Origin of the sequence: Streptomyces sp. FIT100 (genome assembly GCF_024584805.1) — a bacterium.
GTDB lineage: Bacteria > Actinomycetota > Actinomycetes > Streptomycetales > Streptomycetaceae > Streptomyces.
The window spans coordinates 5,549,412-5,664,754 of record NZ_CP075715.1; the positions used below are offsets into that span (position 1 = coordinate 5,549,412).

92 protein-coding genes, 2 pseudogenes and 1 riboswitch (1 of these 95 only partly in view) are annotated in these 115,343 nt (G+C 71.4%); of the genes and pseudogenes, 56 read left to right on the forward strand and 38 right to left on the reverse strand.

All coding sequences use genetic code 11. The features are described from left to right. Positions 1–167: 167 nt before the first annotated feature. From KK483_RS25080 to KK483_RS25100, 5 genes are all read left to right on the forward strand, one after another. Positions 168–512: a DUF3817 domain-containing protein gene (locus KK483_RS25080; RefSeq protein ID WP_262007484.1), complete on the forward strand. Its 345-nt coding sequence runs from the start codon at positions 168–170 to the stop codon at positions 510–512. After that, positions 509–805, forward strand: coding sequence for an MTH1187 family thiamine-binding protein (locus tag KK483_RS25085; protein WP_262007485.1), 297 nt, complete (start codon positions 509–511; stop codon positions 803–805). The genes KK483_RS25080 and KK483_RS25085 overlap by 4 nt, the downstream gene beginning before the upstream one ends. Positions 806–929: 124 nt before the next feature. Beyond that, entirely contained in the window at positions 930–1,439 is a 510-nt protein-coding gene (locus KK483_RS25090) for a MarR family winged helix-turn-helix transcriptional regulator (protein WP_262007486.1), read from the forward strand. 55 nt (positions 1,440–1,494) lie between these two features. Next, a complete protein-coding gene (locus tag KK483_RS25095) occupies positions 1,495–1,827 on the forward strand; it encodes a DUF3817 domain-containing protein (protein WP_262007487.1) in 333 nt (110 codons plus the stop codon). Positions 1,828–1,899: 72 nt separating this feature from the next. Continuing rightward, entirely contained in the window at positions 1,900–3,600 is a 1,701-nt protein-coding gene (locus tag KK483_RS25100; protein ID WP_262007488.1) for a methylmalonyl-CoA mutase, read from the forward strand. 327 nt (positions 3,601–3,927) lie between these two features. Here KK483_RS25100 and KK483_RS25105 read toward each other — a convergent pair whose 3' ends face one another. Then, on the reverse strand, positions 3,928–4,593 hold the full coding sequence (locus KK483_RS25105) for a TetR/AcrR family transcriptional regulator (RefSeq protein ID WP_262007489.1): 666 nt from the start codon (positions 4,591–4,593) through the stop codon (positions 3,928–3,930). A 250-nt stretch (positions 4,594–4,843) separates the two neighbouring features. Here KK483_RS25105 and KK483_RS25110 point away from each other — a divergent pair, with 250 nt between their 5' ends. The 4 genes from KK483_RS25110 (at position 4,844) to KK483_RS25125 (ending at position 8,944) form a co-directional block, all read left to right on the forward strand. Next, positions 4,844–5,818: a tetratricopeptide repeat protein gene (locus tag KK483_RS25110; RefSeq protein WP_262007490.1), complete on the forward strand. Its 975-nt coding sequence runs from the start codon at positions 4,844–4,846 to the stop codon at positions 5,816–5,818. A gap of 598 nt (positions 5,819–6,416) precedes the next feature. Next, positions 6,417–7,049, forward strand: a complete 633-nt coding sequence (locus tag KK483_RS25115; protein ID WP_262007491.1) for a DUF6230 family protein — start codon at positions 6,417–6,419, stop codon at positions 7,047–7,049. A gap of 97 nt (positions 7,050–7,146) precedes the next feature. Further along, positions 7,147–7,707: a DUF6114 domain-containing protein gene (locus KK483_RS25120; protein ID WP_262007492.1), complete on the forward strand. Its 561-nt coding sequence runs from the start codon at positions 7,147–7,149 to the stop codon at positions 7,705–7,707. After that, positions 7,697–8,944 (forward strand): hypothetical protein, encoded by a 1,248-nt coding sequence (locus KK483_RS25125; protein ID WP_262007493.1) that lies wholly within the window; start codon positions 7,697–7,699, stop codon positions 8,942–8,944. The genes KK483_RS25120 and KK483_RS25125 overlap by 11 nt, the downstream gene beginning before the upstream one ends. A gap of 86 nt (positions 8,945–9,030) precedes the next feature. Here KK483_RS25125 and KK483_RS25130 read toward each other — a convergent pair whose 3' ends face one another. From KK483_RS25130 to pta, 8 genes and pseudogenes are all read right to left on the reverse strand, one after another. Further along, complete coding sequence (locus tag KK483_RS25130) at positions 9,031–9,522, reverse strand: hypothetical protein (protein WP_262009825.1); 492 nt, start codon at positions 9,520–9,522, stop codon at positions 9,031–9,033. A gap of 53 nt (positions 9,523–9,575) precedes the next feature. After that, a pseudogene (locus tag KK483_RS25135) lies at positions 9,576–9,774 on the reverse strand (IS5/IS1182 family transposase); the annotation flags it as partial. 348 nt (positions 9,775–10,122) lie between these two features. Then, positions 10,123–10,848: an XRE family transcriptional regulator gene (locus KK483_RS25140; RefSeq protein WP_313879482.1), complete on the reverse strand. Its 726-nt coding sequence runs from the start codon at positions 10,846–10,848 to the stop codon at positions 10,123–10,125. A 555-nt stretch (positions 10,849–11,403) separates the two neighbouring features. Then, positions 11,404–11,661, reverse strand: a complete 258-nt coding sequence (locus KK483_RS25145; protein WP_262007494.1) for a Txe/YoeB family addiction module toxin — start codon at positions 11,659–11,661, stop codon at positions 11,404–11,406. Next, complete coding sequence (locus KK483_RS25150) at positions 11,658–11,936, reverse strand: type II toxin-antitoxin system Phd/YefM family antitoxin (RefSeq protein ID WP_262007495.1); 279 nt, start codon at positions 11,934–11,936, stop codon at positions 11,658–11,660. The genes KK483_RS25145 and KK483_RS25150 overlap by 4 nt, the downstream gene beginning before the upstream one ends. 496 nt (positions 11,937–12,432) lie before the next feature. Beyond that, on the reverse strand, positions 12,433–13,866 hold the full coding sequence (gene pyk / locus KK483_RS25155; RefSeq protein WP_262007496.1) for a pyruvate kinase: 1,434 nt from the start codon (positions 13,864–13,866) through the stop codon (positions 12,433–12,435). A gap of 93 nt (positions 13,867–13,959) precedes the next feature. Beyond that, complete coding sequence (locus KK483_RS25160; protein ID WP_262007497.1) at positions 13,960–15,207, reverse strand: acetate kinase; 1,248 nt, start codon at positions 15,205–15,207, stop codon at positions 13,960–13,962. Further along, positions 15,204–17,285, reverse strand: coding sequence for a phosphate acetyltransferase (gene pta, locus KK483_RS25165; RefSeq protein WP_262007498.1), 2,082 nt, complete (start codon positions 17,283–17,285; stop codon positions 15,204–15,206). Before pta ends, KK483_RS25160 begins: the two co-directional genes overlap by 4 nt. A 216-nt stretch (positions 17,286–17,501) precedes the next feature. Between pta and KK483_RS25170 the strand changes: the two genes are divergently transcribed. Continuing rightward, a complete protein-coding gene (locus KK483_RS25170) occupies positions 17,502–18,527 on the forward strand; it encodes an ATP-dependent 6-phosphofructokinase (protein WP_262007499.1) in 1,026 nt (341 codons plus the stop codon). Between the two features lie 102 nt (positions 18,528–18,629). On the opposite strand, the gene KK483_RS25175 is transcribed toward KK483_RS25170, so the two are convergent. From KK483_RS25175 to KK483_RS25185, 3 genes are all read right to left on the reverse strand, one after another. Next, positions 18,630–19,313, reverse strand: a complete 684-nt coding sequence (locus KK483_RS25175) for an XRE family transcriptional regulator (RefSeq protein ID WP_399014835.1) — start codon at positions 19,311–19,313, stop codon at positions 18,630–18,632. A 166-nt stretch (positions 19,314–19,479) separates the two neighbouring features. Beyond that, complete coding sequence (locus tag KK483_RS25180) at positions 19,480–20,169, reverse strand: response regulator (RefSeq protein WP_262007500.1); 690 nt, start codon at positions 20,167–20,169, stop codon at positions 19,480–19,482. Beyond that, positions 20,166–21,956: a sensor histidine kinase gene (locus tag KK483_RS25185; protein ID WP_262007501.1), complete on the reverse strand. Its 1,791-nt coding sequence runs from the start codon at positions 21,954–21,956 to the stop codon at positions 20,166–20,168. Before KK483_RS25185 ends, KK483_RS25180 begins: the two co-directional genes overlap by 4 nt. 127 nt (positions 21,957–22,083) lie before the next feature. Here KK483_RS25185 and KK483_RS25190 point away from each other — a divergent pair, with 127 nt between their 5' ends. Both KK483_RS25190 and KK483_RS25195 read left to right on the forward strand, forming a co-directional pair. Then, positions 22,084–23,463 carry a cation:dicarboxylate symporter family transporter gene (locus KK483_RS25190; protein ID WP_262007502.1) on the forward strand — a complete coding sequence of 460 codons (1,380 nt, stop codon included), beginning with the start codon at positions 22,084–22,086 and terminating at the stop codon, positions 23,461–23,463. A 174-nt stretch (positions 23,464–23,637) separates the two neighbouring features. Beyond that, positions 23,638–23,958, forward strand: a complete 321-nt coding sequence (locus KK483_RS25195) for a GYD domain-containing protein (RefSeq protein ID WP_262007503.1) — start codon at positions 23,638–23,640, stop codon at positions 23,956–23,958. Positions 23,959–24,193: 235 nt separating this feature from the next. Here KK483_RS25195 and KK483_RS25200 read toward each other — a convergent pair whose 3' ends face one another. Continuing rightward, complete coding sequence (locus tag KK483_RS25200; protein ID WP_262007504.1) at positions 24,194–25,162, reverse strand: DUF1996 domain-containing protein; 969 nt, start codon at positions 25,160–25,162, stop codon at positions 24,194–24,196. A gap of 19 nt (positions 25,163–25,181) precedes the next feature. Then, the gene (locus tag KK483_RS25205) at positions 25,182–26,648 is read right to left on the reverse strand and encodes a glycoside hydrolase family 16 protein (protein WP_399014841.1); all 1,467 of its coding nucleotides are present in this window, start codon (positions 26,646–26,648) and stop codon (positions 25,182–25,184) included. 426 nt (positions 26,649–27,074) lie between these two features. Here KK483_RS25205 and KK483_RS35370 point away from each other — a divergent pair. The 3 genes and pseudogenes from KK483_RS35370 to KK483_RS25215 all read left to right on the forward strand — a co-directional run. Then, a pseudogene (locus KK483_RS35370) lies at positions 27,075–27,197 on the forward strand (NAD(P)-binding domain-containing protein); the annotation flags it as partial. Between the two features lie 196 nt (positions 27,198–27,393). Beyond that, positions 27,394–27,906, forward strand: coding sequence for a hypothetical protein (locus KK483_RS35375; RefSeq protein ID WP_313879483.1), 513 nt, complete (start codon positions 27,394–27,396; stop codon positions 27,904–27,906). A 137-nt stretch (positions 27,907–28,043) separates the two neighbouring features. Beyond that, on the forward strand, positions 28,044–28,769 hold the full coding sequence (locus KK483_RS25215) for a DUF899 domain-containing protein (RefSeq protein ID WP_262007505.1): 726 nt from the start codon (positions 28,044–28,046) through the stop codon (positions 28,767–28,769). Positions 28,770–28,887: 118 nt separating this feature from the next. On the opposite strand, the gene KK483_RS25220 is transcribed toward KK483_RS25215, so the two are convergent. After that, a complete protein-coding gene (locus tag KK483_RS25220) occupies positions 28,888–29,568 on the reverse strand; it encodes a class I SAM-dependent methyltransferase (protein ID WP_262007506.1) in 681 nt (226 codons plus the stop codon). A 94-nt stretch (positions 29,569–29,662) separates the two neighbouring features. Between KK483_RS25220 and KK483_RS25225 the strand changes: the two genes are divergently transcribed. The 3 genes from KK483_RS25225 to KK483_RS25235 all read left to right on the forward strand — a co-directional run bounded on the left by KK483_RS25225 (position 29,663) and on the right by KK483_RS25235 (position 32,790). Then, positions 29,663–30,055 (forward strand): MerR family transcriptional regulator, encoded by a 393-nt coding sequence (locus tag KK483_RS25225; RefSeq protein WP_262007507.1) that lies wholly within the window; start codon positions 29,663–29,665, stop codon positions 30,053–30,055. A 3-nt stretch (positions 30,056–30,058) separates the two neighbouring features. Beyond that, complete coding sequence (gene trxA, locus KK483_RS25230) at positions 30,059–30,391, forward strand: thioredoxin (RefSeq protein WP_262007508.1); 333 nt, start codon at positions 30,059–30,061, stop codon at positions 30,389–30,391. 200 nt (positions 30,392–30,591) lie between these two features. Further along, positions 30,592–32,790 carry a UvrD-helicase domain-containing protein gene (locus KK483_RS25235; RefSeq protein WP_262007509.1) on the forward strand — a complete coding sequence of 733 codons (2,199 nt, stop codon included), beginning with the start codon at positions 30,592–30,594 and terminating at the stop codon, positions 32,788–32,790. Between the two features lie 31 nt (positions 32,791–32,821). Here KK483_RS25235 and glgB read toward each other — a convergent pair whose 3' ends face one another. The 4 genes from glgB to KK483_RS25255 all read right to left on the reverse strand — a co-directional run bounded on the left by glgB (position 32,822) and on the right by KK483_RS25255 (position 40,591). Next, positions 32,822–35,056 (reverse strand): 1,4-alpha-glucan branching enzyme, encoded by a 2,235-nt coding sequence (gene glgB, locus KK483_RS25240; protein ID WP_262007510.1) that lies wholly within the window; start codon positions 35,054–35,056, stop codon positions 32,822–32,824. Between the two features lie 93 nt (positions 35,057–35,149). Beyond that, the gene (locus tag KK483_RS25245; RefSeq protein ID WP_262007511.1) at positions 35,150–36,544 is read right to left on the reverse strand and encodes a maltokinase N-terminal cap-like domain-containing protein; all 1,395 of its coding nucleotides are present in this window, start codon (positions 36,542–36,544) and stop codon (positions 35,150–35,152) included. A gap of 241 nt (positions 36,545–36,785) precedes the next feature. Then, complete coding sequence (gene treS / locus KK483_RS25250) at positions 36,786–38,609, reverse strand: maltose alpha-D-glucosyltransferase (RefSeq protein ID WP_262007512.1); 1,824 nt, start codon at positions 38,607–38,609, stop codon at positions 36,786–36,788. Continuing rightward, positions 38,606–40,591, reverse strand: coding sequence for an alpha-1,4-glucan--maltose-1-phosphate maltosyltransferase (locus KK483_RS25255; protein ID WP_262009687.1), 1,986 nt, complete (start codon positions 40,589–40,591; stop codon positions 38,606–38,608). Before KK483_RS25255 ends, treS begins: the two co-directional genes overlap by 4 nt. 491 nt (positions 40,592–41,082) lie before the next feature. Between KK483_RS25255 and glgP the strand changes: the two genes are divergently transcribed. After that, a complete protein-coding gene (glgP, locus tag KK483_RS25260; RefSeq protein WP_262007513.1) occupies positions 41,083–43,659 on the forward strand; it encodes an alpha-glucan family phosphorylase in 2,577 nt (858 codons plus the stop codon). Between the two features lie 68 nt (positions 43,660–43,727). On the opposite strand, the gene KK483_RS25265 is transcribed toward glgP, so the two are convergent. From KK483_RS25265 to glgX, 5 genes are all read right to left on the reverse strand, one after another. Further along, on the reverse strand, positions 43,728–45,743 hold the full coding sequence (locus KK483_RS25265; RefSeq protein WP_262007514.1) for a M4 family metallopeptidase: 2,016 nt from the start codon (positions 45,741–45,743) through the stop codon (positions 43,728–43,730). A gap of 367 nt (positions 45,744–46,110) precedes the next feature. Continuing rightward, positions 46,111–46,932, reverse strand: coding sequence for a hypothetical protein (locus tag KK483_RS25270; RefSeq protein WP_262007515.1), 822 nt, complete (start codon positions 46,930–46,932; stop codon positions 46,111–46,113). 38 nt (positions 46,933–46,970) lie between these two features. Further along, the gene (locus KK483_RS25275) at positions 46,971–48,788 is read right to left on the reverse strand and encodes an ABC transporter ATP-binding protein (protein ID WP_262007516.1); all 1,818 of its coding nucleotides are present in this window, start codon (positions 48,786–48,788) and stop codon (positions 46,971–46,973) included. After that, the gene (locus tag KK483_RS25280) at positions 48,785–50,950 is read right to left on the reverse strand and encodes an ABC transporter ATP-binding protein (RefSeq protein WP_262007517.1); all 2,166 of its coding nucleotides are present in this window, start codon (positions 50,948–50,950) and stop codon (positions 48,785–48,787) included. Before KK483_RS25280 ends, KK483_RS25275 begins: the two co-directional genes overlap by 4 nt. A gap of 69 nt (positions 50,951–51,019) precedes the next feature. Beyond that, positions 51,020–53,299, reverse strand: a complete 2,280-nt coding sequence (glgX, locus tag KK483_RS25285; RefSeq protein ID WP_399014849.1) for a glycogen debranching protein GlgX — start codon at positions 53,297–53,299, stop codon at positions 51,020–51,022. 278 nt (positions 53,300–53,577) lie between these two features. On the opposite strand from glgX, the gene KK483_RS25290 reads away from it, so the two are divergent. From KK483_RS25290 to KK483_RS25315, 6 genes are all read left to right on the forward strand, one after another. Further along, positions 53,578–53,973, forward strand: coding sequence for a signal peptidase I (locus KK483_RS25290; RefSeq protein WP_262007518.1), 396 nt, complete (start codon positions 53,578–53,580; stop codon positions 53,971–53,973). Positions 53,974–54,160: 187 nt separating this feature from the next. After that, positions 54,161–55,390, forward strand: coding sequence for an Ig-like domain-containing protein (locus KK483_RS25295; protein ID WP_262007519.1), 1,230 nt, complete (start codon positions 54,161–54,163; stop codon positions 55,388–55,390). Positions 55,391–55,588: 198 nt separating this feature from the next. Next, entirely contained in the window at positions 55,589–56,893 is a 1,305-nt protein-coding gene (locus KK483_RS25300) for an Ig-like domain-containing protein (protein ID WP_399014854.1), read from the forward strand. Between the two features lie 112 nt (positions 56,894–57,005). After that, complete coding sequence (locus KK483_RS25305) at positions 57,006–57,773, forward strand: enoyl-CoA hydratase/isomerase family protein (RefSeq protein WP_262007520.1); 768 nt, start codon at positions 57,006–57,008, stop codon at positions 57,771–57,773. A gap of 180 nt (positions 57,774–57,953) precedes the next feature. Beyond that, a complete protein-coding gene (locus KK483_RS25310; RefSeq protein WP_262007521.1) occupies positions 57,954–58,541 on the forward strand; it encodes an ATP-binding protein in 588 nt (195 codons plus the stop codon). Between the two features lie 455 nt (positions 58,542–58,996). Continuing rightward, positions 58,997–60,136 (forward strand): YncE family protein, encoded by a 1,140-nt coding sequence (locus KK483_RS25315; RefSeq protein ID WP_262009690.1) that lies wholly within the window; start codon positions 58,997–58,999, stop codon positions 60,134–60,136. 19 nt (positions 60,137–60,155) lie between these two features. On the opposite strand, the gene KK483_RS25320 is transcribed toward KK483_RS25315, so the two are convergent. Then, positions 60,156–60,797 carry a GNAT family N-acetyltransferase gene (locus KK483_RS25320; RefSeq protein ID WP_262007522.1) on the reverse strand — a complete coding sequence of 214 codons (642 nt, stop codon included), beginning with the start codon at positions 60,795–60,797 and terminating at the stop codon, positions 60,156–60,158. Positions 60,798–60,869: 72 nt separating this feature from the next. On the opposite strand from KK483_RS25320, the gene KK483_RS25325 reads away from it, so the two are divergent. After that, complete coding sequence (locus KK483_RS25325) at positions 60,870–61,085, forward strand: EF-hand domain-containing protein (RefSeq protein ID WP_262007523.1); 216 nt, start codon at positions 60,870–60,872, stop codon at positions 61,083–61,085. A gap of 113 nt (positions 61,086–61,198) precedes the next feature. Here KK483_RS25325 and KK483_RS25330 read toward each other — a convergent pair whose 3' ends face one another. From KK483_RS25330 to gcvT, 4 genes are all read right to left on the reverse strand, one after another. Next, entirely contained in the window at positions 61,199–62,566 is a 1,368-nt protein-coding gene (locus KK483_RS25330) for an L-serine ammonia-lyase (protein ID WP_262007524.1), read from the reverse strand. A 138-nt stretch (positions 62,567–62,704) separates the two neighbouring features. Further along, on the reverse strand, positions 62,705–63,979 hold the full coding sequence (glyA, locus tag KK483_RS25335; RefSeq protein WP_262007525.1) for a serine hydroxymethyltransferase: 1,275 nt from the start codon (positions 63,977–63,979) through the stop codon (positions 62,705–62,707). 8 nt (positions 63,980–63,987) lie between these two features. Then, a complete protein-coding gene (gene gcvH / locus KK483_RS25340; RefSeq protein ID WP_262007526.1) occupies positions 63,988–64,365 on the reverse strand; it encodes a glycine cleavage system protein GcvH in 378 nt (125 codons plus the stop codon). A gap of 97 nt (positions 64,366–64,462) precedes the next feature. Continuing rightward, positions 64,463–65,578 (reverse strand): glycine cleavage system aminomethyltransferase GcvT, encoded by a 1,116-nt coding sequence (gcvT, locus tag KK483_RS25345; protein ID WP_262007527.1) that lies wholly within the window; start codon positions 65,576–65,578, stop codon positions 64,463–64,465. A 150-nt stretch (positions 65,579–65,728) separates the two neighbouring features. Further along, a riboswitch (glycine riboswitch) is annotated at positions 65,729–65,826 on the reverse strand. A 128-nt stretch (positions 65,827–65,954) separates the two neighbouring features. Here gcvT and KK483_RS25350 point away from each other — a divergent pair. The 10 genes from KK483_RS25350 (at position 65,955) to KK483_RS25395 (ending at position 76,801) form a co-directional block, all read left to right on the forward strand. Next, entirely contained in the window at positions 65,955–66,620 is a 666-nt protein-coding gene (locus tag KK483_RS25350; protein ID WP_262007528.1) for an ATP-binding protein, read from the forward strand. Between the two features lie 167 nt (positions 66,621–66,787). Then, complete coding sequence (locus tag KK483_RS25355; protein ID WP_262007529.1) at positions 66,788–67,564, forward strand: enhanced serine sensitivity protein SseB; 777 nt, start codon at positions 66,788–66,790, stop codon at positions 67,562–67,564. Between the two features lie 83 nt (positions 67,565–67,647). Next, on the forward strand, positions 67,648–68,430 hold the full coding sequence (locus KK483_RS25360; protein WP_262007530.1) for an enhanced serine sensitivity protein SseB C-terminal domain-containing protein: 783 nt from the start codon (positions 67,648–67,650) through the stop codon (positions 68,428–68,430). Positions 68,431–68,796: 366 nt separating this feature from the next. After that, entirely contained in the window at positions 68,797–69,801 is a 1,005-nt protein-coding gene (locus KK483_RS25365) for an ABC transporter permease (RefSeq protein WP_262007531.1), read from the forward strand. Positions 69,802–69,920: 119 nt separating this feature from the next. After that, positions 69,921–71,684, forward strand: a complete 1,764-nt coding sequence (locus tag KK483_RS25370; RefSeq protein ID WP_262007532.1) for an ABC transporter substrate-binding protein — start codon at positions 69,921–69,923, stop codon at positions 71,682–71,684. A gap of 116 nt (positions 71,685–71,800) precedes the next feature. Further along, entirely contained in the window at positions 71,801–72,799 is a 999-nt protein-coding gene (locus KK483_RS25375) for an ABC transporter permease (RefSeq protein ID WP_262007533.1), read from the forward strand. Continuing rightward, complete coding sequence (locus KK483_RS25380; protein ID WP_262007534.1) at positions 72,796–73,893, forward strand: ABC transporter ATP-binding protein; 1,098 nt, start codon at positions 72,796–72,798, stop codon at positions 73,891–73,893. The genes KK483_RS25375 and KK483_RS25380 overlap by 4 nt, the downstream gene beginning before the upstream one ends. Beyond that, positions 73,890–75,083 (forward strand): ABC transporter ATP-binding protein, encoded by a 1,194-nt coding sequence (locus KK483_RS25385; protein ID WP_313879484.1) that lies wholly within the window; start codon positions 73,890–73,892, stop codon positions 75,081–75,083. The genes KK483_RS25380 and KK483_RS25385 overlap by 4 nt, the downstream gene beginning before the upstream one ends. Before the next feature lie 141 nt (positions 75,084–75,224). Then, on the forward strand, positions 75,225–75,890 hold the full coding sequence (locus KK483_RS25390; protein WP_262007535.1) for a trimeric intracellular cation channel family protein: 666 nt from the start codon (positions 75,225–75,227) through the stop codon (positions 75,888–75,890). 41 nt (positions 75,891–75,931) lie between these two features. Then, a complete protein-coding gene (locus KK483_RS25395; protein ID WP_262007536.1) occupies positions 75,932–76,801 on the forward strand; it encodes a thioesterase family protein in 870 nt (289 codons plus the stop codon). A 67-nt stretch (positions 76,802–76,868) separates the two neighbouring features. Here KK483_RS25395 and KK483_RS25400 read toward each other — a convergent pair whose 3' ends face one another. Beyond that, the gene (locus KK483_RS25400; RefSeq protein WP_262007537.1) at positions 76,869–77,534 is read right to left on the reverse strand and encodes a TetR family transcriptional regulator; all 666 of its coding nucleotides are present in this window, start codon (positions 77,532–77,534) and stop codon (positions 76,869–76,871) included. Between the two features lie 89 nt (positions 77,535–77,623). On the opposite strand from KK483_RS25400, the gene KK483_RS25405 reads away from it, so the two are divergent. The 3 genes from KK483_RS25405 to KK483_RS25415 all read left to right on the forward strand — a co-directional run bounded on the left by KK483_RS25405 (position 77,624) and on the right by KK483_RS25415 (position 79,421). Next, a complete protein-coding gene (locus tag KK483_RS25405) occupies positions 77,624–77,782 on the forward strand; it encodes a hypothetical protein (protein ID WP_262007538.1) in 159 nt (52 codons plus the stop codon). 16 nt (positions 77,783–77,798) lie between these two features. Beyond that, positions 77,799–78,077 carry a DUF4190 domain-containing protein gene (locus KK483_RS25410; RefSeq protein WP_262007539.1) on the forward strand — a complete coding sequence of 93 codons (279 nt, stop codon included), beginning with the start codon at positions 77,799–77,801 and terminating at the stop codon, positions 78,075–78,077. Between the two features lie 180 nt (positions 78,078–78,257). Then, positions 78,258–79,421: a cysteine desulfurase family protein gene (locus KK483_RS25415; RefSeq protein WP_262007540.1), complete on the forward strand. Its 1,164-nt coding sequence runs from the start codon at positions 78,258–78,260 to the stop codon at positions 79,419–79,421. 630 nt (positions 79,422–80,051) lie between these two features. Here the strand turns inward: KK483_RS25415 and KK483_RS25420 are convergent. Continuing rightward, positions 80,052–80,747: an N-acetylmuramoyl-L-alanine amidase gene (locus KK483_RS25420; RefSeq protein WP_262007541.1), complete on the reverse strand. Its 696-nt coding sequence runs from the start codon at positions 80,745–80,747 to the stop codon at positions 80,052–80,054. 87 nt (positions 80,748–80,834) lie between these two features. Here KK483_RS25420 and mnmA point away from each other — a divergent pair, with 87 nt between their 5' ends. Then, a complete protein-coding gene (gene mnmA / locus KK483_RS25425; RefSeq protein ID WP_262007542.1) occupies positions 80,835–81,965 on the forward strand; it encodes a tRNA 2-thiouridine(34) synthase MnmA in 1,131 nt (376 codons plus the stop codon). On the opposite strand, the gene KK483_RS25430 is transcribed toward mnmA, so the two are convergent. After that, on the reverse strand, positions 81,950–82,756 hold the full coding sequence (locus KK483_RS25430; RefSeq protein ID WP_262007543.1) for an alpha/beta fold hydrolase: 807 nt from the start codon (positions 82,754–82,756) through the stop codon (positions 81,950–81,952). The genes mnmA and KK483_RS25430 overlap by 16 nt on opposite strands. Before the next feature lie 144 nt (positions 82,757–82,900). Here KK483_RS25430 and KK483_RS25435 point away from each other — a divergent pair, with 144 nt between their 5' ends. From KK483_RS25435 to KK483_RS25450, 4 genes are all read left to right on the forward strand, one after another. Beyond that, a complete protein-coding gene (locus KK483_RS25435; protein WP_262007544.1) occupies positions 82,901–83,590 on the forward strand; it encodes an SDR family oxidoreductase in 690 nt (229 codons plus the stop codon). Then, on the forward strand, positions 83,587–84,594 hold the full coding sequence (locus KK483_RS25440) for a methionine synthase (protein WP_262007545.1): 1,008 nt from the start codon (positions 83,587–83,589) through the stop codon (positions 84,592–84,594). Before KK483_RS25435 ends, KK483_RS25440 begins: the two co-directional genes overlap by 4 nt. A gap of 33 nt (positions 84,595–84,627) precedes the next feature. Further along, entirely contained in the window at positions 84,628–86,826 is a 2,199-nt protein-coding gene (ligA, locus tag KK483_RS25445) for an NAD-dependent DNA ligase LigA (RefSeq protein WP_262007546.1), read from the forward strand. Between the two features lie 274 nt (positions 86,827–87,100). Continuing rightward, positions 87,101–89,188: a putative bifunctional diguanylate cyclase/phosphodiesterase gene (locus KK483_RS25450; protein WP_399016166.1), complete on the forward strand. Its 2,088-nt coding sequence runs from the start codon at positions 87,101–87,103 to the stop codon at positions 89,186–89,188. A 91-nt stretch (positions 89,189–89,279) separates the two neighbouring features. On the opposite strand, the gene KK483_RS25455 is transcribed toward KK483_RS25450, so the two are convergent. Then, the gene (locus KK483_RS25455; protein ID WP_262007548.1) at positions 89,280–91,253 is read right to left on the reverse strand and encodes a phosphocholine-specific phospholipase C; all 1,974 of its coding nucleotides are present in this window, start codon (positions 91,251–91,253) and stop codon (positions 89,280–89,282) included. Positions 91,254–91,286: 33 nt separating this feature from the next. Further along, entirely contained in the window at positions 91,287–92,744 is a 1,458-nt protein-coding gene (locus KK483_RS25460) for an endonuclease/exonuclease/phosphatase family protein (RefSeq protein ID WP_262007549.1), read from the reverse strand. A 418-nt stretch (positions 92,745–93,162) separates the two neighbouring features. Here KK483_RS25460 and gatC point away from each other — a divergent pair, with 418 nt between their 5' ends. The 4 genes from gatC to gatB are packed head-to-tail and all read left to right on the forward strand — an operon-like array spanning position 93,163 to position 96,730. After that, positions 93,163–93,459 carry an Asp-tRNA(Asn)/Glu-tRNA(Gln) amidotransferase subunit GatC gene (gene gatC / locus KK483_RS25465; RefSeq protein WP_030258164.1) on the forward strand — a complete coding sequence of 99 codons (297 nt, stop codon included), beginning with the start codon at positions 93,163–93,165 and terminating at the stop codon, positions 93,457–93,459. Between the two features lie 5 nt (positions 93,460–93,464). Then, on the forward strand, positions 93,465–94,964 hold the full coding sequence (gene gatA / locus KK483_RS25470; protein WP_262007550.1) for an Asp-tRNA(Asn)/Glu-tRNA(Gln) amidotransferase subunit GatA: 1,500 nt from the start codon (positions 93,465–93,467) through the stop codon (positions 94,962–94,964). Beyond that, positions 94,961–95,200 (forward strand): hypothetical protein, encoded by a 240-nt coding sequence (locus KK483_RS25475; protein ID WP_262007551.1) that lies wholly within the window; start codon positions 94,961–94,963, stop codon positions 95,198–95,200. The genes gatA and KK483_RS25475 overlap by 4 nt, the downstream gene beginning before the upstream one ends. 15 nt (positions 95,201–95,215) lie before the next feature. Then, positions 95,216–96,730: an Asp-tRNA(Asn)/Glu-tRNA(Gln) amidotransferase subunit GatB gene (gatB, locus tag KK483_RS25480; RefSeq protein ID WP_262007552.1), complete on the forward strand. Its 1,515-nt coding sequence runs from the start codon at positions 95,216–95,218 to the stop codon at positions 96,728–96,730. Positions 96,731–96,881: 151 nt separating this feature from the next. Here gatB and KK483_RS25485 read toward each other — a convergent pair whose 3' ends face one another. Beyond that, positions 96,882–97,805, reverse strand: a complete 924-nt coding sequence (locus tag KK483_RS25485; RefSeq protein ID WP_262007553.1) for a hypothetical protein — start codon at positions 97,803–97,805, stop codon at positions 96,882–96,884. Positions 97,806–98,010: 205 nt separating this feature from the next. Here KK483_RS25485 and KK483_RS25490 point away from each other — a divergent pair, with 205 nt between their 5' ends. The 5 genes from KK483_RS25490 to KK483_RS25510 all read left to right on the forward strand — a co-directional run bounded on the left by KK483_RS25490 (position 98,011) and on the right by KK483_RS25510 (position 106,906). Next, complete coding sequence (locus tag KK483_RS25490) at positions 98,011–100,107, forward strand: phosphocholine-specific phospholipase C (RefSeq protein ID WP_262007554.1); 2,097 nt, start codon at positions 98,011–98,013, stop codon at positions 100,105–100,107. Positions 100,108–100,319: 212 nt separating this feature from the next. Continuing rightward, positions 100,320–102,827 carry an MMPL family transporter gene (locus tag KK483_RS25495; protein WP_262007555.1) on the forward strand — a complete coding sequence of 836 codons (2,508 nt, stop codon included), beginning with the start codon at positions 100,320–100,322 and terminating at the stop codon, positions 102,825–102,827. 36 nt (positions 102,828–102,863) lie between these two features. Continuing rightward, the gene (locus KK483_RS25500; protein ID WP_262007556.1) at positions 102,864–103,460 is read left to right on the forward strand and encodes a GNAT family N-acetyltransferase; all 597 of its coding nucleotides are present in this window, start codon (positions 102,864–102,866) and stop codon (positions 103,458–103,460) included. A 178-nt stretch (positions 103,461–103,638) separates the two neighbouring features. Next, entirely contained in the window at positions 103,639–103,821 is a 183-nt protein-coding gene (locus KK483_RS25505; RefSeq protein ID WP_262007557.1) for a hypothetical protein, read from the forward strand. Between the two features lie 10 nt (positions 103,822–103,831). After that, positions 103,832–106,906, forward strand: a complete 3,075-nt coding sequence (locus tag KK483_RS25510; protein ID WP_262007558.1) for a helix-turn-helix transcriptional regulator — start codon at positions 103,832–103,834, stop codon at positions 106,904–106,906. Between the two features lie 410 nt (positions 106,907–107,316). On the opposite strand, the gene KK483_RS25515 is transcribed toward KK483_RS25510, so the two are convergent. The 3 genes from KK483_RS25515 to KK483_RS25525 form a co-directional block, all read right to left on the reverse strand. Next, on the reverse strand, positions 107,317–107,493 hold the full coding sequence (locus KK483_RS25515) for a DUF6191 domain-containing protein (RefSeq protein ID WP_399016169.1): 177 nt from the start codon (positions 107,491–107,493) through the stop codon (positions 107,317–107,319). Positions 107,494–107,516: 23 nt separating this feature from the next. Continuing rightward, on the reverse strand, positions 107,517–108,698 hold the full coding sequence (locus tag KK483_RS25520; protein WP_262007560.1) for a sorbosone dehydrogenase family protein: 1,182 nt from the start codon (positions 108,696–108,698) through the stop codon (positions 107,517–107,519). Between the two features lie 108 nt (positions 108,699–108,806). Beyond that, entirely contained in the window at positions 108,807–109,805 is a 999-nt protein-coding gene (locus KK483_RS25525; protein ID WP_262007561.1) for an aldo/keto reductase, read from the reverse strand. A gap of 75 nt (positions 109,806–109,880) precedes the next feature. Here KK483_RS25525 and KK483_RS25530 point away from each other — a divergent pair, with 75 nt between their 5' ends. The 3 genes from KK483_RS25530 to KK483_RS25540 all read left to right on the forward strand — a co-directional run. Further along, positions 109,881–110,834, forward strand: coding sequence for a 2-hydroxyacid dehydrogenase (locus KK483_RS25530; protein ID WP_262007562.1), 954 nt, complete (start codon positions 109,881–109,883; stop codon positions 110,832–110,834). Between the two features lie 344 nt (positions 110,835–111,178). Beyond that, positions 111,179–114,148 carry a putative bifunctional diguanylate cyclase/phosphodiesterase gene (locus KK483_RS25535; RefSeq protein WP_399014878.1) on the forward strand — a complete coding sequence of 990 codons (2,970 nt, stop codon included), beginning with the start codon at positions 111,179–111,181 and terminating at the stop codon, positions 114,146–114,148. 238 nt (positions 114,149–114,386) lie between these two features. Next, positions 114,387–115,343, forward strand: the 5' portion of a protein-coding gene (locus KK483_RS25540; protein ID WP_262007563.1) for an acetolactate synthase large subunit. The gene runs 930 nt beyond the window's last position; the window shows 957 of its 1,887 coding nt (coding positions 1–957); the start codon lies at positions 114,387–114,389; its stop codon lies off the right edge, out of view.

Genomic DNA, 115,343 nt, shown 5'->3' on the forward strand with positions numbered 1-115,343 from the left:
GCGGGGGACGATTTCGGACAGGGCCCCCGGAACGATCCCGACCCTGACGCGACCCCGAGCCCACCCGGGTAAAGAGCTGGAAAAGCGCGGTGCCACAATGGACGCGCTTGTGCGTGCGTTCACAAGCGCATGGATGTTTCGCCCCCCTCCTCCGAAGGTGCCGCCCCGTGGACATCAAGACCGCTTCCGCCCTCCACCGCCTCCGGCTCGTCTCCGCGCCCGAGGCCGTGTCGTTCCTGCTGCTGCTCGTCTGCTCGGTGCTCAAGCGCACGACGGAGTTCAACGCGGTTCCCGTGATGGGCGCCATCCACGGTGTGCTGTTCATCCTGTACGTGATCTTCTGGCTCGACGCCTGGAACCGTACGAAGTGGGACGTCAAGACGGCCGCCGTCTACTTCATCCTCTCCGTGCTGCCCTTCGGCGGCTTCTTCGCCGAGCGCAAGCTCAAGCGCGCCGCCGCGGACGCCGTCATCGCCGCCCGCGCCCGCCGCGAGGGCAAGGTGAACGCGTGATCGTCGCCTTCTCCGTCACCCCGCTCGGCGTCGGCGAGGACGTCGGCGAGTACGTCGCCGACGCGGTGCGCGTCGTCCGCGAGTCCGGGCTCCCGAACCGCACGGACGCGATGTTCACCTCGATCGAGGGCGACAACTGGGACGAGGTCATGGACGTCGTCAAACGCGCCGTCGCAGCCGTCGAGGCCCGCGCCCCGCGCGTCTCGCTGGTCCTCAAGGCCGACCTCAGGCCCGGCGTCACCGACGGCCTGACCAGCAAGGTGGAGACGGTGGAGCGCCACCTCTCGGCGTGACGGCCCCCCGGGGCCGCTCGGCCCCGCCGGGGCTGCTCGCGGTGCCACGGCCCGCGAGCAGCCCCGGTGACCGAACTCCGAGACGGGGCTGACCAGCATGTGACCAGTGGGTAAGGTCGGTGCCGTGCCGAAGCCGCTCAGCCTTCCGTTCGACCCCATCGCCCGAGCCGACGAGCTCTGGCAGCAGCGCTGGGGCGCCGTGCCCTCGATGGCCGCGATCACCTCGATCATGCGTGCGCATCAGATCCTGCTCGCCGAGGTCGACGCCGTCGTGAAGCCGTACGGGCTGACGTTCGCGCGGTACGAGGCGCTGGTGCTGCTCACCTTCTCGAAGGCCGGCGAGCTGCCGATGTCGAAGATCGGCGAGCGGCTCATGGTGCACCCGACGTCCGTGACGAACACGGTGGACCGGCTGGTGAGGTCCGGTCTCGTCGCCAAGCGCCCCAACCCCAACGACGGGCGCGGCACGCTCGCCTCCATCACGGAGAAGGGCCGCGAGGTCGTCGAAGCGGCCACCCGCGACCTGATGGGGATGGACTTCGGGCTCGGTGCGTACGACGCCGAGGAGTGTGCGGAGATCTTCGCGCTGCTGCGTCCGCTGCGGGTCGCCGCGCACGACTTCGACGAGCGGTGACCCGAGGGGCAACCCGCTGCAAGATCGGCCGAAGCGGGTCGTTACGCTCGTCCGCATGAAGAAGAGCGTCCTGACCCGCTACCGGGTGATGGCCTACGTCACCGCCGTCATGCTGCTCGTGCTGTGCACCTGCATGGTGTTCAAGTACGGCTTCGACACCGGCGAGGACGTCACCTTCGCCGTCTCGCAGGCCCACGGGCTCCTCTACATCATCTACCTGATCTTCGCCTTCGACCTGGGCTCCAAGGCCAAGTGGTCGTTCGGCAAGCTGCTGTGGGTGCTCCTCTCGGGCACGATCCCCTTCGCCGCCTTCTTCGTCGAGCGCAAGGTCACACGCACGGTCGAGCCCCTGGTCAGCGGGGTCGAGCCGGCCGTCGCCAAGGCGTAACCCCACCGCCGTACGGACACGTGCGGCGGTCTCCCATCGACATTTACTAGGACGTCCTAGTAAATTCGAAGCATGGACGCTGACGCCATCGAGGAGGGCCGCCGCCGCTGGCAGGCCCGGTACGACTCCGCAAAGAAGCGGAACGCCGACTTCACCACGCTCTCCGGTGATCCGGTCGAGCCGGTCTACGGGCCCCGGCCCGGTGACACCTACGAGGGCTTCGAGCGGATCGGCTGGCCCGGCGAGTTCCCCTACACCCGCGGTCTGTACGCCACCGGCTACCGCGGCCGCACCTGGACCATCCGCCAGTTCGCCGGCTTCGGCAACGCCGAGCAGACCAACGAGCGGTACAAGATGATCCTGGCCGCCGGCGGCGGCGGGCTCAGCGTCGCCTTCGACATGCCGACGCTCATGGGCCGCGACTCCGACGACCCGCGCTCGCTCGGCGAGGTCGGCCACTGCGGTGTCGCCATCGACTCCGCCGCCGACATGGACGTCCTCTTCAAGGACATCCCGCTCGGCGACGTCACCACCTCGATGACGATCAGCGGCCCCGCCGTCCCGGTCTTCTGCATGTACCTCGTCGCCGCCGAGCGGCAGGGCATCGACCCCGCCGTCCTCAACGGCACGCTCCAGACCGACATCTTCAAGGAGTACATCGCGCAGAAGGAGTGGCTCTTCCAGCCCGAGCCCCATCTGCGCCTCATCGGCGACCTGATGGAGCACTGCGCCCGCTCCATCCCCGCCTACAAGCCCCTCTCCGTCTCCGGCTACCACATCCGCGAGGCGGGCGCGACGGCCGCGCAGGAGCTGGCGTACACGCTGGCCGACGGCTTCGGGTACGTCGAGCTCGGCCTCAGCCGCGGCCTGGACGTCGACGTCTTCGCGCCCGGACTGTCCTTCTTCTTCGACGCGCACCTCGACTTCTTCGAGGAGATCGCCAAGTTCCGTGCGGCCCGCCGCATCTGGGCCCGCTGGATGCGGGACGTGTACGGGGCGAGGACCGACAAGGCGCAGTGGCTGCGGTTCCACACCCAGACCGCCGGCGTCTCGCTCACCGCCCAGCAGCCGTACAACAACGTCGTCCGCACGGCCGTCGAAGCCCTCGCGGCCGTCCTCGGTGGCACCAACTCCCTGCACACCAACGCACTGGACGAGACCCTCGCCCTGCCCTCCGAGCAGGCCGCCGAGATCGCCCTGCGCACCCAGCAGGTGCTGATGGAGGAGACCGGCGTCGCCAACGTGGCCGACCCGCTGGGCGGCGCCTGGTACGTCGAGCAGCTCACCGACCGCATCGAGGCCGACGCCGAGAAGATCTTCGAGCAGATCAAGGAGCGCGGGCTGCGCGCCCACCCGGACGGGCAGCACCCGATCGGGCCGATCACCTCCGGCATCCTGCGCGGCATCGAGGACGGCTGGTTCACCGGCGAGATCGCCGAGTCCGCCTTCCGCTACCAGCAGTCCCTGGAGAAGGGCGACAAGCGGGTCGTCGGCGTCAACGTCCACCACGGCTCGGTCACCGGCGACCTGGAGATCCTCCGCGTCAGCCACGAGGTGGAGTGGGAGCAGGTCCGCATCCTGGGCGAGCGCAAGGAACGGCGCGACGACGCGCTCGTACGGGCCTCGCTGGACAAGATGCTGGCCGCGGCCCGCGACGGCTCCAACATGATCGAGCCGATGCTGGAGGCGGTCCGCGCCGAGGCGACGCTGGGCGAGATCTGCGGTGTGCTGCGTGACGAGTGGGGGACGTACACGGAGCCGCCCGGCTTCTGACGCGATCGGTGACCGGGGCGCGGTGGCTCACGGAGGTGCTGCCGCCCCGGTTTCGCGCCTGTGCGGGCCCCGGCAGCGAGCCGGGGCCTGTTCTGTCCTGTCCGGGCCCGGCGCCGTGGCGAGGGCCTGCCTCGGTCCGCCGCCGTGGCGAGGCCGCGCTCGACCGGATCACCCGGCGGGCCGAACTCGGCCGAACCGTTGGCCAGTTCCGTCCTGAGCGGGGGCGGGCGGGAGCGCCGGGGCAGTCAGGAATGTTGGGCAGCCGGGTGAGCCGGGTGAGCCGGGTGAGCCGGGGCAGCCGGGATGGCTGGGACGGCCGGCCGGGGCCTAAGCGTTCCGCGCGGGCCCGTCCGCAGGCTTGTGCGCCTGCGTCGCCGCCGCTTTCAGTCCGCCCAGCAGCACCGCGGTGAAGCGGCGGACCCAGTCCTCGTCGACAGGCTCGCCGCTCACCAGGGCCCGGTGCACCACCGCGCCCGCGATCACGTCGAAGATCAGGTCGGCGGTGCGGGCGGCCGCCTCCGGGTCGGGCTCCGCCGGGAGTTCACCCCGGTCCTGAGCCCGGGCGCGGCCCTCCAGTACGAGGCGCTTCTGACGGTCGACGATCGAGACCCGGATGCGCTCGCGCAGCGGCTCGTCGCGTGTCGACTCGGCGACGACGGCCATCAGCGCGGTCCTGGCCTCCGGCCGCTCGAGCAGCGCGGCGAACTGCAGCACCACGTCCTCGATGTCCGCGGCGAGCGAGCCCCGGTCGGGGAGCTCCAGTTCGTCGAAGAGGACGGCGACCGCGTCCACGACGAGTTCGCTCTTGCCCGCCCAGCGCCGGTAGAGCGTGGTCTTGGCCACCCCGGCGCGGGCGGCCACATCGCCCAGCGTCAGCTTGGACCAGCCCAGCTCGACCAGAGCGGCCCTGGTCGCCTCCAGGATCGCGGCGTCCGCCTCGGCGCTGCGGGGGCGGCCGGTACGGGGCGGTTTCGGACGGCTGCGGCTGCACATGAACGCGACCATACCCGCCGGTAGCTCCATCGCTGTGAGCCACTTCACCAGTCGGGGGTTCCCGGGCCCGTGGTATTCCAGTTACGCTACGACCCGTAGCGAAAGCGTGAGCTGAGCGACGACCACAGGCGCCAGGTGGGGACCCGGCGCCACAGTACGCGGCACCACCGCCGGGGGTACAGGGCACCGGCGGCCGGGGTCTTTCACCCGTGCTTTTCATTCGTGCGCGCGGAGGGGGGAGGATGTACTCATGCAGCCTAGGAACATGTCCATGAGCGGCGTCGTCGACCTCGCCGCGGTAAAGGCGGCCGGCGAGGCCAAGGTCAAGGCGGAGCAGACGCGTGCCGAGGCCGCCCGGCAGGGCGGCGGCGGTGCCGTGCCCCCCTCCAGTCTGGTGATCGACGTCGACGAGGCGGGCTTCGAGCGCGACATCCTCCAGCGCTCGGCCGAGGTCCCGGTCGTCATCGACTTCTGGGCCGAGTGGTGCGAGCCCTGCAAGCAGCTGAGCCCGGCCCTGGAGCGCCTGGCCCGTGAGTACAACGGCCGCTTCGTGCTCGCCAAGATCGACGTCGAAGCCAACCAGATGCTGATGCAGCAGTTCGGGATCCAGGGCATCCCGGCCGTCTTCGCGGTGGTCGCCGGCCAGGCGCTGCCGCTCTTCCAGGGCCTCGCGCCCGAGCCGCAGATCCGGCAGACCCTCGACCAGCTGATCCAGGTCGGCGAGGAGCGCTTCGGGCTGACCGGCCTCACCGTCGACCAGGACGCGGCCGAGGCCCCCGTGGCCGAACAGCCGCAGATGCCGGCCGGGCCGCACGACGCGCTGCTCGAAGCGGCCGTGCAGGCGCTCGACGCGGGCGACCTCGGCGGCGCCGTGCAGGCGTACAGGAACGTGCTCTCCGACGACCCGGGCAACATGGAGGCCAAGCTCGGTCTCGCCCAGGCCGAACTGCTCGCCCGCGTACAGGACATGGATGCGCAGAAAGTGCGCAAGGACGCCGCCGACAAGCCGGCCGACGTCCAGGCCCAGATCGCCGCGGCCGACCTGGATCTGGTCGGTGGCCATGTCGAGGACGCCTTCGGCCGGCTCGTCGACACGGTGCGGCGTACGGCGGGCGAGGACCGCGATGCCGCGCGGCTGCGGCTGCTGGAGCTGTTCGAGGTGATCGGCCCGGACGACCCGCGGGTGTCCGCGGCGCGCACGGCGCTCGCGCGCGTGCTGTTCTGATCCGGCGCGCCTGATCGATCGCCGGCCACGGCACCGATTTGGCGACACAGTGACAAAGCGCGGCCGCGTTTTACCAAAACTTGGTAAACGCGGCCGCTGTTACTCGCAGTAAATCAACTCAATTGTTCTGTCCGCTTTTTCGGGGCAATCTCCCCATCTGTCGGACCCCTCTGGGGCACCCTCTGTGGCCGCATCGCGGCGCCCTGTCGCGGCGTGGTTATCCGTCCGTTACTAGCGAGTAACGAACCCCCTTGTGCCCGGCCGCGTAATGCACCACGATCGGCGACGCTCGGTCCATCACCGCACCAGCCCGGCATCCAGTCGCGTCCGCGGTCCTGGGTCCCCACCGAGCGGGCCGGCGGCAGAGGCGCCGGCCGCGGACAGGGGGGTTCCTGCCCGACCGGCAGGGCCTGTCCGAATGCGGTTGCGCGAAGGCGTGGCCAGTGGTTGTCGCTCGGGGGTGATCGCCGGTGATTCGGACGCGGCTAGCGCCTGAGGCACAGGCGCTCTCCTTCCCGAGGACGTAGCACTTCTCCCATCCCAGGACGGACCTCCTCGGTCCGTACCGGAGATGTACGTCCGAGAAGGAGGAACAGATATGTCCCAGGTACGTGGTGGGACCAGATGGAAGCGGTTCGCGGTCGTCATGGTGCCGTCCGTGGCCGCGACGGCCGCGATAGGCGTCGGCCTGGCACAGGGCGCGCTTGCGGCGTCGTTCAGCGTCTCCGGCCAGAGCTTCAAGGTGACGGCCGATGAGCTGAACGGTGAGGACTTCTTCCAGTACGGAAGCCTCGCGCAGGGTACCGACCTCAACGGCAAGCCGACCGCTCACCCGGTCGCCGTGTCGGCGTTCAGCCACGCGACGATCACCAACATGTGTCAGTCGGTCGTCACTCCCAACGTGCCGTTCTTCGGCAATGTCAGCCTGGAGCTCACGGCCGGCAACAAGGGCACGCCGGTCGACGCGACGGACCTTTACCTGGACGTCGAGGAGCTCAAGACGACGAGCGCCGAGTTCGAGGACATCGACATCGGCGTCGCCGCAGGCGACAAGGGCAACGAGCCGGGCATCCAGCCTGGTACGCAGGCGAACAAGTACGGATTCGCCCAGCGTGCCAAGTCGGCCAAGCTGACCGGCGTCAAGCAGACGGCGTGGGCGACCAGCGCCGGCACCTTCAAGCTGAGTGGTCTTTCCATGAAGCTGCACAAGGGTGTCAAGGAGTGCTACTAAGCACCCGCCCGGGCGGGCGGGGAGCGCCGTGCGCGGCCCCGCCCGCCCGACCCTCACCACTTTTCACAGCAACACCGGTTCCAGGGAGCTGTTTTCCATGAGCGCCGAGTCACCGGGGCAGAACGACGAGCACTACCTCCGCGTCATCAGGCGGCGTTTCCGCGACTGGCGGGGTCAGCGGCCCTTCTGGGCCGGCCTGTTCACCATGCTCGGCGGCATTCCGATCGCCTACTTCCCGTATGCGAGTCTCCAGCTCGGCCACATGACGCTGAACATGGCCACGACCGCGGGCGCGGGGTCACTGATCATCGGCGTACTGCTGGTCACGCTGGGGCTGACGATGTGGTTCCACCACATCGTCCGGGTGTTCGCCGGCGTGGCGACGATCCTGCTGGCGCTGATCTCGCTGCCGGTCTCCAACATCGGCGGCTTCCTCATCGGCTTCCTGTTCTCCCTGATCGGTGGCGCGCTCTCCATCTCCTGGGCACCGGGCAAGCCTGCCGATCCGGCCGAGGACCATGCGGAGCCGACTGCCCCGGCTCCCGCTCCGGGCGCTGCGGACGACGTCCCCCTCGTACCCGGTCCGCAGTTCTCGGACACCATGCGCCTGTCGAAGACGACTGCCCACACCGAAGGCGGGAGGAACAGTGCGGGGTGACGAAGAATCACTGATCGCGGCTGACTACCAGCCTCGCCTGGGGAAGGGCCCGCGGCACGCGGCCCCGAGGAAGTCGCTGCTGACCAAGCTGCAGATACCGGCGGGCAAGGCCATGGCCATCGCCGCGATGCCCACGGCGGTCTTCGTCGGCATGGGGCTCACGCCCAAGCTCGCGCTCGCCGACGACAAGGACATTCCGTTCGCCCCCGGCCCGTGCGTGACCCGCTCGGACGAGCCGGAGGAGTCGCCGTCCGCTTCGGAGTCGTCGAAGCCCTCGGACGACGCGTCGGAGGACTCCTCCGACAAGCCGTCGGAGAGCCCTTCCGGTGACACGGGCGACGGGCAGGAGGAGCCGAAGCCGGGTGAGTCCCCGTCGGCTTCCGAGCCGGCGGACAAGCCGGACGAGCAGTCCGCCTCTCCGTCGCCGTCCGAGACCAAGAACCCGCTCGACCCGCTGGGCGTGGGCGACGCGCTCAAGGACCTGCTCGACGGTCCCGACGCGGAGCCGACCTCGTCCGCCCCTGCGCCGAGCGACACGGCGAAGCCGTCCGAGTCCGCCCCGGCCGAGTCGGACGAACCGGCGAAGGACCTGGTCTCCGGCACGGTCGACAAGACCAAGGACGCCATCAAGGACGCGGCCGAGAAGGCCGGCGCCGAGGTCGAGGAGCTCGACGACAAGGTCAAGGGCCTCGACCCGGTCAAGGACGAGGACATCCCCGAGGGCGCCGACGGCAAGCCGCGGTTCCCCTGTCCCACCGCCGACCCCGAGGCGCTCGCGGCAGCCGATCTGGAGCAGGGCATCCCCCTTCTGCCGGACGCGCCGTGGCGGCTGGAGAGCACCAGGCTCACGCTGAACGGGCTCAAGTACCACGGCATCGTCGAGGTCAAGACCGGCAGCGGAAAGATCAAGAAGGCGCTGAAGTTCACCGCCACGTCGGTGGACATCAAGGACCTGCACCAGCTGGTCGAAGGGCCGAACGGAACCACCGCGCATGTCAAGGGTTCGCCGGGCTCCACGTCCACGATCCGCAACGGCACGGTGACCATGTACACGGAGGAGCTGAAGGGCAATCTCTTCGGCCTCATCCCGGTCACCTTCAGCCCGCAGACCCCGCCTCCGCTGGATGTCCCCTTCGCCATCTTCACTGATGTGAAGATCAAGCAGGCGGGCCAGTTCGGCGGGACGCTGACGGTGCCGGGACTGCACAACTACTTCACCGGTGGCAACACCGGCTGAGCTTCCGGGAGCCGCGGAAAGAACTGTGGGCCGCACCCTTCACACGAAGGGCGCGGCCCACAGTTGCTTGCCTCGGTCTACTTTGGTCAGCCCCGCTGGAGGCCTTGCTCCACCAAGAGCTCCGGGTATCCGAACCGTTCCCCGAGCGTCACGAACTCTGCGCGGCAGTTCGCGCTGACCGGCAGGGCGTAGTGCTTCACCGCCCGTAGGAACAGCAGGTAACCAAGGTCGGCGCAGGCATGGGTGACCACCTGCTCCAACGCCGGTACCAGACCAGCCAGCGGCAGCGGGTTGAATCGCTCTCCTTCCTCGTGTGCCAGGGGCAGGTCCGCGGTGACCGGGCCTATCCCCCGGAGCACGGCGGCGCGCGGCGCGCTGTCCGTCACCGGTCCGGGAGGCGGTGGCACGAAGTCCCCTTCACGGCGGGCCTCGGCCGCAAGCCAGGACGATCCGATCAGCTCCAGCCAGGCCCGAGGCCCGAGCTCCTCCTTGCACGGGTCGAAGACGTGGTCAGTGGAGCCGACCCGCGCCGTCCGGATCGACCCCTCGGGCAGTGTGGAATCCAGCAGACATCGCACGTCCCGCCCCAGCTGCAGGCAAGCAGGTCAACCGTCTCGCACCAGGGTGGCGATGGGCCGAAGCGCTCGATGCTGCGATCTGCGGCTGACTCCGCCCCGAACAAAGGCGCCCACTGCCACGCCAGGGTCCAGGGCTGGCCCTTGCGGATTGGGTCGGCACCCTCGCGTCGTAGTGCGGTGATCAGCTTGCCGAACTGACGTGGGCTCAGCCCGGTGATCGGTTGTTCAGGAGGGCTTCGACGCCGTGATCACACCAGTCGCATCAGATCATGTCATCGGTGGCTTTCTGTGTCCGTCGGCGAACTGCTTTCCCGATACGGTTCGGACGTCGCAGGGAGGTAGGGGGTGGGGCTGCGGCAAGATACCTTGAGTCCCGCGCTGGATGCCGGGGCCTGCGCGACCCACTCCCACGGCCGCGAGTCCCTCACGCTCTCCGTCCGGCCTACCGAGGCCGTGATCGCATCTCGAGCCACTGACAGACACAGCCGGTCCAAGGACCAGCGGCGACGAGCCACCTGCACGGCGCCCAGCCCAGGTAACCAGCGCGATCACCCAACAGTAGTGGCGGGACAGGGCACTGCACGCGCGATGTCTGTGAACTCAGAGGGGTGCCCCCCTGCCCCAGAGCTCCTCCGCGTGCTCTGCGAACCTGTCGAACATCCCTCCCTCGCCCTGGCGGCGCAGGTGCAGCAGAGGCGAGTCGTGGCCGACCAGCCGCGCCAGGTGCGGGGTGACCAGGGCGTCGTGGTCGAAGCGGAAGACCGACAGGGACACATGGTTCATCGCATCGTCCGCGCTGCTCAGACGGGTCTCGAGACCCTCCACCGGGCCGAGGCGCTCCAGGTTCTCCAGGGTGACCTTGATACGTGTGGATACGCTCAGCGCTACGTCTTCGATGGCCTCGCGCTGACGGGTCACCGGACCATCGGGGTTGCCCAGCAGGAAGCGGACTCGACACCCAGTTGCGGCCTTGCGGCGCAGAGTGTCGGCGAACGCTGGTTGCTCAAGCCAGAAGAAGTAGTTCGTGTAGCCGGCGAGGAAGATCTCATCGGTGGCGCCCTCGATGAGTTCGCCCCACGCTGTCGACGGACAGGCGGACCGGTACGGGTAGGCCTGCACCAGCTCACGGTCGTGGCCCGACTTCAAGCGTTCCTGTACAGCCTTCGGCCAGATCATCTCTTCGTCCACCTTCAGTGCCTGGCAGGCATCGACACGGTTCCTTGCGTGGGGTATGAGCTCGACGTCGGCCAGCCACCGTTCCACCGTCTTGGGCGCCGCACCGATGCGGGCGGCAAGCTTCCGGGGCGTCAGGTTCGCGTCCGACATAGCGGATCGTAATGCGACGTTCAAGGCTTCCCCCAACGACCTTTGGGACTTCTTGCACCGTAGCGAGCGAGCGGCCAACTGTCCCTGCTTCAGATGGAGATACGTCCGCAAGGGGGCACCACCATCGCATCCATGAGCACCGAGAAGACGAGGATGAGCCCTCCTGCGCATGTGGAGCTCCCGCCCATGCCTCCGCGGCCGGTCCCAGGCTGTGGAGTGTGCGCGGCTCTGGCCGCGCAACGACAGGTGGCCAGAGACCGGGGCGACTACTCCGCCGTGACCGACGCCGATGTGGAGATCCGCAACCATCAGCACCGGACGAAGGGGTGGGCCGGTGGAGATGCAGCGATGGCGTGACAACTGTGCGGCAGCTGAGGACGCGACCCGCGCGCTCGCACAGGCCCTCGGTCGGCTCGGCATCCCAGAGCGTCAGTACCGGCACATGCGATCAGCGGTCACCGCCTCCGGAAAACCCTACGTCTATCTCGGGCTGGTCCCTGCCGGGCTTGTCGCAAGGATCGCTGCGGTGCTGGGTGCGGAGGGTCGGCGGGCGGATCAGTAGTGGTAGCGGGCCTTGATGACGACGACTTCCTTGTCGTCGGCCCGGTAGACGAGGCGGTGTTCGTCGTCGATGCGGCGGGACCAGTAGCCCGACAGGTCACCTTTCAACGGCTCGGGCTTGCCGATTCCGACGAAGGGGTCGCGCTGGATCTCGCCGATCAGCCGGTTGATCTTCTTCGCCATCTGCTTGTTGGCAGCTTGCCAGTAGAGGTAGTCCTCCCAGCCGGTAGGCCGGAAACGTACGTCCCTCACTCCTCGCCCTCCGCCATGGCTTCAAGCTCGTCCATGGTCTTCTCGATCACGGGGGTGTCGGCTGCTTTGTCTGCGGCGATGGCGGCCATCAGGCGGGCGGCGTTGGCCGGGGAGCGCAGGAGATAGACGGTCTCCTGCCAGGAGCGGTAGTCGTCGGCGGACATCAGGACGGCGTTGCCGCCCTTGGAGGTGATCTCGACAGGCTCGTGATCGTCGTTGACCTGCTGGATGAGCGGGAACAGCTTTGCTCGGGCTTCGCTGGCCGTGATGGCCATGTGGCTCCTCCTCTCGGCAAGTGGTACGGAACGACTGTACCGCAGGAGTGGTACGAGGGTGTGGTACCAGGGATGTTCTGGCTGTGCGACCTTCCGAGCGTGAAGGGGGATCGTCTCGTGGCGGGCGACAGCCCGGATCAATGCCGATCCTGACCAGCTCAAGGACGCACCGCGCCCGCTGGGCGACGTCAACCTCGGTCAGGCAGAGGTGCAGTGAAGCGGGGCTGGCCGCACAGGCCAGCCGGCCTACCCGCACCCGCCAGGGGCCCGGCGACGGTTCGTTGGTCATCGGTGTTCGTGTGCCCGACACGTGGCCGACCCACCAGCGGGCGCACGGCACGGCCCCCTTGCCGCAGCCGGCCCGCCCGGCCGGGGAACCCGCCACGGAACCCGCCGCGGGACCTGTGGCCGTACGCAGCGCCGCCCCCTGGGGCTGACGCAGTGTGGGCCGCACCCCCGCCGGGGTGCGGCCCACATCGCTCGGTTCAGCTCACCGTCAGGCGGACTTGGTCCCGCCGCCCAGGTGGTGGACGCGCACCATGTTGGTGGTGCCGGGGACGCCCGGAGGGGAGCCCGCAGTGATGATCATCGTGTCGCCCTCGTTGTAGCGCTGGAGCTTCAGCAGCTCCGCGTCGACGAAGTCGACCATCGCGTCCGTCGTCTGCACGAACGGTGCGATGAAGGGCTCCACGCCCCAGCTCAGGGTGAGCTGGTTGCGGGTGGTCTCGTCCGTCGTGAAGGCGAGGATCGGCTGCTTGGCGCGGTAGCGGGAGAGCCGCCGGGCCGTGTCGCCGGACTTGGTGAAGGCGACGAGGCCCTTGCCGTCCAGGAAGTCGGCGATCTCGCAGGCGGCGCGGGCCACCGAGCCGCCCTGGGTGCGCGGCTTCTTGCCCGGGACCAGGGGCTGGAGGCCCTTGGAGAGGAGCTCCTCCTCGGCCGCGGTGACGATCTTGGACATCGTCTTGACGGTCTCGATCGGGTACGCGCCCACGCTCGACTCCGCCGAGAGCATGACCGCGTCCGCGCCGTCCAGGATCGCGTTGGCGACGTCGGACGCCTCTGCGCGGGTCGGGCGGGAGTTGGTGATCATCGACTCCATCATCTGGGTCGCCACGATCACCGGCTTGGCGTTGCGGCGGCACAGCTCGATGAGGCGCTTCTGCACCATCGGGACCCGCTCCAGCGGGTACTCGACGGCCAGGTCGCCGCGGGCCACCATCACCGCGTCGAACGCCGCGACGACGTCCGCCATGTTCTCGACGGCCTGCGGCTTCTCCACCTTGGCGATGACGGGGACCCGGCGGCCCTCCTCGTCCATCACCTTGTGGACGTCCTTGACGTCGTTGGCGTCGCGGACGAAGGAGAGCGCCACCATGTCGCAGCCCATCCGCAGCGCGAAGCGCAGGTCCTCGACGTCCTTCTCGGACAGGGCCGGGACGTTCACCGCCGTGCCGGGCAGGTTGATGCCCTTGTGGTCGGAGATGACGCCGCCCTCGACGACGATCGTCTTCACGCGCGGGCCCTCGACCTCGACGACGCGCAGCTCGACGTTGCCGTCGTTGATCAGGACCTGGTCGCCCTTGGAGACGTCGCCGGGCAGGCCCTTGTACGTCGTACCGCAAATGGACTTGTCACCGGGGACGTCCTCGGTGGTGATCGTGAACTCGTCGCCGCGGACCAGCTCGACCGGTCCCTCGGCGAAGGTCTCCAGACGGATCTTCGGGCCCTGGAGGTCGGCGAGCACGCCGACGGGGCGGCCGGTGTCCGCCACCGCCCCGCGGAGGCGGTCGTACCGCTCCTGGTGCTCTGCCTGGGTCCCGTGGCTCATGTTGAAACGGGCCACGTTCATGCCGGCCTCGATGAGCGCTTTCAGCTGCTCGTAGGAGTCGACGGCGGGGCCCAGTGTGCAGACGATTTTGGAACGGCGCATGAGGCGGATCCTATCGGTTTGTTTCTACGCGGAATATTCCGTCTGGTGGAATGTACAAATGGGCGCCCGGCCGCTCAGCCGTGGGCCGGTCGCTCAGCCCTCCGCCGGCGCCCCGGTGACCAGGGCGAAGGTCTGCTGTGCGATTTCCAGCTCCTCGTCCGTCGGCACCACCGCGACCGCCACCCGGGCGTAGTCCGGAGAAACGATGCGCGGCTCGTCCGACCGTACGGCGTTGAGCTCAGCGTCCACCACGAGACCCAGTTCCTCCAGACCCGCGATGGCAGCTTCCCGTACCGGAGCGGCGTTCTCGCCGACGCCCGCCGTGAACACGACCGCGTCCACCCGGCCGAGGACCGCGTAATAGGCGCCGATGTACTTCTTCAGCCGGTGGATGTAGATCTCGAAGGCGAGCCGCGCCTGCTCGTCGCCCTCGTCGATCCGCCGCCGGATCTCCCGCATGTCGTTGTCGCCGCACAGCCCCACCAGGCCGCTCTTCTTGTTGAGCAGCACGTCGACGTCGTCCTCGGACATCCCCGCCACCCGCTTGAGGTGGAAGGTGACCGCCGGATCGATGTCGCCGGAGCGGGTGCCCATGACCAGCCCCTCCAGCGGGGTCAGCCCCATCGACGTGTCCACGCAGCGGCTGCCGGCCACCGCGGACGCGGAGGCGCCGTTGCCCAGGTGCAGCACGATGACGTTCACGTCCTCCGGCGCCCTGCCCAGCAGCTCGGCGGTCCGGCGCGAGACGTAGGCGTGCGAGGTGCCGTGGAAGCCGTAGCGGCGGATGCGGTGCGCGTCCGCCGTCTCCACGTCGATCGCGTACCGGGCCGCGTACTCGGGCATCGTCGTGTGGAACGCCGTGTCGAAGACCGCGACCTGCGGCAGGTCAGGGCGCAGCGCCTGGGCGGTGCGGATGCCGGTGATGTTCGCCGGGTTGTGCAGCGGGGCCACCGGCACCAGGCGTTCGATCTCGGCCAGCACCTCGTCGGTGACGACGGTGGGCGCGGTGAACCGCAGGCCGCCGTGCACCACCCGGTGGCCGATCGCCGCCAGCTCGGGGGAGTCGAGGCCGAGGCCGTCCTGCGCGAGCTCCTCCGCGACCGCCTTCAGCGCGGCGCCGTGGTCCGCGATCGGGCCCGTGCGCTCCCGCCGTGCGGCGCCGCCGCCGGCCAGCGGGGTGTGCACCACCCGTGAGGTCTCCTCGCCGATCCGCTCGACGAGGCCCGCGGCGAGCCGGGAGCTGTCGTCCATGTCGAGGAGCTGGTACTTCACCGAGGAGGAGCCGGAGTTGAGGACGAGCACGCGCGTGGCGGCGACGGCACCGGTCGGGGTGGGGGTCATGCGGGGAGCTCCTGAGCCTGGGACTGGATCGCGGTGATCGCGACCGTGTTGACGATGTCGCTGACCAGCGCGCCGCGCGAGAGGTCGTTGACCGGCTTGCGCAGGCCCTGGAGCACCGGTCCGACGGCCACCGCGCCGGCCGAGCGCTGCACGGCCTTGTACGTGTTGTTGCCCGTGTTGAGGTCGGGGAAGATCAGTACGGTCGCCTGGCCCGCCACCTCGGAGTCCGGCAGCTTCGTCGCGGCGACGGACGGCTCGACGGCGGCGTCGTACTGGATCGGGCCCTCGATCCTCAGCTCGGGGTGGCGCTCGCGCACCAGCTTGGTGGCCTCGCGCACCTTGTCGACGTCCGCGCCGGAGCCGGAGGTGCCGGTCGAGTACGACAGCATCGCGATCCGCGGCTCGACCCCGAAGCGGGCCGCCGTGCCCGCCGCCTGCACGGCGATGTCGGCGAGCTGTTCGGCGTCCGGGTCCGGGTTGACGGCGCAGTCGCCGTACACGAGCACCCTGTCGGCGAGGCACATGAAGAAGACGGACGAGACGATCGACGCTCCCGGCTTCGTCTTGATGATCTCGAAGGCCGGGCGGATCGTCGCGGCGGTGGAGTGGACGGAGCCGGAGACCATGCCGTCGGCGAGGCCCTGCTCGACCATCAGGGTGCCGAAGTAGTTGACGTCCGAGACGACGTCGTGCGCCAGCTCCACCGTCACGCCCTTGTGGGCGCGCAGCCCCGCGTACAGCTGCGCGAAGTCCTCGCGGAGCTCGGAGGTGGCCGGGTCGATCAGCTGAACGGCGGAGAGGTCGACGCCCAGGTCGGCGGCCTTCTTGCGGATCACGTCGGTGTCGCCGAGCAGCGTCAGCTCGCAGACGTCGCGCCGCAGCAGGACGTCGGCGGCGCGCAGGACGCGCTCCTCCGCGCCCTCGGGCAGCACGACGCGGCGGCGCTCGGCGCGTGCCTGCTCCAACAGGTCGTGCTCGAACATCATCGGTGTGACCCGGCCGGTGCGGGCCACCTCGACCCGGGCGAGCAGTCCGGCCGTGTCGACGTGGCGTTCGAAGAGGCCGAGTGCGGTCTCCGCCTTGCGCGGAGTGCCCGCGCTCAACTTCCCTTCCAGAGCGAAGAGTTCGGCCGCGGTGGGGAAGGAGCCGCCGGGCACCGACAGTACCGGGGTGCCGGGCGCCAGCCGGGAGGCCAGGGTGAGGATCGCGTCGGCGGGGCGCTCGTCCAGGGTGAGCAGCAGGCCGGCGATGGGCGGGGTGCCCGCGGAGTGCGCGGCGAGCGAGCCGACCACCAGATCGGCGCGGTCACCGGGGGTGACGACCATGCAGCCGGGGGTCAGGGCCTTCAGCAGGTTCGGCAGCATCGCACCGCCGAAGACGAAGTCGAGCGCGTCCCTGGCGAGGCCCGAGTCGTCCCCGAGCAGCACGGTGGCCCCCAGGGCCTGGGAGATCTGCGAGACCGTGGGTGCCGCGAGCGCCGGCTCGTCCGGCACGACGTAGCAGGGCACCGGGAGCCGGGCCGCGAGCCGCTCGGCGAGCGCGGCGCGGTCCTCGGCGGCCACCCGGTTCACGACCATCGCGAGGATGTCGCAGCCCAGCACCTCGTAGGCGCGGTGGGCGTTGCGGGTCTCCGCCCGTACGGACTCGGCGGTCTGGCCCTTGCCGCCCACCACGGGTATGACCGAGGCGCCGAACTCGTTGGCCAGCCGGGCGTTCAGGGCGAGCTCGTCGGGGAGTTGGGTGGCGTGGAAGTCGGTGCCGAGGACGAGCACGACGTCGTAGTCGCGGGCGACCGCGTGGAAGCGGTCGACGAGCCGGGAGACCAGCTCGTCGGTGCCCTTCTCGGCCTGGAGCGCGGCGGCCTCGTGGTAGTCCATGCCGTACACGGACGCGGGATCCTGCGAGAGCCGGTAGCGGACACGCAACAGATCGAACAGACGGTCGGGTCCGTCGTGGACCAGTGGACGGAACACCCCCACCCGGTCCACCTGGCGGGTCAGGAGCTCCATGACCCCCAGCTCGACCACCTGGCGACCGTCTCCGCGATCGATCCCGGTCACGTACACGCTGCGCGTCACGCGTGCTCTCCTGTCCTGTGTCGTGTGCCGTGCCAAAAAACCCCGATAGGGTGGCGTTGCCCCCTTGACAATACCTCTGGGGGTGGGTAGAGCGCCCGCCGCGTACACCCGCTCCCGGGGAAGTGGCACGAAGGGCGCGGTCCGGACCAGGCGTGTGAGAATCGAAAACGCTCACAGGCGCCACGAAGAGAGCAAGCGAGCAGGAGACACAGCACGATGCGCATCGGCATTCTCACCGCAGGCGGCGACTGCCCCGGCCTGAACGCAGTGATCCGGTCGGTCGTGCACCGTGCCATGGCCGGCCACGGCGACGAAGTCATCGGCTTCGAGGACGGATTCAAGGGGCTGCTCGACGGCCACTACCGCCGGCTCGACCTCAACGAGGTGAGCGGCATCCTCGCCCGCGGCGGTACGATCCTCGGCTCCGCCCGGCTGGAGCGCGCCAGGCTGCGCGAAGCCGCCGAGAACTGCGAGGAGTTGGCCCGCCGCTACGGCCTCGACGCGCTCATCCCCATCGGCGGCGAGGGCACCCTGACCGCCGCCCGGATGCTGGCCGACGCCGGCATGCCCGTGGTGGGCGTACCGAAGACCATCGACAACGACATCTCCGCCACCGACCGCACCTTCGGATTCGACACGGCCGTCACCGTCGCCACCGAGGCCATCGACCGCCTCAAGACCACCGCCGAGTCCCATCAGCGCGTCATGGTGGTCGAGGTGATGGGCCGGCACGCGGGCTGGATCGCGCTGGAGTCGGGGATGGCGGGCGGCGCCCACGGCATCTGCCTGCCCGAGCGGCCCTTCCAGGTGGACGACCTGGTGAAGATGGTCGAGGAACGCTTCGCCCGCGGCAAGAAGTTCGCGGTCATCTGCGTCGCCGAGGGCGCGCACCCGGCCGAGGGGTCCATGCCGTACGAGAAGGGCGAGATCGACCAGTACGGCCACGAGCGCTTCCAGGGCATCGGCAACCGGCTCGCCGTCGAGCTAGAGCACCGGCTCGGCAAGGAGGCCCGGCCGGTCATCCTCGGCCATGTCCAGCGCGGCGGCGTCCCGACCGCGTACGACCGGGTGCTCGCGACGCGCTTCGGCTGGCACGCGGTGGAGGCCGCGCACCGGGGCGAGTTCGGCATGATGACCGCGCTGCGCGGGACCCAGGTCATGCTGGTCCCGCTGGCGGAGGCGGTCACTCGGCTGAAGACCGTGCCCGAGGACCGGATGCACGAGGCCGAGTCGGTCTTCTGAGCCGGTCTGCTCGGTCGGCCTGCTGAGCCGGTCTGCTGAGCCGGTCTGCTGAGTCGGTCGTCCGGGCCGGACGACCGGGCCGGACGTCCGAGAGACCGCCGGTCACCGGCCCGGGGCCAGCTCCCAGAAGTGGTCCACCACCCGCTCCAGGTACTCCTTGCCGGCCTCGCCCGAACCGCCCGACGCGCCCCAGCTGGACGTCGTCACCATGCGGGCCTGGTAGTCCGCGTGCATCTGCCGCAAAGCGCTCTCGACCTGCCTCCTGGGCACCGCCAGCACCCTCGCGACCGGCCGGACGTACGCCTGCCAGCGGGTCGTCACGGCGCTGCGCAGCAGCTCGGCGAACTCCTCGTTGCGGCCGGTGGCGGTGAGCAGCTCGCGCGGGGAGAGCGCGAGGGCCTCGGCGAGCGCGGCGGTCTGGCGTTCGCTTCCGCGCCAGCGGTCCGTGTCCTCCATCGTCCGGTACGCGGATGCCTCCATCCCCACCAGGCGGGCCAGCTCCTCCGGGTCGATCGCCCGCGCGATCCGGTGCTCGCGCAGGCTCCTGGCCGCGCCCAGCAGATCGCCCGGTGCACACCACAGCACCCCCGCCAGGGCGGTGAGCTCGTGGGAGGCCGGCGCCAGCGTGCCGCGCTCCCAGGCGACCACGATGTCCGGGGCGACATGGATTCCGTACTGCGCCTGGAGGCCGTAGGCGACATGGCCGGGAGCCATCCCCAGTGCCTCGCGCAGTCGGCGGGCGGCAGGGGCGTTGAAGGGCGGGGATGGGGTGGAGGGCACGCGCACACGCTAGGAGGGGATGGCGCGGGGGGACTACGGTGCGTTCACCCAGGATCACCACTCGTAGGAACGTCCAGAAACAGCCATCGTCCGAATTCGTGCTGTACGCGGACCAGTTGGCGCAAGCGCATTGACGCGGTGTGACGCGCGGTCAGGGTACCAGGGGGTAGCTTCAGCGGCCGGAGCGGATCCACCGGTACTGCAGCTCGGGACGGCCGATCTGGCCGTACTGGGGGCTGCGGGCCGCCCGGCCCTCGGTGACCAGATGTTCCAGATAGCGGCGCGCGGTGATCCGCGAGATGCCGACGGCGGTCCCCGCCTCGGCCGCCGTCAGCCCCTCGGCGGAGTCGCGGAGCGTACGGGTCACCGCCTCCAGCGTGGGCGCGCTCAGCCCCTTCGGGAGCGTCGCGGGCCGGGGCGTGCGGAGCGTCGCGAGCGCCCGGTCCACCTCGTCCTGGCCGGACGCCTCGCCCGCGGCGGCGCGGAACTCGGCGTAGCGCGTGAGACGGTCGCGGAGGGTGGCGAAGGTGAAGGGCTTCAGGACGTACTGGACGACGCCGAGGGAGACGCCCTCGCGGACGATCGCGAGATCGCGGGCGGAGGTCACGGCGATGACGTCGGCGGAGTGGCCCGCGGCGCGCAGCGCACGGAGCAGATGGAGGCCGTGCCCGTCGGGCAGGTACAGGTCCAGCAGGATCAGGTCGACGGGCCTCCGCTCCAGCACCCGGTGCGCCTCGGCGCGCGAGTGCGCGACGCCCGCGACGGCGAATCCGGGCACGCGCCCGACGTAGAGCGCGTGCGCGTCGGCGGCGACGGGGTCGTCCTCGACGACGAGCACACGGATCCCGGCGGGCGCGGTCATGGCGTCACCCTCGCACGGGGCGCCTCGCCGGCGGGACCCCTGGCGTCGGGCGTCTTCGTGACCTGGTCTCCGGCGTCGGGCGTCGTCGTGGCCTGATCCCTGGCGTCGGGCGTCGTCGTGGCCTGATCCCCGGCTGCCGGACCCCCGGCGGCGGACGTCTCCGCGGCGGGATCCGGCGCCGGCGGACGGTCCGTGTCCCGCAGCGGCAGCCGTACGGTGAACTCCGCGCCCCCGTCCGGGCCTTGGTGCACCTCCACCGTGCCCCGCCCCCGGTGCACGACCTGCCGTACGAGCGCAAGACCCAGCCCCCGCCCGGGCCCTCTCGTCGACCAGCCGCGCTCGAACACGGCCTCCAGGTCGCCGGTGCCCACCCCGGGGCCGGAGTCGCTCACGCGCAGCACGAGTTCGTCCTCGTCCGTACGGACGGTGACGACGACGCGCGGTCGGATCCCGCCCGTCCCCGCGCCCGCGCCGGACGAGGCCTCGACCGCGTTGTCGATCAGATTGCCGAGGACGGTGACCAGGTCGCGCGGCGGCAGCCACGGCGGCAGGACGCCGTCGTCGAGCCGGCTGTCCTCCGCGAGCACGAGCTCCACGCCGCTCTCGTTGGCCTGCGCGGCCTTGCCCAGCAGCAGCGCGGCGAGGACCGGTTCGGCGACGGCGGTGACGACCCGGTCCGTGAGGGCCTGGGCCAGCTCCAGCTCGGCCGTGGCGAACCGCACGGCCTCGTCGGCGCGGCCCAGTTCGATGAGGGAGACCACGGTGTGCAGGCGGTTGGCGGCCTCGTGGGCCTGGGCGCGCAGCGCCTGGGTGAAGCCGCGCTCGGAGTCGAGCTCGCCCGTGAGGGCCTGGAGTTCGGTGTGGTCCCGCAGGGTCACGACGGTGCCGCGGCGCTCACCGCCCACCACCGGCTGCGTGGAGACGACGAGCACTCGATCCGTGGTCAGATGCAGCTCGTCGACGCGCGGCTCGCTCGCCAGCAGGGCGCCCGTGAGCCCGGGCGGCAGGCCCAGGTCGGCCACGCCCCGGCCGACCACGTCCGCGTCCAGGCCGAGCAACTCCCGTGCGCCGTCGTTGATCAGGGCGATGCGCCGCCGGCCGTCCAGCATCAGCAGCCCCTCGCGGACCGCGTGCAGCGTGGCCTCGTGGTAGTCGTGCATCCGGCTCAGCTCGGCCGCGTTCATGCCGTGCGTGTGCCGGCGCAGCCGCGCGTTGATCACGTACGTGCCCGCGCCGCCGAGCGCCAGCGCCGCGCCCGCCATCCCCACCAGCGCCGTGACCTGCTCGCCGAGCTGACGGCTGATCTTGTCGATGGTGATGCCCGCGCTGACGAGCGCGACGATCCGGCCACCGTCGCGCACCGGCGCCACCGTGCGCACCGAGGGCCCCAGCGTTCCCGTGTAGGTCTCGGAGACCGTACGCCCCTGAAGCGCCTGGTCGATGTGCCCGAGGTAGGTGTGCCCGATCTCCCCCGGCTCCGGATGCGTCCAGCGCGTCCCGTCCGGTGCCATGATCACCACGAAGTCGACGTCCGCGTCCTTGCGCACCCGCTCGGCGTACGGCTGGAGCTCCGCCGGAGGGGAGGCGGAGCCGGCCGCCACGACGACCGACGGCGAGTCGGCCACGGCGGTGGCGGCCGCCACCGTCTGCCGCCGCGCGGTCTCCTCGGCCTGCGAGCGGTCGGTCATGTACGAGAAGAGCGCGAACCCGGCCACGATCGCGGCGACCAGCACCACCTGCATGGCGAACAGCTGGCCGGCGAGGCTCCGGGGGCGCGGTATGTGCATGGCACAAGTCTGCCTGGCCGATTTCATGTGAACGAAACGCACGCAACGGTGACCGGGGTCACAGCGTGATGAATAGTCGCCACATCCACCGGGACGTGGATGTACATCGGGCCGAGGAGGAATCCCCGTGGCAAGCGCAGCCGCACCCGCAGCCGGAAGGCGCGACCGCACGCACTATCTCTATATCGCCGTCATCGGTGCCGTCGTCCTCGGCATCGTCGTCGGCTTCGCGGCGCCCGGCGTCGCCGTCGAGCTCAAGCCGATCGGCACCGGGTTCGTGAACCTGATCAAGATGATGATCTCGCCGATCATCTTCTGCACGATCGTGCTCGGCGTCGGCTCGGTCCGCAAGGCCGCCAAGGTCGGCGCGGTCGGCGGCCTCGCGCTCGGCTACTTCCTGGTCATGTCGACCGTGGCGCTCGCCATCGGCCTGGTCGTGGGCAACGTCCTGGAGCCGGGTGCAGGGCTGGACCTCACGGAGGCGGCAAGGGCCGCGGGCGAGAAGCAGGCGGCGGGCGCGAGCGAGAGCACCGCCGACTTCCTCCTCGGGATCATCCCGACGACGCTGGTCTCCGCCTTCACCGAGGGCGAGGTGCTCCAGACGCTGCTCGTGGCCCTGCTCGCGGGCTTCGCGCTCCAGGCGATGGGCACGGCGGGCGAACCGGTCCTGCGCGGCATCGGGCACATCCAGAAGCTGGTCTTCCGTATCCTCGCGATGATCATGTGGGCCGCGCCGGTCGGTGCGTTCGGAGCGATCGCGGCCGTCGTCGGAGAGACCGGCGTCGACGCCCTGAAGTCGCTCGCCGTGATCATGATCGGCTTCTACATCACCTGTGCGCTCTTCGTCGTCCTGGTGCTGGGTGCGCTGCTGCGGCTGGTCGCGGGCATGAACCTGTTCGCGCTCCTGAAGTACCTGGGCCGGGAGTTCCTGCTGATCCTCTCCACCTCCTCGTCCGAGTCCGCCCTGCCGCGGCTCATCGCGAAGATGGAGCACCTCGGCGTCTCGAAGCCCGTCGTCGGCATCACCGTCCCGACCGGCTACTCCTTCAACCTCGACGGGACCGCGATCTATCTGACGATGGGCTCGCTCTTCGTCGCCGAGGCCATGGGCACGCCGCTCTCGGTCGGCGAGCAGATCTCGCTGCTCATCTTCATGATCATCGCCTCGAAGGGCGCGGCCGGCGTCACCGGCGCGGGCCTTGCGACCCTCGCGGGCGGCCTCCAGTCCCACAAGCCCGCGCTCGTCGACGGCGTCGGCCTGATCGTCGGCATCGACCGCTTCATGAGCGAGGCCCGCGCCCTGACCAACTTCGCGGGCAACGCCGTCGCCACGGTCCTCGTCGGCACCTGGACCAAGGAGATCGACAAGGAGCGCGCCGCCGAAGTCCTCGCCGGGCGCATTCCGTTCGACGAGCGGACCCTCGTCGACGACCACGCCCCGGCGACGGACGGCGCCCCCGCCTCCGTACCGGAGCAGCAGTCGGAGTCGGAGCCCGCGAAGGTCTAGGAACGGGTCCAGGCCGTATGTGGCCCTGTCGTGCGGGCCCCGGCGGATGGCCGGGGCCCGCACGCACGCGTCGCGCACGACCCCGACCGGCCGCCTCCGGATGGCCGACCGGTCGCCGGTGCCCAAGGGTGAAAGCGTCAGCCGTTGACCGGGTACCGGGATCGGGAGAGGCACATGCCGAAATACCTCGTCCAGGCCAGCTACACCGCCGAGGGCACCAAGGGCCTGCTCGCCGAGGGCGGCACGGGCCGCCGACAGGCCGTGGAGCGGGTCCTCGGGTCGTGCGGCGGCACCCTCGAATGGATGTACTTCGCCTTCGGCGACGATGATCTGTACTGCGTCGTGGACATGCCCGACGATGTCTCCATGATCGCCACCGCCATGGTGGTCCGCGCCACCGGAGCCGTACGGTCCAAGGCCGTCCCCCTGATCAGCCCCGAGGACATCGACGCGGCCGCCAGGAAGTCCGTCGACTTCCGGGCTCCGGGTGAGTGATCGGCCGGCGTCGCGCCGGGGCCGTGCCGGCGGGCCGTCCGTCCCTCGGCGCGAAGGCTCTGACGGCGTCCGCGCCGGTCGCCCGGGCGCACAGGTAGACAGGCGGCCCACTCGGCGGCGCCCGGGCACGCGGACTCCCGCAGCGCTACGCGGATTCCCGGGTGATCCGGGTGATCCGGGTGTGCGGCCGGGGTCGTGGCCCCGGCCGCACACCCGTGTCGGTACGCCGTACGGTCTACTGCTCGATCGGACGGCCGTCCGTCCCGCAGATGTAGCCCGCGACGATGCAGTCGCGCACCCGGCGCTCCAGCTCCGCCTGGTCCCAGGCGTTGAAGAAGTCGCCGTGGAAGGTGTATCCGGGCGCGTCGGTGACGTTCACCCCGTCCCAGGTGCCGGCCAGGGTGAGACCGCCGCCCGTGACCGGCCAGGTGATCAGCAGTTCCAGGCGGGGGACGACCACGGGGTGACTGGCCGGGCAGGTCTGCCCGGCCGCGTAGGCCATGTGGTCGCGGTGGTTGGCGCTGTCCAGGTTCTTCCCGTCCCAGCAGGTGGGGAAGTCCAGGTAGTTCTCCAGCTTGGTGCCGGGCGGGCAGTTCATGAAGTCCCGGCTCGACTCGGTCCTGCCGACGCACGACCAGCGTGCGGCCGGGTTCTGGTCGGGGGACGTCGCCAGGGCGTTGCCGACGACGTACCGCAGTCCGCGGGGGTGGGCGACGGCCCGTGTGTGGTCGGTGATGCCCTGGTAGTAGACGGTGACCCGCTCGGGGGCCACGGGGACTCCGTTCTGGTAGAGGGTGGGCGTCCAGTAGGAGGAGAGGTCCGTCTGCGGGGTGCAGTTGGTGGTGCCCGCGCTCAGCGACTCCAGCGTCGACGAGGCGTTCGCCGTCCTGTTGCCGTAGAACTCGTGGATGTGCGAGCGGCCCGCCTGGCCGGGGAAGACGATCGGGTCGTCGCCCCGGCGGTGGCTGGAGAAGCAGTCCGCGCGGAACTCGCTGCCGCGCAGCGGGGCCGCGGCCTGGGCGACGATCGCCGCCTGCTGGGCCTCACTGTACGTGTACGCGTGCGCCGTGTGATCCGTGTGATCCGCGTGCCGGGAGTGGCGGGCGTGTCCCGTGCCGCCGTCGCGGTCCGTCGCGTACCCGGCCGTGGCCAGGAGCAGCGTGGCGGCCACCCCGGCCAGTACCCGTCGTAACAGTGGACTCATCGTGGGCTCCGGATCCCCGTCACCCGAAGGGGATCCGGACGACGGACTGGTTCCCGGTGCCGAGCGTGCTGCTGCCGTTGCCGATCGCGTTCCACACCTCGACCCGCACCCTGCCGTTGGTCAGGTTCCCGTGGGTCCCGGTGGCCGACTGGAGGCCGCGCGCCTGCGTGTAGTGCTCGTACCCGGCCACGGGATCCGTGGCGAAGTAGTGGTACGTCTCCGTGCGCTCCCAGCTGCCGTCGCCCGTGCGGTCGTAACTCACCCGCACCTGCTGGCCGTTGGCGACGGTCGTCCCCGCGTCCACGAGGAGGTCGAACCGGGTCGAGCCGCCGTCGTACGTCCGCGTGATCGGCCCCGAGGTGAACACCTGCGGGTTGTGCGGGGTGCCGTCGTGATTGGCGCCGCCGGCCGAGGCGAGCGTGACCGTGGTGGCCGACGCGGTCGCGTCACCTGCGCCGCCGCCCGTGCGCAGATACAGCTGGGAGGAGCCGGACGGCGGCGGGTCGGTCGGGTCCGGTGGGTTGGTCGTCCCGCCGCTCGTCCAGACCGCGACGTAGTCGACGAGCATCGGGCGGCCCGGGACGGTCGCGGCGGTCGGGGTCGGCCCGCCCAGCGCGTCCGGGAAGGCGCCGCCGATCGCGACGTTGAGCAGGAGGAAGTAGCCGGCGTGGTCGGTCATGTCGGCCCAGGTGCCGGCGCCCACCTGGTTCTGGTTCACGCTGTGGAAGAGCTGGTCGTCCACGTACCAGCGCAGTTCGTTGGGGGAGGCGGACCGGTCCCACTCGAAGCGGTAGGTGTGGAAGGCCGACTGGCAGCTCGCGCCGGGGCAGACGCGGCTGGCGCCGAGGCCGGTCGTCTCGTTGCACGGCCCGCCGGGGTTCACCCCGCAGTGGAGCACGCCCCAGACGGAGTTGATGCCGTTGACGTTCTCCATGATGTCGAACTCGCCGATGGCGGGCCAGTTCCAGTAGTTGCCCCGGTAGGGCGCGCCGAGCGCCCAGAACGCGGGCCAGTAGCCGAGTGCCGCGTCACCGGTCACATTCGGCATCTGGATCCGGCCCTCGATGCGCAGGGTGCCGCCGGCCGGTGCCTTGAAGTCGGCCCGGCGGGTCTCGATCCGGGCGGAGGTCCAGTTGCCCGCGCCGTCCCGGAGCGGGGTGATACGGAGATTGCCGTTGCCGTCGAGGCTGAGGTTGTCCGGGCTCGACGTGTAGTTCTGGATCTCGCCGGTGCCCCAGTTGCCGGGGCCGCCGGGATAGCCGTGGCCGGTGTCGATCTGCCAGTCGGCGGCCGACGGAAGGGAACGGTCGGGACCGGTGAAGTCGTCGCTCCACTGGAGGCTCCAGCCGGGTGGCGGCGGCGGTACGGCGCCGCGCGCCGTGCCGGCGCCGCCCACGGCGAGGAGCCCGGTGAGGGCGACCGCCATGGCGAGGACGGCGGTGAGGACGGGGGCGGGGGAGAGTCTGCGGATGCGGCTCGTGCTCAAGGAACACCTCCGGAGGGGGGTGGTGCCGGAGTGGATTGAGAGCGCTCTCAGTGAGTTTTTGTAGATGGAGACAGGACAGCCGTCAATGGCTTCGGTCGCTTAACTTCCCGAAGACACAAGGATGTTGACGCTCCGGAGCGTGTGAGCCGAAGGCTCCGGCGGGCGGTCCGCTCCCGGGCCCCGACGGCCTCCGCGGCCGTGCTGGCCTCGTCGGTCGCCCTGACCTCGATGGTTGCCTCCAGGTGAGTACCTGACCTTTTTGTCGGTACTTGTGAGGCTGTGGAGCGACGGAGAAGCATGATCCTCATGCGTACCGAGAACTCCACCACGGCCACCTCGGCTTCCACCTCCACCTCCACCTCCACGCCCACGCCCACCCCCGCTGCGGCTGCCGCTGTCGCCGTCTCCGTCATCGGCCTCGGCGCGATGGGCCGGGCCCTCGCCGGCGCCTTCCTGGCCGCAGGCCACCCCACCACCGTCTGGAACCGCCCCCCGGGCAAGGGCGACGACCTCGTCGCGCGTGGCGCCGTACACGCCGCGACCGCCGAAGAGGGCGTACGCGCAAGCGAGTTGACCGTCATCTGCGTGGTCGACCACGAAGCGGTCCGGGGGGGTCCTCACCCCGCTCGCCGACGCCCTGCGCGGACGCGTCCTGGTCAACCTCACCTCCGACACCCCCGAGCGCGCACGGGAGACCGCGGCCTGGGCGGCCGAACGGTCCCTCACGTATCTCGACGGCTCGGTCATGGTGCCGACACCGCTGATCGGCACACCGGAGGCGCTCTTCTTCCACTCCGGCTCCCAGGAGGGCTTCGAGCGGTACGAGCCCACGCTCAAGGCCCTCGGCGGCCGGCACGTCTTCGTCGGCACCGACCCCGGTCTGGCCGCGGTCTACGACCTCTCCGTGCTCGACTTCTTCTACGGCGGCATCGCGGGGCTCGTCCACGGCTACGCCCTCGCCACGGCCGAGGGAGTCAAGGCCGCCGACATCGCCCCGTACCTGCGCGACCTCGTGCAGATCCTGCCGCCGATCGCCGACTCCACGGCGGCCGGCATCGACGCCGGCAGCTACCCGGGCGGCGAGGCGAACCTGGCCATGATGGCCGCGGGTGTCGACCACGTCCTCCGGGCGGCCCGCCGCCGCGGCCTCGACGTCTCCCAGCTGGAGGCCGTCAAGGCCATGGCGGACCGGGCCGTCGCGAAGGGGCACGGGGCCGACGCCTGGGCGAGCACGGTGGAGGCGGTGCGGGGCGCGTAGGTCGGGGCCGGATCAGGCCGCAATTCATACGCATATGTCACGCTGCTGGTGAATTGAGCGATTGCCTGTGATTTACGGGGAATGGTGGTGTGCTCGGTAAAATGGACATCGCAGTGTGATCCGGAAGGTGGCACACCATGAAGACACCCCCGATCGTCGCGCCAGGAGAGTGGGAGGAGGCGCGACAGCAGCTCCTCGTGAAGGAGAAGGAGCTGACCCGCGCCCGCGACGCGCTGGCGGCACAGCGCCGGCGGATGCCGTGGCTGGCGGTCGAGAAGACATACGAGTTCGAGGGCCCCGCGGGCAGGGTGAGCCTGCTCGACCTGTTCGAGGGCCGGCGTCAGCTGATCGTCTACCGGGCCTTCTTCGAACCCGGCGTGTTCGGCTGGCCCGACCACGCCTGCCGCGGCTGCTCCATGGTGGCCGATCACGTCGGCCACCTCGCCCATCTGAACGCCCGGGACACCACTCTCGCCTTCGCCTCGCGCGCGCCGCAGCCCGAGATCGGGCGGGTGAAGGCCCGTATGGGCTGGACGATGCCCTGGTACACCATCGACGGCGATTTCGACGTCGACTTCGGTGTGGACGAGTGGCACGGCACCAACGCGTTCATCCGTGACGGCGACAGCGTGTTCCGCACGTACTTCATCAACTCCCGCGGCGACGAGGCGCTGGGCAGCACATGGAGCTACCTCGACATGAGCGCGCTCGGGCGCCAGGAGGCATGGGAGGACTCACCCGAGGGCTACCCGCAGACCCCGCCCTACGAGTGGTGGAACTGGCACGACGAGTACGGCGACGCCGAGCCGGCGCCGGAGTGGGTGGAGCAGACCCGGCGCGGCACCCGCGCCGATCAGACGTGACAGCGCCGACCTGACCGGCAGCGGCGACCTGACCGGCAGCGGCGACCGGACCGGCAGCGGCGATCCGGGCCGAACGCCGGCAAGGCCCGCGCCCGCTCTGTTCGCCGGGCCGGCGGCGTCAGCGCCCGCCGACCGCGCTGGTCACGACGGGCTTGTGGGCGAGGAAGAACGCCTGCCGGCCCTGGCGGGGCCGCTCGTGCTCGTCGGGTTCGCGGATCAGACGGGCGTCCACGGTGAGTCCGGCCGCGGCGAGCGACTCGGCGGTCTTGCCGGGGGACGTCCAGTAGACGTCGAGCGACAGGTCGTGGCCGTACGCCCTGTCCAGGTGGCGGCGCTCGTCGCCGGCCTTGAAGGCCAGCAGGAGGCGGCCGCCGGGGGCAAGCACCCGGTGGAACTCGGCGAACACCGCCGGCAGCATCTGCGGTGGCGTGTGGACGGTCGAGTACCAGGCGACGATGCCGCCGAGCGTCCCGTCCTCCACGTCGAGGGCGGTCATCGACCCTTCCTCGAACCGCAGTTCCGGGTGGCTGCGCCGGGCGACCGCGACCATCTCCGGCGACAGGTCGATGCCGAAGGCGTCCACCCCGAGGGAGCGCAGATGGGCTGTGATCCGGCCCGGCCCGCAGCCGAGGTCGGCGACCGGCCCGACGTCCGGCCCCTGCACGAGCTCGGCGAACGCGGCGAGCATGGCCCGGTCCAGCGGTTTGGTGGCCAGTTCGCCGCGCAGGAGTTCGGCGTAGGCCACGGCGACGCTGTCGTACGCCTCCCGGACGGCGGTCAGGTAGGACGGCTGATTCATGCCGGCGAACCTAGTCCAGGGGTCTGGCAGCCCCGTCCCTCCCGCCGGTACCGGGCTTTCCTTGACGCCGACGTCAAGGCTTACGGTCGTGGGCATGCGCATCGGCGAGCTGGCGGAGCGGGCCGGGACGACGACCCGGACGCTGAGGTACTACGAGTCCCGGGGGCTGCTGCCCGCGCGGCGGTCGGGGAACGGCTACCGCGAGTACGACGAGGGCGATCTGCGGCTGGTCCGGCAGATCAGGACCCTCCAGGACTTCGGGTTCGACCTGGAGGAGACCCGGCCCTTCGTGGAGTGCCTGCGGGCCGGGCACCCGGCAGGCGATGCCTGCCCCGCCTCGCTCGCCGTCTACCGGCGCAAACTCGCCGAGCTCGACGCGCTCATCGACCAGCTCCGGTCGGTGCGCGCGGAGGTCGGTGCCCAGCTTCTCCGGGCCGAGTCGCAGACGGCGACCGGTCCTGACCCGCAGTGCGAATTCGGAGGGTGACGGATGATCAGGGCAGAAGGCGTCGCGACGGTGACCGACGCGGACTTCGACGCGGAAGTGCTGGGCGCGCGGCTCCCGGTGCTGGTGGAGTTCACGGCCGATTGGTGCGGCCCGTGCCACCAGCTGGCGCCGGTGCTGAGCGCCGTCGCCGCCGAGGAGCGGGACCGGATGAGGGTCGTCCAGCTGGACGTGGACACGAATCCGGAGGTCGCCATCAGGTACGGCGTGCTGTCGATGCCCACGCTGATGGTGTTCCGGGACGGTGAGCCCGTGAAGTCGATGGTGGGGGCGCGGCCGAAGCGGAGGCTGCTGACGGAGCTGGAGGACGTTCTGTAACACCCAACACCCCACGCCAGCGCGGTCCCCGACGCCCACACCCGTGCGCGCGGCGTGGGCGTCGGGCGTGGAAAGAAAGAACCCCGGTCCGAATTGACGGCCGGGGTATTTCTTCGCGTATATTTAATAGTTCCGTGTGGATACGTGCGAATTCACACGGAGAAGTTCAATAAACGTACCGTACCGCGTCAGGAGCTGAATTGTCAACCGAGGAATTGCGGCAGGAACAACAATTCGTCTCCCTCGTCCACGAGCGGCTCGACCAGCTCAGGGCGGAGGCCGAGGGCGCCGTGTCCGCCGCGGTCGGACAGAACGGCACGGGGCGGCAGGCACGCGTCGAGCGCGACATCGCCGTCGTCGAGCACTCCGCGACGCTCGCCGCGCTCAACGCCGCGGACACCGGGCTGTGCTTCGGGCGCATCGACCACCGCGACGGGGTCACCCACCACATCGGACGCACCGGAATCCGGCGGGACGACGCCGATCGGACGCCGCTGCTCATCGACTGGCGGGCGCCCGTCGCGCGGCCCTTCTACCTCGCCACCGGGTACGAGCCGATGGGTCTGCGCCGGCGGCGGCACATCACCACCGAGGGACGCACCGTCACCGCGCTGCACGACGAGATCATGGACCTCAGCGACACCACCCGCACCGGGTACGAGTCGCACGACGCCGACGAGGTGCTGCTCGCCGCCCTCAACAGCGCCCGCACCGGGCGGATGGGCGACATCGTCGCCACGATCCAGGCCGAGCAGGACCGCATCATCCGCGCCCCCCAGCGCGGTGTGCTCGTCGTCGAGGGCGGCCCCGGCACCGGCAAGACGGCCGTCGCGCTGCACCGGGCCGCGTATCTGCTGTACGCGCACCGGGAGCAGCTGGCCAAGCGGGCCGTGCTGATCGTCGGGCCCAACCCGGCCTTCCTCGGCTACATCGGCGAGGTGCTGCCCTCACTCGGCGAGACGGGCGTGCTCCTCGCGACCGTAGGCGAGCTCTTCCCCGGCGTGCACGCCACCGGCACCGACACCCCGGCGGCCGCCGCGGTCAAGGGCCGGGCGGAGATGGCGCGTGTCCTGGCCGAGGCCGTGCGGGACCGGCAGCAGGTGCCCGGCAAGGACGATCCGATCGTGATCCCGCACGACGACGGGGAGCTCGTCCTCGACTGGGGCATGGCCGTCGAGGCGCGGCACAAGGCCCGCGAGACCGGGCTGCCGCACAATCTCGCCCTGCCCGCCTTCGCCTTCCGGATCATCGACGATCTGACCACCCAGCTCGCCGACCGTATCGGCGCCGACCCCTACGGCGGCCCGAACTTCCTCGGCCCCGACGACATCGCCCAGCTCGGCAAGGCCGTCGCCGCCAGCCCCGATGTGCACGCCGCCATCCTGTCGCTGTGGCCGCCGCTCACCCCGCAGCAGTTCCTCGGCGACTACCTCGCCGAGCCGACCCATCTCGACGCCACGGACGCCGCGCTGATCCGCCGAACCGAGGGCGCGCCCTGGACCCCCGCCGACGTGCCCCTGCTCGACGAGGCCGCCGAGCTCCTCGGCCACGACGACTCCGCCGAGCGCGCCGCCGCCGAGGCCGAGCGGGAGCGGCGGATCGCCTACGCACAGGGCGTCCTCGACGTCTCGTACGCCTCCCGCACCTACGAGTTCGAGGACAAGGAGGAGGTCGACAGCGAGGCGTCCGAGGTCCTCGCGGCGCACGACATCATCGACGCCGAGCGCTTCGCCGACCGCCACGAGGAGGCCGACCACCGCAGCGCCGCCGAGCGCGCCGCCGCCGACCGGACCTGGGCGTTCGGGCACATCATCGTCGACGAGGCGCAGGAGTTGTCGGAGATGGCCTGGCGGCTGCTGATGCGCCGCTGCCCGACCCGTTCGATGACCCTCGTCGGCGACCCGGCCCAGACCGGCGATCCGGCGGGGTGCGCCTCCTGGAAGGAGATCCTGGAGCCGTACGTCCAGGACCGCTGGGAGCTCGCCAGGCTCGGCGTCAACTACCGTACGCCCGCCGAGATCATGGACTACGCGACCGAGCGGCGCCGCACCACCGACCCCGCCTTCGCCCCGCCCCGATCCATCCGCTCCACGGGCGTACGGCCCTGGGAGCGCACCCTGCCGCTCGGCGGCGTGGCCGGGCTGGCGCGGGAGGAGGCCCCGGCCGAGGGCCGGCTCGCCGTCATCGCCCCGCGGGAGCTGCACGCCGGGCTCACCGGCCTCGGCGGCGACGGGCCGCTGGACCTGGCCCGGCCCGTCGTCCTCCTCGACCCCCGCGAGGCCAAGGGCCTCGAATTCGACACGGTCCTCGTGGTCGGCCCGGACCGGATGAGCGCCAACGACCTGTACGTGGCGCTCACCCGGGCCACTCAGCGGCTGGGGGTCGTCATCCCGGCCTGAGCCACGGAGCCCTGAGCCCCGTGGGCTCGCGTCACGCCGGGGTCAGCCACACCGTCGCCAGCGGCGGCAGGGTGAGCTGGATGCTGGTGCGGTGGCCGTGCGCGCCCACGGACTCCGGCTTCAGCGGCTCCGCGTTGAGCACATCGCTGCCGCCGAACCGCGCCGCGTCCGTGTTCAGCACCTCTGCCCAGACCGGGACGGAGGGCGGAACGCCCAGCCGGTACTCGTGGCGGACCACCGGCGAGAAGTTGGAGACCGCCAGCAGCGGGGCGCCGTCCGCGTCGTAGCGGAGGAAGGCGAAGACATTGTCCTCGGCTGCCCCGCCGTCGACCCAGGCGAAGCCCTCGGGGACGGTGTCCCGCTGCCACAGCGCGGGCGTCACCGCGTACACCGTGTTGAGTTCGCGCACCAGGTCGCGCACGCCCCGGTGGTCGCCCGCCGAGTGGTACGTCTCGTCCATCAGCCACCACTCGGGGCCGTGGTCGTGCGACCACTCGGCGCCCTGGGCGAACTCCTGGCCCATGAAGAGCAGCTGCTTGCCCGGGTGCGCCCACATGAAGCCGAGATAGGCCCGGTGGGTGGCGCGCCGCTGCCACCAGTCGCCGGGCATCTTCGACACCAGCGCGCGCTTGCCGTGCACGACCTCGTCGTGCGAGATCGGCAGGACGTAGTTCTCGCTGTACGCGTACACCATCGAGAAGGTCATCTCGTTGTGGTGGAACTTGCGGTGCACCGGCTCGTGCTGGACGTACCCGAGCGAGTCGTGCATCCAGCCCATGTTCCACTTCAGGCCGAATCCGAGGCCGCCGAAGCCGGCCGGGCCGACATGGTGGGTGGCCCGGGTGACGCCGTCCCAGGCCGTGGACTCCTCGGCGATCGTCACGACGCCCGGGCAGCGGCGGTAGACGGTCGCGTTCATCTCCTGGAGGAAGGCGACCGCGTCCAGGTTCTCCCGGCCGCCGTGCTCGTTCGGGCTCCACTCGCCGTGCTCGCGCGAGTAGTCGAGGTAGAGCATGGAGGCGACCGCGTCGACCCGCAGCCCGTCGATGTGGAACTCCTCGCACCAGTACACGGCGTTGGCGACGAGGAAGTTGCGGACCTCCTTGCGGCCGTAGTCGAACTCCAGCGTGCCCCAGTCCGGGTGCGCGGCCCGTGCCGGGTCGGAGTGCTCGTACAGCGGCCGGCCGTCGAACTCCGCCAGCGCCCAGTCGTCGCGCGGGAAGTGCGCCGGCACCCAGTCCATGATCACGCCGACGCCCGCCCGGTGCAGCGAGTCGACCAGGTAGCGGAAGTCGTCGGGGGTGCCCATCCGGGCCGTCGGCGCGTAGAAGCCGGTGACCTGGTAGCCCCAGGAACCGCCGAAGGGGTGCTCGGCGACGGGCATCAGCTCGACGTGGGTGAAGCCCAGATCCTTGACGTACGAAGGGAGTTGGGTGGCGAGCTGGCGGTATGTCAGCCCGGGTCGCCAGGAGGGCAGATGCACCTCGTAGACCGAGAGCGGCGCTTCGTGCACCGGCCGGTCGGCCCGGTGGGCCAGCCACTCCTCGTCGTGCCAGACATGGTGCGACTCGGTGACCACGGAGGCGTTCGCCGGCGGCACCTCGGTGCGGCGGGCCATCGGATCGGCGCGGACCGTGTGCGACCCGTCCGGCCGGGCGATGTCGAACTTGTAGAGCGCCCCCTCGCCCACACCCGGCACGAACAGCTCCCACACCCCGGACGAGCCGAGCGAGCGCATCGGGTACGCGGTGCCGTCCCAGTAGTTGAAGTCTCCGACGAGCCGGACCCCGGAGGCGTTCGGCGCCCAGACCGTGAAGCGGGTGCCGGTCACGCCCTCGTGCGTCATCGGGCGGGCGCCGAGCGCCTGCCACAGCTCCTCGTGCCGGCCCTCGCCGATCAGATGCAGATCGAGCTCGCCGAGCGCGGGCAGAAGGCGGTACGGGTCCGCGGTCTCGACCGTGGTGTCCTCGTACACCACCTGGAGCGTGTACTCCGGCTCGGTGCGCAGCGGCAGCAGCGCCGAGAAGAGCCCGTCGCCCTCCTTGTGCAGCTCCGCCCGAAGCCCCTTGGCCAGCACGGTCACCGACAGCGCGTGCGGCCGCAGCACCCGGAACACCACACCCCCGCGCACCGAGTGGGCGCCGAGCAGCGCGTGCGGATCATGGTGCGAGCCGCTGAGCAGTCGCTCCCGGTCGGCGTCGTCGAGCGGTTTCGCCTTGCGTACGCCGTGCGGCGGCTGGGCGGCGGCTGGCTTGCGGGCAGTCACGGGGGCGGCCTCCTTGTGCTGGGGGTGGGTGGGGGCGGGGGTTCCATGGGGAGCTGCTGTTCTTTCCGCTGTTCTTGCCGCCTCCGGGGAGCGTCAGCGCCCCGGACCGGCGAGCCGCTCGATCGCCGACATCGGCACCGGCAGCCAGTCCGGGCGGTGCCGGGCCTCGTAGACGACCTCGTACACCGCCTTGTCCGTCTCGTAGGCGCGCAGCAGCTCCGGCTCGGCCCGCGGGTCGGTGCCCGCGGCCTCGGCGTAGCCCTCGCAGTACGCCGCGCGGCAGCGCGCCGCCCATGCCGGGTTCCAGGGGCGGTGCGAGCGGGCCGCGTAGTCGAAGGAGCGCAGTATCCCGGCGATGTCGCGGACGGGCGGCTGCATCCGGCGGCGCTCGGCGAGCGGGCGGGCGGGCTCGCCCTCGAAGTCGATGACCGACCAGCCCCCGTCGGGGGTGCGCAGCGTCTGCCCGAGGTGGAGGTCGCCGTGGATGCGCTGGGCGTGTCCGCCGCCGTCGAGTCCGGCCTCGGCGATCGCGTCGAAGGCGGCGCGCAGTCCGCGTACGTACGGCAGCAGGGCCGGCACGGCCCGCACCGCGGCGTCGAGCCGCTCGTTCATGGCGGTCGCCAGATGCTCGGTCTGCGCCCGGCTCAGCGTCATGGTGGGCAGCGCGGCGGCCAGCGCGGTGTGCACCTCGGCCGTGGCCCGGCCGAGCGCACGCGCCTCGGGGGTGAAGTCGCGCCCGGCGGCCAGTGCCTTCAGCGCCAGTTGCCAGCCGTCCTGGGAGCCGCGCAGATAGGGCTGGAGGACGCCCAGCGTCGCGGTCTCGGGCGTGGAGGACTCGTACCAGGCGACCGGAGCGGGCACCCGGTCGCAGCCGGCCCGGGCGAGCGCGAGCGGCAGCTCCAGATCGGGGTTGGTGCCCGGGTAGACCCGGCGGAAGATCTTCAGGATGTACGAATCGCCGTACACCAGCGAGGAGTTGGACTGCTCGGCGTCGAGGATCCGGGCGGGCAGCCGGCCCGGCACCGGTTCGGTGCGGTCGAAGCGCAGCGGGCCGAAGCGGCCGGGGGTGCGCAGCCGCTCAAGGAGCAGCGCGGCGAGCCGCGGGTCGTGCAGGCCCTCGTACACGGTCCGGCCGGCCAGCGGGCCCTCGGAGACCCGGCCGATCAGCGCGCCCGCGAGGTGCGGCGGCAGCGCGGTCCGTACGCCGAGCAGTAGCTGGTAGCAGTCGCCGGGCGGCGCGCCGTCCCGTTTTCCGCCCGCGCTCTTGCCGCCCGCGGGACCCGGCTGCTGGACACGGAGGAGCAGATGCAGCAGACCGGGGCTCGCGGAGCCGACCGGCAGCAGCTCGGCGGCCGACACCAGGGAGAAGCCGGTGACCGGTCGTCCCTTGCCGGCGAACCAGCGCTGCCGGGGCAGCCATTGGCGCAGCAAAGGGGTGAGTGAGGGAAGCAGTGCCACCGGGGTCCGGGTGGATGCAGCCTCCGACATGGCATCGCGTCCTTTCCCCGGGCACACCACAGGTTGCGAAGAGTGTCCCGGATTGCGGTAAATATAGGCTGTCCGGGCTGTGCGTGGGGGTTCCCCCCGCCGTAGGCAGGGAGAATGTCGGCTCAGGATGGTCCGTACGGCCTCGATACGACGCGAGTCGTACCGAGTCTCGATATGAGGGGGAGCGTGCCCCGTGCGGGGCGATGACAACCGCCCCGCACCCGACATGGCATGTGCCGGATCAGTTCCGCTTCGGCCCGGCCGCCTTCGCGGAGCCCTTCGCGGAGCCCTTGGCGGAGCCCTTCAGCGGCTCCTTCCGGACGGCCCCGTTCACCACGGGCTCGTGCGGCACCGCGTCCTTGCGCAGCCGGAACCAGTAGAAACCGTGTCCCGCCAGCGTCAGCAGATACGGCCACTCACCGATCGCGGGGAACCGCACCCCGCCGATCAGCTCCACCGGATGGCGGCCGTTGTACCTCCGCAGGTCCAGCTCGGTCGGCTGGGCGAACCGCGAGAAGTTGTTCACGCACAGGACCAGGTCGTCCCCTCCTTCCTCCGTCGAGGGGGCCTCGCGCAGGAACGCCAGCACCGCGGGGTTCGACGAGGGCAGTTCCGTGTACGAGCCGAGTCCGAAGGCGCGGTTCTGCTTGCGGATCTCGATCATCCGCCGGGTCCAGTGCAGCAGCGAGGACGGCGACGCCATCGACGCCTCGACATTGGTGACCTGGTAGCCGTAGACCGGGTCCATGATGGTCGGCAGATACAGCCGGCCGGGATCGCACGACGAGAACCCCGCGTTGCGGTCCGGGGTCCACTGCATCGGCGTCCGTACGGCGTCGCGGTCGCCCAGCCAGATGTTGTCGCCCATCCCGATCTCGTCGCCGTAGTACAGGATCGGCGAACCGGGCAGCGACAGCAGCAGGGCCGTGAACAGCTCGATCTGGTTGCGGTCGTTGTCGAGCAGCGGCGCGAGGCGGCGCCTGATGCCGATGTTGGCGCGCATCCGCGGATCCTTGGCGTACTCCGCGTACATGTAGTCGCGCTCTTCGTCGGTGACCATTTCGAGCGTGAGCTCGTCGTGGTTGCGCAGGAAGATGCCCCACTGGCAGTTCGCCGGGATCTCCGGGGTCTTGGCCAGGATCTCCGAGACCGGATAGCGGGACTCCCTGCGCACGGCCATGAAGATCCGCGGCATCACCGGGAAATGGAACGCCATGTGGCACTCGTCGCCGCCCACCCGGTAGTCGCCGAAGTAGTCGACGACGTCCTCGGGCCACTGGTTGGCCTCGGCCAGCAGGACCGTGTCCGGGTAGTGGGCGTCGATCTCCTTGCGGACCCGCTTGAGGAAGTCGTGCGTCGCCGGAAGGTTCTCGCAGTTGGTCCCCTCCTCCTGGTAGAGGTACGGCACGGCGTCCAGCCGGAAGCCGTCGATCCCCAGGTCCAGCCAGAAGCGCAGTGCCGCCAGGATCTCGTCCTGCACCGCCGGGTTCTCGTAGTTGAGGTCCGGCTGGTGGGAGAAGAAGCGGTGCCAGTAGTACTGCTTGCGGACCGGGTCGAAGGTCCAGTTGGACGTCTCCGTGTCGACGAAGATGATCCGCGCGTCCTGGAACTGCTTGTCGTCGTCGGCCCAGACGTAGTAGTCGCCGTAGGGGCCCTCCGGATCGCTGCGGGACTCCTGGAACCACGGGTGCTGATCGCTGGTGTGGTTCATGACGAAGTCGATGATGACCCGCATGCCGCGCTGGTGGGCGGCGTCGACGAACTCCACGAAGTCCGCGAGGTCGCCGAAGTCGGGAAGGACCGAGGTGTAGTCGGAGACGTCGTAACCGCCGTCACGCAGGGGTGACTTGAAGAACGGCGGCAGCCAGAGGCAGTCGACGCCCAGCCACTGCAGGTAGTCGAGTTTGGCCGTGATCCCCTTGAGGTCGCCGATGCCGTCGCCGTTGCTGTCCTGGAAGGACCGGACGAGCACCTCGTAGAAGACGGCGCGTTTGAACCAGTCGGGGTCCCGGTCCTTCGCGGGGGTGTCCTCGAAGAGGTCGTGGACGGGCTCGTTGACGATCATGATGTGGGTGACCCTCCGATTGTCGGGGACGGTCGCAGAACCACGACGTGCGCAGGCGTGACGCCCGGCTCGAGGCGCACATAGACGGCCCTGCCCCAGTGATAGGTGTCGCCGGTGAGCTCGTCGCGCACCGGTACGGTCTCGTGCCAGTCGAGGCCGAGTTCCGGCATGTCCAACGAGACCGTGGCCTCCTGGGTGTGGTGGGGGTCGAGGTTCACGACCGTCAGGACCACGTCCGTGCCCGAGCGCTTGCTGTACGCGATGACCGCGTCGTTGCCGACCTGATGGAAGTGCAGGTTCCGCAGCTGCTGGAGCGCCGGGTGGCGGCGCCTGATCCGGTTGAGCGCGGTGATCAGCGGGGCGATGGTGCGCCCCTCGCGCTCCGCCGACTCCCAGTCCCTGGGCCTAAGTTGGTACTTCTCCGAGTCCAGGTACTCCTCGCTGCCCGGCCGCACCGGGGTGTTCTCGCACAGCTCGTACCCCGCGTACACCCCCCACGTGGGGGACAGGGTCGCGGCCAGCACCGCGCGCGCCTCGAACGCCGGCCGCCCGCCGTCCTGGAGGTACGCATGCAGGATGTCCGGGGTGTTCACGAAGAAATTGGGGCGCATACAGGCGGCGGACTCACCCGACAACTCCGTCAGATACTCCGTCAGCTCGTGCTTGGTGTTGCGCCAGGTGAAGTACGTGTACGACTGCTGGAAGCCGACCGCGGCCAGGGTGTGCATCATCGCGGGGCGTGTGAACGCCTCGGCCAGGAAGATCACGTCCGGGTCGGTGCGGTTGATCTCGCCGATCACCTTCTCCCAGAAGACGACCGGCTTGGTGTGCGGATTGTCGACACGGAAGATCCGCACGTCATGCGCCATCCAGTGCCGCAGGATCCGCAGCGTCTCCTCGACCAGGCCCGGCATGTCCTCGTCGAAGGCGATCGGGTAGATGTCCTGGTACTTCTTCGGAGGGTTCTCGGCGTAGGCGATGGAGCCGTCGGGGCGGTGGCGGAACCACTCCGGGTGCTTGTCCACCCACGGATGGTCCGGCGAGCACTGCAACGCGAAGTCCAGTGCCACCTCCATCCGCAGATCGCGGGCGCAGCGCACGAACGCGTCGAAGTCGTCGAGCGTGCCGAGGTCCGGGTGGACCGCGTCGTGACCGCCGTCGGACGAGCCGATCGCCCAGGGCACGCCGACGTCGTCCCGGCCGGCTTCGAGAGCGTTGTTGGGGCCCTTGCGGAAAGTGGAGCCGATGGGGTGGACGGGGGGCAGATAGACGACGTCGAAGCCCATCGCGGCGACGGCGGGCAGCCGCTGGGCGGCGGTCCTGAAGGTGCCGGAGACCGCCGTGCCCCGCCGCGTGGTCGCGCCTTCCGAACGCGGGAAGAGCTCGTACCAGGAGCCGAAGAGCGCGCGGGGCCGCTCGACCTGGAGCGGCAACGGGGGTGAGGCGGTGACCAGTTCGCGCAGCGGGTGGCGGGTCAGCGCGGCGACGGCCTCGGGGGCGAGCGCGGCGGCGAGCCGCTCGGCGGGCGTCCGCGACCCGTCGCGCAGCGCGTCCGCCGCGGTGAGCACCGCCTCCCGGCCGTCCCGCTTGGGCACGCCGGCGGCGGCGCGCTCGTACAGCCCGGCACCCTCGGCGAGGACGAGCGCGGTGTCGATCCCCGCCGGGATCTTGATCCCGGCGTGATGGCGCCAGGTCGCCACCGGATCGCTCCACGCCTCGACGCAGTACGTCCACGGGCCCTCCGCGTCCGGAGTGACCTCGGCCCCCCACCGGTCGGTGCCGGGCGCGAGCTCGCGCATCGGCGTCCAGGGGCCCGGGCGGCCGCCGGGGTCGCGCAGAACGACATTGGCGGCGACCGCGTCGTGGCCTTCGCGGAAGACGGTGGCGGAGACCTGGAAGGTCTCGCCCGTCACCGCCTTGGCGGGCCTTCGCCCGCAGTCGACGAGCGGGCGTACGTCCAGAACGGGAATGCGGCCAATCAGCGGGTTCACGGCATCACCTGGGGGCTGAGCGGGCGTGGCGGAGGGAGCGGGAGGGCGCGCGGGCGGGCCCTCCGAGCGGGGCGTGGGAGTTCTTTGTAACTGCTGCGTCGACGGCTGGCGGGCTGCGGGCATGGCCGCTCCTGTCCGCGTTCACTCGAATAGCTGCGTCTGGATGCGGGGCCGGCACCGGTGCACCGGCCGGCTGCGCGAGGGGTACCGGAGGAGCCTTCCCACGCACCTCCGGGGGGCAATCCGGTGATGCGATACCTACTAGGGCGTAGGGCCTGTCGTCGGTGCCGGACGCGGCCCCTTCGCCCGGCCGCCCCGCACCACCACCCCCGGACGCGCCCAGTGCACCCCCGTGCCGCCCCGGGCGCCCCGTGGTTGGGTGCGGCACGGCGCCGCTACCGTCGGAGGCGAAGGCGACATCCGGTCGGCCGCACAGTGTCGTGCGCCGCCGGATGCGTACCTCCGCTGCGAAGGTGGGACCTGTGAAGGCCATTCGTCGATTCACCGTCCGGCCCGTCCTCCCCGAACCGCTCGCCCCCATCGGCGAGCTGGCCCGCAATCTGCGCTGGTCCTGGCACGCACCGACCCGTGAGCTGTTCCGCGCCGTCGACCCCGAGGGGTGGCGGACGGCGGAATGCGACCCGGTGCGGCTGCTCGGGACCGTGTCCGCCCGCCGTCTCGCCGTGCTCGCCCACGACCAGGACTTCCTGCGCCGGCTCGCCGAGGCCGACCGCGATCTCGCCGGCTATCTGCACGGCCCCCGCTGGTACCAGGAGCAGGGGGACGACGGCGAGCCGCTGCCCTCCGCCATCGCCTACTTCTCGCCCGAGTTCGGCATCACCGCCGCCCTGCCCCAGTACTCCGGAGGGCTCGGCATACTCGCGGGCGACCACCTCAAGGCCGCCAGCGACCTCGGCGTCCCGCTCGTCGGCGTCGGACTGCTCTACCGGCACGGCTACTTCCGCCAGTCCCTGTCCCGCGACGGATGGCAGCAGGAGCACTACCCCGTCCTCGACCCCGACGAGCTGCCCCTCGGCCTGCTCCGCGAGGCGGACGGCAGCCCGGCCCAGGTCGCGCTCGCCCTCCCCGGCGCCCGCCGTCTGCACGCCCGCGTCTGGCACGCCCAGGTCGGGCGCGTACCGCTGCTGCTCCTCGACTCGGACGTCGAGGAGAACGCGCCCGGGGAGCGCGACGTCACCGACCGGCTCTACGGCGGCGGCAGCGAGCACCGGCTGCTCCAGGAGATGCTCCTGGGCATCGGCGGGGTGCGCGCGGTGCGTGCCTACTGCCGGCTGACGGGTCATCCGGAGCCCGAGGTGTTCCACACGAACGAGGGCCACGCCGGCTTCCTCGGCCTGGAGCGCATCCGTGAACTCATGCCCTACGGGCTCGACTTCGACTCCGCGCTGGAGGCGGTGCGCGCCGGGACGGTCTTCACGACGCACACCCCGGTCGCGGCCGGCATCGACCGCTTCGACCGGGAGCTGGTCGCGCACCACTTCGGGGACGACGGCGAACTGCCCGGGGTCGACGCCGGGCGGGTGCTGGGACTCGGCATGGAGAGCTATCCGGGCGGCGAGCCCAACGTCTTCAACATGGCCGTGATGGGCCTGCGGCTGGCCCAGCGCGCCAACGGCGTCTCGACCCTCCACGGCGCGGTCAGCCGGGAGATGTTCCGGGGCCTGTGGCCGGGGTTCGACGTTCCCGAGGTGCCGATCACCTCCGTCACCAACGGGGTGCACGCCCCGACCTGGGTCGCGCCCGAGCTCGCCCGTCTCGCCGACGCCGGCGAGGCGCCCGCCGCCGACATCTGGGAGGTCCGCCGCGAACTGCGCGAGCAACTGGTGCGAGAGGTACGGCAGCGGCTGTACGCGTCCTGGCGCCAGCGCGGCGCGAACACCGCGGAGCTCGGCTGGATCGACGGCGTGCTCGACCCCGGGGTCCTCACCATCGGCTTCGCACGCCGGGTCCCCGCGTACAAGCGGCTCACGCTGATGCTCCGCGACCGTGACCGGCTGATGGAGCTGCTGCTCCACCCCACCAGGCCGGTGCAGATCGTCGTCGCGGGCAAGGCCCACCCGGCGGACGACGGCGGGAAGCGGCTGGTCCAGGAGTTGGTGCGGTTCGCGGACGACCCGCGGGTGCGCCACCGGATCGTCTTCCTGCCCGACTACGGGATGGCGATGGCGCGCACGCTGTACCCCGGCTGCGACGTCTGGCTCAACAATCCGCTGCGGCCGCTGGAGGCGTGCGGCACGAGCGGGATGAAGGCGGCGCTCAACGGCTGCCTCAATCTGTCGGTCCTGGACGGCTGGTGGGACGAGTGGTACGAGCCGGACTTCGGCTGGCCCGTGCCGACCGCCGACGGCACCGCCGCCCAGGACGACGGCCGGCGGGACGACCTGGAGGCCGCCGCCCTCTACGGCCTGATCGAGGAGCGGATCGCGCCGCTCTTCTACGACCGCACCGCCGACGGCCTGCCCGGCCGCTGGATCGAGATGGTCCGGCGCACCCTCACGGCGCTCGGCCCGAAGGTGCTGGCGGACCGCATGGTGCGCGACTACGTGAACCGGCTGTACGCACCCGCCGCCGGCGCACACCGCGCCCTCGCCCTCGACGCGGGCGCGGCCCGGGAGCTGGCCGCCTGGAAGGCGCGGGTGCGCGCGGCCTGGCCGGGCGTCGCGGTCGACCACGTGGAGGCGGGCACGGCGCTCGGCACCGCCGAGCTCGGCGCCACGCTCGCCCTGCGGGCCGGCGTCCGGCTCGGTGAACTCCGGCCGGACGACGTGGAGGTGCAGGCGGTGGCGGGCCGGGTCGACGCGGACGATGCGATCGCCGACGCGCAGACCTTCCCGCTGAAGCCGGCCGACGCCGGCCCGGACGAGGCGGGCCGCAGGGTCTACGAGGGGCCGCTCGCACTGGACCGCACCGGTCCGTTCGGCTACACCGTGCGCGTGCTGCCCGCGCATCCGCTTCTGGCGTCCGGAGCCGATCTCGGCCTGGTGGCGCTGCCTGCGGAGGCGGCGGCGGGTGAGGCGCCGGGGCTGCTGATGCGCTGAGACAGGACCGCCCGGGGGAACGGGAGTTCCCCCGGGCGGTCCTCAGGAGCGGTGGTGGAGCGGCGGGTCTACGGGAAGGTCAGCTTCACGCTGTTGATGTACCCGGTGTCGTAGCGCGCCACGTCCTGGACCTTCAGTTGCCAGGTGCCGTTCGCGACCTCGCTCGACGCGTTGACGGTGTACGTCTCCACGACGTTGTCCGCGGAGTCGCTGCCGCTGGAGTTCTTCAGGCGGTACGCGGTGCCGTCCGGGGCCAGCAGGTCGATGACCAGGTCGCCGCGCCACGTGTGGACGATGTCGACGCCGACCTTGAGGGCGGTGGGGGCGTTGCCGGTACGGCCGGTGACGGCCACCGCGGAGGTGACGGCGGCACCGAGGTCCGGGATGGCGACGTCCGCGGTGTTCTCGAACGACGTACCGGTCTCGCCGCCCGGCCGGGAGCCGACGTTGATGGCGGCCCAGGCGTCGGCCACGGCCTTGTACTCGGCGCTCGACGTGCCGTACAGCTCACCGGCCACGGCGAGCGTGCCGGTGCGCGCGCCCGCGTAGTTCGTGGTCGAGTTGAACTTCGTCGTCAGCGCCTTGAACCAGATCAGCGACGCCTTGTCGCGGCCGATGCCGGTGACCGGCAGTCCGTCGGAGGTCGGCGAGTCGTAGTTCACGCCGTTGACGGTCTTGGCCCCGCTGCCCTCGGAGAGCAGGTAGTACCAGTGGTTCGCCGGGCCCGAGGAGTAGTGGACGTCGATGCCGCCGATGCCCGAGTACCAGGCGTCCTTGGACGAGCCGTCCTTGCTCGGCTTGTCCATGTAGCGCAGCGGGGTGCCGTTGCCCCGGATGTCGATCTTCTCGCCGACCAGGTAGTCGCCCACGTCCTGGGCGCTGTCGGCGTAGAACTCGACCGCCGCCGCGAAGATGTCGGACGTCGCCTCGTTGAGGCCGCCGGACTCGCCGCTGTAGACGAGGCCGGCGGTGTTGGAGGTGACGCCGTGCGTCATCTCGTGCGCGGCCACGTCGATGGAGGTCAGCGGCTTGGTGTTGCCGGAGCCGTCGCCGTAGGTCATGCAGAAGCAGCTGTCGGACCAGAAGGCGTTGACGTACGCGTTGCCGTAGTGGACCCGGGAGTACGCGCCGACGCCGTCGCCGCGGATGCCGTTACGGCCGTGCACGTTCTTGTAGTAGTCCCAGGTGAGCGCGGCGCCGTAGTGCGCGTCGGCACCGGCGGTCTCCGCGTTCTGCGGGGTGCCGTCGCCCCAGATGTCGTCGCTGCCGGAGAAGAGCGTGCCGGTGCCCGACGTACCGCGGTTGAGGTTGTACGTCTTGTGGCCGCCGCGGCCGGTGTCGGTCAGGGTGTACGAGGGCGCGGTGCCGAGGGTCACCTGACCGCTGTACATGGTGTTGCCGGTGCCGGTGTGGACGGCCTGCCACTCGTAGAGCTTCGCGCCGGTGGCGGCGTCGGTGACGACGTGCAGCTCGTTCGGGGTGCCGTCGTGCTGGAGGCCGCCGACGACGGTCTCGTAGGCGAGCGTCGGCCTGCCCTGGGCGAGCCAGACGACCTTGCGCGGGGCGCGGTCGGCGGCGGTCTTCTTCGAGCCCTCGGCCTGCGCGGCGGCGAGCGCCTGGCGCTCGGCCGCGGCGGGCGCGACGTCGGCGGTGGTGTCGACGTTCTTCAGCGCGGCGGCGGACGCCTTCGTGACCGACTCGGTCCTGCCGGCCTTCGTCTCGGCGACCACGAGGTCACCGCCGAGGACGGGGAGCCCGGCGTAGGTGCGCTCGTAGCGCGTGTGCGTGGTGCCGTCCCGGTCCTGGACGACATCGCGGACGACGAGCTTCTCCTGGGCGCCGAGGCCGAGTTGGGCCGCCGTGGCGGCCTTGGTGGCGTTGGCCTCGCGTATCAGCTCGGCCCGCTGGGCGGGGGTGAGCTGCGCGGGCAGGGCGCCGGGGTCGGCCACGGCGGCGGTGCCAGGGGCGGCGGAGGGGCCGGCGGCGGTGGCGGAACCCGACTGGATGCCGACGGCGAGCAGGGCGGCGGCTGCGAAGAGGGCGCCGGTCGCTGTGGCGCGACGGCGGTTGGGCGTGGGTCTCACGCGGACTCCTTCTGCGAGGGGGGTCAGGGGCGGCTGGGTGGGCCGCCCGGCAGAGCACGGAGCGTGTGGTGCGTGGAACGGGGGAAGAGTGGCAGGCCGAGACAGGCCCTGTCAGGAGCGCGTCAAAAGATTGGCCGGAAACCGTCCGTTCGCCGAAACGTCATGTTCGTTAAGCGGACGTTTCGCCGATCAACACCGCGAAGCCACCGGGCAGGTGGACGGGCCCGGAAACGCAGGGCATGCCGGGATCCGGACCGTCGCCGCCCCGCGGGGGCCGGGAAGGGGAGCAGAGGGTACGCGCCACCACCCGCGGGCGGGCGCGGCGTGGCGCGTTCCGCGCGGCCACAGGCGCCGGTCGTCCCGGGACTCAGGCGGCCGGCCCGGAGTCCCCGGTATCCGTGGGGTCGCCGGTGTCCGTGGGGTCCCCGGCGTCCTGAGGAGCCCTGGCGTCCCTGGGGTCCCCGGCGTCCCCGGCGTCCCTGGGGTCCACCCACAAGGACTCGGCGAGCCCGCACAGTTCGCCCTCCGCCGTGGTCAGCGCCACCCCCATCACATGCTTGCGGCCCGACTCCGAGCGCAGCCACGCGTACGAGATGTGCGGCGCGCCCACGCGCACCGGGCGCAGGAGCGCCCCGGTGAGCGCGGCGGTGACCGCACCCGGGCGCTGGGTGCCGAGGAGGCGGCCCGCCCAGAGCCCCGGGCAGTCCAGGGTGCCCCAGGCCAGCCGGGGCGGGAGGAAGCCGCCCGGACCGGCGAGCACCGGGTCCGGGACCCAGCCGGTGGCGACGAGGCCGCGGCCCGGCACCGGCGAACAGTGCTGGCGCAGCCCCCGGTCGGAGGCGCGCAGGCCGCAGCCGAAGCAGTCGACGACCCCGGCCGGCGGCGCGGCCCGGAACGCCTCGGCCGCCGCCACCGCTTCCTCCCACGAGGGCGCCCCTGGCGCGTCCAGGGAGAGCTCCGCCGGGGCCGCGGTCGCCAGGGCCCGCCCGGCGTCGCCCAGCTCGGCCCCGCCGCCCGCCGTCTCCGCGATCCGCACCGGCACCTCCACGGGCACCGGCCCGCGGAAGTCCACGCGCACGGCCTTCGCCCCGGAGCGTTCGGCGAGCAGCCCCGCGACGTAACCGCCGAAGGCCACCCCGGGATAGCCGACGTACAGCCCCGGCACCACGATCGCGTCACTCGTCGTCATGCCCCCACCTCACCACATTCCGCCGGGCCCGACGCACGTCAGACCAGGCTGTCCTGCCACGCCCGGTGCAGGTCCGCGAACCGGCCGGTGGCGCCGATGAGTTCGGCCGGTGTGCCGTCCTCCACCACCCGGCCGTGCTCCATCACCAGCACCCGGTCCGCGATCTCCACCGTGGAGAGCCGATGGGCGATCACCACGGCCGTCCGGCCGCGCAGCACCGTGTCCATCGCCCGCTGGACCGCCCGCTCGCCCGGGATGTCCAGGGAGCTCGTCGCCTCGTCGAGGATCAGCACCGCCGGGTCGGCGAGCAGCGCCCGCGCGAAGGCGACGAGCTGGCGCTGGCCGGCCGAGATCCGGCCGCCCCGCTTGCGTACGTCCGTGTCGTAGCCGTCCGTCAGGCCGCTGATGAAGTCGTGGGCGCCGATCGCCTTCGCGGCGTGCTCGATCTCCTCGCGGGTCGCGTCCGGCCGACCGATCGCGATGTTCTCGGCGACGGTCCCCGAGAACAGGAACGCCTCCTGGGTCACCATCACCACCCCGCGCCGCAGTTCGGGCAGGGCGAGGTCGCGCAGATCGACACCGTCGAGGAGGACGCGGCCCTCGGTGGGGTCGTAGAAGCGCGCCAGCAGCTTCGCGAGCGTGGACTTGCCCGCGCCGGTGGAGCCCACGACCGCCACGGTCTGCCCGGCGGGGATCGTCAGACCGAAGCGGGGCAGCACCTCGCCGCCGGTGCGGTAGGCGAACCGGACGTCCTCGAAGACGACGGAACGGCCCGGCCCGGCCGTCCCGGTGCGGGCGGGCAGGTCCACGGGACGGGCGGACTCGGGCACGGACGGGGCCTGGGCCAGCAGCCCGGCGATCTTCTCCAGGGACGCGGCGGCCGACTGGTACGAGTTGAGGAACATGGCGAGCCGGTCGATCGGGTCGTACAGCCGCCGCAGATACAGCACCGCGGCCGCCAGGACGCCCAGCGCCAGGGTCCCCTCGGTCACCCGGTGCGCGCTCCACAGCACGATCCCGGCGACGGCGGTGTTGGCGACCAGCCGGGAGGAGACGACATAGCGGGCCATCTCCAGGAGCGCGTCGCCGTTGGAGCGGGCGTGCAGGTCGTTGAGCGCCCGGAAGCGCTCGTCGTTGGCGCGCTCGCGGCGGAAGGCGCGCACCGGTCGGATGCCGTTCATCGTCTCCGCGAACTTCACGATCACCGCGGCGATCGCCGTGGACCGCTCGGCGAACACCGCGCCGGCGCGGCGCTGGTAGAGCCGGACGAACAGATAGAGCGGGACGAAGCTGAGCACGGCGAGGCCGCCGATGCCGAGGTCCAGCCAGAGCAGCATCGCCGAGATGTAGACGAAGGCGAGGATGACCGCGATGAGCTCCTGGAGCCCCTCGCTGAGGAGCTCGCGGAGCGACTCGACGTCGGTGGTGGAGCGCGAGATCAGCCGGCCCGACGTGTACCGCTCGTGGAAGTCGACGCTGAGCGCCTGGGCGTGCCGGAAGATCCGGCCGCGCAGATCGAGCAGGGCGTCCTGGTTGACCCGGGCCGCCGCGCGGATGAAGGCGTACTGGAGGACGCCGGAGGCGATCGCACACAGCGCGTAACTCGCGCCGACGGCCACCAGTGGGCCGTGGTCGCCGCGGCGCAGGGCCGGCACGCCGCTGTCGATGGCGTACGCGACGAGGAGCGGGCCGGCCTGCGCGGCGGCCTGCTGGAGGAGCAGGAGGAGCGCGGCGAGGGCGACCCGGGCGCGGCGCGGCGCCAGCAGCGACCGGAGCAGGGCGCCGGTGGCGCCCTCGGGCGCGGGCAGGGAGTCCCGGTCGAACGGATCGCCCGGCGGGCTGCTCGGTGACGTCATCGGGCTGCCTCCTCGGCGTGGCGGCCGCCCGACATCAGCCAGGCGTACTCGGCGTTGTCCCGCAGCAGTTCGTGGTGGGTGCCGACGGCGGCGATCCGGCCGCCGGACAGCAGTGCGACGCGGTCGGCGAGCAGCACGGTCGAGGGCCGGTGCGCCACGACGAGGGCGGTGGTGCCCTCAAGAACGCGACGGAGGGCCGCCTCCACGAGCGCCTCGGTGTGCACGTCGAGCGCGGAGAGCGGATCGTCCAGGACGAGGAAGCGGGGGTGCCCGACGACCGCGCGGGCGAGGGCGAGACGCTGCCGCTGGCCGCCGGAGAGGCTGAGCCCCTGCTCCCCGACCTGGGTGTCGACGCCCTGTGGCAGCGCGTCCACGAACCCGGCCTGCGCCACGTCGAGCGCCCGCCGCACCCCCTCGTCCCCGGCGGACTCGGCGCCCATCCGCACGTTCTCCCCGACGCTCGCCGAGAACAGCGTCGGCTCCTCGAACGCCATCGACACCAGCCGCCGCAGTTCCTCGCGCTCCATCGCCGCGATGTCCCGCCCGTCGAGTGTGATCCGGCCTCCGGTCACCTCGTACAGCCGCGGCACGAGCGCGGTGAGCGTGGTCTTCCCGGATCCGGTCCCTCCGACGAGGGCCATGGTCTCGCCGGGCCGCACCTGCAGATCGATCCGCCGCAGCACGGGCACGGAATCCGCTCCCGCGTCCGGGTACCGGAACTCCACGCCCTCGAAGACCAGTCCGCCGTCCGCCGCGGCGGCCTTCCCGTTCCCGGCACCGAGGCCGAGGCCGACGCCGACACCGAGGCCGATGCCGGGCGCCGCGGCCGTACTTCTGCGGTGTGCACCGCCGTCCGCCGCGGCCGTGTCGGCGGCCTCATCGGTGCCGCGCGGTCCCGCACTGCCTCCTGCGCCGCCGGGCGCCGCGCCCGCCGTGGGCGAAGTCCCGGCCGCGGCATGCGTGTCGGTCGCGCCGTCCGCCCGGTCGGGCCGGGGACCGCTGTCCGCGGCCCCGCCCGGCGGTCCCCCGTCCCGGGTAGGCGAGGACGGCGCGACCGCCACCCGGGATTCCGCCGGGGCGTTCATGACCTCGAAGTAGCGGTCCGTCGCCGTCGCCGCCTCCTGGCTCATCGCCAGCAGGAAGCCCATCGCGTCCACGGGCCAGCGCAGCGCCAGCGCGGTGGAGAGGAAGGCGACGAGCGTGCCGGCCGACAGGGCGCCGTCGGCGACCTGGATCGTGCCGAGGACGAGCGCCGCGCCGATGGCCAGTTCGGGGATGATCATGATGACGGCGAAGATGCTCGCGAGCAGCCTGGCCTTGACGAGTTCGGTGCCCCGCAGCCGGCGGGCCAGGGCGCGGAAGGCCGCCGCCTGGCTGCGGTGGCGGCCGAAGCCCTTGATGACGCGGATGCCGAGCACGCTCTCCTCGACGACCGTCGTCAGATCACCCACCTGGTCCTGCGCGGTGCGCGCGACCGCCGAGTAGTGCCCCTCGAAGCGTGCGATCAGGAACACCAGCGGGGCCACCGGCGCCAGCAGGACCAGCCCGAGCGTCCACTGCTGCGCCAGCAGGATCCCCGCGCCGACCAGGATCGTCACCCCGTTGACGAGCAGGAACGTCAGCGGGAAGGCGAGGAACATCCGCAGCAGCATCAGGTCCGTCGTGCCGCGCGACAGCAGCTGCCCCGACGCCCACCGGTCGTGGAAGGCCACCGGGAGCCGCTGGAGATGGCGGAACAGATCCGCTCGCATCGCCGCCTCGACCCCCGCCAGCGGCCGCGCCACCAGCCACCGCCGGAAGCCGAAGAGCAGCGCCTCGGCGAACCCGAGCAGCAGCAGGTACAGCGCGCCCAGCCACACCCCGCGCGTGTCCCGCTCGGCGACCGGTCCGTCCACCATCCACTTGAGGACGAGCGGGATCACCAGGCTCAGACAGGACGCGACGACCGCGACGAACGCCGCGGTGAACAGCCGGGCCCGCACGGGCCGTACATACGGCCACAGCCGGAGCAGCGAGCGGACGGCGGACCGCTTTCCGGCGGCCTCGGCTCCGGTTCCGGCCCCGGCCTCGGCTCCGGTTCCGGCCCCGGCTCCGGTTCCGGCCTCGGCCCCGGCTTCGACTTCGGCATCGGCTTCGGCGGCGACTTCGTCTGTTCTGGACATCAGGCGCGAGCCTACGGTTCACCACTGACAGTGCCCACCGGATTTCCCCCCGCCCGGTCGGCGCCGCCGCTACCGCTTCACCCGCAGCAGCAGCACCGACCTGGCCGGCACCGTCACCTGCTCGCCGCCCCGGTGCACCGTCCCCGGCGCCTCCGCCTGGTCCTCCAGCGAGGTGTCCACGACCAGCTCGTACGCGTCCGCCCACGGCGGCCCCGGCAGCTGGAAGCCCAGCGGCCGGTGCCCCGCGTGGAGGACCGTCAGAAAGCTCTCGTCCGTGACCTGCGCGCCCCGCGCGTCCCGCCCCGGGATGTCGCGGCCCGAGAGGTAGAGCGCGACCGTCGACGCCGGCGCGTACCAGTCCTGCTCGGTCATCTCCGTGCCGCGCGCCGTGAACCACGCCAGGTCCCGCAGCCCGTCCGCGGTCTGCGGACGGCCGGAGAAGAACGCGCGCCGCCGCAGCACCGGATGCGCGCCGCGCAGCGCCAGCAGCCGGGAGACCAGCGCCGGCAGACCGCCGGCCCCCTGCTCGTCCCGCAGCGACCAGTCGATCCAGCTGACCTCGTTGTCCTGGCAGTACGCGTTGTTGTTGCCGCCCTGCGTACGGCCCATCTCGTCGCCCGCGACGAGCATCGGCACGCCCGTGGACAGCAGCAGGGTGGTGAGCAGGTTGCGCAGCTGCCGCCGCCGCAGCGCGTTGACCCGGGGATCGTCGGTCTCGCCCTCCACACCGCAGTTCCAGGCGCGGTTGTCGTTCGTGCCGTCCCGGTTGCCCTCGCCGTTCGCCTCGTTGTGCTTGCGTTCGTACGAGACCAGGTCACGCAGGGTGAAGCCGTCGTGGGCGGTGATGAAGTTGACCGACGCGTACGGCCGCCGCCCGCCCCAGGCGTACAGGTCGCTGGAGCCCGAGAGCCGGTATCCGAGGTCCCGTACGTCGGGCAGCGCGCCGCGCCAGAAGTCCCGTACGGCGTCCCGGTAGCGGTCGTTCCACTCCGTCCACAGCGGCGGGAACGCGCCCACCTGGTAGCCGCCGTTGCCGACGTCCCACGGCTCGGCGATCAGCTTCACCCGCCGCAGCACCGGGTCCTGGGCGATCACCGCGAGGAACGGGGACAGCATGTCGACGTCGTGCATCGAACGCGCGAGCGCCGCCGCGAGATCGAAGCGGAAGCCGTCCACACCCATCTCGGTGACCCAGTAGCGCAGCGAGTCGGTGATCAGCCGCAGGACGTGCGGCTGGACGACGTGCAGTGTGTTGCCGCAGCCGGTGTAGTCGGCGTACCGGCGGGCGTCGGACTGGAGGCGGTAGTAGCCCCGGTTGTCGATGCCCTTGAGGCCGAGCGTCGGGCCGAGCTCGCCCGCCTCGGCCGTGTGGTTGTAGACGACGTCGAGGATGACCTCGATGCCCGCCTCGTGCATCGCCCGCACCATCCGCTTGAACTCGCCGACCTGCTGCCCGGCCGTCCCCGAAGCGCTGTACGCGGCGTGCGGCGCGAAGTAGCCGATCGAGTTGTAGCCCCAGTAGTTCTTCAGCCCGCGCCGCAGCAGATGGTCCTCATGGGCGAACTGATGCACCGGCAGCAGCTCGACCGCCGTCACACCGAGCCGCACCAGATGGCCGATGGCGGCCGGGTGCGCGAGCCCCGCGTACGTGCCGCGCAGCTCCTCGGGGATGTCCGGGTGGAGCTTGGTGAAGCCGCGCACGTGCAGCTCGTAGATGACCGAGTCGGCCCACGGGGTCTTGGGACGGCGGTCGTCGGCCCACTCGTCGTCGGGCGCGTCGTCGTGCACGACGACGCCCTTCGGGACGTACGGCGCCGAGTCGCGGTCGTCGCGCACGGTGTCGGCCACCTGCTGCTGCGGCCAGTCGCGGACGTGCCCGTAAACTTCGGGCGGCAGCGTGTACTCGCCGTCGACCGCACGTGCGTACGGGTCGAGGAGCAGCTTCGCCGGGTTCCAGCGGGCGCCGGTCCACGGATCCCAGCGGCCGTGCACCCGGTAGCCGTACCGCTGCCCCGGCCGGACGCCCGGCACGAAGCCGTGCCAGATCTCGTGCGTCAGTTCGGTCAACGGCAGCCGGGTCTCGGTCCCCGACTCGTCGAAGAGACACAGGTCGACGGCCTCGGCCCCGCCCGCCCACAGCGCGAAGTTGGTGCCCGCGACCCCGTCGGGACCGACCCGGAACCGCGCACCCAGCGGGGTCGGCGCACCCGGCCAGACCGGCGGACCCGACGCCTCCACCCCCGGTGTCCCGTCGTCCCTGCGCCGTCCGTTCAGAACCGGACGGCGCTCCACGGCAGGGGAGGACGGCCCTCCTTCCCGCACTGCCTCCTGCTCGGCTGCGCTCGACACGTGTCGGCCTCCCGCGGCTCGTCGGCCCCCGCGGGCTGCGGCGCACGGCGTCCCGGCCGCGGCGCCCCGCGCGTGGTCCTCCCACCTGTTCTGCCCGCGCTGTGCTACTCCCAACTTGACTTCTCCCTCTTAGTTGACGAGGGGGACTCTGGTGGACGCCGTCCCGTGCTCTGCGCGTCGCCGGACATCGACGTCGATCCCCATGCGGGGATCACCCTTCACCCATCGTGCTGGTCGCGCCGTAAGCGGCAGGACGGGCGCGTGTACCGTCCGGATCCATGGACGACGGCGTGTACGTGGGCAACGCAGGCAAGGACGCGGCGCTGGACCGGGGATGGCTGCTCGGACATTTCAAGAATGCCGGTGATCCTCGCCAGAGCGATGCCGTAGAGATCAAGTGGGGCGTCCACCCGCGTGGTGACGAGCGCGCCCAGTGGGTGCGGGGCGAGGAACGCACCGCTCTCCTGGTCCTCATCAGCGGTCGCTTCCGCGTCGAGCTCCCTGGCCGCAGTGTGCTGCTGGCGCGTCAAGGCGACTACGTCGTGTGGGGGCCAGGTGTGGATCATTCCTGGGGCGCGGAGGAGGAGTCGGTGGTGCTCACGGTGCGGTGGCCGTCCGTACCCGGATACGCAGTGCCGCAGGAGGAGGATCGGACGGCAACGGCTCATGTGTGAGCCTCGGAGGTCGCCACCGCGGTAGCCGAGCTTCCTGCGGTTGCGGATCCGGTCTGCGGGGACCGGGATCGTCGCCTCGGCCAGTCCACTTTCGCAACAGGCCCTGGCTCGCGTACCCGTACGAGGGGCCCGGTCGTTGGGCGGGACGTGCTGTGTCTCTGCGACGACCCCCCACGAGGTGACTGAAGTGAGCAACGCGGTGAGACGGACGAGGGCCGGGCTGGCCGCCGTCTTCGTATGGACGGGACTGCTGGTCCTGCTGACGGGCTGCACGGGCGGCGAGCCGAGCGCCGGGGGCAAGCCGCGGTCGGCCGCCGACCACATCAGGATCACCCCCGCGGACGGTGCGAAGGACGTGGCGCCGGACGGGGGCGTGGAAGTGAGCGTGCCCAGTGGCCGGCTGGAGCGGGTCAGGGTCACGCGGATCGAGGACGCCGAGCCCGCCGAGATCCCGGGCGGCATCTCCGGGGACGGGCTGCGGTGGCGGCCCGACGACCGTGCGCGGCTCCAACTGGCCGCCAAGTACCGCGTGGACGCGGTGGCGCTCGACGGTCACGGCAGGCGCTCCGCCCGGCACAGCACCTTCACCACGCTGGTGCCCGAGCACCGCCTGATCGCCTACTCCAAGCCGGAGAACCGCTCCACCGTCGGCACCGGCATGATCGTCTCCATCACCTTCAACCGCGAGGTCACTAACCACGCGGCGGTGCAGCGCGCCATCCGGATCACCGCCGACCCGCCGGTGGAGGTCGTGGGCCACTGGTTCAGCAACGGCCGTATCGACTTCAGGCCGCGCACGTACTGGAAGCCGGGCACCAAGGTGAAGGTCGGCCTGGGGCTGCGCGATGTGCAGGGCGCTCCGGGCGTGTACGGCATCCAGGACAAGACCTTCGCCTTCACCGTGGGCCGTTCGCAGATCTCCACGGTCGACGCGGAGCGGCACATCATGGAGGTGCGCCGCGACGGCGATCTGATCGCGACCCTGCCGGTCACGGCGGGCGCGCGGAAGACGACGACGTACAACGGCACGATGGTGGTCAGCGAGATGTTCGACGTGACCCGGATGAACGGGGCCACGGTCGGCTTCCGGAACAGGAAGACCGGCAAGAGCGAGTACGACATCAAGGACGTGCCGCACGCGATCCGGCTCACGACGTCGGGCACCTTCCTGCACGGCAACTACTGGTCGCGCGCCGACACCTTCGGCCGGGCGAACGTCAGCCACGGCTGCATCGGGCTCCGCGACGAGCAGGGCGGCAGCGAGCTGAGTCCGGCCGGGTGGTTCTTCGACCGCACGCTGATCGGCGACATCGTGAAAGTGGTCAATTCCCGTGACCGGACGGTCGCTCCCGACAACGGTCTGAACGGCTGGAACATGGACTGGGCGAAGTGGAAGGCCGGTTCCGCACTCGGCTGACCCCCGCCGGGCCGCATGCCCCGCCCCGGTCCTGGACATGTTGGGACTGAACGGTGACATCCGTGGGGAGTTGCCGCGGCTTGCGGTGTGATTATCTATCGCCAGGTGTGCGCAGGGAGCGCGCGTGGGGGTAGTGCCCGGCCGAGGCCGGGCCACGGGCCGTGGCGGGGCCAGGCCGTGCGAGGGGAGAGGGCCATCGTGAACGGGCAGCCGATATCGGGGGCATCGGCCGGATTCGGGTCCGGGGCAGAGGTCGGAGCAGGGGTCGGAGCAGCGGGCGGCGGCGGTCGTGGACACGGACGCGGTCGCGGACGTACGGGGGTCCTGGCCCTGGTCCTGGGGGCGTTGCTGCTGGTGACCGCGTGCGGGGGCGGGGAGGCCGGCAAGGGCGGCGAGAACGACGGCAAGGAGGGCGGCGGCCAGGCGGTGGGGAACACCGCCTCGCAGGCCGTCGTGACCATCGCCCCCAAGGACGGCGCCAAGGCGGTCGCCACCAGTGGCGCCCTCAAGGTCACCGCCGACAAGGGCAAGCTGACCGCCGTCACCGTCCAGGACGACAAGGGCAACACGGTCGAGGGGAAGATCGCCACGGGCGGCGCCTCCTGGGAGCCGCTGGCGCATCTCGCCGCCGCGACCAAGTACAAGGTGCACGCGGTCGCCAAGGACGCCGACGGCCGTGAGTCCGCGAAGGACACCACCTTCACCACGCTCGTCCCGAAGAACACCTTCATCGGCCACTACACGCCGGAGGACGGTTCGACCGTCGGCGTGGGCATGCCGGTCTCCATCAACTTCACCCGGGGCATCACCGCCCCGGAGGCCGTGGAGAACGCGATCGAGGTGACCACCGAGCCGTCGGTCCCGGTCGAGGGCCACTGGTTCGGCAACGACCGGCTCGACTTCCGCCCGGAGAAGTACTGGGCGGCCGGCACGAAGGTGACGGTCAAGCTCAACCTGGACGGTGTCGAGGGCAGGCCCGGGGTCTACGGCAAGCAGGCCAAGTCGTTCTCCTTCACCATCGGCCGCAGCCAGGTCTCCACGGTGGACGCCAAGTCCCACACCATGAAGGTCGTACGGGACGGCAAGCTCATCAAGACGATCCCGATCACCGCCGGCGCCCCGTCGACGACGACGTACAACGGCCAGATGGTGATCAGCGAGAAGTACCGGGTGACCCGGATGAACGGCGCCACCGTCGGCTTCGGCGGTGAGTACGACATCAAGGACGTGCCGCACGCGATGCGCCTGTCCACCTCCGGCACCTTCATCCACGGCAACTACTGGGCCTCGTCCGGCACCTTCGGCTCGGCCAATGTCAGCCACGGCTGTGTGGGCCTGCGGGACGTGCGCGGCGGCTGGGACAAGAAGGCCCCGGCGGCGTGGATGTACAACAACTCGATCATCGGCGACGTCGTGATCGTGAAGAAGTCCAAGGACAAGCAGATCGCCCCGGAGAACGGCCTGAACGGCTGGAACATGTCCTGGGCGGAGTGGACCAAGTAGGACCCCGCGGAGGACTCCCGCGGGCCGCTCAGGACCCGCATGACGTACGGGCCCGGTGCTGTGACGGACAGCACCGGGCCCACCCCTGTTAACGGGGACTAACCTTCCGGTCATGACCGTTTCTCTCGAAGTCTCCGAAGGCGTCGGCACCATCCGCCTCGACCGCCCTCCGATGAACGCCCTCGACATCGCCACCCAGGACCGGCTGCGCGAGCTTGCCGCCGAGGCGACCGACCGGGACGACGTGCGCGCCGTGATCCTGTACGGCGGCGAGAAGGTGTTCGCGGCCGGCGCGGACATCAAGGAGATGCAGGTGATGGACCACGCCGCGATGGTCAAGCGGTCCAGGGCCCTGCAGGACTCGTTCACCGCCGTCGCCCGGATCCCCAAGCCCGTCGTCGCCGCCGTCACGGGCTACGCGCTGGGTGGCGGCTGCGAGCTCGCGCTCTGCGCCGACTACCGGATCGCCGCCGACAACGCCAAGCTGGGCCAGCCGGAAATCCTGCTGGGGCTCATCCCGGGAGCGGGCGGCACCCAGCGCCTCGCCCGTCTGGTCGGCCCGTCCAAGGCGAAGGACCTCATCTTCACGGGCCGTCATGTGAAGGCCGACGAGGCGCTGACGATCGGTCTCGTCGACCGGGTCGTCCCGGCGGCCGAGGTGTACGAGCAGGCGCACGCCTGGGCGGCGAAGCTGGCCCAGGGGCCGGCGCTGGCGCTGCGCGCGGCGAAGGAGTCCGTCGACGCGGGCCTGGAGACGGACATCGACACGGGCCTGGCGATTGAACGGAACTGGTTCGCGGGCCTGTTCGCGACCGAGGACCGCGAGCGCGGTATGCGCAGCTTCGTGGAGGAGGGGCCGGGCAAGGCGAAGTTCCTCTGAGCCGGGCCCGGTTGGACACGCAGAGTCGGTACGTCAACCTGATGGGCGGCTTAAACAGACCTTAAGGGAAGCCTAAGGACCGCACCGGCGCAGCGCTTCGCGATCAGTTGTATGCGGTGCGTCATCGCAGGTCAGGATGGCTATCGCAGGGCTGATCTGCCAGTGTCATATGCCAAACCGATGCCCCGGAATCAAGCATTCCGGGGCATGGAATCCGCCGGAACGGCCACGGAACGTGCTCCGGGCGGCCATGATGGGGGCATGGCGGGGCTGGAGGGTAGGGAGCAACCGCGGCAGCGCGGGAGTGTGACCGCTGCGCGGTGGATGCCGGCCGTCGAGGACGAACAGGCGCTCAAGGCACTTGAGTTGTTCGGGAACCCGACGGACGAGGAGGTCAGGTTGCCGTCCCGGCCCGAGTCTGCCGCCACCGCCCGCAGGCTCACACAGAGTGTCGTACTCCGTCAGTGGGCGCTCTCCCCGCAGGTCGCCGAGCACGCGACCCTGCTCGTCTCCGAGCTCGTGGGCAACGCGGTGCGTCACACGGGGGCGCGGGTCTTCGGGCTGCGGATGCTGCGCAGGCGCGGCTGGATCCGGGTGGAGGTGCGGGATCCCTCCCGCGGGCTGCCGTGCCTGATGCCGGTGCACGAGCTGGACACCAGTGGCCGAGGCCTCTTCCTGGTCGACAAGCTCTCCGACCGCTGGGGCGTCGATCTGCTGCCGCGCGGAAAGACGACCTGGTTCGAGATGCGCGTCGTCGACCGCGCCTGACCGTCCCCGGAAGCACGAAAGCCCCCTGCTGCCGTCGTGCGGCGCCTGGGGGCTTCATGCGTGCGGCCGTGGACAAGGGGGTGTGATCCACGACCGCTCTGGAACGACCTGGCCCGGGTCAATGGGGGTCGTGTCACCGACTATGGCAGACGGGGGGCCTTCGCGCCAAAAGTCCCTACTGGATTAAATCGGTCCATAGTCGCCCAAATGGAAAGTGAATCAAAGGTGAAATGAGCCACCCGCCTCGGAAACAATGATTAGGTATGGGGCGGCGCGGGTGATCCCTTGATCCGGGTGCGATTCGAGGGTCCTGGTGGAGGAGCGACGCGCAAAGGTCCTGAAGTAGGCAAATCATTATTTTTCGCCCCTGCGTGCGTATCGTGATCACCGTGATTCGCATCGGCCGGCGCGGCGCCCTGCGCGCGCGAGTGCACACGGGCGCCGCGCTCGCCGTCATGCTTCTGGTCTCCGCCGTCGCGGCGGGCTGCACCAGCCCCGACCGGCAGAGCGGGCGCGAGTCCGCCCCGCCCCCGCCGCCGACCAGGGAGGCGGCCGCCGTCCCCGCCGGGCTGCCCGGGATGCCGCCGGTCCTGGACCCGAAGGACATCTACGCGGCCGACCGCCCCGGCCGCCTCTCGCCGACCGTCGCCGACTTCCCGTCGCGGGTGTACGTACCGAACACGCTCTCCCACACGGTCACGGTCATCGACCCGGCGACGTACAAGATCGTCGATACCATCCCGGTCGGCGACCACCCGCAGCACGTCGTGCCCTCCTGGGACCTGAAGACCCTGTGGGTGAACAACAACCGCGGCAACAGCCTCACTCCGATCGACCCGGCGACCGGCAAGGCGGGCAGCCCCGTCGACGTGCACGACCCGTACAACCTCTACTTCACGCCCAACGGCCGCCACGCCGTCGTCATGGCCTCCCTCGACCGCGAGCTCGTCTTCCGCGACCCCCACACCATGCAGACGCTCAAGACCACCCCGGTGTCCTGCTACGGCGTCAACCACGCGGACTTCTCCGCCGACGGGCGGTACTTCATCGTCTCCTGCGAGTTCTCCGGGGAACTGCTCAGGGTGGACACGGAGCGGATGGAGGTGACCGCCCAGCAGAAGCTCCCGTTCTCCGGCGCGATGCCGCAGGACGTGAAGCTCTCGCCGGACGGCAGGACCTTCTACATCGCCGACATGAAGGCCCACGGCGTATGGGTGCTGGACGGCGACCGGTTCACCACGCCGAACCTGCTGCCCACCGGCAAGGGCGCCCACGGCCTCTACGTCAGCCGTGACTCCAGGGAGATGTACATCACCAACCGCGGCGAGGGCTCCATCTCCGTCTTCGACTTCGCCCGGGACGACCTCACGAAGAAGTGGCAGCTCCCGGGCGGCGGTTCCCCCGACATGGGCGGGGTCTCCGCCGACGGCAAGGTGCTCTGGCTGTCGGGGCGGTACCACTCGGAGGTGTACGCCGTCGACACCACGACCGGCCGGCAGCTGGCCCGTATCCCGGTCGGCGACGGCCCGCACGGACTCGCGGTCTATCCGCAGCCGGGCCGCTACTCGCTCGGCCACACGGGCGTCTTCCGCTGACCCGGGGCCGGCCGGTGCCTCAGCCGGCGGCCAGCAGCGCCTCGGAGCCGACCGGCCGGTACCCCGCCTGCTGGAACGTCCGCACACTGCGTGCGTTCCCCGGAGGCTGCTGCGCCCACACGTATGCGCCGCGCGGGACCAGATGACGGGCGGCGAGCGCCAGCTCCACGCCGAGCCCCCCGCCCCGCGCCTCCAGGTCCACCTCGATGGCGGCCTCCCACCGGCCCGCCACCCCGCGGCCGAGCGCCAGCACACCGCCGTCCGTCGCCCATACCCGTACCTCGTCGCGGTACTTGAGGGCCCGCGCCACCCGGGGATGGTCCCGGTCCTCGAACTCGCGCAGCGAGAGGTCCGGAAGCCCGGACCGCCAGGGCGCGACCGACAGCAGGTCGATCGTGTTCATGGAGCGGCCGGTCCTGGCCATCAGGGCGCTCAGGAAGGCGGGGTTCATGCTCGCCGCGAGCGGATCGCCGGCCGTGGCCGCGAGTGTGGAGCGCACCCACGCGGGGTCCTCGTCCGTGAACACGACGGAGTGCGCGGTGAAGGCCAGCACGCCCGCGTCCCGCGGATCCGGCTGCGGAACCACCGTGGTCGTACCGTCCGGCGGCGGGAACTCGCCACGCGCCGCCGCCGCCAGGATCCGTACCAGCTCGTCGCTCACCCCTCCATCCTCGCGCACCGGCAGCGCCGATAGCCTGACCTCCGTCAGTAAGGCACCAAGAAGGGGTGGACAGTGGCGGACATCGAGTCGGCGCGCAAGGCCTTCGACCGTTACGACCTGAACGGCGACGGGCTGATCTCGGCCTCGGAGTACAAGAGCGTGATGGCGCAGCTGGGCGACTTCCACGTCACCGAGACGGTCGCCGCGGCCGTCATCAAGGCCAAGGACGGCAACGGCGACGGCCTGCTGACCTTCGACGAGTTCTGGGCGTCCCTCGACAAGGACTGATCCCACAAGGACTGATCCCACAAGGACCGATCCCACAAGGACTGATCCCACCGGGCGCACGCGGCGCGGCCCCCGGCGCATGTCGCCGGGGGCCGCGCCGTGTCATCACCGGATCAGCACTCGATGATGTTCACCGCGAGCCCGCCGCGCGCGGTCTCCTTGTACTTGACGCTCATGTCCGCTCCGGTCTCCTTCATGGTCTTGATGACCTTGTCCAGGGAGACCTTGTGGCTGCCGTCGCCGCGCATCGCCATCCGCGCCGCCGTGACGGCCTTCACCGCCGCCATGCCGTTGCGCTCGATGCACGGGATCTGCACCAGACCGCCGACCGGGTCGCAGGTCAGGCCGAGGTTGTGCTCCATGCCGATCTCGGCGGCGTTCTCCACCTGCTCCGGGGAGCCGCCCATCACCTCGGCGAGCGCGCCCGCCGCCATGGAGCAGGCCGAGCCGACCTCGCCCTGGCAGCCGACCTCGGCGCCGGAGATCGAGGCGTTCTCCTTGAAGAGCATGCCGATCGCGCCGGCCGCGAGCAGGAAGCGCACGACGCCCTCCTCGTCGGCGCCGGGCACGAAGTTCATGTAGTAGTGCAGGACCGCGGGGATGATGCCCGCGGCGCCGTTCGTCGGAGCGGTGACGACGCGGCCGCCCGCCGCGTTCTCCTCGTTCACGGCCATCGCGTAGAGGGTGATCCACTCCATCGCGAGCGCCTTCGGGTCGCCCTCGGAGCGCAGCTTGCGCGCGGTGGTGGCGGCGCGCCGGCGCACCTTCAGGCCGCCCGGGAGGATGCCCTCGCGGGACATGCCGCGCGAGACACAGGCCTGCATGACGCGCCAGATGTCCAGGAGACCCTCGCGGATCTCCTCCTCGGTCCGCCACGCCTTCTCGTTCTCCAGCATCAGGGCGGAGATCGAAAGACCGGTGTCGCGGGAGAGCCGCAGCAGCTCGTCACCGGTGCGGAAGGGGTACTTCAGCACGGTGTCGTCGAGCTTGATCCGGTCCTCGCCGACGGCGTCCTCGTCGACGACGAAGCCGCCGCCGACCGAGTAGTACGTCTTCTCCAGCAGCGACTGGCCCTCGGCGTCGTACGCCCACAGGGTCATGCCGTTCGCGTGGTACGGGAGCGTCTTGCGGCGGTGCAGGACCAGGTCCTCGTCGAAGTCGAAGTCGATCTCGTGGGCACCGAGGATGCTGATCCGCTTGCTGTTCTTGATCCGCTCGACCTGGTCGTCGGCGGTCTCGACGTCGACCGTGCGCGGGGAGTTCCCCTCCAGGCCCAGCAGGACGGCCTTCGGGGTGCCGTGGCCGTGGCCGGTCGCGCCGAGCGAGCCGTACAGCTCGGCGCGTATCGCGGTGGTGTGGGCGAGCAGGCCCTCGTTCTTCAGCCGGCGGGCGAACAGCGCCGCGGCCCGCATCGGGCCGACCGTGTGGGAGCTGGACGGGCCGATGCCGATCGAGAACAGGTCGAAGACCGAGATGGCCACTGGGGTACTCCTCAAAGCTGGTAGACGCCGTTGTCTGCCGGGGTGGCGCAGAAGGACGAACGGGCTGTTGCGTGGTGCGGGGCACCGCACTCACTCTCCAGTGTGCGCGGTGCCCCTTTTGTTTTGCTTACGTCTGGATTACAGACCAGGGTAGAGCGGGTGCTTCGCGGCCAGGGCCGTCACCCGCGCCTTCAGCGCCTCCGCCTCGGCCGCCCCGAAGGAGGAGGGCGCCTTCAGCACCTCGGCGATGACGTCGGCGACCTCGCGGAAGTCCTCGGCCTGGAAGCCGCGGGTCGCGAGCGCGGGCGTACCGATCCGCAGACCCGAGGTGACCATCGGCGGGCGGGGGTCGTTCGGGACCGCGTTGCGGTTGACCGTGATGCCGACCTCGTGGAGCCGGTCCTCGGCCTGCTGGCCGTCCAGCTCCGAGTGTCGCAGGTCGACCAGGACCAGGTGCACGTCCGTGCCGCCGGACAGGACCGACACGCCGGCCTGCTCGACGTCGTCCTGGACCAGACGCTCGGCGATGATCTTCGAGCCCTCCAGGGTGCGCTGCTGGCGCTCCTTGAACTCCTCGGAGGCCGCGACCTTGAAGGAGACCGCCTTCGCCGCGATGACGTGCTCCAGCGGACCGCCCTGCTGACCGGGAAAGACCGCCGAGTTGATCTTCTTGGCGAGCTCGGAGGTGCAGAGGATCACACCGCCGCGCGGGCCGCCAAGCGTCTTGTGGGTGGTCGTGGTCACGACATGGGCGTGCGGCACCGGGTTCGGGTGCAGGCCCGCAGCGACCAGGCCCGCGAAGTGGGCCATGTCGACCATCAGGTACGCGCCGACCTCGTCCGCGATCCGGCGGAAGGCGGCGAAGTCCAGCTGGCGCGGGTACGCGGACCAGCCGGCCACGATCAGCTTCGGCTTGGACTCCTTGGCGAGCCGCTCGACCTCGGCCATGTCGACCTGGCCGGTCTGGTCGTCGACGTGGTAGGCGACCACATTGTAGAGCTTGCCGGAGAAGTTGATCTTCATGCCGTGGGTCAGGTGCCCGCCGTGCGCGAGGTTCAGACCCATGATCGTGTCGCCCGGCTTCAGCAGCGCGAACATCGCGGCGGCGTTGGCCTGGGCGCCCGAGTGCGGCTGCACGTTGGCGTGCTCGGCGCCGAACAGCTCCTTGATGCGGTCGATGGCGATCTGCTCGACGACATCGACATGCTCGCAGCCGCCGTAGTAGCGGCGGCCCGGGTAGCCCTCGGCGTACTTGTTGGTGAGGACCGAGCCCTGCGCCTCCATGACCGCGACCGGAGCGAAGTTCTCCGAGGCGATCATCTCCAGGGTGGACTGCTGGCGGTGGAGCTCGGCGTCGACGGCGGCGGCGACGTCCGGGTCGAGCTCGTGGAGAGGGGTGTTGAGAAGCGACATGGTGATCCCTAGTTGCCGGAGAACTCGGTGTACTCGTCCGCGGAGAGCAGGTCCTTCGGCTCCTCCGTGACGCGCACCTTGAACAGCCAACCGCCCTCGAACGGGGCGGAGTTCACCAGCGACGGGTCGTCCACGACGTCCTGGTTGGCCTCGACGATCTCTCCGCTGACGGGGGAGTACAGGTCGCTGACCGACTTGGTCGACTCGAGCTCACCGCAGGTCTCGCCCTCGGTGACCGTGGAGCCGACCTCGGGGAGCTGGGCGTAGACGACGTCACCGAGCGCGTTGGCCGCGAACTCCGTGATGCCGACCGTCGAGACGCCGTCCTCGGCGGCCGACAGCCATTCGTGCTCCTTGCTGTAGCGCAGCTGCTGGGGGTTGCTCATGACGTGAATTCTCCTGTACGCGGGGGAGTGCTGCTGATAGGGGCTGCTGGAAGGACTGCTTCCGGCGCTGGAGGTACTGCTTCCTGCGCCGGAGGGACTACTTCTGGCGCTTGTAGAAGGGGAGCGCCACGACCTCGTACGGCTCATGAGTACCGCGGATGTCGACGCCCACGCCCTCGGTGCCGGGCGCGGCGTGCGCCGCGTCGACGTACGCGATGGCCAGCGGCTTGCCCAGGGTCGGCGACGGGGCTCCTGAGGTGACCTCGCCGATCACCTGGCCGGCGGCGACGACGGGCATCCCGGCGCGCGGCACCCGGCGGCCTTCGGCGATCAGGCCGACGAGCTTGCGCGGCGGGGTGGCGGCGGCCCGCTCGGCGGCGGCCTCCAGGGCGGCGCGGCCGACGAAGTCGCCCTCCTTCTCGAACTTCACGACCCGGCCCAGGCCCGCGTCGAACGGTGTGAGGGAGGTCGTCAGCTCGTGCCCGTACAGCGGCATGCCCGCCTCCAGGCGGAGCGTGTCACGGCAGGACAGACCGCAGGGGACGAGGCCGACGGGCTCGCCCGCCTCGGTCAGGGCCCGCCACAGCTTCTCGGCGTGCTGCGGCTCGACGAAGAGTTCGAAGCCGTCCTCACCCGTGTAGCCGGTACGGGCGATCAGCGCGGGCACCCCCGCGACGGTCCCGGGCAGGCCCGCGTAGTACTTCAGCCCGTCGAGGTCCGCGTCGGTGAGCGACTTCAGGATGCCGGGGGACTCGGGGCCCTGGACCGCGATCAGCGCGTACGCGTCGCGGTCGTCCCGTACGGCGGCGTCGAAGCCGGCGGCCCGCTCGGTCAGGGCGTCCAGCACGGTCTGCGCGTTCGAGGCGTTGGCGACGACCATGTACTCCGTTTCGCCCAGGCGATAGACGATCAGGTCGTCGAGGATCCCGCCGTCCTCCTGGCAGATCATCGTGTAGCGGGCGCGGCCGACGGCGACCCCGCCGATGTTGCCGACGAGCGCGTAGTCCAGAAGGGCGGCGGCCTCCGGCCCGGTGACGGTGATCTCACCCATGTGGGAGAGGTCGAAGAGACCGGCCTTGGTCCGTACGGCGTTGTGCTCGTCGCGCTCGCTGGCGTACCGCAGGGGCATGTCCCAGCCGGCGAAGTCGGTCATGGTCGCGCCCAGCGAGCGATGCAGCGCATCGAGGGCGGTGAGACGGGGGGTGGTGCTCATGGATAGGACTCCCAGGGCATGACTGGCGAGGACGATCCTCCCCATCTGTCATCGAAACCTGAGAGGTTCATCACGACCACATGTGCGTGTGATCACGACTTGCACCTTGGGTGGAGCCGCATGAGCTGCGACTCGCTTTTCAGATCTGCCTCATCACGCGCGGTACGGGGCCTGAGAGATTCAAGGGAGGTACTTGCTCCTTCGGCGCCCGGCGCACACAGTGGCCGGGACTCTCCCGCGCGGATTCAAGCGGCCGGTATGCAGTTGGCGCGGCCATCATTGCACGGGCGCCCGGATCAGCAAATCGCTTGTTGGTCATTACCTTTTCTTTAAGCTTCTTGGGCAGGGTCCCGAAGACCCGACAAGGGGGAGAGCGATGACGTTGCAGCGGTCAGGTGCCTATATGACGACGACAGCCCGGGCGGCGGGGCTGCCCGCGCGGCTCGGCGTGCCCGCGCGTGCGCCCGTCGTGCGTGACCTGCGTGACCGGTCGGGCCGCCTCCCGCGCAGCCTGGAGTTCGCCCACGGGGACGTGGTCGTGATCTCGGGGCTGCCCGGGAGCGGCAAGTCCACGCTGATACGGCGCGCGGCGGAGGGCGGCGGCATCGACTCCCAGGACGCCCGCGACCGCTGGGACGCGCGGATGCCCCGGCTGCTGCCGTACGCGGTGTACCGGCCGCTGGTGCGTGCCGCGCACTACGCCGGGCTGTGGCGCGCCCTGCGCTCCGGCGCCGGCGTGATCGTCCACGACTGCGGCACCCAGTCCTGGGTCCGCCGCTGGCTGGCCCGCGAGGCCCGCCGCCGCGGCCGCTCCCTCCATCTGCTCCTGCTGGACGTCGCCCCCGCCGTCGCCCGCGCGGGCCAGCGCGAGCGGGGCAGGGGCGTCTCCCCGTACGCCTTCTCCCGCCACCGGTACGCCGTCTCCCGCCTGCTCCGTGACGCGGAGCGCGGCCGTCTCCCCTCCGGCTGCTCCTCCGCCACGCTCCTCGACCGCGACGCCGCCACGGCGCTGAGCCGGATCGGCTTCACCCCGGCGGCGTGAGCGGGGGCTCCGGGCGCGGAGCCCCGGCGAACACCCAGCCCCCGCGATTACGGAGCCCGGTGAGTACGGAGCCCCCGCCCGTGGGGGCTCCGTACCGCTACCCTGCTTCCGCAGGACATCGCGGCCCGTACCGGGCCGGACGGGGACGGGGAAGCAGGGAAGACGCAGTGGACGCGCACACGACATGGCCCGCCAACGAGCTCGAAGAGGTGCTCGCCGCGTCGCTCGGCAACCCCACGGCCGGCGCACGCCTCGTCGAGGTCCTCGGCCGCAGCCACCTCTGGGTGCCGCTCCCCAACGGCGGTGGCCCGGACAGCCCCGGCCTCGACCTGCCCACCCTGGAGATCGACGGCGCTCCGTACGTGCCCGTCTTCAGCTCCCAGCAGCAGTTCCTCCTCTGCCTGGGCGACCGTGTCTCCGGCACCGTCGCCCCGGCGGTCGAGTTCGCCCGCGGACTGCCTCCGCAGCTCGGCATCGCCGTGAACCCCGGCGGCGCCGTCGGCGTCCCGCTGCCCCCGCCGGCCGTCGCCGAGCTCTGCCGCACCGGCCGCACCCCGTTCGGGGGTACCTCCCATGCCGGAGGCTATGGGGGAGGGCCGGCGAGCGGCGGCCGTGTCCGGCTGTTCGAGCCGGACTGGCAGGAGGAGCCGATCGACTTCCTCGCCGCCGCGGCCGGGGAGTTCGAGGAGACCGGCATCGTCCAGACCGCCCGCCGGGTGCTGGCGAGCATCGAGGGCGACGCGCCGACCCTGTTCATCGGCGTCCAGCTCTCCGCCTGGGAGGCCCACCACCGCACCGCGCCCATGGACGCGCTCGGCCGCGCGCTCGGCCGGGTCGCCGTGCAGTGGCCGGTCAACCTGGTGCTGCTGGACATCGCGCAGGATCCGGTCGGCGACTGGATGCTCAACCGTGTCCGGCCCTTCTACACCCGGCAGTACGCGTAGGCGCCGAGGCAGGCGTCAAGGCGGCGTCAGTACCGCCGCTTAAGCTGGTTCAGGGCAACGGCGGATCGAAGAGGGGGACCAGGGTGAGTGCGTCAGGCACCGCGGCGGCCGGGCAGGTCGAGCACATGCTGCGCCAGGTGACGCCCGGACGCTACGACGCGTACGAGGCGCTGCTCCGCGCGCTCGCCGAGCCGGCCACCGGCCGGCTCTGGATGCTGCTGTGGCACGGCAGCTCCGGCTCCCCCGACGCCCAGTACGGGAACATGGAGGTGGACGGCCAGGCGTACGCCCCGTGCGTCACCTCCCCCCAGGAGCTCGCCGCCTCCGGCTGGACCCGCGCCCACGAGGTCGTCACGGGATCCGACATCGCCCGTGCCCTCTTCCCCGACCACTGGGGCATCTGGCTCAACCCGCACGCCCCGGGCGGCGGCGTCGGCATCCCCTGGCTCGATCTGCGCCGGATCGCCACCGGCCTCGACCGGATGCCCGCGGGGCCGCTCCGGCTGGCCGAGCCCGCCGTCGAGATCCCCCAGTTCTACGCCCTGCTCACGCAGAACGCGCACCGCACCCCCGCCGTCCGCTCGTTGCGCAGGGCCTGGGTGCAGCCCGCGCTCGGCGCCCCGTATCTCGCCATCGGCCTGGATCTGTACGACACGGGTCAGCAGTCCGTCGAGAGCGTCCGCGCGATGATGCAGCAGTCGGTCGCCGCCGTCCCCGACGGGCTTCCGGTGTCCACCGTCGCCATGTCCGACGACTACGACCCGGTGGCGATGTGGCTGCGGGCCAACGCCCGCCCGTTCTACGACCGCGAGGCCCACGGCGTCCCGCCCCAGCGTCCGGGGTACGGGTACCCGCCCGCGTACTGACCGGAGAGTCCGTAACGGCCGTCCTGACCGGCCGTCACTCCGGCGTGGCGTCATCCGCCGTGCCGGGCCCCGGCCGACGGGCCGCATCGCACGTATGGGTGTGAATCGAGCGCTACCAGTACGCAATTGTCCGGCTTGCCCCGCTCAGCAAGCAGTAGCGTCCGGAAAACGGATGGCGTCCGGTCGCATCACGGTTGAGCAACATTCGCTGCCAGGTATGGCGACTGATCGCCGACCCATTGAAGACTCCCCGCATCACAGGGCGTTCGACTCTTCGCGCGAACTGCCCCAGCACTCGTTACACCACGCCGCCACCCGCGGCGGGCAAAGGCCGGCTACCGGCGGCCGAGAGGGGTCCTCACCACGATGACGGCACCACTGCACGACACGAGTGCGGCCGGAACCTCCGCCGCCGCTGTCGATGTCGCGCCCGAAGGCCCTGCGAAGGCGATCGAAGGCCGCTCTCCCTGGCAGATCGCCTGGACCAGGCTCAAGCGCGACCGGCTCGCCCTCGCGGGCGGCGCCATCGTTGTCCTCCTCATCCTGGTCGCCGTCTTCGCGCCGCTGATCGTGAGCCTGCTCGGCCACCCGCCGAACGACTTCCACGAGGACCAGATCGACCCGCTCTTCGGCACGCCGATCGGCCCGTACGGCGGCATCAGCTCCGACTTCCTGCTCGGCGTCGAACCGGTCAACGGCCGCGACGTGTTCAGCCGCATCGTCTACGGCGCGCGCATCTCGCTGCTCGTGGCCTTCCTCGCGGCCGTCTTCGCCGTCTTCCTGGGCACCGTGCTGGGCGTCATCGCCGGCTACTTCGGCGGCTGGGTCGACGCGGCGCTCAGCCGGGTCATGGACGTGATGCTCGCCTTCCCGCAGCTGCTCTTCACCATCGCGCTCGTCTCCGTCCTGCCCAACGACCTCCTCGGAGTGTCGGGTTCCGGTGTGCGCATCGGCGCGCTGGTCGTCGTCATCGGCTTCTTCGGCTGGCCCTACGTCGGCCGGATCGTCCGCGGCCAGACCCTCTCGCTGCGTGAGCGGGAGTACGTCGAGGCCGCCCGCAGCCTGGGCGCCGGCCGCCTCTACATCCTGCGCCGGGAACTACTGCCCAACCTGGTCGCCCCGATCACCGTCTACGCGACCCTCATGATCCCCACCAACATCCTCACCGAAGCGGCGCTCAGCTTCCTCGGCGCGGGTGTGAAGCCGCCCACGGCTTCCTGGGGGCAGATGCTGTCGAAGGCCGTCAACACCTATGAAGCAGACCCACTGTTCATGGTGATCCCCGGTCTGGCGATCTTCATCACCGTCCTCGCGTTCAACCTCTTCGGCGACGGCGTACGCGATGCGCTCGACCCGAAGGGCGCCCGCTGACCCTCCGCGACGAGCCGTCAGGAAGAACCGAAAGACACGCCCCTGCCGCTGGCGACAGGAGGCCCATCCCAACGGCGGACCGCCGTAACGGCCGCCATGATTACGGAGGTTGCGAGACCATGACACTGAACAGCCCCCAGAGGCGCAGAATCGCCGCAGGCGCCCTGCTCGCCTCGGCCACCATGCTCGTCACCACGGCGTGCGGCGGCGGCAGCGGCAGCGGTGAGGACAAGAGCAGCGCGGCCGGCTTCAACGCCGCCGTGAACAAGGTCGCCAACGCCTCCGACAAGAAGGGCGGCGAGCTGAAGTTCATCGGCTCGCAGGAGGCCGACTCGTGGGACCCGCAGCGCGGCTACTACGGCTTCATGTGGGACTTCGCCCGCTACTACACGCGCCAGCTGGTCACCTTCAAGGCCGCGCCCGGCGCCGAGTCCACCGAGCTCGTCCCGGACCTCGCCACCGACGCCGGCCAGATCTCCCCCGACGGCCTGACCTACACCTTCACGCTGAAGGACGGGGTCGCCTGGGAGGACGGCAAGCCGATCACGTCCAAGGACATCAAGTACGGCATCGAGCGCATCTGGGCCCAGGACGTCATCTCCGGCGGCCCGATCTACCTCCAGCAGGTCCTCGACCCCAAGGGCGAGTACAAGGGCCCGTACAAGGACACCACCCCGGACAAGCTCGGTCTGAAGGCCATCGAGACGCCGGACGACAAGACCATCATCTTCAAGCTGCCCGTCGCCAACAGCGACTTCCTGCAGATGCTGGCCATGCCGGCCGCCTCCCCGGTCCGCCAGGACATGGACACCAAGGCCAAGTACGGCCTGAAGCCGTTCTCCTCCGGCCCGTACAAGTGGGAGTCCTACACCCCGAACAAGTCCATCAAGCTGGTCCGCAACGACAAGTGGGACGCCAAGTCGGACACCGTCCGCAAGGCCCTGCCGGACACGATCAGCGTCACGTTCACCACGAACCCCGACGACATGGACAACCGCCTCATCGAGGGCGAGTACGACGTCGATCTCAACGCCACCGGCATCGGCCAGGCCGCCCGCGCCAAGGTGCTCCAGCAGCACAAGGACAACGCGGACAACCCGCAGACCGGCTTCATCCGCTACGCGGTCTTCCCGCAGACGGTCGTCCCCAATATCGAGTGCCGCAAGGCGATGATCTACGCGGCCGACTCCAAGTCCCTGCAGACCGCCCGCGGCGGCCCGCAGGCCGGTGGCGACATCGCCGCCAACATGCTGCCGCCGGCGATCAAGGGCGCCGACCCGAAGGCCGACCCGTACGGCAAGCTCGCCGGCAAGGCGGACGTCGCCAAGGCCAAGGAGGCCCTGGCGAAGTGCGGCAAGCCGAACGGCTTCAAGACCACCATCGCGGTCCGCAACAACAAGCCGATCGAGATCGCCACCGCCGAGTCCCTCCAGCAGTCGCTGAAGGCCGTCGGGATCGACGCCCAGATCGACCAGTTCGACGGCGCCCAGACCTCCGGCATCATCGGCTCGCCGAAGGTCGTCAAGGACAAGGGTTACGGCATCATCATCATGGGCTGGGGCGCGGACTTCCCGTCCGGCCAGGGCTTCCTGCAGCCGCTGGTCGACAGTCGCTTCATCCTCCAGAGCGGCAACAACAACTTCTCGGAGCTGAACGACCCTGCCATCAACGGCCTGTTCGACCAGGCGCTGCAGGAGACCGACCCCGAGAAGGCCGGCGAGCTGTACAAGCAGATCAACACGAAGGTCTCGGAGGCCGCGGTCTACCTGCCCTTCACCCACGAGAAGAACATCATCTGGCGCAGCTCCCGACTGACCAACGTCTACACGGCCGACGCCTACAACGGCCGCTACGACTACGCGTCGCTCGGCGTCGTCAAGTAACCCCCCACCCGCTCCAACGGCGCACCACCCGCCGCTAGGTCCGAAGGGCAGGTGATGGCCAGGCGCGGCGGCCGGGGAATCCGATCGGATTCCCCGGCCGCCGGCCGGCCGACCGCATGCTTGCATATATCGTCCGACGGCTCTTCGCCGTCGTAGTGATGCTGCTCGTCGTCACCTTGGTGACGCTCGGCATCTTCTTCCTGATCCCCAAGCTGACCGGCAGTGACCCTGCCGCGATGTTCGTCGGCAAGCAGGCGGATCCGGCCTCCATCGAGGGCGTCCGGCAGAAGCTGGGCCTGGACGAGCCGATCCTGGTGCAGTTCTGGCACTTCGTCTCCGGAATCTTCGTCGGACGCGACTACGTCGGCGGCGGCGACACCATCCACTGTGCGGCGCCCTGCTTCGGCTACTCGTTCCGCACCGAGCAGGACGTCTGGCTGATGCTGGTCGACCGCATCCCGGTGACCGTCTCCATGGTCCTCGGCGCGGCCGTGCTCTGGCTGGTCATGGGCGTCAGCACCGGCGTGGTCTCCGCGCTCCGGCGCGGCACCGCGATCGACCGGGTCGCCATGGTCACCGCGCTCGCCGGCGTCTCGCTCCCCATCTACTTCACCGCCATGCTGGCGCTGCTGGTCTTCCGCATCCAGCTCGGCTGGCTGGACGCCAGGTGGGTGCCGTTCACCGAGTCGCCCGGCTCCTGGTTCATGGGCCTGCTGCTGCCCTGGGTCACCCTCGCCTTCCTGTACGCGGCGATGTACGCCAGACTCACCCGCGCCACCATGCTGGAGGTGCTGGGCGAGGACTACATCCGCACCGCCCGGGCGAAGGGCCTCACGGAGCCGGTGGTGCTCGGCAAGCACGCCATGCGCTCCACCATGACCCCCATCCTGACCATCTTCGGCATGGACCTCGGCGCCCTCGTCGGCGGCGCGATCCTGACCGAGACCGCGTTCAACCTGCCCGGTCTCGGGAACGCCGCCTTCAGGGCGGTGAGCGAACGCGACCTGCCGCTGATCCTGGCGGTCACGCTGATCACCGCGTCGGCCGTGGTCATCATGAACCTCGTCGTGGACCTCCTGTACGCAGTGATCGACCCCCGAGTGAGGCTCGCATGACGGACCAGCTGGCGAAAACCGGGGCCGCCCTGGGCGAGCCCGCTCCGACCGCACCGTCCGACGCGTTCCTGGACGTACGCGATCTCAAGATCCACTTCCCGACCGACGACGGCCTCGTCAAGTCCGTGGACGGTCTCACCTTCCAGCTGGAGAAGGGCAAGACCCTCGGCATCGTGGGCGAGTCCGGCTCCGGCAAGTCGGTGACCTCGCTCGGCATCATGGGACTGCACACCGTCGGCCAGTACGGCCGGCAGAAGGCGCAGATCTCCGGTGAGGTCTGGCTCAACGGGCAGGAGCTGCTCTCCGCCGACCCCGACGCCGTACGGCGGCTGCGCGGGCGCGAGATGGCGATGATCTTCCAGGATCCGCTGTCGGCGATGCACCCGTACTACACGGTCGGCCACCAGATCGTGGAGGCGTACCGCGTCCACCACAAGGTGGACAAGAAGACGGCCCGCAAGCGTGCGGTCGAGCTCCTCGACCGGGTCGGCATCCCCGAGCCCGCCAAGCGGTTCGACAACTACCCCCACGAGTTCTCCGGCGGTATGCGCCAGCGCGCCATGATCGCGATGGCACTGGTCAACAACCCGGAGCTGCTCATCGCGGACGAGCCGACCACCGCGCTCGACGTGACCGTGCAGGCCCAGATCCTCGACCTGATCCGGGATCTCCAGAAGGAGTTCGGCTCCGCGGTCATCATCATCACCCACGACCTCGGCGTCGTGGCCGAGCTCGCCGACGACATCCTCGTGATGTACGGCGGGCGCTGTGTGGAGCGCGGCGCGGCCGAGAAGGTCTTCTACGAACCCCAGCACCCCTACACCTGGGGCCTGCTGGGCTCGATGCCGCGCATCGACCGTGAGCAGACCGAGCGCCTGATCCCGGTCAAGGGCTCGCCGCCCAGCCTGATCAACATCCCCAGCGGCTGCGCCTTCCACCCGCGCTGCCCCTACGCGGAAGTCCCCAAGGGCGGCATCACCCGCACCGAGCGTCCCGAGCTGCGCGAGTCGTCCGGCCGCCACTACTCGGCCTGCCACATGTCGCAGGAGGAGCGGACCCGCATCTGGACCGAAGAGATTGCGCCGAAGCTGTGAGCGACAACAAAGACACGAAGGTGGCGATCCCGCAGCAGGGAGCGCCCGCCGATGCCCCGCTGCTGAAGGTGTCGGGCCTGGTCAAGCACTTTCCGATCAAGAAGGGCCTGCTCCAGCGGCAGGTCGGTGCCGTCAAGGCGGTCGACGGCATCGACTTCGACGTCCTGCCGGGCGAGACGCTCGGCGTGGTGGGCGAGTCCGGCTGCGGGAAGTCGACGATGGGCCGGCTGATCACCCGGCTGCTCGAACCGACCGGCGGCACGGTCGAGTTCCAGGGGGCGGACATCTCGCACCTCGGCGTGGGCCGGATGCGGCCGTTCCGCCGGGACATCCAGATGATCTTCCAGGACCCCTACGGTTCGCTGAACCCGCGGCACACGGTCGGCTCGATCGTCTCGGCCCCCTTCCGGCTCCAGGGCGTGGAGCCCGAGGGCGGGATCAAGAAGGAGGTCCAGCGGCTGCTCGGCCTGGTGGGTCTGAACCCGGAGCACTACAACCGCTACCCGCACGAGTTCTCCGGCGGACAGCGCCAGCGCATCGGCATCGCCCGGGCGCTCGCCCTCAAGCCGAAGCTCGTCGTCGCGGACGAGCCGGTCTCCGCGCTGGACGTGTCGATCCAGGCGCAGGTGGTCAACCTGCTGGACGACCTCCAGGAGGAGCTGGGCCTCACCTACGTGATCATCGCGCACGACCTCTCGGTCATCCGGCACGTCTCGGACCGGATCGCGGTCATGTACCTCGGCAAGATCGTGGAGCTGGCGGACCGCAAGTCGCTGTACGAGTCCCCGATGCACCCGTACACCAAGGCCCTGCTCTCGGCGGTGCCGGTGCCGGACCCGCGGCGGCGCGGCGCCAAGAGCGAGCGGATCCTGCTGAAGGGCGACGTCCCCTCGCCGATCTCCCCGCCGAGCGGCTGCCGCTTCCACACCCGCTGCTGGAAGGCGACCGAGCTCTGCCGCACGCAGGAGCCGCCGCTGGCCGCCCTGAAGACGGGCCACCAGGTCGCCTGCCACCACCCGGAGAACGCGCCCGACCAGGCACCCGACGACGACACGGTCCTCGCTTCGGCCCGCGAGGCGATCGCCATCGTGGACGCGACCCCGAAGTCGGAGCTGCCGGTTCCGGAGCCGGGCCCGAAGGCGGAGCGGGAGCCGGTGTCGGAGCCGGTGCCGGAGTCGGACAAGCAGTAGGCGAACGGACGACGGGCCCCGTCCGGCAGAGCCGGGCGGGGCCCGTCGTCCGTCCGGCCGCCCTACCTGACCGGTGCCCGGGGGGCCAGGGGGCGCGAGGGCGCGGTCGGGGGGCTCGTACGCGCGCGGCACAATTGTGCGGTGCTCCAGGAACTGTTCACCCCCTCCGTCCAGCATGCGCTCGACATCGCCGGCATCTTCGTCTTCGCGATCTCCGGCGCCCTGCTCGCCGTACGCAAGAACTTCGACGTCTTCGGCATCGCCGTACTCGCCGAGGCCACGGCGCTGGGCGGCGGTCTGTTCCGGGACCTGATCATCGGCGCCGTGCCGCCCGCCGCGTTCACGGACCTGGGGTACTTCCTGACACCGCTCGTCGCCGCCGCGCTCGTCTTCTTCCTGCACCCCGAGGTCGAGCGCATCCAGGGCTCGGTCAACGTCTTCGACGCCGCGGGGCTCGGGCTCTTCTGTGTGACGGGGACGACCAAGGCGTACGAGTACGGGCTCGGCCTCACCGCGTCCGCGGCCCTCGGGCTCACCACCGCGGTCGGCGGTGGCGTCGTGCGCGACATACTCGCCAACGAGGTGCCCTCGCTGCTCCGCTGGGACCGTGACCTCTACGCGGTCCCGGCCACCGTCGGCGCCACCCTGGTGGTGCTGTGCATCCGCTTCGACGCGCTCAACGCCCTCACCAGTGGACTCGCCGTCGTGACCGCCTTCACCCTGCGCCTGCTCGCCATGCGCTACCACTGGCGGGCGCCCCGCGCCTGGAACCGCAGATCGGCCGCCGCCGAAGAGATGACCGTCTGAAAAAGCTACCGCTTAGTAGTTGCCTGCTGTACGGTTCAGGCATGGCACAGGTGGCACAGGAAACCGCAACCGTCGGCGACAGCGAGTTCGACCGCGACACCGCCGTCACGCTGCGGGACCCGCACGTCCCGGGCGTCTACGACGCGCAGCTCTCCGCCGGCTGGACGATCATCAGTGCCGTCAACGGCGGCTATCTGCTGGCGCTGCTCGGCCGGGCCCTCGGCGACGCCCTGCCCCACCCGGACCCCTTCAGCGTCTCCGCGCACTACCTCGGCCCCTCCGTGCCCGGCCCCGCCGTGATCCGCACCGAGACCATCCGCACCGGACGCACCCTCTCCACCGGCCAGGCTTCCCTCTTCCAGTACGCGGAGGACGGCAGCGAGGTCGAGCGCATCCGCGTCCTCGCCACCTACGGCGACCTCGACGCCCTGCCGGACGAGGTCCGTACGACCGCGAAGCCGCCGGCCATTCCGCCGTACGAGCACTGCCTCGGCCCGGCCGACGGGCCCGCGCCCGCCATCCCCGGCTCGTCGGCGATCACCGACCGGCTGGACATCAGGCTCGACCCCGCCACCGTCGGCTGGGCCGTCGGCGCGCCCTCGGGGAAGGGTGAGATGCGCGGCTGGTTCGGGCTCGCCGACGGCCGCGCCGCCGACCCGCTGTCGCTGCTGCTCACGGTCGATGCGCTGCCGCCCACCTCGTTCGAGCTGGGTCTCAAGGGCTGGACCCCGACCGTCGAACTCACCACCCACGTCCGCTGCCGTCCCGCACCGGGCCCGCTGCGCGTCGCCATCACCACCCGAAACCTGGCGGGCGGCTTCCTGGAGGAGGACGCCGAGGTCTGGGACAGCGCGGACCGGCTGGTCGCCCAGTCCCGGCAGCTGGCGAAGGCGCCGCTGCCGCGCACCTAGCGTCGCGCACGTCGCGCACGTCGCGCACGTGGCACGCGTCGCGCACGTCGTGTGTCGCGTACGAGGTTCAGGGCGTGCGGCGGCCGGCCCCCGATCCCTCCCGCGGGCCCTCCAGCCAGTGGTGGCGGCCCAGGGATACCAGGCGCAGGCGGTCCCGGGCGGTGCGGGCGACCTCCCGCTCGTCGGGGGCGCCGGTCTCCTGCGCCTCCAGGAAGGCCGAGGCGGTCATCACCATGTGGTCGACGTACATGCCGGCCAGCATGCGCAGATCGGCGTCGCTCCAGCCCTCCGACTCCGGCTCCCGGGCAAGCGCGTCCGCCACTTCCTCGGTGAAGCGGCGGAGCTGCGCCGCGATCGCGGCCCGGACCCGGCCGACCCCGCCGTGCCGCTCGCGGGCGATGAAACGGAAGTGGGCGGGCTGCTCCCGGACATGACGGGCGATGAGGTCCACCGTGCGCCCGATCCTTACGCCGGCGTCGCCCGTCTCCGCGAGGATCTCGCCGATCAGGCCGTGCAGGCTGCCCAGGGTCTCCTCGACCAGGGCCACCCCGAGCTCCGCGACGTCCCCGAAGTGCCGGTAGAACGCGGCCGGCGCCACCCCGACGGCCCGGGTCAGCTCGCGGAGCCCGAGGCTGCTGAGGCTCTGGTCCTCCAGCAGCCGCAGGGCGGCGTCCAAGAGGGCCTGACGGGTCTTCAACTTCTGGGCCTGGCGGATGCCGACGGTGTGACTCATGCCATTCAGTAAACAACCGTTCTCCGATTCTGGAAAGACTAGACTGATGAGTCAGTGAACAGTCGTATTCTCTCGGTGAAAGGCTGATCATGATCGCCCTCGTCGCCGTGCTCCTGCTCCTGGGAGTCCTCCTGGGTGCGGTGGCCCAGATCCCGCTGTCCGCGTCCGCCGTCGGCGCCGCCGCCATCGGTGCCTGGCTGCTCGTCTTCGCCCTGCGTGAGCGGCGCGCACGCCGCCGCGCCCACTGAATCCGGGAGCCGGACCATGGAACTCACCCCCTCCGCCGAGCGGTTCGCCGGAACGGGCTCACGGGACGCGGACGGCATGGCTGTCGCGGCGTTCGTGCTCGGTCTGGTCGGGCTGCTCGTGATGAACGTGATCCTCGGGCCCACCGCGATCGTCCTGGCCGGACTCGCACTGTGGCGCGGCACCGCCCGCCGTGCCCGCGCCCTGCTCGGCCTGGCCCTCGGCGTCGCCGATCTCACCGTCCTCGCCGTGCTGCTCGACGGGCAGGGCGCGGTCGTCTGGAACATCGGCGGCTGATCCCCCCGGCCCGGGCCCCGCCCCCCGGCCCTGGCCCCGGCCCCGGCCCCGGCCCCGCCCCCGCCCCCCGGTCCCGGGGTGCGGCCGGCGCCCTCGGGCGGGGTGTGAAGCGGCAAGCGCTTGCCCGGCCGGGGTGGCCGCCCGTGGCCGTGCGGCCCGCCTCGTAGAATCGTGGGCACCATGGCATACCTCGACCACGCCGCGACCACTCCGATGCTGCCGGAGTCGATCGAGGCGATGACCGCCCAGCTTCCCGTCACCGGCAACGCCTCGTCGTTGCACGCCGCGGGCCGCCGGGCCCGCCGTACCGTCGAGGAGGCCCGCGAGACCCTCGCCGAGGCCCTCGGGGCGCGCCCAAGCGAGGTCGTCCTCACCTCCGGTGGAACCGAGGCGGACAACCTCGCGGTGAAGGGCCTCTACTGGGCCCGCCGCGCGGCCGATCCGCGCCGCGACCGGGTCCTCGCCTCACCCGTCGAGCACCACGCCGTCCTCGACGCCGTGCACTGGCTCGGCGAGCACGAGGGCGCGAACGTCGAGTACCTGCCGGTCGACCAGTACGGCCGCGTACACCCCGAGGCGCTGCGCGAGGCGATCGAGCGCGACCCGGACGATGTCGCGCTCGCCACCGTGATGTGGGCCAACAACGAGATCGGTACCGTCATGCCGGTTGCCGAACTCGCCGCGACCGCCGCGGAGTTCGGCATTCCGCTGCATGCGGACGCCGTCCAGGCGTTCGGGCAGCTCGATGTCGACTTCGGCGCCTCCGGCCTCGCCGCGATGACCGTCAGCGGCCACAAGATCGGCGGCCCGTACGGCATCGGCGCGCTGCTCCTCGGCCGTGAGTACAGCCCGGTGCCCGTTCTGCACGGCGGGGGCCAGGAGCGTCATGTGCGCTCCGGAACCCTCGACGTGCCCGCCGTCGCCGCCTTCGCCGTGGCGGGACGGCTCGCGGCCGAGCGGCGCGCCGGCTTCGCCCGGGAGATCGGGGAGCTGCGCGACCGACTGATCAAGGCCGTGCGGGACGCCGTGCCCGACGCGGTCCTCGGCGGCGACCCCGTCGACCGGCTCCCGGCCAACGCCCACTTCGGCTTCCCCGGGTGCGAAGGCGACTCGCTGCTGCTGCTCCTGGACGCCCAGGGGATCGAGTGCTCCACCGGCTCCGCCTGCACGGCCGGTGTCGCCCAGCCCAGCCACGTCCTGCTCGCCGCGGGCACCGACCCGGAGCTGGCCCGCGGCACGCTCCGCTTCAGCCTCGGCCACACCTCCACCGAGGAGGACGTCGAGGCCGTCGCGAAGGCGATCGGCCCCGCGGTCGAGCGGGCCCGCACGGCGGGACTCAGCTAGGGGGTGTCCGGCGGATCATGCTGGGCTCGCGACGCCCTGCGGCTCCGTCTCCCGTGCTGTCGTCGGTCGCCAACTCCCCCGTAGCCCTCCGGGCACGGGAGGGACCCCCACCGTGTTGTCTGTCTCCTCCGTCTTGGATTCGAAGCCGCTGGACGCCGCTCGCTGATCCAGCCTGATCCACCGGACACCCCCTAGTGACCCGAGTCAGAGATCTCTGGGTAGTTATCCGGAGCCGTACGGCGTTTCTGAGTCCACGTCTCCCGGGACTTCGCCGTCGCGAGGCACGTGCTCAGCGGCTGCCGATCTGACGACAAATCTCCGACTCAGGACACTAGCCCTGTCGTTCGGATCTTGCCGGGCTCGCGTGCCCTGGCACGCAATCGGCTGCGTTGGCGCCGGTCGCTGACTCCCCCGTAGCCCTCCGGGCACGGGAGGTGCCCCCACCGCGTTGTCTGCCTCCTCCGCCTTGCAGCAGCACGCACCGCTGTGACATCAGCCGCTCCGCGCCGGGCCGCTCGCTGATCCGGCCTGATCCGAACGACAGGGCCTGGAGCTTGTCCCGAAGGCGGGCCCGCGGGCCCGGTCCGGACACGGGGGCTCGATCCGGACACCGGCCCCGGGCCACACGGCTCAGCCGGCGGTCGTCGTCCTCGGTGTGGGCGTGGGCGACGGCTTCGCGGGCGCCTTCATGGCCTCGCGGACCAGGCGCATGTACCGGTCCCAGTCCCAGTGCGGACCGGGGTCGGTGTGATCCGTGCCCGGCACCTCGACATGGCCGATGATGTGCTTCCGGTCCACCGGAATGCCGTGGCGCCTGCAAATGTCGGCCGTCAGCCGCGCCGACGACTCGTACATCGCGGCCGTGAAGTCCTCCGGCCGGTCGACGAAGCCCTCGTGCTCGATGCCGATGCTCCGCTCGTTCACCCCGCGGTTGCCCGCGTGGTACGCCACGTCGAGCTCGCGGATCATCTGGGCGACGCGCCCGTCCTTGCCCACGATGTAGTGCGTCGCCGCGCCGTGTCCGGGGTCCTTGAAGACCCGCACCGCGGTCCGGTAGCTGCCCTGGACGACATGGATCACGACGGTGTCGATCACATAGTCGTCGGGGCGGTCCGCCCGGCGCCAGTTCGCCCGCGCCGCCGCGGTCCACTGCGCGCCCGCGTGGTCGAGCTCGCCCTCCACACGCTTCTTCTCCATGCCCGGCAGCCGCCACCAGGCACGCCTGGCCTCGTCCTGGGTCGCCACACCCACCCCGACGAGCGTGGCCCCGCCGCCGATCAGCAGCGCCCGCCGGCCGATGCCGCGCCGCGCTTTCCTGCTCCCCATGCCGCCCCACTCTCTTCACCCCGGTCACCTCCCCGAACGCATACTCACGGGCTTTCGGTTCCCACGGCCCCGTACTCTGGTAGGGCTATGACTCAGACACCCCACCGCCCCCTCCGCGTCCTCGCCGCCATGTCCGGAGGTGTGGACTCCGCCGTCGCCGCCGCCCGCGCCGCCGAAGCCGGGCACGATGTCACCGGGGTGCACCTGGCCCTGTCCGCGAACCCGCAGTCGTTCCGCACCGGCGCCCGCGGCTGCTGCACCATCGAGGACTCGCGCGACGCCCGCCGGGCCGCTGACGTCATCGGCATCCCCTTCTACGTGTGGGACCTCGCCGAGCGCTTCCGCGAGGACGTCGTCGAGGACTTCGTCTCCGAGTACGAGGCGGGCCGCACCCCCAACCCCTGTCTGCGCTGCAACGAGAAGATCAAGTTCGCGGCGCTGCTGGACAAGGCGCTGGCGCTGGGCTTCGACGCGGTGTGCACCGGCCACTACGCGACCGTGGTCGTCCGCGAGGACGGCACCCGCGAGCTCCACCGGGCGAGCGACATGGCCAAGGACCAGTCGTACGTCCTCGGAGTCCTCGACGAGAGGCAGCTCGCGCACGCGATGTTCCCCCTCGGGGACACGCTGACCACCAAGGACGAGATCCGCGCCGAGGCGGAGCGCCGGGGTCTGGCCGTCGCGAAGAAGCCCGACAGCCACGACATCTGCTTCATCGCCGACGGCGACACCCAGGGGTTCCTCGCGAAGCGCCTGGGCAAGGCCGAGGGCGACATCGTGGACGAGTCCGGCACCAGGCTGGGCAGCCACGACGGCGCCTACGGCTTCACCATCGGGCAGCGCAAGGGCCTGCGCATCGGCCACCCCGCCCCCGACGGCAAGCCGCGCTACGTCCTGGACATCTCGCCGGTCGACAACACGGTGACGGTCGGCCCGGCCGAGGCCCTGGAGGTCTCCGCCCTCACCGCGATCAAGCCCCGCTGGTGCGGAACGGCACCTTCCGGCCCCGGCACGTACACCGCCCAGCTGCGCGCCCACGGCGGCGAGACCGAGGTCTCCACGGAGTTCGAAGGCGACGAACTGCGCGTGAGCTTCACCGAGCCCGTCCGCGGTGTGGCCCCCGGCCAGGCGATCGTGCTGTACGACGGCACGCGCGTCGTCGGCTCGGCGACGATCGCGACCACGACGCGCCGCGCCGCGGACTACGCCGCGAAGTAGTCCTCCAGCACCGGCGCCAGCACATGCGGCGCCACCTGGTGGGTCTGGCCCGTCAGGGTGCGGTGGCGGCCGCGGGGGAGGGCCTCGGAGATCGCGCGGACCGTCTCGCGCTGCCAGCCGGGGCTCGCGCCGCCGTCGACCACCATCACGCGGGCGGTGACCTCGCGCAGCCGCACCGTCGGCACCAGCGCGTCCCCCAGCACCGCGTGGTCGTACGCCAGGGTGTGCGCCAGCGACTCCAGCTCCCCCCACACGGGGGAGCCCTTCAGCCGGCCGAGCGTCCCCGGGGGTACGACGTCGGCCAGGAACAGCTCCAGGGCGTCCGTGCGCCGGTCCGCGGCCAGCAGGCCGTCCAGCCGTGCCCGGCGGGCCGCGCTCGCCCGGCGGCCGGCCGGGTCGGTCAGGAACGGGGGCTCGTACACGGACAGTTGGGTGATCGGCAGACCGGCCGCCGCCGCCTCCAGGACCAGCGCGCCGCCCGACGCCATCCCGTGGACGGACGCGGTGCCGCCCGCCTCGCCGACGACGGCCGCGAGGTCCTCGATCTCCCGCTCCACGGCGTACGGAGCGGTGTCCCCGCTGGCGCCACGACCGCGGCGGTCGTACGTGAACACGCTGAAGCGGTGCGCGAGCAGCGCGGCGAGCGGGGCGTCGGTCGCGGCCGTGGCCAGCGCGCCGCTCACCAGGATCACGGGCGGACCGTCCCCCTGCCGCTCGTACGCGATGGCGGTGCCGTCCGCCGACAGCGCCGTACCCCGGATCCTGCTCGGTGTCGTGTTCGGGTCGTCCATGCAGGAAAGACCGGGGGCATGTGCCGAACTCATCGGTGCCCGGCGGGATTTCCGGAAAAATCTTCCCCGAGGGCGGCGGCGGCGCCCGCATCCCCGCCCACCTCGGGGAGAGCCGAGGGGCGCGGTGGTGCGAGCATGGCGGGTATGGCTACACATCTGATCACCGGGGCAGGCTCCGGCATCGGCGCGGTCGTCGCGCGCCGGCTGCACGAGCGCGGCGACGAGCTGGTGCTGCTGGCCCGCGACGCCGGGCGCGCCAAGGAGCTCGCCGAGGCGTATCCGGGCTCCCGTACCCTCGTCGGCGACCTCGCCGCGCCCGACCGGCTCTCCTGGGCGTTCTCGCACCAGTCGCTGCCCGAGCGGCTCGACTCGCTCCTCCACATCGCCGGCGTCGTGGACCTCGGCCGGATCGGTGACCTGACGCCGAAGACCTGGCACGCCCAGCTCGACGTGAACCTGGTGGCGCCCGCCGAACTGACCCGGCTGCTGCTGCCCCAACTCCGGGTCTCCCAGGGCACCGTGATCTTCGTGAACTCCGGTGCGGGCCTCAACGCCCACGCCGAGTGGGGTGCGTACGCCGCCTCCAAGCACGGCCTCAAGGCGCTCGCCGACTCGCTGCGGCACGAGGAGAAGGTGAACGGCGTCCGGGTCACCTCCGTCTACCCCGGCCGCACCGCAAGCCCCATGCAGGCCAAGGTCCACCAGCAGGAGGGCAAGGAGTACGACGCCGCGCGCTGGATCGACCCCGGGTCGGTGGCGACGACGATCCTGATGGCGCTCGACCTCCCGCGCGACGCGGAGGTCAACGACCTGACGGTGCGGCCGGGACGATGAGCGACGTCGTATGGGACCCCGGACAGGCCCTGGCGACCGGGGTCGGCTCCATGCCCGGCGGCGACGCCCGCGAGGCCGCCAGGACCGTCACCGGCACCTTCGAGGACTTCCCGCATCTCCCGGAGCTGCCCGCCCGCGGTCCCGGCGCCGACATGATCGGGCGGACCATCGGCCTGCTGGTCGAGATGTACGCGCACGTCGAGCCCAGCGGCTGGCGCGTCAGCGACCGGCCGGGCCGGGACACCCGCAGGGCCCGCTCCTGGCTCGGTGAGGACCTCGACGCACTGGAGGAGTTCACCCAGGGGTACGAGGGCCCGCTCAAGGTCCAGGCCGTCGGGCCGTGGACGCTCGCGGCCGCCCTGGAGCTCAGGAACGGCGAGGCCGCCCTCGGCGACCAGGGCGCCTGCCGGGACCTCGCCGGCTCGCTCGCCGAGGGACTGGGCGCGCATCTCGCGGAGGTGCGGCGGCGGGTCCCCGGCGCACAGGTGGTGCTCCAGCTCGACGAGCCCTCGCTCACGGCCGTCCTGCGCGGACGGATCAGGAGCGCCAGCGGGTATCGGACGCACCGCGCGGTGGACCGGCAGCTCGTCGAGAGCGCGCTGCGGGACGTGATGGACGTCTCCGACGGACCGGTGGTCGTGCACTCGTGCGCGCCGGAGGTGCCGTTCGCGCTGCTGCGCCGGGCCGGGGCCGCCGGTGTCTCGTTCGATTTCGGGCTGCTCACCGAGCGTGACGAGGAGGCGATCGGCGAGGCGGTGGAGGGCGGCACGAGGCTCTTCGCAGGCGTCGTGGCGTCCACCGACGGTCCATTGTCCGACCCTGCCGGTAGCGTCATGGGTGTCAGGACGCTGTGGCGCAGGCTGGGACTGAATCCGGGGACTCTCGCCGAGTCCCTGGTGATCACCCCGTCGTGCGGGCTCGCGGGCGCTTCGCCGGCGTACGCCCGCGCGGCCCTCGCGCACTGCGTCCGGGCGGCGAGATCGCTCGCGGACAACCCTGAGTGATGGCTGAGGGCTGAGGCAACGGGAGGACGTACGGTGGCTGTCGAACAGCAGGGGGCGGTGCCCGCCGAGGCACGCGACCAGCATGCCCAGCTGGCCGAGCAGGTCGAGGAGCACCGCTTCCGGTACTACGTGAAGGACCAGCCGGTCGTCAGCGACACCGAGTTCGACAGGCTGCTGCGGTCGCTGGAGGCCCTGGAGGACGAGTATCCGGAGCTGCGGACGCCCGACTCGCCGACCCAGAAGGTCGCGGGGGCGTACGAGGCTGCCTTTGCCGGTACGGCGTTCTCGGCGGTCGAGCACCGCGAGCGGATGCTCTCGCTCGACAACGCCTTCGACGAGGCGGAGCTGGCGGCCTGGGCCGACCGGGTCGCCAAGGAAGTGGGCACGTCGGAGCACCGCTTCCTGTGCGAGCTGAAGGTCGACGGGCTCGCGGTCAACCTGACGTACGAGAAGGGCCGGCTGACCCGCGCGGCCACCCGCGGCGACGGCCGCACCGGTGAGGACATCACTCCGAACGTGCGGACGATCTCCGACATCCCGGACCGGCTCACGGGCGACCGCATCCCGGACCTCGTCGAGATCCGCGGCGAGGTCTACTTCCCGATGGAGGCGTTCGAGGAGCTCAACGCCCGGCGCGTGGCCGCGGGCGAGCAGCCCTACGCCAACCCCCGGAACTCCGCGTCGGGTTCGCTGCGCCAGAAGGACCCGAAGGTCACCGCGACCCTTCCGCTGCACATGGTGGTGCACGGCATCGGCGCCCGCCAGGGCCTGGAGATCGACCGGCTCTCGCAGGCGTACGAGCTGCTGCACGCCTGGGGCCTGCCGACCGCCCGGCACTACAAGGTGGTGGACTCGCTCGACGGGGTCCGCGAGTTCATCGCGTACTACGGCGAGCACCGCCACTCCGTGGAGCACGAGATCGACGGAGTCGTCGTCAAGCTCGACGAGATCCCGCTCCAGGGCCGGCTCGGCTCGACCTCGCGGGCGCCGCGCTGGGCGATCGCCTGGAAGTACGCGCCGGAGGAGGTCAACACCAAGCTCGTCGACATCAAGGTGGGCGTGGGGCGCACCGGCCGGGTCACTCCGTACGCCCAGGTGGAGCCGGTCAAGGTGGCAGGCTCCGAGGTCGAGTTCGCCACCCTCCACAACCAGGGCGTGGTGAAGGCCAAGGGCGTCCTCATCGGCGACACGGTCGTGCTGCGCAAGGCCGGTGACGTGATCCCCGAGATCCTCGGCCCGGTCGTCGATCTGCGGGACGGCAGCGAGCGGGAGTTCGTCATGCCCGCCGAGTGCCCCGAGTGCGGCACTCCGCTGCGGCCGATGAAGGAGGGCGACATCGACCTCCGCTGCCCCAACGCCCGTAGCTGCCCCGCCCAGTTGCGCGAAAGACTGTTCTATCTCGCCGGGCGCAAGAGCCTGGACATCGAGGCGTTCGGCTATGTCGCCGCCGCGGCGCTCACCAAGCCGCTGGAGCCGGCCGAGCCGCCGCTCGCCGACGAGGGCGACCTGTTCGACCTGACGGTCGAGCAGTTGCTGCCCATCAAGGCGTACGTCCTGGACCAGGACAGCGGACTGCCCAAGCGGGACCCGAAGACCGGCGACGAGAAGATCGTCACCGTCTTCGCCAACCAGCAGGGCGAGCCCAAGAAGAACACGCTGGCGATGCTGGAGAACATCGCGGCGGCCAAGCAGCGCCCGCTCGCCCGCATCATCACCGGTCTCTCCATCCGCCATGTGGGCCCGGTGGCGGCGGAGGCGCTCGCCCGCGAGTTCCGTTCCGTCGACCGGATCGAGCAGGCCACCGAGGAGGAGCTTGCGGCCGTCGAGGGCGTCGGGCCGACGATTGCCGCCTCGCTCAAGCAGTGGTTCGAGGAGGACTGGCACCGCGAGATCCTGCGCAAATGGCGGGAGGCGGGCGTCCGTACGGAGGAGGAGGGCGCCGGCGAGGACGAGGGGCCGCGTCCCCTGGAGGGCCTCACCGTCGTCGTCACCGGCACGCTGCAGAACCACACCCGCGACGGTGCCAAGGAAGCGCTCCAGAGCCGCGGCGCGAAGGTGACAGGTTCCGTCTCCAAGAAGACGTCCTTCGTCGTGGTGGGGGACAACCCCGGTTCGAAATACGACAAGGCCATGCAGCTGAAGGTGCCCGTGCTCGACGAGGACGGCTTCGCCGTGCTGCTCGGACAGGGGCCGGACGCCGCCCTGGACGCCGCCGTTCCGGTCGAGGAGTAGCCGGGTGCCGGGCGGGAACGGCCCGTGGACATCACCCGTTCGGCGCATATCCGATGGATAGGGGTGGCCGGGCCGCAATCGGGCAAGAGCTGTAGAGCGCTGCCCGTCAGAGCCTTCAGCAGCCTACTGTTGAGGGGTGCGCCTGTCGTGCACGGCTGCGTGGTCACGCTCCAGCCGTGGTGCCATGACTAGGGGGCCATTGCGTGGCATCGGCACCGCCGGCTGTGAGAGGGACGGAATGAAACCGACCGAGAGCGCCGCCCCGGTCTCACGGATGCGTGGTTTCCCGGGGTTTGCGGGCATCGCCGCCGGAATGCCCTTCGTGATCATCGGGCTCGCCGCCGTCGTCCTGACGACGGGCGTCGTCAGCGCCGTCCGGGAAGGGCGGGCGCTCTTCCCCGGCGGCGCCGGGGGATGGTCGCTCGCCGTCCTCACCGGCATCATCGTCGGCCATCTGGTCGCGCTCGGGCGCGATCGCTGGTGGGGCGGCACCGGCTCCGGTGGCGCCCTCACCCTCGCCGTGCTGCTGCTCTACGGCTGGGTGCCCGCCGGAGTCGTCAGCCTCGCCGTGGTGGTGCTGGTCGGTGCCACCCGGCGGCAGCGCTGGCGACAGGGGGTGCTGCACGGCGCGGCCGACATCCTCGGCGTCGGAGCGGCGGCGCTGGTCCTGCTGGCGTTCGGGGAGACCCCGACCGTCGAGCGGCCCTGGCAGCCGCTGGAATGGGGCCTGGAAGCGATCCCCGAGGTGGTGTTCGCGGCGGCGGCGTATCTCGCCGTGACCCGGCTGCTGCTCTGGTACGGCCTGACGCCGCAGGGCGTCGGGCTGCCCACCGTCGCCCGTACGGCCCTGATGCGCCAGGGCCTCGTCGCGGTCGCCCTGCTCGGCATCGCCCCGCTGATCTGTGTGGTCGCCATCGCCCTGCCGATCCTGCTGCCGCTCTTCGCCGTGCCGCTCATCGCCCTCGACTCCACGCTGTGGATCGCCCGGGCCCGCGCCGAGGAGCAGCTGCGCGATCCGCTCACGGGCCTGCCGAACCGTCAGTGGCTGCTGGAGCGCACCTGGGCCGCGCTGGAGGAGGCCGAGAGCGCCGGTGCTCGGTCCGCGCTCGTGCTGATCGACCTCGACCGGTTCCGCTCGGTCAACGACACGCTCGGTCATCTCGCGGGCGACCGGCTGCTGCTCCAGATCGCCGAACGGCTGCGGCTCGCCCTGCCGCGCGGGGCGGAGGCCGCGCGGCTCGGCGGCGACGAGTTCGCCGTGCTCCTGCCCACCGCCGACTCCACCACCAGCGCCCAGCGCGTCGCCCGCCATCTCGTCGGCCAGCTCTCCTCGCCGCTGGACCTCGACGGTCTGACGCTGGTGCTGGAGGCGAGCGCCGGGCTCGCCGTCTTCCCGGACCACGCGCTGGACGCCGAAGGGCTGCTGAGGCGCGCGGACGTGGCGATGTACCAGGCGAAGCGCGACCGCACCGGCGTGGAGGTGTACGAATCGAAGCGGGATTCGAACACGCCGGACCGCCTCGGGCTGCTCGGCGATCTGCGCCGCGCACTGGACGCGGGCGAGGTCGAGCTGCACTACCAGCCCAAGGTCGGCTTCGACGGCCATGTGGCCGGCCTGGAGGCGCTGGTGCGGTGGGTGCACCCGGACCGCGGGCGGGTCCCGCCGGACGAGTTCATCGCCATCGCCGAGTCCTCCGGCCTGATGCCCCATCTGACGGAGTACGTCCTGGAGACCGCGCTCGCCCAGGTCGCCAGGTGGCGTGCCCAGGGCCTCTTCGTGCCGGTCGCCGTCAATGTCTCGCCGCGTGACGTCCACACCCCGGGCTTCGCCGGCGCGGTCGCGGCCCGGCTCGCCCGGCACGGCGTCCCCGCGGGGGCGCTGCAACTGGAGATCACGGAGCATGTGCTGCTGGAGGACCCGCAGCGCGCCGCGGACACCCTGGCCGGGCTCACCGGGCACGGCGTGAAGATGTCCCTCGACGACTTCGGCACGGGGTATTCGTCCCTGGTCCATCTGCGCCGGCTCCCGGTGAGCGAGCTGAAGATCGACCGGTCGTTCGTGGCCCGCCTGGCGGTCGACACGGAGGACGCCGAGATCGTCCGCTGCACGGTCGACCTCGCGCACTCGCTCGGGCTCCTCGTGGTGGCGGAGGGCGTCGAGGACGACGAGACCTGGGAGCGGCTGAGGGACCTGGGATGCGACGCGGTGCAGGGCTGGCTGGTCGCCGCGGCGATGCCGCCGCAGGAGACGACGGCGTGGCTGCGGGCGCGCGGGGAGAGCGGTTGGCGCAGGGCGCCGCGCGCGCTGCCCGCGGCGACGTCCTCCGACGCGGACCGGCCGTCGGGCCACGTGGTGAACTAGGCGGAGTCCGACACCCTTCCAGGGCCCCGAGTCGGCTGCCCCCGGGGGCTGGAGGCAGCGCCCCCAGCCCCGTCAGGGCTCCGTCACGCGGTCAGAGCGCGTGGACCGTGCCCGCGTAGCGGCGGACGAAGCGTGAGCCGTTCGCCGCCGTCACCTCCAGGTCGTAGCGGCCGTGGCGGATCTGCCAGGTCAGCGAGGAGCGGTCACCGGGGCCCACCCACACCGTGCGGGCCGCCTTCGGGTCCCCGTCGGGGGTGACGGTGAAGGACACCTCCGAGGCGCCGGGGTTGCTGAACGCCAGCTCCACGGTGGCCCGTTCCGGGCGGTGGCCGTGGAGGGACGCCGTCACGGACGGCACCGGTGCGCCCGCCTCGCGGCCCTGGGGGACGACGGTGCCGGAGAAGCGCCGTACGAAGCCGTCCGCGCCCATCACGGTGAAGTCGTACCGCCCGTCGGTCTCCGAGGTGTCCCAGGTGTACGTCTTGGACGCGCCCGGCGCCACGGTGAAGGGGGTGCCGGTGAACGGCTTGACGGCGTTCGGCAGGACGGTGAAGTGGAAGGTCTCCTTCCCATGGTTGGCGAGCGTGCAGACGACCTTCCCGGTCTCCCGGTCCACCGTGACCTCGGCCCACGGCCGGTACGGCAGCGGACGGTGCGGCCGGGTGCCGGGCTCCTGTGTGGCCATGGACTGGCCGCCGCTCGGCGGCAGCTTGACCGCGGGCAGCGCGTTGGCCGCGTCGGCCTTCGCCATCAGCTCGTTCGTGTCCGGCAGCCACGGAACCGTGTAGTCCGGGCTGGTGAAGTCGAAGCAGGTGGTCAGATCGCCGCAGACGGCCCGGCGCCAGTCCGAGATGTTCGGCTCGCGCACCCCCGTCACGACCTCCAGGAAGCGCACCACCGAGGTGTGGTCGAACACCTGCGAGTTGACGTAACCTCCGCGCGACCAGGGCGAGATCGCCCACAGCGGCACCCGGTTCCCGAGCCCGATCGGGCGCCCTTCCGCGAACTCCTCCGGGGTGCCCGGCTCCGGGAACGGCGGCACGACATGGTCGAAGTAGCCGTCGTTCTCGTCGTACATCAGCAGGAAGACGGTGTGCTTCCACACATCGGGGTTGGAGAACAGCGACTGCAGCGCCGTGTTGACCCAGTGCGCGCCGTAGTTCGGGCCCGCCTCCGGGTGCTCGCAGAAGAGATAGGGCGCGACCAGCCAGGAGACCGTCGGCAGCGTGCCGTCCTTGCAGTGCGCGTCGAAGGCGGTCAGATCGAACTTGGTCATCGCGTTGACGTACCGCGGGTCGTCCTTCGGGAACCGGTGGAACTGGCCGAAGTACGAGAGCCCGTTGTCGTCGTAGTCGCCGTACCGCTCGTCCTTCGACGGATTGTGGTAGACGCGCCAGCTGACCCCGGCGTCCTCCAGCCGCTCGGCGTACGTCGTCCAGTCCGCGACCGGGTTGTCGGTCACCGGCGTGTTGTCGGTCCAGGGGCCGGTCGTACCGTCCTTGCCGGGGCCGCAGGAACCCGACCACAGGTAGAGGCGGTTGGGGTCGGTCGGACCCGCCTGCGAACAGAAGTACGCATCGCAGACCGTGAAGGCGTCGGCGAGGGCGAACTGGTAGGGGATGTCCTCGCGGGTGAAGTAGCCCATCGTCCGCTCGCCCTTGGAGGCGATCCACTTGTTCATCGCGCCGCCGTTGATCGCGGTGTGGCCGGTGCCCCAGTCGTGCGGGAGCCCGGACGCGTTCTGGGCGTTGTACTTCGTCGTGTCCATGCGGTACGGCAGCATGAAGCCGTCGGCGCGGCCGGGGGCCGGCTGCTTGAAGACGGAGTCGCCGTTCGGGAAGGTCAGCGCCTGACGGTCGTCGAAGCCCCGGACACCGCTCAGGGTGCCGAAGTAGTGGTCGAAGCTGCGGTTCTCCTGCATCAGGATCACCACGTGCTTCACGTCCTCGACGGACCCGCGGGGTCTGGATGCGGCCGATGCGGCCGCCTCGGGCACACCGACGGCGGCAGCGGCGGCGGTTGCGGCGGACGCGCCGACGAAGGCGCGGCGGCTCAGCGGAGTCATGGGATGGCAGTCCTTCGGTGCGTGGATGCGGCGTCAGCGGAGGGAGAAGGTGACGGCGGGCGCCGCGTGGTCGGACGGCCAGCCGTTCCCGGCGGCGTCCGGGACCGGCCGCGGCCAGCCGGTGCAGAGGGTGTACGCCCCCTCGACGCGCAGCGGCCCGGCGTACTGGACCTGGTCGATCCGGTCCCGCGGCTCGTCGGGGCGTACCGGCGACCAGGTGGTGCCCGGCTGCCGCGCGGCGTTCGGGTTCTCGTCGCGGAAGGCGTCGGTCAGCCCCGCCCGGCCGAGCGCCACCGTGACGGGCCAGCGCACGACCGCGGTCCTGCCCCTGCGGGCCGGGCGGTCCAGGTGCGACGGGGAGGCGAGCCCGGCCGCGAGGACCACCGGTGTCGTGCGGGAGGCGGCGAGGTCGGACTTCATCGCGGCGAGCAGCGCCCCGGCCTGCCGGTAGCGGACGCTGTTCACCTCGGCCGCCTCGACCTCGGCGGCGGTGCGCCCGTCCCGCAGCGCGTACGGGCCGTACGCCGCCTCGTCGAGCTGCGCCGCCCACAGCCGTACGGTGCGGTCGCCCGGCAGCCGGAGGGTGGCCGCCACCGCGGGCAGATCCGTGAGCGGCGCCGTGGTGCCGGCCAGCGGGAAGCGGCTGATCAGTCCGACCCCGGCCGGGCTGTCGTAGAAGTGCCAGCCAAGCGCCCGGGCGAGCGGCTCGGCTGCGGTGCCGCCGGTCTCCTGGAGCGCGACGGCGTCGAGCCGCTGCCCGAGGACCAGCCGCAGCAGTTTCTCGTGGCTGTCGGCGGTGTTGCGGCCGGCCTCCCAGAGGTTGAGCGACGCGACGGTCAGCCGGGTGCGGGCGGCGGGCGTCCGTACCGGGACCTGCACGGTCACGGTGTCGGTCCCGCCCGCGCTGTCCTTCACACCGATCGTGATCCGGGCGGGACGGGCGGTCGGGAGTGCGGGCGCCGTGCCGCTGATCGTGCCGTCGGAGGAGACACCCAGCCAGGAGTCGCCGGCCAGCCGGCGGAAGGACGGGGCTCCGGAGGCGTTGCCCTGCGGGCGGATCCAGAGCGGGCCGAGGACGACGGAGACCCGGGACCCGGCCGCGTACTCACCGGTCGTGAACGAGTCGACGACGCAGTGCGGGGGTGTGACGGGCGGCCTGAGCGCGATGGTGAAGGGCTCGGTCCGCGTGAGGATGTCGTACCCGTCCGTGGCCAGCAGATACGCGGTGTACGTACCCTCGCCGAGGCCGGTGGTGTCGAGGGTGATCTCGCCGGAAGCCGTCGTGACGTACTCCCAGACCAGTGAGGAGCCGACGCCGGGCCTGCGGTCGCCGTCGTAGATCCCGATCCAGTTCTTCGGGTGGGGCGCGTCGGTGGACCAGCGGAAGGTCAGCCGGTCGCCTTCGCGCGGGCTCGTGGGCGAGACCAGCGACAGGGTGTGCGGCAGAGTGCTGTCGCTGCCTGCGGCAGCGGCGGTTCTGAGTGGGGACACCGGAGTGAACGTCCTCTCCGCCCGGGGAGGTACACCCCCGGTGCCAGAAGTTGTTTGGACAACTTCGCTCAGTGAGTCAGCCCCTGGCGCACTCGGAGTGAACGGGGCGTGACCGATGACCGGAGCGCGGCGGAACAGGGACTGGTGCCGGAGCGCGGCGACCGCCGGACGGGGCGCCGGGACGGTGAGCGGAGAGCCCCGGGGACCGGCGGTGCGGGGTGCCGTGGCGGTGAGCGGAGAGCCCCGGGGACCGGTGGACGGGAGTCCGGAGACCAGACGGCGCGGGAGCCCCGGGACCGGCGGTGCGGGAGCCCGGGGACCGGCGGTGCGGGAGCGGCGGCAGAGCGTTTCGCGGGGAGGGGCGGCGGCCCCATAGGATTGGGCCAAAACCATCGCACTCACCCCTGAGGATCGCTGCATGCCTGGCATCACGCGCGAGGAGGTCGCCCACCTCGCCCGGCTGGCGCGTCTGGAGCTGAAGGACGAAGAGCTCGACCACTTCGCCGGACAGCTCGACGACATCATCGGCGCGGTCGCCCGCGTCTCCGAGGTCGCCGACCAAGACGTACCGCCGACCTCCCACCCGCTGCCGCTGACCAACGTCATGCGCGCGGACGAGGTCCGTCCTTCGCTCACCCCCGAGCAGGCGCTCTCCGGCGCGCCGGCACAGGAGCAGCAGCGTTTCAAGGTGCCGCAGATCCTGGGGGAGGAGTAACAGCCATGACGGACAGCACCATCATCAAGCTCACCGCGGCGGAGATCGCCGCGAGGATCGCCTCCGGCGAGCTCACCGCCGTCGAGGTCACCGAGGCGCACCTCGCCCGGATCGACGCCGTCGACGAGAAGGTCAACGCCTTCCTGCACATCGACCGTGAGGGCGCGCTGGCGCAGGCCCGCGCCGTCGACGAGAAGCGCGAGCGCGGCGAGAAGCTCGGCCCGCTGGCCGGCGTGCCGCTCGCGCTGAAGGACATCTTCACCACCCAGGGCATTCCGACCACGGTCGGCTCCAAGATCCTGGAAGGCTGGATCCCGCCGTACGACGCCACCCTGACGCGCAGGCTGAAGGAGGCCGACGTCGTCATCCTCGGCAAGACCAACATGGACGAGTTCGCCATGGGGTCCTCCACCGAGAACAGCGCGTACGGCCCGACCGGCAACCCCTGGGACCTGACCCGGATCCCCGGCGGCTCCGGCGGCGGCTCGTCCGCCGCCCTCGCCTCGTACCAGGCACCGCTGGCCATCGGCACGGACACCGGCGGCTCCATCCGCCAGCCCGCCGCCGTCACCGGCACCGTCGGCGTCAAGCCGACCTACGGCGGCGTCTCCCGCTACGGCATGGTCGCCTTCTCCTCCTCGCTCGACCAGGGCGGCCCGTGCGCGCGTACGGTCCTGGACGCGGCCCTGCTGCACGAGGTCATCGGCGGGCACGACCCGCTGGACTCGACCTCCATCGACGCTCCCGTCCCGCCGGTCGTCGAGGCCGCCCGCAACGGCTCGGTCGCCGGGATGCGCGTCGGTGTCGTCAAGCAGTTCCGCGGCGAGGGCTACCAGGCCGGCGTCGTGCAGCGCTTCGACGAGTCCGTCGAACTCCTCAAGGGGCTGGGCGCCGAGATCGTCGAGCTGGACTGCCCGTCCTTCGACCTCGCGCTCTCCGCGTACTACCTGATCGCGCCGTCCGAGTGCTCCTCGAACCTCGCGCGCTTCGACGCCATGCGCTACGGCCTGCGCGTCGGCGACGACGGCACCAAGTCCGCCGAGGACGTCACCGCCCTCACCCGTGAGGCCGGCTTCGGCGACGAGGTCAAGCGCCGCATCATGCTCGGCACGTACGCCCTGTCGTCCGGCTACTACGACGCGTACTACGGCAGCGCCCAGAAGGTCCGTACGCTCATCAAGCAGGACTTCGAGAAGGCGTTCGAGCAGGTCGACGTGATCGTCTCGCCGACGACCCCGACCACGGCCTTCCCGATCGGCGAGCGCGCCGACGACCCGATGGCCATGTACCTCGCGGACCTGTGCACCATCCCGACCAACCTGGCGGGCAACGCGGCGATGTCGCTGCCCTGCGGTCTGGCCCCGGAGGACAACCTTCCGGTCGGTCTCCAGATCATCGCGCCCGCCCTGCAGGACGACCGCCTCTACAAGGTGGGTGCGGCGGTCGAGGCCGCCTTCGTGGAAAAGTGGGGGCACCCGCTGCTGGAGGAGGCACCGTCACTGTGAGCGCACTGCAGAAGGCCAAGGGTTTCAAGAAGTCCCGCACCGGGACCTACGTGTCCATGGCCACCACCGCCTTCGGAGCCGTCGGCGTCGCGAAGCAGGCCAAGAAGGCCCGCATGGAGCACGACACGCTCCGGCTGATCGACGCTGCCGTGTCCGCCGCCGCCATCATCACCGGACTCGCCATCCTCTACCGGGAGCTCAGGCGCCTGGGCGACGACGACGTCCTGCTGGGCTGAGAGGGAAGTTTCACCGTGACCGTCACGACTGACCTGGTGTCGTACGAGGACGCTCTTGCGTCCTACGACCCCGTCATGGGCCTGGAGGTCCATGTCGAACTCGGCACCAGGACCAAGATGTTCTGCGGCTGCTCGACCGAGCTGGGCGCCGAGCCCAACTCGCAGACCTGCCCCACCTGCCTCGGCCTGCCCGGCTCGCTGCCGGTGATGAACGCCGTGGGCGTCGAGTCCGCCATCAAGATCGGCCTCGCGCTGCACTGCGAGATCGCCGAGTGGTGCCGCTTCGCCCGGAAGAACTACTTCTATCCGGACATGCCGAAGAACTTCCAGACCTCGCAGTACGACGAGCCGATCGCCTTCAACGGCTATCTGGACGTCCAGCTGGAGGACGGCGAGGTCTTCCGCGTGGAGATCGAGCGCGCCCACATGGAGGAGGACACCGGCAAGTCGACGCACGTCGGCGGCGCCACCGGCCGTATCCACGGCGCGTCCCACTCCCTGCTCGACTACAACCGCGCCGGCATCCCGCTGATCGAGATCGTCACCAAGCCGATCGTCGGCGCCGGTGACCGTGCACCCGAGGTCGCGAAGGCGTACGTCACCGAGCTGCGCGAGCTCATCCGGGCCCTCGGGGTCTCCGAGGCCCGTATGGAGATGGGCCAGATGCGCTGCGACGTGAACCTCTCGCTGCGGCCCAACGGCACCGAGAAGTTCGGCACCCGCTCCGAGACGAAGAACGTCAACTCGCTGCGGTCGGTCGAGCGCGCGGTCCGCTTCGAGGTCATGCGCCACGCGGCGGTGCTCTCTTCGGGCGGCACGATCGTCCAGGAGACCCGTCACTTCCACGAGGAGGACGGCTCGACCACGTCCGGGCGGGTCAAGGAGGAGGCCGAGGACTACCGGTACTTCCCGGAGCCCGACCTCGTGCCCGTCGCCCCGTCCCGTGAGTGGGTCGAGGAACTGCGGGCCGTGCTCCCCGAGCTGCCGCGCGTGCGCCGCAACCGGCTCCGCGAGGAGTGGGGCGTCGCCGAGCACGACATGCAGTCGATCCTCAACGCGGGCGCGGTCGACCTGATCGAGGCCACGATCGCGGCGGGCGCCGACTCCGTCTCCGCCCGCAAGTGGTGGATGGGCGAGCTGGCGCGCAACGCCAACGAGGCGGGTACGTCGCTCGACGAGCTGGCCATCACGCCGGAGCAGGTCGCCCGGGTGTCGGCGCTGGTCGCCGACGGTTCGCTCAACGACAAGCTGGCCCGCCAGGTGATCGAAGGCGTCCTCGCCGGCGAGGGCGACCCGGACACCGTCGTGGAGAAGCGCGGCCTGAAGGTCGTCTCGGACGAGGGTGCGCTCGGCGCGGCCGTCGACGAGGCGATCGCCGGCAATGCGGCGATCGCGGACAAGATCCGCGCCGGCAAGGTCGCGGCGGCCGGTGCCCTGGTCGGCGCGGTCATGAAGGCCACCCGCGGCCAGGCCGACGCGGCCCGCGTCAAGGAGCTGATCCTGGAGAAGCTGGGCGTCAGCGAGGGCTGAGCGGACCGGTTCTGCACGGGGAGGGGCGGGACGCCGACGGCGTCCCGCCCCTCCCTGCGCCGGGACGGCGGTGCGCGGCGCGCGGTGCGGCGCGGCGGACCGGTCGGCGCGACGCGGCCGGGGAGCCGCGGCCGGGGAGCCGTGCTCAGGGTCAGGGCGTGCGTATGCCCAGGCCCGGAAGCCACAGCTCGCCGCGGTTGTTGACGCCGATGTCCTGGGCCGACAGCTCGTCCGGAGCGACCGCTCCGCGGGTGCGGAGCTCGGTGACCGTCAGACGAGCGGTCACGGCGGGCGAGGCCTCGTGGGTCTCGGGGAAGGCCGACTGCCACCAGCCCCGGTCGTGGGTGTGCCAGCCGCGCTCCCACATCTGCCGCGCATGCTCCGGGCCCTGCCCCGCGTCCCGGTCGTCGACGGCCACCGCCAGCCCCTCGTCCGGGCTGTAGGACACGACCAGCTGCCGGTGCGGGTCCCGGCCGGAAACGAGCGTGAAGCCGGCCCACTCTCCCGGCACCTGCACCGGCAGCTGCTCGGCCCAGGCCGCGAGCATCAACCCCAGGGCTCTCTCCAGGTCCTCCCATGAACCGGCGAGCGGAGCGGCGGGGCGGACGGCCGGGCACTCCCCGGGGCCGCTCCGGTACAACTGCCAGCAGTACGGCAGGAGACCGACGTCGTGCGGCTCGGCCGCCGACCAGGCCCCGCCCCATGCGAAGCGCCGGTGCTCGTCCTCCTCCAGCGCCTCGGGCCGGTGCACCGACAGCCCGGCGCCGAACCGGTCGCCGGCCAGCAGGACCAGTCGGCGGCCGTCGCGCCAGCGGACGCTCGGCCCGCGCGTCGAGCCGCCGTACAGCGTCGGCTCGCCGATCCTGGCCACGATCGACCCGTACACCTCGCGGAACGCCTCGCGCCGCTGCACGGGCGCCGCCCCCGCCTCGTACGACACGACCGTCACCGGCGGGCGGCCGAAGTGTGCCTCCGGTCTGTCGTGCAGCAGCTCCGCCAGCCGCGCCGCCTCCGCGGGCGTGCCGATGGTGATGATCTCCGATTCCCCCGTGTGAGATGCCCCCGAGTTGGTCATGTGCCCATGCTGCCAGGCGCTGCTGACAACGATGCCATTTCCCGGGATTGCCTTGTCCCACCGCCGCGTTGATCGCATGGCGTGATCTCGCCGGGACTCCCCGGAGCGCCACTTGGACGTTCATGCGGCAGTCGTCCGTGGGCCTTTCGTCCGCCATCTGCCCTCACTAGCTTCCCGGCCACAACGCTTGACTCGGGAGGATCACTTGGCCACGGACATCTCACGGCGACGGCTGTTCGCACTCGGCGGAGGCGCCCTCGGTGCCGCGGCCGCCGGGTCCCTGCTGCCGCCCTCCCTGCAGGCGGCGCTGGCGGCCGAACCGCCCTCCGGCGGTCTCCGCGCGATCAAGCACGTGGTCGTCCTGATGCAGGAGAACCGCTCTTTCGACCATTACTTCGGCACCCTCCGCGGTGTCCGGGGCTTCGGCGACCGCAACGCCATCGAACTCCCCACCGGGAAGACGGTGTTCGAGCAGCCGGACGCGCAGCGCACCGTGCTGCCCTTCCCGGTCCGCGACGCCGCCGAGGCGCAGCAGAAGGACCTCCAGTACATCGGCGATCTCGACCATTCCTGGAGCGGCGGGGCCAGGGCCTGGCGCGAGGGCTGGATGGACGGCTGGATCGCGGCCAAGTCCGCGGCGACCATGGCGTACTACGACCGCCGTGACATCCCGCTGCACTACGAGCTGGCCGACACGTTCACCATCTGCGACGCCTACCACTCCTCGGTCCACACCTCGACGAGCCCCAACCGCAACCATCTGTGGAGCGGCTGGACGGGCTTCGAGGCCGACGGCAGCAGGGCCGTGACCAACGCCGCGTACTCCGAGGGCAGCCACCCCGGCTACCCGTGGCCCACGTACGCCGAGCGGCTGGAGAAGGCCGGCCGCACCTGGAAGACGTACCAGGAGTGGGAGAACTTCACCGACAACAACATCGAGTTCTTCACCACCTTCAAGAAGGTCGCGCGGAAGGCGCTCGCCAAGGCCGGCGACTTCACGTACATGGAAGCCTTCTACGCGAAGGTCCGCGACACCTCCGACACCGCCGAGCGGGACCGGCTGCTGGCCGCCCTGGAGGAGGGCGTCGCCACCCTGCCCCCGGAGGAGCGCTCGCTCTTCGAGCGCGGGCTGCGGCGCGGCGAGACCGGCTCGCTCGCCGACCAGTTTCGCGCGGACGTCGCGGCGGGCACGCTGCCCGAGGTGTCGTATCTCGTGCCGTCCGCGGTCGACTCGGAGCACCCCGGAACATCGTCCCCGATCGCCTCCGCCACCCTCCTCTACAAGGTGCTGGACGCGCTCGGCTCGCACCCCGACGTCTGGCGCCACACGGTCGTCCTGATCAACTACGACGAGAACGACGGCTTCTACGACCACGTGCCGCCGCCGGTACCGCCCGCCGACAACACCGACGAGCGCTGGCAGGGCCTGCCCACCGGGCTCGGCATCCGGGTGCCGCTGCTCGTCGTCTCGCCGTGGAGCGTCGGCGGCTATGTCTGCTCCGAGGTCTTCGACCACAGCTCGGTCGTCCGCTTCCTGGAGAAGTGGACGGGGATCGAGGAGCCGAACATCACCGCCTGGCGGCGCACCGTCACCGGCGATCTGACGTCGGCCTTCGACTTCCGCCGGGGGCAGGCGCAGCCCGAGGTCGAGCAGCCCGGAGTGATCCCGCCGTTCACCGGCCGGTGGCGGCCGCAGCCGCCGGCGGTCCAGCGGATGCCCGTGCAGGAGCCCGGAGCCCGGCGCGCCCGCCCGCTGCCGTACCAGCCGGACGCCTCCGTGAAGCTCGGCGACGGAGCGCTGACGGTGGCCCTCAGCAACACGGGCCGTGCGAGCGCGCACTTCGCGCTCTACCCGTACGCCGGTGAGTTCCCCGTCCCGCAGCACAAGGACGTCAGGGGTCAGGGGGAGTGGAGCGTGCCCCTCACCGGGGACGTCTACCGCTTCACGATCACCGGGCCGAACGGCTTCCGCCGCGAGTTCGCCGGCCGCGCCGTCGGCGCGGGCGCCGAGGTCACGTCGCGCATCGACCACCACGACCGCGATCTGCACCTCACCTTCCGCAACAACGGGGACCGCGCGATCACCTTCACCGTGCGCCCGCTCGGCTATGTCGACGACGAGGACCTGCGCGACTGGACCCGGGAATTCACGGTCAAGCCGGGCCGCAGCCGTACCGTCGTCCACTCGGCGGCCGACGCCCACGGCTGGTACGACGTCGAGGTGACCACGGACGGCGACGTCGGCTTCCGCCGGCGCCTGATGGGGCACATCGAGAACGGCCGGCCCAGCGTCTCCGGCTGACGCCTGACCGGGCGGAGACACCGGCGCTCCTGGGTGCGCGGGATGCGGGGGTGCGTTCCCCGCATTCCCCGCACCTCTGTGAGTATGGCCACGAACCGGGCGAACAGGCACCAACGATCACCAACACCTGACAGAGTGATTCCCCATAAGGTCATGTGTTCTTTGCGGGCAGTTTCCAGTGAAGATCCACGAACCACCAGGGAGCTCGTCCGTTGGCCGCCATCGCCCGGTGGTGCATCAGGCACCGTCTTGTCGCCGTCCTGCTCTGGCTGCTCGCGCTCGGCGGCGCCTCGGTCTCGGCCACCCTCGCGGGTAGCGCGTACTCCAACGACTACGAGATCCCCGGCACCGAATCGGGTCGCGCCGCCCAACTCCTCCAGGAGGGCTTCCCCGGGCAGGGCGGAGCCGACGGCACCGTCGTCTGGCACGCGACCCACGGCGGTGTCCGGGCCGCCGCCGTCGAGAAGCGCATGGTGAGAGCGCTCGACGAGATCGCCCGGCTGGACGGGGTCGCCTCGGTCACGGGTCCGTACGACGCGAGTGGCGCCGAAGTCGGCAGCGGGGCCGGCCGCGAAGGGGCGAGTGGGTCGGGCAAGTCCAGCAAAGCGGCAAAGGCAGCCGAGTCGGTCAAGGAAGCCAAGGAAGCCAAGGAAGCCAAGGAAGCCAAGGAAGCCAAGGAAGCCAAGGAAGCCAAGGAAGCCAAGGCGGCCAAGGCGGCCAAAGAAGGCAAATCCGGTAAGTCCGGCAAGTCTGATGAAAAGGGTGAGGCGGGTACATCCGACTCCGGCAAGGACCGTGAGACCGCGTCCCGTTCGACCAGTGAGCCCGGGCAGACCGGCGAGCCCGGGCGGATCAGCGAGGACGGGCGCACCGCCTACGCCACCGTCATCTTCGACAAGCAGACCGACGCCCTGCCCGTGAGTCAGGTGCAGGCCGTCGTGGACACCGCCAAGTCCGCCGGGAACGACACGCTCCGGGTCGAACTCGGCGGCAGCGCCGTCGCGCTGACCGAAGCGCCCTCCGGCCACGCCGCCGAGATCGTCGGAGTGGCCGTCGCCGCCGTCGTCCTCTTCCTCGCCTTCGGCTCGCTCGCCGCCAGCCTCCTGCCCATCGCCACCGCCCTGGTCGGTGTCGGCACGGCGTACGCGGGCATCGCCCTCCTCGGGCATGTCATGGACGTCGCCGACTTCGCCCCCATGCTGGGTCTGCTGATCGGTCTCGGTGTCGGCATCGACTACGCGCTGTTCATCGTCACCCGGCACCGCAAGGGCCTCAGACGCGGACTGACCGTGGCCGAAGCCGCCGAGGAGGCCGTCGCGACCACCGGACGAGCCGTCGTCTTCGCCGGAGCGACCGTCTGCATCGCCCTGCTCGGCATGCTGATCCTGCGGCTCTCCTTCCTCAACGGAGTGGCGATCGCGGCCTGTCTCACCGTCGTCCTCACCGTCGCCGCCTCCGTGACCCTGCTGCCCGCGCTGCTCTCCCTCATCGGGATGCGGGCGCTGAGCCGGCCCGAGCGGCGCCGGCTCGCCCGGCGCGGACCCCGGCCCGAGCTGCCGACCGGGTTCGCCGCGCGCTGGTCCGCCTTCGTCGAGCACCACCCGAAGGCGCTGGGCGCGGTCGCGGCCGTGGTGATGCTGGTGCTCGCCGTCCCCACCCTCTCGCTCCATCTCGGCACCTCGGACCAGGGCAACGGCCCGGCGTCCAGCACGACGCGTGCGGCCTACGACCTGATCGCCGAGGGCTTCGGGCCCGGGGTCAACGGCCCGCTGGCCCTCGTGGCCGAGCTCGACGGCGCCGACGACCGGCTGGCGCTCGACGGGCTGCCCGCCACGCTCCGGGACACCTCGGGCATCGCCTCCGTCGGGCCCGTGACGTACAACGGCAGCACCGACACCGCCGTGCTCACCGTCGTCCCCGAGTCGTCGCCCCAGTCGGAGCGGACCAGCGCACTGGTCGACCGGCTGCGCGAGACCGTCCTGCCGGCGGCCGAGAGCGGCACCTCGCTGGAGGTCCACGTCGGCGGCGTGACCGCCGGCTACGACGACTTCGCCGAGGTCATCGTCGGCAAACTGCCGCTCTTCGCGGGCGTCGTCATCGCGCTCGGCAGCCTGCTCCTGCTGCTCGCCTTCCGCTCCGTCGGCATCCCCCTCAAGGCCGCCCTGATGAACGTGGCCGCCGTCGCCTCGGCCTTCGGCGTCGTGGTGGCGATCTTCCAGTGGGGCTGGGGCAGTGAGCTGCTCGGCCTGGGCAGCGCCGGGCCGATAGAGCCCTTCCTGCCCGTGATCATGATCTCCGTGCTCTTCGGGCTGTCCATGGACTACCAGGTCTTCCTCGTCAGCCGGATGTACGAGGAGTGGCTGGAGACCGGGGACAACAGGCGGGCCGTGCGGGTCGGCCTCGCCGAGACCAGCCGCGTGATCAACTCGGCGGCGATCATCATGATCTCCGTGTTCCTCGCGTTCGTGCTCAGCGGCGACCGGGTCATCGCAATGTTCGGCATCGGCCTCGCCGCGGCCGTCGCACTGGACGCCTTTGTGCTCCGTACGCTCCTCGTGCCCGCGCTGATGCACCTGCTGGGCGGCGCCAACTGGTGGCTGCCGGGATGGCTGGACCGGCGCCTGCCGCGCATCAGCATCGAAACTCCCGCGAACAGGGAGAGTCCGCGTGCGAGGATCCCGGACATGCGCATGAGCGAGGACAGCCCGCTCGCGCGGTAGCCCGGACGCATCGACGAAGAAGCGACAAGGAGCGGGATGTTCTCCATACCCCTGGGAGACGGCGCCGAACTGCAGAACCTCGAACCGTGGCAGAGCGAGGAGTTCCGCGCCCATGTCGAGCGTGCGCGCGAGTACGCCGGTCCGTGGGTGCCCTTCACGGTGACGGTCACCGACACCGGGACCGCCCGCACCTTCCTCCAGAACTACGCCGACAAGCAGGCCGCGGACACGGGCCGGCTCCACGGCATCCGGCTCGACGGCACCCTCGTCGGCGGCGTGCTCTTCCGGATCTTCGACACCCAGAACGAGTACTGCGAGGTCGGCGTCTGGCTGGAGCCCTCCGCGGCCGGCCGCGGACTCATCACCAAGGCCGTCACGCACCTCATCGACTGGGCGGTCGACGAGCGCGGCATGCACCGCGTCGAATGGCTCGCCTCCTCCGCCAACCACCGCTCCATCGGCGTCGCCAAGCGGCTCGGCTTCACCCTCGACGGCGTCCTGCGCGAGAGCTTCCCCTGGCAGGGCGTCCGCCACGACATGGAGGTCTGGTCCGTGCTCGCCCCCGAGTGGCGCGAACGGCGCGCGGCGGGGCGCGACGACCACAGGACGGCCCGGGCCGACGGCAGCAGCTGACCCCTGAGGCGGGGCCTTAGGGCGGACCGGCGCCCCGGGACACCGCACCTAAGGCCCCCGGGCCGCGAAGATGCGGCACTCTCCCGATGCGGGTGCACCCCCTGGGAGACGAGAGTCGAGGCATCGCAGAACGCGAGGCTCACACGAGCCGCCGACACCTCGCCCCAGGGAGAACCCCATGTTCGCGTACGAACTCCACCAGGTGATGCAGGCCGAACTGATCCGCCGCGCGGACGCCGAGCGGCTGCTCCGCGAGGCGCGCCAGGCCCGCCGGGCCGCCCGGCTGTCCGCCCGCGGGTCCGCCGAGAACGATCCCGAAAGGCGGGTGAGTACCCGGAGCCGGTTCGCGCGTGCCGCCTGACCGCGCGGCCATGACGACCGGTCCGATATCCGGTGCCGCTGCCTCGGACGGCTGTGCGATGCTCAACGGCGTGGAGACCAGGTCTGTCAGCCCCGTGTTCGTCGGCCGCGCCGGCGAACTGACCGTGCTCGCCGATGCGCTCTCCCGCGCCACCGCGGGAGAGCCTCAGGCGTTTCTCGTCGCGGGCGAGGCCGGCGTGGGCAAGACCCGGCTCATCGAGGAGTTCCGCGACGAGGCGTGCGGCAAGGACGCCGTCGTCGCCCTGGGCGGTTGCGTGGAGATCGGGGCGGACGGGCTGCCCTTCGCCCCCTTCTCCACCGCCCTGCGCAGCCTGCGCCGATCGCTCCCGGACGAGTTCGCCGCGGCGGCGGCCGGGCGCGAGGAGGAGCTCGCCAGGCTGCTGCCCGATCTGGGCGGGGCGGCGCGCCGGCAGGACCGGCACGACGAAGAGGCCATGGCCCGGCTCTTCGAGCTCACCGTCCGCCTGCTCGAACGCCTGGCGGCCGACCGCACGGTCGTCCTCGTGCTGGAGGATCTGCACTGGGCCGACGCCTCCACCCGCCATCTCCTCGCCTACCTCTTCCGCACCCTGCGCCGCGGTCGTCTCGTCGTCATCGCCACCTACCGCGCCGACGACATCCACCGCCGCCACCCGCTGCGGCCCCTCCTCGCCGAACTCGACCGGCTGCGCACCGTCCAGCGCATCGAGCTGCCCCGCTTCAGCCGCGACGAGGTCGCCCGGCAGATGGCCGGCATCCTCGCCACCGAGCCCGCCCCCTCCCTCGTCGACGACATCTTCGAACGCTCCGACGGCAACGCCTTCTTCGTCGAGGAGCTCTCCGTCGCCTCCTACGAGGGCTGCTGCACCGGACTGACCGACTCCCTCCGCGACCTCCTGCTCGTCCGCGTCGAAGGGCTTCCCGAACACGCCCAGCGCGTCGCCCGGATCGTCGCCGAAGGCGGCTCCACCGTCGAATACCCGCTGCTGGCCGCCGTCGTGGGCCTCGGCGAGGACGAACTGATCGAAGCGCTCAGGGCCGCCGTGGGAGCCAACATCCTGCTCGCCACGCCCGACGGGGACGGCTACCGCTTCCGCCACTCGCTCGTGCGCGAAGCCGTCAGCGACGACCTGCTGCCCGGCGAGCGCTCCCGCCTCAACCGCCGCTACGCCGAGGCCCTGGAGGCCGGCCCCGGACTCGTCCCGGCCGACCAGCGCGCCGCGCGCCTCGCCAGCTACTGGTACCACGCCCACGCCGCGGCCAAGGCGCTCCCCGCCGTGCTCCACGCCTCCGTCGAGGCCCGCCGCCGGCACGCCTACTCCGAGCAACTCCGCCTGCTGGAACGGGCGATGGAGCTGTGGGACGACGTCCCCGAGGACGTGCGCGACGGACTCCGGCCCGTCGACTACGCCGAGGTCTACCCGCCCTGCGGCTGCGACCCGGCCACCACGCCGCTGCGGTACCTCGACCTCATGGCCGAGGCGGCCGTCGCCGGCCGGCTCTGCGCCGAGCGGGACCGCGCCCTGAAGATCATCAAACGGGCGCTGCGGCTGCTGGAGGACGAGAAGGATCCGCTGCGCTCCGCCTGGTTCTGGGTCCAGCGCTCCCGGCTGGTGCAGACCCAGGGCCGGGGCGACGGCTGGACGGAACTGGCCACCGCCCAGGACCTGGTCCGCGGGCTGCCGCCGTCCGAGGTGCACGCCGAGGTACTCGCCGGCGTCGCCGGCTGGTGCATGCTCCACGAGCCCGGCCCCGACGCCCTCGCCGCGGCGGAACGCGCCGTCGAGTACGCCCGCATGGTCGGCGCCCGTGAGATCGAGATGAACGCCCGCATCACCCTCGGCGGCCTGATGGTCGACGCGGGCGATGTCGAGGCCGGACTCGCCGAGATGTACGAGGTCAGGGACCGCGTCCGCGAACTGGGCGTCGCCCCCGTGGTCGGCCGCAGCCATGTGAACCTCCCCTCCGCCCTGGAAGGCGTCGGCCGCTCCGCGGAAGCCGTGCACATCCTCGAAGAGGGCCTCGCCCTGTGCAGGAAGTACGGTCTGCTGGACTCCGAAGCCTGGGTCTGGGGCAACCTGTCCGAATCGCTCTACGCTCTCGGGCGCTGGGACGAGGCCGCGGAGGCGGCGGGCCATGCCGAGCGCGTCGGGCACAGCGCCAAACCGCGCGGCGGCGGAGCCGCCCGGCTCGCGTATCTGGCGCTCGCCCGGGGCGACATGGACGAGGCGGCCCGCCGGCTCGCCGACGCCCATGACCACTACGGCAGCCACGATCCCATGCCGCAGCAGTCCCTCCCGCTGGCCCGCATCGCCATCGGCGTCGCCGCGGGCGAGGGACGCGTCCTGGACGCCCGCGGCGAACTGGAGCGGGCCCTCGGCACCGGGCTCCCGCCAGGTGTCCAGCGCTACGCCTGGCCGCTGCTGCTCGCCGCCGCGACCACCGAGGCCGATGCCCGCGGGCTGCCCACCGCCGATCCGGGCCGCGCCGAAGCGCTCGCCCGCATCCGCGGGGCCGCCAAGACGCTCGCCACCCCCGCGCCGGTCTGGACCGCCTACGAGCAGTGGCTGCGCGCCGAGCTGCTCCGCGCCGACCGACGGGACACGCCGGAGGACTGGGCAGCGGTGATGGACGCCTTCGCCACGGTCGACCGCCCCTACGACGTGGCCCGTGTCCGCCATCGCACGGCCGAGTCGCTGCTGGCCGCCGGGGAGCGTGACCGAGCGGCCGAGCTGCTGCGCCCGGCCCACGCGACCGCCGAGCGCCTCGGCGCCCGTCCGCTCGCCGAAGCCGTCACCCAGCTCGCCCAGCGCGCCCGACTCAGGCTCACCGGCCCGGACCCCGCGGCCGCCCCGGCCGCCGTGCCCGCGCCCGCCGAGGAACTCGGGCTGACCCCTCGCGAACAGGACGTCCTGCGCCTGGTCGCGGCAGGCCGGACCAACCGCCAGATCGCCGAGGAGCTCTACATCTCACCCAAGACCGCGAGCGTGCATGTCTCCAACATCCTGGCCAAGCTGGGGGTCACCGGCCGAGGCGAAGCCGCCGCCCTCGCCCACCGTCTCCGGCTCTTCCCCGTGACGGCCTGAGCCCATCACGCGGCAGCCTCCACCTGCCGGCGGTCCCCGCCGCCCACCGGGGCGCCCGCCCGACGACGCCGGGGCCCCGCCGGCGTCGAGTCACGCCGCCTTGGCCCCTGGCCTCTCGGGATCAGCCCGGCCTCTCGGGACCAGCCCGGGTCTCCTGGCCAGTCCGGACCCTCGGGACCAGCCCGGCCTTTCCGGGCTTGCCGGGCCCTCCGGGCCAGCCCGGTCTCTCCCGACTCGCCTGGCTCTCCGGACCAGCCGGCCTTTCCGGGCCTGCCTGGCTTTCCGGGCCAGCCCGGCCTCTCCGGGCCAGCCCGGCTCTCAGGACCAGCCGGCCTCTCGGCACCAGCCCGGTTTCCGGGCCTGCCTGGCTCTCCGGACTCGCCTTGCTCTCCGGAGCAGCCCCCCGCCTGTCAGACCCCCGGTGCCTCGGGCTCCGGGCGCCGGGTGCGTATGACGACCTTCCCGGACGCCAGGTCTATCTCGCCGTGGCCGGGATCGCCGTCGCCGACGTCCACACGCGTGAGCTGAAGCCGGTTGCGCTCGTCCTCGGTGTGCTTGCGGCTGGGCGCGAAGAGGTCCTCGATCATGTTGAACACAAGCCGCCCACCTCTCACTGCACCTCCAGCCGGAGGATCTTGTCGTCCCCGGCCTCGGGCGTACCTCTGGTGTCCGTCTCGCTGGTGACCAGCCAGACGCCGCTGCCGCCGTCCGCCCCGCCGACCGGCAGGACCGTGCGGAGGCGGCCGTGATCTCCCTCGAGGAACGCCTGGGGCTCCGCGGAAGGTTCCCGGCCCGCCAGCGGGATCCGCCACAGGCGCTCGCCCCTCAGGCCCGCCATCCAGATCGAGCCCTTGGCGTAGGCGATCCCGCTCGGTGACGCCTCCGCGGTCCGCCACTGGGCCACCGGGTCCACGAAGCCGGAACCGCCGCCCGTGCCCTCCACCTCGGGCCAGCCGTAGTTCTTGCCCGGCTCGATGAGGTTCAGCTCGTCCCAGGTGTCCTGACCGAACTCGGCGGCCCACAGCCGCTTCTCGGCGTCCCAGGCCAGGCCCTGCACATTGCGGTGGCCGTACGAATACACCACGGAGTCCGCCGAGGGGTTCCCGTGCGCCGGCCGGCCGTCCGGGGTCATCCTGAGGATCTTGCCGCCGAGCGACTCCTTGTCCTGGGCGAGCCCTCTGTCACCCGTCTCGCCCGTCCCCGCGTAGAGCATCCGGTCCGGGCCGAAGGCGATCCGGCCGCCGTTGTGGATGAAGCCCTTCGGGATGCCGCGCAGGATCGTGTCCGGAGCGCCGAGCTGCTGCCCGGCCGGCTTCCTCTCGTCGTACAGCATGCGGGCGATGCGGTTGTCCGACTCCGTCGTGAAGTACGCGTAGACAAGGCGGTCCGAGGCGAAGGACGGGGAGACGGCCAGGCCCATCAGCCCGCCTTCGCCGGCCGGGGAGACGCCGGGGACGGAACCGATCTCCGTCTTCCTGCCGCTCGCGGTGTCGATGCGGGTGATCGTGCCCTCGTCCCGGGAGGACACCAGCAGATCGCCGTCCGGCAGGGCGGCCAGGCCCCACGGCGACTTCAGGTCCTCGGACAGCGTCGACGCCACCTTCACCGACCCCTTGGCCGGCGGGGTCTCCTCCGCCGGCGGGCCGCCCGTGCCGGACGGCGAGACGGGGCTGGTCGGCGCCCCCTGGCGTCCGCCCGCCTGGTCCGCCGCCCCGTCGCCGCCGGACGAGCAACCGGATGCGAGCAGCAGGGCGGCGGCAGCCAGCACGGCCGTCACAGATGGTCGTTGCACGGGTCTGATCCCTTCGCCGGGTGAGCGGGCCACGTGAGCCGGATGAGCCCCACGTCCACTGTTCATACACCGCAGCCCCGCCCGAGGTTCCCGATCCCCGCGGACCGCTCAGTCCCAGGATCCCCTGGCCGGCGGCAGTCCCGCGAGCTCGGCGAGGTCCCGCGCGGTCAGCGCGAGCCCCGCGGCCGCCGCGTTCTCCACGGCCCAGCACTCCCGCTTGGCACCCGGCACCGGCACCACGTGCCGGCCCTGCGCCAGCACCCACGCCAGCGCCACCTGCGCCGGAGTCGCATCCGGACCATGCCGCTCCGCGACCCGCCGCAACCCCGCCACCAGCGGCTGGTTCGACGCCATCATCTCCGCCGTGAAGCGCGGATGCCGCGCCCGCAGATCGTCCGGCTCGAAGCCCTCGCCCGGCGTCAGCGTGCCCGTCAGAAAGCCGTTGCCGAGCGGCATCGCCGCCAGGAAGCCCACTCCGCGCGCCTCGCACCACGGCAGCAGCCGCGAGAGCGCCTCCGGCGACCACACCGACAGCTCCGCCTCCACCGCGCTCACCGGGAACACCTGCTGCACCCGGGCGAGTTGGCGGATCGTTCCCTCGTACAGCCCCGCGCCCGGTCTCCGCGAGGCTCGCGCCCCCACCGCGCAGAGCCCCAGCGCCCGGACCTTGCCCGCGGACACGAGCTCGGCCATCGCGCCCCAGGTCTCCTCCACCGGCACCTCCGGGTCCGCGCGGTGCAGCTGGTAGAGGTCGATCACATCGGTCCCGAGCCGCCGCAGCGACGCGTCGCAGGCCCGCCGCACGTATCCCGGCCGCCCGTTGGCGACGATGTGCTGATCGCCGACGAGCAGCCCGACCTTGGTCGAGACGAAGGCGTCGGCCCGCCGCTCCTTCAGTACGCGTCCGAGAAGCAGCTCGTTGGTGAACGGGCCGTACATGTCGGCCGTGTCGAGCAGACTCACACCGGCGTCGAGCGCCGCGTGCACCGTGCGCAGCGAGCGGTCACCACGCTGCTGCGAACTGGTGTACGCCCAGCTCATCGGCATACAGCCGAGGCCGATCGCGCCCACCCCGAGCGCCGCCGCACCGATTGTCCTGCGCTCCACCTGCCCGTACCCCTCCCTGTGCCGTCCCCAAAACTAACCTCTGCCTTCTGCCGCACTTCGCATAGCCTCCTGACCATGACTGCTGCAGACGTATGGCTCCCCATCCCGGCCGACGAGATCGACGGGCTCCCCGAGCCCGCCGCGTCGGGGCTCAACTACCGCTTCTGGGACGGCGGCGACGACCTTCCGGCCGACCCCGCCGACTGCGCCTTCTACGTCGTGCCGTACATGAAGGGCACGGAGATCGCGGTACGCCCGCTGGCCGCCATGGCGTCGGTGCAGGTCGTCCAGACGCTCTCGGCCGGGATCGACCACGTGCAGCCCGGCCTCGGCTCGCTGCACCCCGGCGTACGCCTGTGCAACGCCCGGGGAGTCCACGAAGCCAGCACCGCCGAGCTCACCCTTGCCCTGATCCTCGCCTCGCTGCGCGGCATTCCCCGCTTCGTCGAGGGCCAGCGGCAGGAGGAGTGGCGCGCCGGCTTCTATCCGGCGCTCGCCGACAAGTCGGTCCTCATCGTCGGCTACGGCTCGATCGGCGCCGCGATCGAGGACCGGCTCACGCCCTTCGAGTGCGCGCGGGTGGCGCGCGTCGCGCGCTCGGCCCGCACCACGGAGCGCGGTGAGGTGCATCAGCTCTCCCAACTCCCGGATCTGCTCCCCGAGGCGGACGTGGTCATCCTCTCCACCCCGCTCACCCCCGCCACCCACCATCTGGCCAACGCCGGCTTCCTGGCGCGGATGAAGGACGGGGCGCTGCTGGTGAACGTCGCCCGCGGACCGGTCGTCGACACGAAGGCGCTGCTCGCGGAGGTGGAGAGCGGCCGCATCACCGCCGCGCTCGATGTCACCGACCCCGAGCCGCTGCCCGCCGGGCACCCCCTGTGGCACGCTCCCGGCGTGCTGATCAGCCCTCATGTCGGGGGCTCCACCTCGGCGTTCCTGCCCCGTGCCAAGCGGCTGCTCGCCGGGCAGCTCACCAGGTTCGCGGCGGGGGAGGCGTTGCGCAACGTGGTCCACACGACGGAGTAATCGCCTCTTCGCGGTGGACGTCCGCCCCTTGTGCGCGGACACTCAGTGGAGTCGTCCGGATGCACGGCGTGCCTGCAATGCGCCCGTTGGTCACGGAGCGTAGAGAACCCCTGTCCCTGAGTGACGGGACTGGTGTATCGTCCCGAGTTGGGGGCTGCGTCGTACACGGGACGGCGCTGCGGCGCGACGAGACTTCGAGGGGGGCGACGGGCGATGCACGGCCAATGGACCAACGATCCGACGCGGCAGAGGTGCCGCCGACCAGTCCCGCGTGCTCCGAGGCGTGCCCTGAAGCGCCGTCTCCCGAGGAGGAGCCGGCTGAAAGCGCTGTCAGGGGAGGCGCGGTGAGCACCTCGGGCGTCCTCCTCACCCGGCCGCCGGTCTCCGAGAGCGGGACGGGCAGGCTTCCCCAGGTGCTGCTCGGTCTCGCCAGCGGAGGCTATGCGCTCGGTGCCGCCTTCGGCTGGGGCTCCGAGCAACTCGCACTGATCATGGGCGACTTCGGGCTCAGCTTCGCCGCCCTGCTCGCCTCGGTCTCCTGCTTCCTCTTCGCCCGCAGACGCGGCAGCCGTTTTCGGCCCGCCTGGGTCCTGTTCGCCATCTCCTCCGCCATGGCCGCGTGCGGAAACGCGGTCTGGGGCTGGTACGAGGTGGTGCTCGGCCGTGAGGTGCCGAGCCCGTCCCTCGCCGATCTCTTCTTCCTCTGCTTCGCGCCACCCGCCATCATCGGGCTGCTCGTCCTCGCCAAGCGCCCGGTCACCCGGGCCGGCTGGGTCTGCCTCGCCCTCGACTCCTGGCTGATCGGCGGCTCCCTGCTGACGCTCTCCTGGAGCCTCGCGCTGGCCCACACGGCGCACTCCCAGGGGGAGAGCGTGGCCGAGGCGGCGCTGTCGCTCGCCTATCCGCTGCTGGACATCGTCCTCGTCAGCATGGTCCTCGCCCTGCACTTCCGGCGGTCGAACGCCAACCGGCCGGCGATCAACACCGCGATCGCCGCACTCGCCCTGACCGTCCTGTGCGACGCCCTGTTCACCTCACCACTGCTCCGCGAGAGCTACCGCTCGGGGCAGCTGCTCGACGCGGGCTGGTTCGCCGGCTCGCTCCTCCTCGCCTACGCGCCCTGGGGCGTGCGCCGGCAGGAGCCGGTCCCCGCGCTTCCGCGCGGCCCCCGCCCTGCCCCCGCCCATCCGGCGTTCAGCCGCCCCATCACCGGCTCGATCGCGGCCCTGACGCCGTATCTGGCAGCAGCCGTCTGCACGCTCGGGATCCTCTACAACGTCATCGAGGGCCGCCGCGTCGACAAGGTGGTCGTCTTCACCGGCTGCACGGTCGTCCTGGCCCTGGTCGTGCGGCAGGGCATCATGCTGCTGGACAACATCGCCCTCACCCATGAACTGGCCCAGAAGGAGAACCACTTCCGCTCCCTGGTGCAGGGCTCCAGCGACGTCATCATGATCGCCGCCCCCACGGGCATACTCCGCTACGTCAGCCCGGCCGCCGCCGGTGTGTACGGGCGGGACGCGGAGGAGCTCGTCGGTGCCGAGCTGGCGTCCCTCATCCACCCCGAGGACCTCGGCCGGGTCGTCCACGAAGTGCGCCGGTTTCTCGCCGCGCCTCCTGCGGAGGAGCCCACGACCCGCATCGAGTGCCGCTTCAGGTCCGGCACCGGCCAGTGGCTCAACGTCGAGTCGACGGTCAACCGCCACCAGGGCGGGCTGATCTTCAACAGCCGGGACGTCACCGAACGGGTGCGTCTGCAGGCCCAGTTGCAGCACAACGCCGAGCACGACCCGCTCACCGACCTGCCCAACCGGGCGCTGTTCACCGAGCGGGTCCGCCAGGCCCTCGGCGGCCGCCGAGCGGGCGACGCCGGGACGGCGGTGCTCTTCATCGACCTGGACGGCTTCAAGGGGGTGAACGACCGCCTCGGCCACCAGGCCGGCGACGAACTGCTGATCCAGGCCGCCCGCCGCCTCCAGGAGTCCGTGCGGGCCGGTGATACGGCGGCCCGGCTCGGCGGCGACGAGTTCGCCGCCCTCATCATCGGCGACGGCGCCCGGGACCAGTCCGGGCGCGAGTGCCGGGTGCACGACATCGCCGACCGGCTGCGCCTCATGCTCTCCCAGCCGTACCGGGTGGAGGGCAGCGAGGTGCGGGTCGCGGCCTCCATCGGTGTCGCCTTCGCCGAGCCGGGCATCAGCGCCGGCGAGCTGCTGCGCAACGCGGACCTGGCCATGTACCGGGCCAAGGCGGGCGGCAAGGACCGCGTCGAGCTGTACGCGCCCCAGATGCAGGCCGAGGTCGTCCGGCGCACCGAACTGGCCACACGGCTGCGCGCGGCCCTCCACGACGGCGAGTTCGCCCTGCTCCACCAGCCGGTCGTCGATCTCGCCACGGGCCGGATCACCCTTGTCGCGGCCCAGGCCCGGTGGCGCTCCGCGCAGGGCATCCTCTTCACGCCCGCCGAGTTCTTCCGGGTCGCCGACGACAGCGAGCGCACCGCCGAGCTCGGCCGCTGGCTCCTGGAGGAAGCCGTCGAGCAGGCAGCCGAGCGCAGCCGTCTCGGCCACCAGGCCCCGGTCTCGGTCCGGCTCTCCGCACGGCGGCTGCTGGACCGCTCCCTGCCGCTGGGCTCCATCGAGGCGCTGCTCACGCGCCACGGCCTGCCCTCCGGCGCGCTCATGCTGGAGCTCGCCGACAGCGACCCCCGGATCTCCTTCGACGAGCTGGAGCAGCGACTCGTCGCGCTGCGCAGACTCGGCGTACGGATCGCCCTGGACGGCTTCGGCAGCGGCTATGCCGCGATCAACGCGCTGCGGCGGCTCCCCGTCGACGTGCTGAAGCTCGACCGGGGACTGGTCGAGGGGGTCGTGGAGTCGGCCAGGCTGCACAAGATCACCAGTGGACTGCTCCGCATCGCCTGCGATCTCGGCATGCAGTCCGTGGCGGACGGTGTGGACGTCCCGGAGCAGGTGCTCGCTCTGCGGGCCATGGGGTGCAGCCACGGCCAGGGAATGGCCTTCTCGGGGCCGCTGGACGAGTACCGGCTGCGCCGTGCCCTGGCCCACGGGGAGTATCCGGTGCCGGGGACCGCCTCCCAGGGCGCCCTGCCCGTCGTGACCGCGGGCTCCCTCCCGGTCCGCTGTTCCCCGTCGGCGGGCCATGCGTCAGCCGGGCATGCCTCAGCCGGCCATGCGTCGGCCGGTCACACGGCGGGCGCTCATACGGCGGGCGGCCATGCGCCAGCCGGCCACGAAGTCCTCGGACTCACCCCAATGCGTTCAAATAATGAGACGCCTGTCCCACCCACTTGACAGTGCCAGTGCGCCGGGGGGAGGGTCAGTGCCATGCGCACCCGAATTCTCGTACTTGGAAAGCGCGTCGGCTGAAGCAAGCCCTGCACGGGCTCTGCAACCGCACCGGCGCGCTCCCCTCGCTTGCCTACCGGCACGAGGGGTTTTTTGTTGCACTGGAACTACCTAAACCACCGCATAACCCCTGCACCACTCCCCGCTTCGAGACCCGCACAAAACCCTCAGCTTCGAGAAGAGAATGCCGATGACCGAGCAGGCCACCGGGGCCCACCATCCGCAGCCGCGGGCCCGCACCGGCGGACAGCCCTCCGCCACCCCTGAGCACGTCACGGGCGCGCAGTCCCTCATCCGCTCTCTCGAGGAAGTCGGGGCCGACACGGTGTTCGGCATCCCCGGCGGCGCCATCCTCCCCGCGTACGACCCGCTGATGGACTCCACCCGGGTCCGTCACATCCTGGTCCGGCACGAGCAGGGTGCCGGTCACGCCGCCACGGGCTACGCCCAGGCCACCGGCAAGGTGGGCGTGTGCATGGCGACCTCCGGCCCCGGCGCCACCAACCTGGTCACCCCGATCGCCGACGCCCACATGGACTCCGTCCCGCTGGTCGCGATCACCGGCCAGGTCGCCAGCAAGGCCATCGGCACCGACGCCTTCCAGGAGGCGGACATCTGCGGCATCACGATGCCGATCACCAAGCACAACTTCCTGGTCACCAAGGCCGAGGACATCCCGCGCACGATCGCCGAGGCGTTCCACATCGCCTCCACCGGCCGCCCGGGACCGGTCCTCGTCGACATCGCCAAGGACGCCCTCCAGGCGCAGACCGTCTTCAGCTGGCCGCCGGGGACCGACCTCCCCGGCTACCGGCCGGTCACCAAGCCGCACTCCAAGCAGATCCGCGAGGCCGCGAAGCTGATCACGCAGGCCAAGCGCCCCGTGCTGTACGTCGGCGGCGGTGTCCTCAAGGCCCGCGCCACCGCCGAGCTGAAGGTCCTCGCGGAGCTCACCAACGCCCCCGTCACCACCACCCTGATGGCGCTGGGCGCGTTCCCCGACAGCCACCCGCTGCACGTGGGAATGCCGGGCATGCACGGTGCGGTCACCGCCGTCACCGCGCTGCAGAAGGCCGACCTGATCGTCGCCCTCGGCGCCCGCTTCGACGACCGTGTCACCGGCAAGCTGGACAGCTTCGCC

What these genes read in the sequence shown, in the direction of transcription:
- KK483_RS25095 (WP_262007487.1), top strand. Translation starts at nt 1,495, where the DNA reads ATGAAGAAGAGCGTCCTGACCCGCTACCGGGTGATGGCCTACGTCACC.
- KK483_RS25100 (WP_262007488.1), top strand. Translation starts at nt 1,900, where the DNA reads ATGGACGCTGACGCCATCGAGGAGGGCCGCCGCCGCTGGCAGGCCCGG.
- KK483_RS25105 (WP_262007489.1), bottom strand. Translation starts at nt 4,593, where the DNA reads ATGTGCAGCCGCAGCCGTCCGAAACCGCCCCGTACCGGCCGCCCCCGC.
- KK483_RS25110 (WP_262007490.1), top strand. Translation starts at nt 4,844, where the DNA reads ATGCAGCCTAGGAACATGTCCATGAGCGGCGTCGTCGACCTCGCCGCG.
- KK483_RS25115 (WP_262007491.1), top strand. Translation starts at nt 6,417, where the DNA reads ATGTCCCAGGTACGTGGTGGGACCAGATGGAAGCGGTTCGCGGTCGTC.
- KK483_RS25120 (WP_262007492.1), top strand. Translation starts at nt 7,147, where the DNA reads ATGAGCGCCGAGTCACCGGGGCAGAACGACGAGCACTACCTCCGCGTC.
- KK483_RS25140 (WP_313879482.1), bottom strand. Translation starts at nt 10,848, where the DNA reads ATGTCGGACGCGAACCTGACGCCCCGGAAGCTTGCCGCCCGCATCGGT.
- KK483_RS25150 (WP_262007495.1), bottom strand. Translation starts at nt 11,936, where the DNA reads ATGGCCATCACGGCCAGCGAAGCCCGAGCAAAGCTGTTCCCGCTCATC.
- pyk (WP_262007496.1), bottom strand. Translation starts at nt 13,866, where the DNA reads ATGCGCCGTTCCAAAATCGTCTGCACACTGGGCCCCGCCGTCGACTCC.
- KK483_RS25160 (WP_262007497.1), bottom strand. Translation starts at nt 15,207, where the DNA reads ATGACCCCCACCCCGACCGGTGCCGTCGCCGCCACGCGCGTGCTCGTC.
- KK483_RS25170 (WP_262007499.1), top strand. Translation starts at nt 17,502, where the DNA reads ATGCGCATCGGCATTCTCACCGCAGGCGGCGACTGCCCCGGCCTGAAC.
- KK483_RS25180 (WP_262007500.1), bottom strand. Translation starts at nt 20,169, where the DNA reads ATGACCGCGCCCGCCGGGATCCGTGTGCTCGTCGTCGAGGACGACCCC.
- KK483_RS25185 (WP_262007501.1), bottom strand. Translation starts at nt 21,956, where the DNA reads ATGCACATACCGCGCCCCCGGAGCCTCGCCGGCCAGCTGTTCGCCATG.
- KK483_RS25195 (WP_262007503.1), top strand. Translation starts at nt 23,638, where the DNA reads ATGCCGAAATACCTCGTCCAGGCCAGCTACACCGCCGAGGGCACCAAG.
- KK483_RS25200 (WP_262007504.1), bottom strand. Translation starts at nt 25,162, where the DNA reads ATGAGTCCACTGTTACGACGGGTACTGGCCGGGGTGGCCGCCACGCTG.
- KK483_RS35375 (WP_313879483.1), top strand. Translation starts at nt 27,394, where the DNA reads ATGGTGCCGACACCGCTGATCGGCACACCGGAGGCGCTCTTCTTCCAC.
- KK483_RS25215 (WP_262007505.1), top strand. Translation starts at nt 28,044, where the DNA reads ATGAAGACACCCCCGATCGTCGCGCCAGGAGAGTGGGAGGAGGCGCGA.
- KK483_RS25220 (WP_262007506.1), bottom strand. Translation starts at nt 29,568, where the DNA reads ATGAATCAGCCGTCCTACCTGACCGCCGTCCGGGAGGCGTACGACAGC.
- KK483_RS25225 (WP_262007507.1), top strand. Translation starts at nt 29,663, where the DNA reads ATGCGCATCGGCGAGCTGGCGGAGCGGGCCGGGACGACGACCCGGACG.
- trxA (WP_262007508.1), top strand. Translation starts at nt 30,059, where the DNA reads ATGATCAGGGCAGAAGGCGTCGCGACGGTGACCGACGCGGACTTCGAC.
- KK483_RS25245 (WP_262007511.1), bottom strand. Translation starts at nt 36,544, where the DNA reads ATGTCGGAGGCTGCATCCACCCGGACCCCGGTGGCACTGCTTCCCTCA.
- treS (WP_262007512.1), bottom strand. Translation starts at nt 38,609, where the DNA reads ATGATCGTCAACGAGCCCGTCCACGACCTCTTCGAGGACACCCCCGCG.
- KK483_RS25270 (WP_262007515.1), bottom strand. Translation starts at nt 46,932, where the DNA reads ATGACGACGAGTGACGCGATCGTGGTGCCGGGGCTGTACGTCGGCTAT.
- KK483_RS25275 (WP_262007516.1), bottom strand. Translation starts at nt 48,788, where the DNA reads ATGACGTCACCGAGCAGCCCGCCGGGCGATCCGTTCGACCGGGACTCC.
- KK483_RS25280 (WP_262007517.1), bottom strand. Translation starts at nt 50,950, where the DNA reads ATGTCCAGAACAGACGAAGTCGCCGCCGAAGCCGATGCCGAAGTCGAA.
- KK483_RS25290 (WP_262007518.1), top strand. Translation starts at nt 53,578, where the DNA reads ATGGACGACGGCGTGTACGTGGGCAACGCAGGCAAGGACGCGGCGCTG.
- KK483_RS25305 (WP_262007520.1), top strand. Translation starts at nt 57,006, where the DNA reads ATGACCGTTTCTCTCGAAGTCTCCGAAGGCGTCGGCACCATCCGCCTC.
- KK483_RS25310 (WP_262007521.1), top strand. Translation starts at nt 57,954, where the DNA reads ATGCCCCGGAATCAAGCATTCCGGGGCATGGAATCCGCCGGAACGGCC.
- KK483_RS25315 (WP_262009690.1), top strand. Translation starts at nt 58,997, where the DNA reads ATGCTTCTGGTCTCCGCCGTCGCGGCGGGCTGCACCAGCCCCGACCGG.
- glyA (WP_262007525.1), bottom strand. Translation starts at nt 63,979, where the DNA reads ATGTCGCTTCTCAACACCCCTCTCCACGAGCTCGACCCGGACGTCGCC.
- gcvH (WP_262007526.1), bottom strand. Translation starts at nt 64,365, where the DNA reads ATGAGCAACCCCCAGCAGCTGCGCTACAGCAAGGAGCACGAATGGCTG.
- gcvT (WP_262007527.1), bottom strand. Translation starts at nt 65,578, where the DNA reads ATGAGCACCACCCCCCGTCTCACCGCCCTCGATGCGCTGCATCGCTCG.
- KK483_RS25350 (WP_262007528.1), top strand. Translation starts at nt 65,955, where the DNA reads ATGACGTTGCAGCGGTCAGGTGCCTATATGACGACGACAGCCCGGGCG.
- KK483_RS25365 (WP_262007531.1), top strand. Translation starts at nt 68,797, where the DNA reads ATGACGGCACCACTGCACGACACGAGTGCGGCCGGAACCTCCGCCGCC.
- KK483_RS25370 (WP_262007532.1), top strand. Translation starts at nt 69,921, where the DNA reads ATGACACTGAACAGCCCCCAGAGGCGCAGAATCGCCGCAGGCGCCCTG.
- KK483_RS25375 (WP_262007533.1), top strand. Translation starts at nt 71,801, where the DNA reads ATGCTTGCATATATCGTCCGACGGCTCTTCGCCGTCGTAGTGATGCTG.
- KK483_RS25380 (WP_262007534.1), top strand. Translation starts at nt 72,796, where the DNA reads ATGACGGACCAGCTGGCGAAAACCGGGGCCGCCCTGGGCGAGCCCGCT.
- KK483_RS25395 (WP_262007536.1), top strand. Translation starts at nt 75,932, where the DNA reads ATGGCACAGGTGGCACAGGAAACCGCAACCGTCGGCGACAGCGAGTTC.
- KK483_RS25400 (WP_262007537.1), bottom strand. Translation starts at nt 77,534, where the DNA reads ATGAGTCACACCGTCGGCATCCGCCAGGCCCAGAAGTTGAAGACCCGT.
- KK483_RS25405 (WP_262007538.1), top strand. Translation starts at nt 77,624, where the DNA reads ATGATCGCCCTCGTCGCCGTGCTCCTGCTCCTGGGAGTCCTCCTGGGT.
- KK483_RS25410 (WP_262007539.1), top strand. Translation starts at nt 77,799, where the DNA reads ATGGAACTCACCCCCTCCGCCGAGCGGTTCGCCGGAACGGGCTCACGG.
- KK483_RS25415 (WP_262007540.1), top strand. Translation starts at nt 78,258, where the DNA reads ATGGCATACCTCGACCACGCCGCGACCACTCCGATGCTGCCGGAGTCG.
- KK483_RS25420 (WP_262007541.1), bottom strand. Translation starts at nt 80,747, where the DNA reads ATGGGGAGCAGGAAAGCGCGGCGCGGCATCGGCCGGCGGGCGCTGCTG.
- mnmA (WP_262007542.1), top strand. Translation starts at nt 80,835, where the DNA reads ATGACTCAGACACCCCACCGCCCCCTCCGCGTCCTCGCCGCCATGTCC.
- KK483_RS25430 (WP_262007543.1), bottom strand. Translation starts at nt 82,756, where the DNA reads ATGGACGACCCGAACACGACACCGAGCAGGATCCGGGGTACGGCGCTG.
- KK483_RS25435 (WP_262007544.1), top strand. Translation starts at nt 82,901, where the DNA reads ATGGCTACACATCTGATCACCGGGGCAGGCTCCGGCATCGGCGCGGTC.
- KK483_RS25440 (WP_262007545.1), top strand. Translation starts at nt 83,587, where the DNA reads ATGAGCGACGTCGTATGGGACCCCGGACAGGCCCTGGCGACCGGGGTC.
- KK483_RS25450 (WP_399016166.1), top strand. Translation starts at nt 87,101, where the DNA reads ATGCGTGGTTTCCCGGGGTTTGCGGGCATCGCCGCCGGAATGCCCTTC.
- KK483_RS25455 (WP_262007548.1), bottom strand. Translation starts at nt 91,253, where the DNA reads ATGACTCCGCTGAGCCGCCGCGCCTTCGTCGGCGCGTCCGCCGCAACC.
- gatC (WP_030258164.1), top strand. Translation starts at nt 93,163, where the DNA reads ATGCCTGGCATCACGCGCGAGGAGGTCGCCCACCTCGCCCGGCTGGCG.
- gatA (WP_262007550.1), top strand. Translation starts at nt 93,465, where the DNA reads ATGACGGACAGCACCATCATCAAGCTCACCGCGGCGGAGATCGCCGCG.
- KK483_RS25485 (WP_262007553.1), bottom strand. Translation starts at nt 97,805, where the DNA reads ATGACCAACTCGGGGGCATCTCACACGGGGGAATCGGAGATCATCACC.
- KK483_RS25500 (WP_262007556.1), top strand. Translation starts at nt 102,864, where the DNA reads ATGTTCTCCATACCCCTGGGAGACGGCGCCGAACTGCAGAACCTCGAA.
- KK483_RS25505 (WP_262007557.1), top strand. Translation starts at nt 103,639, where the DNA reads ATGTTCGCGTACGAACTCCACCAGGTGATGCAGGCCGAACTGATCCGC.
- KK483_RS25510 (WP_262007558.1), top strand. Translation starts at nt 103,832, where the DNA reads ATGACGACCGGTCCGATATCCGGTGCCGCTGCCTCGGACGGCTGTGCG.
- KK483_RS25515 (WP_399016169.1), bottom strand. Translation starts at nt 107,493, where the DNA reads ATGATCGAGGACCTCTTCGCGCCCAGCCGCAAGCACACCGAGGACGAG.
- KK483_RS25530 (WP_262007562.1), top strand. Translation starts at nt 109,881, where the DNA reads ATGACTGCTGCAGACGTATGGCTCCCCATCCCGGCCGACGAGATCGAC.